The sequence below is a fragment of the Variovorax beijingensis genome (assembly GCF_007828835.1).
Taxonomy (GTDB): domain Bacteria; phylum Pseudomonadota; class Gammaproteobacteria; order Burkholderiales; family Burkholderiaceae_C; genus Variovorax; species Variovorax beijingensis_A.
In genome coordinates this window covers 168,858-281,903 of record NZ_VIVL01000004.1, presented here as the reverse complement: position 1 = coordinate 281,903, position 113,046 = coordinate 168,858, and the positions used below count along the sequence as shown (strand labels likewise).

Sequence of the window (113,046 nt, the reverse complement as noted above, 5' to 3'; positions counted from 1 at the left end):
GCATATGCGCACTGCGCCTACAGCGTGGCGGCCCGAATGCCGATGAGGCGCTGCCGCAGGCGCAGCAGCGAGGTCGGTCAGACCGACCACTTCTCCAGCAGCTTCTCGGCGCCGAGCGAGTCGTAGCCTTCGAAGGGCTGGTGGATCCACGGGTTGGTCGGCAGGTACTCGACCGAGTAGTCGGGCGTGAAGGTCGACAGTGCCTTGGTCCAGATCACCGCGCTGCGCAGTTCGGTGATCGGCCTGTAGTTGTTGCGCAGCATGTCCATCACCGCATGCAGCGTGTGGCCCGAATCGGCCAGGTCGTCCACCAGCAGCACCCTGCCCGCGATCTCGCCCTTGGGCGTGGTGATGAAGCGCGCGATGTCCAGGTGCCCCTGCACCGTGCCGGCATCGGCGCGGTACGAACTGGTCGACATGATCGCCAGCGGCTTGTCGAAGATGCGCGAAAGCACGTCGCCGGGCCGCATGCCGCCGCGCGCAAGGCACAGGATGGTGTCGAACTGCCAGCCCGACTGGTGGATCTTGATCGCGAGCTTCTCGATCAGGTTGTGGTACTCGTCGTAGCTGACGTAGAGATGCTTGCCGTCTTCGGTCAACATGGTGGGGGTTCGTTCCTGTTCAGTCCGCGAGATAGGGGTGGCGCATCATGATCGTGTGGTCGCGATCGGGGCTCGTGGAAACCATGTGGATCGGCACGCCCGTGATCTGCTCGATGCGCTGCAGGTAGAGCCGCGCATTCACGGGCAGCTTGTCGTACTGCGTGACGCCGACGGTGCTCTCGCTCCAGCCTTCGAGGGTCTCGTAGATGGGCGTGCAGCGCTCGATCTCGTCGGCCCCCATGGGCAGGATGTCGGTGGTCTCGCCGTCGAGCTCGTAGCCGGTGCACAGCTCGAGCTTTTCGAGCCCGTCGAGCACGTCGAGCTTGGTGATGCACAGGCCCGACAGGCCGTTGACCTGCGCCGAGCGCTTGAGCAGCGCGGCGTCGAACCAGCCGCAGCGGCGGCTGCGGCCCGTGGTGACGCCCTTTTCTGCGCCCACGGTGCTCATGTGGTAGCCCGGCGTGCCCGGCGTGGCCCAGTCGAGTTCCGTGGGGAACGGACCGCCGCCCACGCGCGTGCAGTAGGCCTTGGTGATGCCCAGGATGTAGTGCAGCATGCCCGGACCCACGCCCGAGCCCGCGGCGGCATTGCCGGCCACGCAGTTGCTCGAGGTGACGTAGGGGTAGGTGCCGTGGTCGACGTCGAGCAGCGTGCCCTGCGCGCCTTCGAACAGCAGGTTGGCACCGGCCTTGTGCGCGTCGTTCAGCTCGCGCGACACGTCGGCCATCATCGGCTTGAGCAGCACGGCGTGGCGCATGGCCTCGTCGAACACCAGGTCGAAGTCGATGGCGGGCGCACCGAGCACCTGCGTCAGCACATGGTTGTGCAGGTCGAGCAGCACGCGCAGCTTGGTTGCGAAACGCTCGGGGTGCTTCAGGTCCTGCACGCGCAGCGCGCGGCGCGCGATCTTGTCTTCGTAGGCCGGGCCGATGCCGCGGCCGGTGGTGCCGATCTTCTCGACGCCGCCCTTTTCGCGGTACGTTTCGCGTGCGATGTCGAGGGCCGCATGGAAAGGCAGGATCAGCGGGCAGGCCTCGCTGATGCGCAGGCGCGAACGCACTTCGACGCCGGCCTTTTCGAGCCCTTCGATTTCCTCGAACAGCTTGGCAGCCGACAGCACCACGCCGTTGCCGATGTAGCACTTGACGCCGGGCCGCATGATGCCGCTCGGGATCAGGTGCAGCGCGGTCTTCACGCCGTTGATGACCAGCGTGTGGCCCGCGTTGTGGCCGCCCTGGAAGCGGACCACGCCCTGGGCGCTTTCCGTCAGCCAGTCGACCAGCTTGCCCTTGCCTTCATCGCCCCACTGGGTGCCGACGACGACCACGTTTCTTCCGGTGGTTACGCTCATGCTCGTTCCATTACTTCAAAAATTCAGAGGGCTCGGACTTGCCACTGCCCGGCGTGCTCGACGAGCTCGCGGTCGCAATGGAATTCATCGATTTCGCTGCCGTGGCCCGGCAGCGCGCAGACCACGATCTCGCCGGCCCTGCGCAGCCCGGCAATGGCCTCGCGCAGGCCGGCCGCGTCGCTCCAGGGCGCGCGGATGGCTGCGCGCAGCGGACGCGCCGGCAGCACGCCGACCAGTTCGCGCACGTCCAGGCTGAAGCCGACCGCCGGCCGGTTGCGACCGAACACGGCGCCGACTTCGTCGTAGCGGCCGCCGCGCACCAGCGCATCGGCCGCGCCCGGCACGTAGATGCCGAAGCGCATGCCGCTGTAGTAGGCGTAGCCGCGCAGGTCGGCCAGATCGAAGCTGATCTGCCGCGCCGGCCCGGCGCCGAGGCTCGCGGCCAGCTGCTTCAATCCGGCCAGCGCCGCGCTCACCGCCGGCGTGCCCTTGAGGGCCTTGGCGGCCTCGTCGAGCACCGACGCATCGCCATACAGCTGGACCAGTGCGCGCAGGCCATCGCGCGACGCAGCCGGGAAATCGCGCGTGAGCGCATGCAGTTCGCTCGCATCCTTGGCAACCAGCGCCGCGTGCACGCGCGCCAGCACGGCGGCATCGACCGGCACGCCGGCGAACAGCGCCCGCACGATGCGCGCGTCGGCCAGGTCGACGATCACGCCGTCGCTCAGGCCCGACGCATGCAGGCAATCGAGCGCCAGCAGCAGCACTTCGGTGTCGGCCTCGAGCCCCGCATGGCCATAGATCTCAGCCCCGAACTGCAGCGGCTCGCGGGTGGCGTGCGGCCGGTCGGGGCGGGTGTGCAGCACCGGTCCGCAGTAGCACAGCCGTGCCACGCCTTCGCGGTTCAGCAGGTGGGCGTCGATGCGCGCCACCTGGGGCGTGGTGTCGGCCCTGAGGCCCATGCTGCGGCCGGAGAGCTGGTCGACCAGCTTGAAGGTTTGGAGGTCGAGCGCCTCGCCGGTGCCGGACAGCAGCGACTCGAGGTGCTCGAGCAGCGGCGGCATCACCAGCTCGTAGCCATAGCCACGGGCGGTATCGAGCAGCTGGCGTCGAAGTTCTTCGATGTGGCGCGCCTCGGAAGGCAGCACATCGGCAATGTGATCCGGGAGGACCCAGGCGGACATGGGGATCGGGGGCGTGGTTAAACCGGGATTCTACCGGGCCGCGCTACCCCAGCAGCCAAAGAAGGGCCAAACCCAGCAAGATGCTGCAAAGTCCGAAGAAGCGCAGTTGGCCGTCGCGCAGCTGCATGAGCTGCCCGAAGCCGCGCCGCCACCCGCCCGGCGAGACGAAAGGCAGGATGCCCTCGATCACCAGGACGAGCGCCAGCGCACTCCAGAAGGTCTCGGCGCTCACGGCTCCAGGACCGACTTAGCGGCGGGGAGCGTTGCCCGGCGTGCCCGAGCTTTGCATGGCCCGGAAGAAGTCCGAGGATGGGTCAAGCACCATCACGTCGCTCTTCTTGTTGAAGCTTTGCTTGTAGGCCTCGAGGCTGCGATAGAACTGTGCAAACTGCGGGTCGCGGCCAAAGGCCTCGCTGTACGCAGCGGCAGCCTGGGCATCGCCCTCGCCCTTGATCTTCTGGGCATCGCGGTAGGCGTTCGCCACGATCACTTCGCGCTGGCGGTCGGCGTCGGCGCGGATCTTTTCGCCTTCGGCCGTACCGGTCGAACGCAGTTCATTGGCCACGCGCTTGCGCTCGGCCTCCATCCGGCGGTAGACCGATTCGGTGATGGCTTCCACATAGTCCACGCGCGTGATGCGCACATCGACCACGTCCACGCCCCAGGGCTTGGAGCCCTTCACCACGGCCAGCACTTCGCGCTGCACGTCGGCCATGAGCGCTTCGCGGCGCACCGAGATCAGGTCGCGCACAGTGCGCTTGTTGATGTTTTCCTGGAAGGCATTGCGCACCACGCGGTTGAGCTGGGTGGCGCCCGCGTTTTCGTCGAGGCCGACGTTGCGGATGTAGGCCTGCGGATCGGTGATGCGCCAGCGCACGTACCAATCGATCACCACGCGCTGCTTCTCGGCCGTGAGCATCGGCTCGGTGTCGAGGCTGGAGAGCGTGAGCAGCCGCTTGTCGATGTACGACACGTTCTGGAACGGCGGCGGCAGCTTGAAGTTGAGGCCCGGCTCGGTAATGACGCTCTTGATCTGGCCCAGGGCATAGACCACGCCGAACTGGCGCTGGTCGACCACGAAGAGGGTCGAGCTCAGCAGCACGAGCAAGACGAGGATCGACGAGGCGATGAATCCGATTCTGTTCATGTTTTTCCTGGCCTTTTCAACGCACGTCGCGGTCACGCGAACGGCCATCGCGGGCGCGGCTCTCGCTCGATGGCGGCACCACCGGAATCACCGACGACTGGGCGGGCGCGGTCCCCGCCACGCTGGGACTGGCCGCATCGACCGGCGTTGCGGCCGGGTTGTTGCCGCTCAGCTGCATGAGCTTGTCCAGCGGCAGGTACAGCAGGTTGGAGCCTTGCTTGGTATCGACCAGCACCTTGGTGGTGCTGGCGTAGATCTGCTGCATGGCGTCGGTGTACATGCGGTCGCGCGTCACCTGCGGCGCCTTCTGGTACTCGGCCAGCACCGCACTGAAGCGGCCGGCATCGCCCTGTGCCTGTGCGACGATGCGCGCCTTGTAGGCTTCGGACTCTTCCTTGAGACGCGAGGATGTACCGGCGGCAAGCGGGATGACCTGGTTGGCATAGGCCTGGGCATCGTTCTTGGTGCGCTCGCGCTCCTGGCCGGCCTTGAGCACGTCGTCGAACGCTGCCTGCACCTGCTCGGGAGGACGCACCCCCCCCTGCTGCAGGTTGATGCCCACGACTTCGACACCGATCTTGTAGCGGTCGAGGATGGTTTGCATCAATTGCCGCACGCGCGGAGCGATCTGGTCGCGCTCCTCGGCCAGCGCCGCATCCATCTTCATCTTGCCGACCACTTCGCGCACGGAACTCTCGGCCACCTGCACGATGGTTTCGGCCGGCGACTTGCTCTCGTAGAGCCAGGCCTGCGCATTGCTCAGGCGGTACTGCACGGCGAACTTGATTTCGACGATGTTCTCGTCTTCGGTCAGCATGGCCGACTCGCGCAGGCCGGTCGAACGCACGATGGCGTCGCGGCCGACGTCGGTCGATCGGATCTGCGTGACCACCACCACTTCGTGGCGCTGGATGGGATACGGCAGGCGCCAGTTGAAGCCGGCATTCACCGTCGACTTGTAGCGGCCGAACTGCGTCACCACGGCCTGCTGGCCTTCGTTCACGATGAAGAAGCCGGTCCCGAGCCAGATGAGAACGGCAACCGCCGCCACCAGTCCGAGGCCGAAGCCGGCATTCTTCATGTCCGGCCGATAGCCGTTGCCGCCGCCGGTGGGACGATTGCCGCCGCCCTTGCCGCCGAAGAAGCCGCCCAGCTTGCGGTTGAGGTCGCGCCAGAGTTCATCGAGGTCGGGCGGCCCCTGGTTCGGGCCCTGGCCGCGGGGGCGGTTGCCGTTGTTGTTGCCCGAGGGTGGTGGCGTCGGCGCGCCCGGCGGGTCTGCGTCGGGAGGCCGGTTGCCGGTCGGGCGGTCGCCGTTGGACGACGGCTCGTCGCCACGGCCCCATCGGCCATCGTTCAGGTTGAACATGCCCAGAAACCCTCTCCACGCTGGCTTTGCATTCATTCGCTTCGTTCTCTTGTCAGTGGCGGGATTGTGCCCAATCAATTGGCGGTGTCGTGCAATTCAGTGTCGGCCTCTGGGGTCATCGCGTCGCCCAGGGAGCCCGACCGGCGGGCCAGCTCGGCGCGCAGCAAGGGCAGGCCCTCGCCGCTGCGGGCGCTGAGGAAGATGCGCGGAACCCGCACGCCGTCGATCTCCATGTCGTCCTGCAGATGCAGCGGGTGCTGCGCAGTTTCAAGGGCATCGAGCTTGTTGAACACCAGAAGCTGCGCAACAGAGTCGGCGCCGATGTCGCGAAGAACGGACTGCACCTCGGCCATCTGCTCCGGGTAGTGCGGATTGGAGGCGTCTACCACGTGCAGCAGCAAGTCGGCATCGACGGCCTCCTGCAGCGTGGCCTTGAAGGCATCGACCAGCCCGTGCGGCAGGTCGCGGATGAAGCCGACAGTGTCGGAAATCGAGACCTGCCTGCGGGCGTCGCCCAGGTAGAGGTTGCGCGTGGTGGTGTCGAGCGTGGCAAAGAGCTGGTCGGCGGCATACGCGCGGGCCTTGACCAGCGCATTGAACAGCGAGGACTTGCCGGCGTTGGTATAGCCCACGAGCGAGATGTTGAAGGTCTCGCGGCGCTCGCGCTGGCGGCGCTGCGTGCCGCGCTGCTTCTGCACCTTGGCCAGGCGCTCGCGCGTGCGCTTGATCGATTCGCTGATCATCCGGCGGTCGAGTTCGATCTGCTTTTCACCGGGACCGCCGCGCACGCCCGCGCCGCCCGTCTGGCGCTCCAGGTGGGACCAGCGGCGAACCAGGCGCGTGCTCAGGTACTGCAGCCGAGCCAGTTCGACCTGCAGCTTGCCCTCGTGGGAGCGGGCGCGCTGAGCGAAGATCTCGAGGATGAGGAAGGTGCGGTCGTACACCGCCACGTCGAGCTGGCGCTCGAGGTTGCGCTGCTGCGCCGGGCTCAGCGACTGGTCGAAGATGACCTCGCTGGCCTGGTGCATGGCGGCCAGTTCCTTGATTTCTTCGGCCTTGCCGCTGCCGACGAACAGGGCCGCGTCGGGCGCCTTGCGCTTGCAGACGAGGCGCGCGACAGGCGCGAGGCCCGCGGTCTGTGCGAGCAGGCCGAGTTCCTCGAGATCGCTGTCGAAATGGGGCAGCCCGAAATCGACGCCGACGAGAACGGCGGCGCCTTCCTGGCGGGAGTTCAATTCAGACAAGCGGGATCAATATGGAAAAAGCGCGGCGGGGTTAGCCGCCGCGCTCCGCGCGATCAGGCTGCGGCGTCGTCGTTCTCGGCAGCCGAGAAGTTGACGGCACGACCCGGCACGATGGTGGAGATGGCGTGCTTGTAGACCATTTGCGTCACCGTGTTGCGAAGCAGCACGACATACTGGTCGAAAGACTCGATCTGGCCCTGCAGCTTGATACCGTTCACCAAATAAATGGAGACCGGCACATGCTCGCGACGCAGGGTGTTCAGAAACGGGTCTTGTAGAAGTTGCCCTTTATTGCTCACGATATTCTCCGTGTTCAAGAGTAGTTGTTGGAGAGATGACCTTAACACAGGGTTTCTGCGCTGCAGCAATCAGGGTCAAAAGCCTTTGAAAAATAACGTCTCTCAAAAGGCGGAACTTTCGACCCGGCCATGGCTCATCGGCCGCCATCGGCAGCCAAGCGTGCTCAATCGTCCTTGTCCGCAAAGGGATTTTGCGAGCTTTTGAACTGGATGCGCAAGGGCGTCCCCACGAGGTCGAATTCCTTGCGGAAGCGCCCTTCGAGAAAGCGCTTGTAGGCCTCGGTGACGTGCTCCAGCGAATTGCCGTGGATGATGATCACCGGTGGATTCATGCCGCCCTGGTGCGCATAGCGCAGCTTGGGCCGGAACATGCCCGCGCGCTTGGGCGACTGGAACTGCACCGCCTCCAGCAGCAGCCGGGTCAGCACGGGCGTCGACATCTTCCGCGTGGCCGACTTGTGGGCCTGTGCTATGGCCTGCCACACCGGCCCGAGGCCCTGGCGCTTGATGGCCGAGATGAAATGCAGCGACGCGAACTTGAGGAACGGCAGCCGGGTCTCGATCTGGCGCTGGATCTGCTCGCGCTGGTAGCTGTCGACCGCATCCCACTTGTTGATGGCAATCACCACCGCGCGGCCGCTTTCGAGGATGTAGCCGGCAATGTGCGCATCCTGGTCGGTCACGCCCTGCGTGGCATCGAGCAGCAGCAGCACGACGTTGGCCGACTCGATGGCCTGCAGCGTCTTGACCACCGAGAACTTCTCGATCGCCTCGAACACCTTGCCCTTGCGGCGCAGGCCGGCGGTGTCGATCAGTTCGAAGCGCTGCCCGTTGCGCTCGAACGGCACCGAGATGGCGTCGCGCGTGGTACCCGGTAAGTCGAACGCCACCAGTCGCTCTTCGCCGAGCCAGGTGTTGATCAGCGTGGACTTGCCGACGTTCGGCCGTCCGGCCACCGCCAGCTTGATGGGCTTGTTGACGTCGTCCTCGTCCGCCTCGTCGTCGGGATCGGGCAGGTTCAGCGGCGCGAGCGCCAGCTCGACCAGGTCGCGCATGCCCTGCCCGTGCGCTGCGGACACGCCATGCACGTCGCCAAAGCCGAGTTCGTAGAAATCGACCAGCTTGGTGCCGTCGTGCATGCCTTCGGCCTTGTTGGCCGCCAGCACGCAGGGCTTGCCGAGCCGGCGCAGTTCGTTGGCAATGTCGTGGTCCTGCGCCGAAAGGCCTTCGCGGGCATCGACCACGAAGATCACGACATCGGCCTCGGCCACAGCCTGCCGCGTCTGCTTGGCCATTTCCTTGTAGATGCCGCTGCCCGCATCGGGCTCGAAGCCGCCGGTGTCGATCACGATGAACTCGTGCTTGCCCAGGCGGCCGTTGCCATAGTGGCGATCGCGCGTGAGTCCGGCAAAGTCGGCGACGATGGCGTCGCGCGTCTGCGTCAGGCGGTTGAAGAGGGTCGACTTGCCGACGTTGGGCCGCCCGACCAGGGCCACGACCGGCTTCATGGCCGGCCTTTCAGGGGCGCGGTTTTCATGGTCGGGCCTTGCAAAGAGTTATTCAGGGCGATATCCAAACACACCGCCATTGGCGGTCACCACGACCACCGTGTTGCCGGCCATCACCGGGGTGACGCCAATGGCGGAGCCATCGGGCGTGACGCGATTGAGAAGCGCACCGTCTTCGCGCGAGACGAAGTGCAGCGTTCCGTTGTCCTCGCCGATCACCAGCGAGCGGCCCACCGCGAGCGGCCCGGTCAGGACGCGGCTCTTGAAGCGGGTCGACTGCCAGGCCCGCTCGCCATCGGCGCGGCGCCAGGCCACGACGCTGCCGTCGGACTCGGTGCCGTAGACGAAGCCCTCGTCGCCGCTGACGCCCTCGGCGCCCACCGCAGGCTTGCTCCAGAGCAACTGGCCGCGCAAGGTGTCGACGCAGCCGACGTTGGCATAGTAGGCACGGGCGCACACGGTGTCGCCGACGCGGCTCACGCTGCCGGTCAGGTCGACCAGGCGCTCCACATCGTTGGTGCCGCGCGGCGCGGCAATGGGCGCTTCCCAGCGCGAGGTGCCGTTGGCCGGGTTGATGCCGACCAGCCGGCCGCCGATGCCCGAGATCAGCGTATCGCCCACGGCGATCAGCACGCCCGACTTCTTGAGCACGAGGTTTTCCGCCGTGCGCTGCTGCAGCCAGAGGCGGCGGCCGCTCTGGCCATCCCAGGCGCTGATGCTGCGGTCGGCGGTCTGCACGAAGACGCGGCGGCCGGCCACCAGCGGTGCGGTAAAGGCCTGGGCCGAGAGCCGCTGCTTCCACAGGACCTTGCCGCCTTCGATGGCCACGAGTTCATTGTCGGTGGTGACCACCGCGGCCAGCGAACCGTCGCTGCCGACGCCGGCTGCGAGCTTGGTGCCCGCGTTCGCGCGCCAGCTTTCGCGGCCGGCACGGGCGTCGATGGCCACCACGGTGCCATCGCTGCCGGCCACGGTGACGATGTCGCCGCTGACGTCGGTGGCCAGCGGGAAGCCCACGGCCGGGATGCGCACGCTCCAGGCCTGGCGCACGCCGAACAACGCGGGGTTGGCGGGCAGTTCGGCCGGCTTGGGCTTGCTGGTGCCCGAGCAGGCTGCCAGCATCGCGGCCAGGACAATGGCCGAACCTGCACGCAGGACGGACGACTCAGGCATGAAACGCTTGAAATTCATAGTGCGATCAGGAATTTTTGGGGGCTGCCGGCGTGACCGTGATCACAGGTGCCAGGCTCTTCGGATCGACGCCGGCGGCGTTGAGCTTGAATTCGACCAGGCGCCGGTAATCGGACGCCGGGCCAAGGCCGGTCCAGGCCTTGCGGTATTCGGCCTGCGCTTCGGCGCGCTTGCCCTGGGCCATGTAGATGTCGCCCTTGCGATCGGCCACGAGCGGCTCGAACTCCTTGGGCACGTCGCCCGAGAGCTGCTTGAGCGCTTCGTCGTACGACTTGCTGTCGAGCAGTTCGGCTGCCAGCCGAAGCTTGGCAACGGCCTTGTAGCCCGGATCGACCGCGCTTTGCGCAACCCAGCCGAGTGCCGCCTGCGAGGCCTCGAGCTTGCCCTTCTCGTACAGCGCCTTGGCGGCCAGCAGGCCGGCCTGCTGCGCATAGGCGGTGCCGGCGAAGCGTTCCTTCATGTCGCCCAGCACGCGCTGGATGCGTTCCACGTCGCCGGACTGCGTGCTGCGCTCCACCTCGTCGTAGAGCGCCGCGGCCTGCGCCGCCTTGTTGCGCTGGAAATACTGCCAGCCGTTCCAGGCCACGAAGGCACCGGCCACGAGCAACACCACCCAGGTGATCAGGGTGCCGTAGGTGTTCCAGAAATGCTTGAGCTGGTCGAGCTGTTCCTGTTCGTCGAGATCGAGATGGGTTGCCATGCGTGTCAGATGTTGGAAGCCGGCGATTGTAGGGTGGCGGCCCAGGTGGCCACCTCGGCGAGCGGCCGTGCCACCTGTTCAGCGCCGCCCTCGCGCAGTGATTTGATGGTGACTTCGCCACGCGACAGCTCGTCTTCGCCAAAGATCAGCGCATAGCGCGCTCCGCTCGCGTCGGCCTTCTTGAACTGCGCCTTCATGCTGCCGCCGCCAGCATGCTGCAGCACGCTGACCCCGGCGGCGCGCAACTGCTCGAGCACGGCCATGACCTGCGGCAGCGCGGCCGCCACCGGGACGACTGCGTAGGCCGCGGGCGCCGCGGCGGGCACCGGCAGGCGGAGTTCCTGGATCAGCAGCAGCAGCCGCTCGATGCCCAAGCCGAAGCCGACGGCCGGTGCAGGCTTGCCGCCCATCTGTCCGATGAGGCCGTCATAGCGCCCTCCTCCGCAGACGGTGCCCTGAGAGCCGAGCTGGTCGGTGACCCACTCGAAGACCGTCAGGTTGTAATAGTCCATCCCGCGCACCAGGCGCGGGTTGACGCGGTAGGCCAGCCCCGCGGCGTCGAGCACGGCACGCACCGCATCGAAGTGCGCGCGCGACTCCTCGCCGAGGAAGTCCATCAGCTGGGGGGCGGCCTCCACCACTGCCTGCATGGCGGGATTCTTGGTATCGAGGATACGCAGCGGATTGCTGTGCAGGCGCCGCTGCGCGTCGGCATCGAGCACGTCGGCATGCGCCTCGAAATGGCGGATCAGCGCTTCGCGGTGCGCCTGGCGTTCGGCCGGCTGGCCCAGGCTGTTGATCTCCAGGCGCACGTGCTCGCCCTCGACCAGCCCGAGCTCGCGCCACAGCGCCCGCACCATGAGGATCAGTTCGGCGTCCACGTCGGGGCCGGGAAAGCCCAGCGCCTCGACGTCGAGCTGGTGGAACTGGCGGTAGCGCCCCTTCTGGGGACGCTCGTGGCGGAACATCGGCCCCATCGTCCACAGGCGCAGCGGGCCGTTGTAGAGCGCGTTGTGCTCGACCATGGCGCGCACGATGCCGGCCGTGGCCTCGGGGCGCAGCGTGAGCTTGTCGCCGTTCATCGCATCGGTGAAGGAGTACATCTCCTTCTCGACGATGTCGGTCACCTCGCCCAGTCCGCGCACGAACAGCGCCGTGGGCTCGACCACCGGCGTCAGCATGTACTGGTAGCCGTAGCGGGCCAGGAGCCCGCGCACCGTCTGCTCGAACCACGACCAGAGGGCCGAATCGGGCAGGCGGTCGATGCGCGGCACGCTCGCCGGCAATATGTCGTTCATGCCTTTGACGGCATTGATCTTGTCAGCCATGGGAGGAAGTGGTCAGGCGACGTCGGCAGCCTGGTGCTGGCCGAAGCGCTTTTGAATGTAGGTTTCGACGAGCTGGTGAAACTCGTTGGCGATATTGTCGCCGCGCAGCGTGAGCGCCTTTTCGCCGTCGATGAAGACCGGGGCGGCGGGCGCCTCGCCGGTGCCGGGCAGGCTGATGCCGATGTCGGCGTGCTTGCTCTCGCCGGGGCCGTTGACGATGCAGCCCATCACGGCCACCTTCAGCGTCTCGACGCCCGGGTACTTCTTGCGCCAGACCGGCATCTGCAGGCGCAGGTAGTCGTCGATCTGCTTGGCCAGTTCCTGGAAGGTGGTGCTCGTGGTGCGGCCGCAGCCCGGGCAGGCAGTGACGCTCGGCACGAACACGCGCAGGCCCAGCGCCTGCAGGATCTCGTTGGCGATCAGCACCTCCTGCGTGCGCGACTCGCCCGGCTGCGGCGTGAGCGACACGCGAATGGTGTCGCCGATGCCCTCCTGCAGCAGGATGGAAAGCGCCGTGGCCGATGCCACCGTGCCCTTGGTGCCCATGCCGGCCTCGGTGAGCCCCAGGTGCAGCGGATAGTCGCAGCGCTTCGCAAGTTCGCGGTAGACCGAAATCAGGTCCTGCACGCCGCTCACCTTGCACGACAGGATGATCTGGTTGCCGGCCATGCCCATCGATTCGGCGAGCTTGGCGGATTCGATGGCCGAGGTGATGAGCGCCTCGTACATCACCTGCTTCGCATCCCACGGCTCGGCGCGCTGGCTGTTGGTGTCCATCAGGCTGGCCAGCAGTTCCTGGTCGAGGCTGCCCCAGTTGACGCCGATGCGCACCGGCTTGTTCCAGCGCATGGCCGCATCGATCATCTGGCCGAACTGGCGGTCGCGCTTGTCGCCCTTGCCCACGTTGCCGGGATTGATGCGGTACTTGCTCAGCGCCTCGGCGCAGGCCGGATAGTCGGTGAGCAGGCGGTGGCCGTTGTAGTGGAAGTCGCCGATCAGCGGCACGTCGATGCCCATGCGGTCGAGCTGCTCGCGGATGTACGGCACCTGGGCCGCCGCCTCCGGCGTGTTGACGGTGATGCGCACCATCTCCGAACCGGCAATGGCGAGCTCCTTCACCTGGATGGCCGTGCCGACGGCATCGACGGTGTCGGTGTTGGTCATGGACTGTACCCGCACGGGCGCATCGCCGCCCACCGTCACGGTGCGCGGTCCCCAGACCACCTGGGCCTGGCGCGAACGGCGCGCCTTGGGCGCCGCCGACTCGATGGGCTGTGGAGTGCAATCGGTCACGATTTCACCTCGAAACGCGCCACGCCGCCGCCGCGCGTGACAGGCTTCAGATCGTAGGGCTTTCCGTGCACCTGCACATCGACCGCCGATGCACGCCCCACCACCACCGACAGCGGCAGCGTTCCCGACAATGCCACCGTTTCGCCGGACTGCAGGCTGCGGCGCAGCAGCTGCTTGCCACCGGCTTCGGTGACGGTGATCCAGCATTCCTCGCGCGCGACGAAGACCAGCTGCTGGCTGCTGGCAGGTGCCGCGGCAACGGCAGCAGGCGAAGCCGCTGCCGCAGCGGTCGCACTGCCCGCCGGCAGGGCTGCCGCGGAGGGCGCGCCCGGCGCCGCGGGTGCAGCCGATGTCGGGGGGACCACCGGCGACACCGGCGCGTTCTCGACCACGACGGACGGTCCGCCCGAAGCCGGCGCAGCCGCCGGCGCCTCGGCCGCAGCACTGGTGTCGCCATCGCCGCGCGATGTCCAGCGCGACACCGAGGCCCCGACCTGGTCGAACACCGACTGGGGCAGCCAGAACAGCACGGCCGCGCCAACCAGCAGCAGCCCCACCACCGTCAGCAGCGCGCGCGACGGAAGCCCGCTGGAGCGCCCGCCATTCCAGCGCGGCGTTCCGGAAACGATATTGCCCTTGAGCGTGCGGTCGGCATCGGCCAGCGCCGCACGCTGCGCGCCCGGCAGCTTCGCGAGCACCGGACCGGGATCGATGCGCAGGGCGCGGCAGACACTGCTGGCCAGAGCCCGCGCAAAGACCGGGTCGGGCAGCGAAGCGATGTCGTCCGCCTCGAGTGCAATGAGCTTCTGCGGCGGCACCTTGAGCGCCGCGGCCACCATTTCGATGTGCAGGCCGTGCGCCTCGCGCGCTTCGCGGAGCATGTCGCCGGCTGTCTTGTGCGTGATGTCGCCTTCTCCGATCGGCAGTGCCGCGGAAGTGCCGAACTCCGAAACCCGTTCAGTCATTGAAATTCCCGCGCTCGTACGCTATTGCCTCCCGGGACTGCGGGAAGCGCCGCTGCAGTTGCCCTCCCAACTGCGCCACTGCTTCGCGGTTGTTGAGCCGTCGTTCGATCTTGATGCCGAGCCAGAGCGTCTCGGCGCTGGCCGAAGGGCTGTTGTTGACGCGGCGGATGTAGAACTGCGCACGCGACCACTCCTCGCGCTGCGCCAGCAGCGAGGCCAGGTTGAATCCGACCACCGGATTTCCGGCGTCGATCTCGTAGGCCTTCATGAGGCTGCGCTCCGCCTCGGCACGCTGGCCCGCCCTGAGCTGGCAGACGCCCTGGGTCATCAGCGTCTTGGAGCGGTCGGTGTAGCTCGGCATCGCCAGGGCCTCGGTGAACTGCTGGGCTGCGTCGCCATAGCGGTTCTGCTGGCACAGCAGCCAGCCATAGTTGTGGCGCGTGTTGGGATCGCGCGGATTGATGGCAATGGCACGGCGGAAGCTGTCTTCCGCCAGCCCGGGGTCTTCCAGGCGCATGTAGACCAGGCCGCGCAGGTTGTAGGCGTCTGCGTAGTTGGGATCGGCGACCAGCGCCTGCTTGATCTCGTCGAGCGCCACGGTGGTCTGGCCTTGCTCGAAGTAGCCGGCCGCGAGCTCCATGCGAAGGCGCGCGCGGCGCTGCCGGCTGCTCTCGTCGGACTCGGTCACGATCTCGGCACCCTTGCCCGAACTGGTGTCGGCCAGGCTGGTGGTGGTGGTTCGCGTGTTGACACAGCCCGCGAGCAGAAACGCCGCGGCGACGCCGGCAAAGCTTGCAGCCAGAAGCCGCTGCGCGCTCGCGGTCGTCATCGGAAAGGCCATCCTCATTAGGTCAATGCTCCTGGGGGGCGGTCTTGCGAACCGGATGCAGAACAACGGTGCGCTCGGAGACACGGCGCTGGGCCATGCGTTCGGCCGCGCGCGTACGGTCCTTGACGTCGCCGGCCAGTTGTCCGCAGGCCGCATCGATGTCGTCGCCGCGCGTCTTGCGCACGGTGGTCACGAGGCCAGCCTCGCTCAGCGCCCTGGCAAAGGCCAGGACCCGCGGCTGCGGCGAACGCAGCAGCCCCGAGGCCGGAAACGGATTGAACGGAATCAGGTTGAACTTGCACGACACGCCATGGGTGCGAACGAGTTCCACCAGCTGCCGCGCATGCTCGGGCTGGTCGTTGACGCCATCGAGCATGCAGTACTCGAAGGTGATGAAGTCGCGCGGCGCATGCGCCAGATAACGCTTGCAGGCCTCGAGCAGCTCGGCGATCGGATACTTGCGGTTGAGCGGCACGAGGTCGTCGCGCAGCGCATCGTTGGGTGCATGCAGCGATACGGCCATGGCCACCGGGCAATCGGCGCCCAGGCGATCGATCATCGGCACGACACCGGAGGTCGAGACGGTCACGCGGCGGCGCGACAGCCCGTAGGCGTTGTCGTCGAGCATGGTGCGCAGCGCCGGCACCAGCGCGGTGTAGTTCTGCAGCGGCTCGCCCATGCCCATCATCACCACGTTGGAGATGACGCGGTCGTCGCGCTTCAGATGCTTGCGCAGGAAATGTTCGGCAAACCAGAGCTGGGCGACGATTTCGCCCGTGCTCAGGTTGCGGCTGAAGCCCTGGTGCCCCGTGGAGCAGAAGCGGCAACCTACCGCGCAGCCGGCCTGGGACGACACGCACAGCGTGCCGCGGTCGTCCTCGGGAATGAATACGGCTTCGACGGCATTGCCGTCGCCGACGTCGAACAGCCACTTGATCGTGCCGTCCTTGGATTCGTGCTGCGTGATGACCGGCAAGGCCTCGACGCGAGCGGTGGTGGCGAGCTTTTCGCGCAGCGACTTGGCCAGATCGGTCATCTGGGCGAAGTCGCTGGCGCCACGCTGGTGGATCCAGCGGAACAGCTGCGTGGCGCGGAACCGTTTCTCGCCGAGCCTTTCGCAGAACGCAGCCAGCCCCTCGAGATCGAATTCGAGCAGGTTGGCCGTGGTCATGAAATCAGCTGGCGTGCGGCTTCAGCGCGCGTAGACGTTGAGGCCGGCGAAGAAGAACGCCACTTCGTTGGCGGCGGTTTCAGGAGCGTCCGAACCGTGCACGGCGTTGGCGTCGATGCTGTCGGCGAAGTCGGCGCGGATGGTGCCCGGGGCCGCCTTCTTGGGGTCCGTGGCGCCCATCAGGTCGCGGTTCTTGGCGATGGCGTTCTCGCCTTCGAGCACTTGCACGAACACTGGGCCGGAGATCATGAAATCGACCAGATCCTTGAAGAACGGGCGTTCCTTGTGGACCGAGTAGAACTGCTCGGCTTCGTTGCGCGACAGGTGCACGAGCTTGGCGGCGACGATCTTGAGGCCGGCAGCTTCGAAGCGGGAAACGATCTTGCCGATGACGTTCTTGGCGACGGCGTCGGGCTTGATGATGGAAAGGGTACGTTCGATAGCCATTGAAGTGCTTCCTGAGCTTTGATTTTGAAGTGATTTGTCACAATTGCAACAAACATGTTGCGTCGTAAGTCGACAAAGCCTCTGATTTTAACCGGCGCAGCCCCCGGGATTGGTGAAAACCCCGCGAAAGGCTGCGCTGGAGAACTGGCTTTCAGCGCCCGCGGCGCCGGTTTCCGCCGGGGCCGCCCTGGCCGCCGAAGCCACCGCCGCCGCCCGGGCCGCCGCCGCGGCGTCCTGGACCCTGCCGCTGCTCCTTGCGCTGGCGCGAGAAGCTGTCGGCGCCGATGTAGCCGAGCGAGGTCTTCATCGGATCGGGCTGGTTTGCGCCGCTCGGCGGACGCTCCTCGCCCTGGCGGTTGCCACGGTTGTTGCTGTTGCCACGGCGCCCCTGCGGCGGCATGCCGGCGTTGCCGCCGCCACCGCCGCGGTTGCCACGCCCGCCGCGCGGCGGGCGGCCGTCGCCCAACGGACTCGGAATGGGCGCCTCGCGGCCGTCATCGCGCATGTCGCGCGGCTGCTGCTGTCCGCCGCCGGCATTGCGGTTGCCGCGCCGCTTCTTGTTGCGTCCGTTGCGCCCGCCGCCGGCACCGTCCTGGCCTGGGCCGCGCTGCTGCTGCGGCGGACGCGGCGCGCCGCCGCCCGAGGCTTGGAACAGCGCGTTGATGTCGCGCTCGTCGAGCTCCATCCAGGCGCCGCGCTTCAGGCCACGCGGCAGCACCATGGCGCCGTAGCGGATGCGGATCAGCCGGCTGACCGCATGGCCCACCGATTCGAACAGGCGCCGCACTTCGCGGTTGCGGCCCTCGGAAATGGTGACGCGGTACCAGTGGTTGGAGCCCTCGCCGCCGCCCTCCTCGATGGTGCCGAACTGGGCCATGCCATCGTCCAGGCGAACGCCTTCGAGCAGCTTCTTCTTTTCCTCGGCATTGAGCGCACCCAGCACGCGCACGGCGTATTCGCGCTCCAGGCCGAAGCGCGGGTGCATCAGCTGGTTGGCGAGGTCGCCGGAGCTGCTGAACAGCAGCAGTCCCTCGGTGTTCAGGTCGAGCCGGCCGACCGATTGCCACTTGCCCTGCTGCAGCCGCGGCAGCTTGCGGAACACCGTCGGGCGGTTCTGCGGATCGTCGTGCGTCACGACTTCGCCCACCGGCTTGTGGTAGGCGATCACGCGCGGCGGCGGCGGCGCGATGCGGTAGCGGATCGGCTTGCCGTTGATCTTGACCTGGTCGCCGTACTGGATGCGCTGGCCGATGTGGGCCGGCTCGTTGTTCACCGAGATGCGGCCCTGGAGAATGAGCGCTTCCATTTCAAGCCGCGAGCCCAGGCCCGCCTGCGCCAGCACCTTGTGCAGCTTGGGCGAATCGGCCTCCGGCAGCAGCACGCGCTTGAGCGGCGGGACTTCGGGACTCTCTTCGTCGGCGTCGAACTGGCCCGAGATGACGTCTGCGAAGCGGATCGGCTCGGGCGGCGGCGCGTTGCGCTGCTCGCGCTCGGCGGCGCGGCGTGCGCGGTCGAGGTCATCCTCTTCCTCGTCGGGTTCTTCTTCCTCTTCTTCGTCGTCGTAGGAAGGCGCGCGGGCATCTTCTTCGGCGCGGTCTTGCGCGCGATGCACCAGGGGCTCGACGGGCACGGCCGGCGCGGCGGCCGGGACAGGTTCGTCGACAACCGGCGCGGCGGCAGGCGCCGCATCGGCCACCTGGACCGCGGATTCGGAAGTTTCGGTTGCCGCAGGCGCTGCCGCGGGCTCGCTCTCGCCGGCCGCCGGTTCCACGACCTTCTTGCGGCGCGGGGCGCGCGGCTTCTTTGGAACCTCGGCCGCGGGCACGCCCGCTTCGGCGTCCGCAGACGGGCCGGAGACAGCCGCTTTCGCCTTCTTTTTCTTGGATTCGGGCTGGGCCGGCACGATGGCCGCGTCGTCGATGTCGGAGGGGCTCATGAGGTTTTTCCGGGGGGAACAGCGTGGGGATCGGTCTCGTCGGGCGACGGGGCTTCGGTTTCGAGCTCGACGGATTGCTCGACTTCCGTGGGGACCGGGATGTCGGCGGGCTCCTCGGGAGCGGCCGCGTCCTCGGCGAATTGCGCAGCGGCGGCTTCGACGGCTTCTGGAGCCTCGGCGGCGGCCAGGCCGGCTGGCGCACCCGTTTCCGAGTCGGCCTCCGGCATGGCCGAGGCATCGGCGTCGGATTCGTTCGGCACGTCCATCGGCAGCCCGGGCTGGTTGCCCGAGGCCTGATCGAGCGCGTCGACCAGCGCCGCCTGCTGGGCCGGCGTTTCGATCAGCGGCAGCTGGTCGAGCGATGCGAGGCCGAGGTCGTCGAGAAACTGCCGCGTGGTGGCGTACAGCGCCGGCCGGCCGACGGTTTCGCGGTGGCCGATCACCTCGACCCAGCCGCGGTCCTCGAGCTGCTTGAGGATGAGGGAGTTGATGGTGACGCCGCGGATGTCTTCCATGTCGCCGCGCGTGACCGGCTGGCGGTAGGCAATGATGGCCAGCGTTTCGAGGGCGGCGCGGGTGTAGCGCGGCGGCTTCTCGGGATGCAGGCGATCGAGGTGGTCGCGCATCTCGGGCCGGCTCTGGAAGCGCCAGCCGCTGGCAACGTTCACCAGTTCCAGGCCGCGCTGCGCCCAGTCTTCCTGCAGTTCGAGCAACAGCACCTTGATGGTGTCCACGCCCAGCTCGTCGTCGAACAGCACGCGCATGTCGCGCACTGGCAGCGGCTGGCTCGAACAGATCAAGGCGGTTTCGAGAATGCGCTTGGCATCCGCCGTATTCATGGTTTGCGTTATCCGGGAAAAGGCGTCTCGGGGACGCTTGTTCAGAAGGATGAAAGGAGGCGCTGCCGGCACGCGGCGAGTGCAACGCAAGGCCGGCATCGGGGTGGCCGGCGCGGCCCTCGGGCCGTCAGGCGCGATTGTAATCCAGCCCCAGGGCCTGGAACGCCTGAACCAGATCGGCCGGCGGAAGTGAACGCAGTTCCAGCGCGGCTTGCGTGACGGGGTGCACAAACGCGAGCCTGAAGGCGTGCAGCGCCTGTCGCCCCAGCCCCGCGGCCGGAGCCCCGCCATAGAGTGCATCGCCGATCAGCGGATGCCCGATGGACGCCATGTGCACACGGATCTGGTGCGTGCGGCCCGTTTCGAGCGTGCACCGCACGGCGCAGGCCTCGGCGTTGCTGTCCAGGCGCTCGATGAGCGTTCGCGCCGTCTTGCCGGCATGGCGTTCGAGGTCGACCACGGCCATGCGCAAACGGTTGCGCGGATCGCGGCCGATCGGCGCGTCGACCTGCCGGGCTGCCGCGCCGGCCCAGGGCTTGTGGCCGAGCGCGAGGTACTGCCGCTTGACATCGCGTGCCGCGATCAGCGCCACCATGGCATCCATCGCGGCCCGGGTGCGCGCCACGACCATGAGCCCGCTGGTGTCGCGGTCGAGCCGGTGCACGATGCCCGCGCGCGGCAGCAACGCGGCCTTGGGGTCGAGCGCGAGCAAACCGTTCAGCAGCGTGCCGCTCCAATGGCCCGGCGCCGGATGCACCACCAGGCCGGCCGGCTTGTCGATGATGCGCAGATGCTCGTCCTCGTGCACCGTGACGATGTCCATCGCCTCGGGCCGGAAGGCCTGGCTCTGGGGCGTCGGGCGCAGCTCGATGCGCCCGGTCTGCCCGGCGCGCACCGTCGCGGAGGCCTTCAGCAGGGTGCGCCCCTGCAGTTCCACGGCGCCGGCTTCGATCAGCTGTTGCAGATAGTTGCGAGAAAATTCCGGCACCAGGGCGGCCAGCGCGCGGTCCAGCCGCTGGCCATGCTCGGCCTGGCCCACCGTGAAGGGCCGCAGTTCGCTGGATTCGACCGGGTCGGCGCCCTCGTCGGCCTCGGCTGGGTCGGGGACCGTGTCCAGGGGGTCGGTCGATATAATTGAGGGCAACTGTTTCACGAAAGCCGTATGTGATGTTTCGCGCCAAATTATCGGTCCCCTCCTGGATCGCGCTCAGCGCGGCAGCGCTGCTTGCAGCCGGCTGCTCCTCCACCTCCGTCGACAAGACCGCCAACTGGAGCCCCAACCGCATCTACGCCGAAGCCAAGGACGAAGCAGGTTCCGGCGCCTACGACAAGGCCGTGCCGCTTTACGAAAAGCTCGAAGGCCGCGCAGCCGGCACGCCGCTCGCACAGCAGGCCCAGCTTGAGAAGGCCTACGCACAATACAAGTCCGGCGAAAAGGCCAATGCCATCGCCACGATCGACCGCTTCCTGAAGCTGCATCCGGCCAGCCCGGCGATCGACTACGCGCTCTACCTCAAGGGCGTGATCAACTTCAACGACGACCTCGGCATGTTCGCGTTCCTGACGCGCCAGGACCTGTCCGAGCGCGACCAGAAGGCCGCCAAGGAATCGTTCGAGTCGTTCAAGGAACTGGTGACGCGCTTCCCCGAGTCGCGCTACGCGCCCGACGCGCGCCAGCGCATGAACTACATCGTGAACTCGCTCGCGCAGTACGAAGTGCACGTGGCGCGCTACTACTACTCGCGCGGCGCCTACCTCGCAGCGATCAACCGGGCGCAGCTTGCGCTGTCCGACTACCGCGAAGTGCCCGCGCTCGAAGAAGCGCTGTACATCATCGTGCGCTCCTACGATGCGCTCGGCATGAAGGATCTGCGCGACGACGCCCAGCGCGTGCTGACCACCAACTACCCGAACAGCGAATACCTCGCGCGCGGCTTCAAGGGCAAGGACGATCCCTGGTGGAAGGTCTGGTAATCCGCCGGAACGAGAAAAAGCCCTTCGGGGCTTTTTTTTTCGTCTGCGCCCTTCAGGCCGAGAGCGAATTCCTGAGTTCGCCGATCGCCGCCTCGAAGTCGGCTTCGCTTTCCAGCCTGCGCATCGGCGGCAGCGCGGCCAGCAGCCGCCGGCCATAGCCCATGGCAACCAGGCGGGTGTCGCAAATGGCAAGCACGCCGCAGTCCGTTTCGCGGCGGATCAACCGCCCTGCCCCCTGCTTCAGCGCCACGGCCGCCTCGGGCAGCGAGTAGTCGCTGAATGAACTGCGTCCCTGGGCTTCAAGACGCTGCGAGCGCGCCTCGACCAGCGGGTCGTTGGGCGGAGGGAACGGCAGCTTGTCGATCACCACCAGCTGCAATGCGTCCCCGGGCGCATCGAAGCCCTCCCAGAACGATGCGGATGCCACCAGCACGCAGCCGGCGCGCCCACCCTCCGCGCCTTCGCGGAAGCGGTCCATGAGCACGCGCTTGGGCAGTTCGCCCTGTACCAGCACCTCGGGCCGCACGTCCGCTTCGAGCCGCTCGAACTGCTGCTTCATTTCGTCGCCGATCGCGCGCAGCGCGCGCAGCGTGGTCGTCAGCACCAGGGTCCGGCCGCCGAGCTCGGCGGCGCCGCGCGCGGCCAGCTGCGCAACCCGCGTGCTGTGGGCGGCATCGTTGGGCTTGGGAAAGGCACGCGGCACATAGAGCCCGGCCTGCGCGGCATAGTCGAACGGGCTCTGCACCCGCAGCACCTGCGCATCGCCCAGGCCGCACGGCTCGGTGAACCAGCGCAGCGTGGGTTCGTCGCCCAGCGTGGCGGAGGTGAAGACCCAGGCGCGTCCGTTGTCTTCCGGCGCTGCACGGCCTTCGCGGCTCTCTTCCTCATCGCCGTCTTCATGGGCAGCACCGCTGCCAATCTTGAGCACGCGCGTGCGCATGGCCTCGGCAATGTCGAGCGGCGATTCGACCAGGCGCAGTTGCGTGCCCACGTCGACCCAGCGCACCGAATCGGTTTCGCAGGGCAGAGCGAAGCGTGCCGCGCGCTTGGCGAGCTGCTGCGCCCGTTCGTACAGGCGCACGAAATCGGGCGATATCTCGCTGACGGTGTCGAGTCCTTCGGCGGCCATTTCAAAGGCATGCTGCAGGGCTTCGAGTGCGCCCTGCCAGGCCTGCGCATCGATGCCTTCCGGCGACGGCCCCACCCAGCGCAGCTTGGTGCCGGGCCACTGCTTGCCGACCGCAAGGCGCAGCTCGCGCGCGGCGCGTTCGACGGCCGCCACCAGCTGCTGCCAGTCGACCAGTCCGCGCGCATGCTGCAAGCCCGCACCAAGCAGGTCGCGCGCGAAGTCCAGGGCCTGCCCGCTGCCGAGCTGCGCGCCCAGGAACTGCACGCCGGTTTCGTTGAGCTGGTGGGCCTCGTCGAACACGACCACGCTCACGGTCGGCAGCAATTCCGCCATGCCGGTCTCGCGCACCGCAAGATCGGCGAAGAACAGGTGATGGTTGATGACCACCACGTCGGCCGCCAGCGCCTCGCGCCTCGCCAGGTTGACGTGGCAGGGCTTGAACTGCGGGCACTGGGCGCCCAGGCAGTTCTCGCGCGTGGAGGTGATCAGGGGGATGAGCGGCGAGCGCTCGTCCAGCCCGGGCAGCTCGGCCAGGTCGCCGGTTCGCGTGGCCTTGGACCACTGCTCGATCTTGGCAAGCGTTCGCAGGCTGCCGCGCTCCGGCAGCGACGCATCGTGGCGCGCCAGGTCGAGCCGGTGCAGGCACAGATAGCTCGCGCGCCCCTTGAGCAGCGCCGTTCGCACCGGCAGTTCGAGCGCCTCGACCAGGCGCGGCAGGTCGCGGCCGAACAATTGGTCCTGCAGGGTCTTGGTGGCGGTCGACAGCAGCACGCGCTCGCCGCTCAGCAATGCCGGAACGAGGTAGGAAAAGGTCTTGCCCACGCCGGTGCCGGCCTCGACCACCAGCACGCCGCCGTCCTCGATGGTGCGGGCAACGGCCAGCGCCATTTCGGTCTGCCCCGAGCGCTCGCGGAACTGCTCGGCGGCACGCGACAGGACGCCGCCCTGCGCGAAGGCGTCGCGCACCTTGTCCTCGAGTGTTTTGCTCACGCGGGTTCTTTCGGATCGAGCACGTTCTCGAGCCGCGTGATCTGGTCGCGCAGCGCAAGCCGGCGCTTCTTCAGGCGCCGCAGCAGCAGCTCGTCCTGCGGCGAAGCTTCGGCCAGGCGGTCGATGGTGGCGTCGAGGTCGGCGTGTTCGATGCGCAGCTCGATCAATTGGCGGGAAAGGGAGTGAAGATTGGAGTCCAACGTTGGCGCTGCGAACGTATTCCGCCCACAGCTCGTGTTCACTCGATAATACGTCCTGCTACGAATCCACGAGAAGACAGAAGGCGCGCCATTGGCGCATTTGCGCTCATGACACAAGGCTTTCGGCTTGCCGCCGCCACCGGTCTCCACAAGGGAGATCGCCCTTATCAGCAGGACCAGGTCCTGATGATGAGCCATCCGCGCGTGCCCGGCTGCATGCTGGGCATCATTGCCGACGGCATGGGCGGGCGCAGCGGCGGGCGCAAGGCCTCCGACCAGGTGCTGATGACGGCGCGCCAGCTGTTCACGCGCTACCACCCCGACCGCGACAGCTCCGCGGCCGTGCTGCGGCAGCTGCTGGAGGATGCGCACACCGTCATCAAGCTCACGGCCCTGTCGAGCGAGCAGGAACCCCACAGCACGCTCGCCGCCTTTCTGATGAACCCCAGGGGCGACTGCGCCTGGATCCATGCCGGCGACTCGCGCATCTATCACTTCCAGAACGGCGAGCTCGTCAGGCGCACGCGCGACCATTCCTATGTCCAGGTGCTCATCGACCGCGGCGAAATCACCGAGGCCGAGGCCAATGTCCATCCCAAGGGCAACATCCTCCTCGGATGCCTGGGCATGACCACGACGCCCCCGCCCGTCGAGCCGCACTACATTCCCGCAATGCAGCCGGGCGACCTGCTGATGGCCTGCAGCGACGGGCTCTGGCACTACTTCAGCCCCGAAGAGCTGGCCAGCGTCCTGTATGCGGAACCGCCGCGCGAAGCGGTGGAAATCCTGGTGGGAGAAGCGCGCCGCCGGGCGCGCGGCACGGGCGACAACATCTCGATCGTGGTGCTGAAGCTCGAAGCGCTTCCGCAAGGCTGAGCACCGCCGCCGCAGGACGCTCGCCCGGCGAGGTGGGCGGCTCAGCGGCTGGGCGCCGAAGCAGGCGATGCCGGCGGCGGGGGCAAGGGTGCACCGCGCGGCTTGGTGCGTTCGGCGTTCTGCCGCTCGCGGCTGGCCCGGTGCTCGGCCGCCTTTTGCTGCTTGCTTTCGAAGCGCTCGACCGCCGCCGGTGCCTCGGCGCGCCGCTGGGCGGCCTTGGCCTGCTCGTCGGCGTGGGCCTTCTGCTTGGCCTCGAACTGGCGCCGGCGCTCGTCGGCCTCGGCCGCCGTCGTGGCGCGGCTCGCCGCATGGTCGGCCGCGCGCTGCTCGCGGTCCTGCTGGGCTTTTTTAGCCTCTTCCTGCTTCTCGGGCGTGTCCTGCGGGCGCCGCGTGGCGGCCTTCTGGTCGAGCTTCTCGAGCTCGGCCGCGCCACGGCGCTGGCGCTCGATGTCGTTGATGGCCGTTTCCTGGCGCTTGATGTGGTCGGTCTCGACGCGGCGGCGCTTGCGGCTGTCGCGCAGGCAGTCCTCGACCGCGAACTTCTGGTAGCAGGCGGCCCGCTCCTTTTCGAAGCGCGCGTCGATGGCCGCGCGCTCGGCGGCCAGCCGGCTGCGCTCCGCTTCGAAGTTCGCATTGCCCGCGGCCGCGTTGGACTGTGCCCAGAGCGGCAGGCTGCCCAAGGCCATCAGCATGGCAAGAACAATTTTTTTCATGTCAGTCGAGTGTCGACGATACGGCGTTCCAGCGAGAGGAACTCGCTCGATTGCATTTCGGTGAGCCTGGAAACCGTTCGCGGGAATTCATGCGCAAGCGGCCCTTCGGTGTACAACGCCTCCGGCGGTACCTCGGCCGACATGATGAGCTTGACGCGCCGGTCGTACAAGACGTCGACCAGCCAGGTGAAACGGCGCGCTTCGGAGGCCATGCGCACCGGCATGTGCGGCACGTCGGACAGCAGCACCGTGTGGAACTGGCTGGCGATCTCCAGATAGTCGTTCTGCGAACGCGGTCCGCCGCACAGCGTCTTGAAGTCGAACCAGACCACGCCGCCGGCCTTGCGCCTGGCGCGGATCTCGCGCTGCTCGATGTGCAGGACCGGGTTTTCATCGGCCGTTTCGGCCAACCGGTCGAAGGCCTTGCGCATCTCCTTTTCGGCCGAGGCATCGTTCGGCGTCAGGTACATGCGCAGCTGCTCGAGCGTACGGCGCCGGTAGTCGGTGCCGTTGTCCACGCTCAGCACCTCGAGCTTCTGGTTGAGCAGCGCGATCGCGGGCAGGATGCGGTCGCGGTGCAGCCCGCCGGGGTAAAGATCGTCGGGCTTGAAGTTGGAGGTGGTGACAAAGCCCACGCCGTTCTCGAACAGCGCCACCAGCAGGCGATGAAGAATCATCGCGTCGGTGATGTCCGCCACGTGGAATTCGTCGAAGCAGATCAGCTTGTAGCGCTTGGAGATGCGCAGCCCCAGCTCGTCGAGCGGGTTGACCGTGCCCTGCAGCTCGCGCAGTTCGCGGTGCACCTCGCGCATGAACTCGTGGAAGTGCAGCCGGGTCTTGCGTCTGAGCGGCACCGCGTTGAAGAACAGGTCCATCAGGAAGCTCTTGCCCCGCCCGACGCCACCGTACATGTAGACGCCGCGCGGCAGCTCGGGCCGGTTGATGAACTTCTTCAGCGCGTTGGAGCGCTGGGCCTTGTACTCGGCCCACTCCCGCGCGCAGCGATCCAGCGCTTCCACGGCGCGCAGTTGCGCGGGATCGCTCTGGAACCCGCGCACGGCGAGTTCCGCCTCATAGGCCTGTTTGACGCTGGTGGTCAATGGATCAGAAGTTCAGCGTGCGCTTGTCCACGGCCAGTGCCGCTTCCTTCGTGGCTTCCGACAGCGACGGGTGCGCATGGCAGATGCGCGCGATGTCCTCGGCGCTCGCCTTGAATTCCATCGCCACCACGGCCTCGGAGATCAGCTCGCTGGCCTGCGGGCCCACGATGTGCACGCCCAGGATCTCGTCCGTGCCCGCGTCGGCCAGGAACTTGACCATGCCGGTCGTGTCGCCCAGTGCGCGCGCGCGGCCGTTCGCGAGGAACGGGAAGGTGCCGGCCTTGTAGGCGCGGCCCGCGGCCTTGAGCTGCTGCTCGGTCTGGCCGACCCACGCGATCTCGGGGCTGGTGTAGATCACCCACGGCACGGTGTTGAAGTTGACGTGGCCGTGCTGGCCCGCAATGCGCTCCGCCACGGCAACGCCCTCTTCCTCGGCCTTGTGCGCGAGCATCGGGCCGCGCACCACGTCGCCGATGGCCCAGACGTTGGGCAGGCTGGTCTTGCAGTCGTCGTCCACGGCAATGGCGCCGCGCTCGTCGAGCTTCAGGCCCACGGCTTCGGCATTCAGGCCGATGGTGTTGGGCACGCGGCCGATCGAGACGATCAGCTTGTCGACTTCCAGCACCTGGGCCTCGCCCTTGGCGTTGGTCCAGGCCACGCTCACGCCCTTCTTCGACGACTTGATCTCGCCGACCTTCACGCCGAGTTCGATCTTGAGCTTCTGCTTGTCGAAGGCCTTCTTGGCTTCCTTGGCGATCTGCTCGTCGACCGCGCCGAGGAAGGTCGGCAGCGCTTCGAGCACCGTGACTTCGGCGCCGAGGCGGCGCCACACCGAACCCATTTCGAGGCCGATGACGCCCGAGCCGATCAGGCCCAGCTTCTTCGGCACCGCGCCGATGCGCAGCGCGCCGTCGTTCGAGAGGATGTTCTCCTCGTCGAACGGCGCACCCGGCAGCGCGCGGGCGTTGGAGCCCGTGGCCACGATGATGTGCTTGCCGTCGATCGACTCTTCGGCGGCGCCCGCGACCTTGATCTCGTAGCCGGCTTCGCCCGCCTTCACGAACGAGCCGCGGCCATGGAAGAAGCTGATCTTGTTCTTCTTGAACAGGTACAGGATGCCGTCGTTGTTCTGCTTCACGACCTGGTCCTTGCGGGCCAGCATCTTGTCGAGGTCCAGCCCCAGGCCTTCGACCTTGATGCCATGGTCGGCGAAGTGGTGGCCGGCCTGCTCGAAGTGCTCCGACGATTGCAGCAGCGCCTTGGACGGAATGCAGCCGACGTTAGTGCAGGTGCCGCCCGGTGCCGGGCCGCCCTTGCCGTTCTTCCACTCGTCGATGCAGGCCACGTTGAAGCCCAGTTGCGCCGCGCGGATCGCGGCGATGTAGCCGCCGGGGCCGCCGCCGATGACGATGACGTCGAATTGTTTGTTGGCCATCTGATTCTTTCCCCTCAGATGTCGAACAGCAGGCGCGACGGATCTTCGAGCGCTTCCTTCATGGCCACCAGGCCCAGCACGGCCTCGCGGCCGTCGATGATGCGGTGGTCGTAGCTCATGGCGAGGTAGTTCATCGGACGGATGACGATCTGGCCGTTCTCGACCACGGCGCGGTCCTTGGTGGCATGCACGCCGAGGATCGCCGACTGGGGCGGGTTGATGATCGGCGTCGAGAGCATCGAACCGAAGGTCCCGCCGTTCGAGATGGAGAAGGTGCCGCCGGTCATCTCTTCGATGCCCAGCTTGCCGTCCTGCGCCTTCTTGCCGTATTCGGCGATCTTCTTCTCGATGTCGGCAAAGCTCATCTGGTCGGCGTTGCGCAGGATGGGCACCACGAGGCCGCGCGGCGAACCGACGGCAATGCCGATGTCGAAGTAGCCGTGGTACAGGATGTCGTTGCCATCGACCGAGGCGTTGATCACCGGGTACTTCTTGAGCGCATGCACCGCGGCCTTCACGAAGAAGCTCATGAAGCCGAGCTTCACGCCGTGCTCCTTGGTGAAGCTGTCCTGGAAGCGCTTGCGCAGTTCCATGACGGGCGCCATGTTGACCTCGTTGAAGGTCGTGAGGATGGCGTTGGTCGACTGCGACTGGATCAGGCGCTCGGCGATGCGGGCGCGCAGGCGGCTCATCGGCACGCGCTGCTCGGGGCGCTCGCCCAGGTCGGGCGCGCTGGCGGGTGCGACAACCTGTGGCAGCGCGGGCTTGGCGGCCGGTGCGGCCACGGTGGCCGCAGGCTTGGCGCCCGAAGCGACTGCACCGAGCACGTCGCCCTTGGTGACGCGGCCGTCCTTGCCGGTACCGGCGACATCGCTGGTCTTGAGGTTGTTGTCGGCCAGCAGCTTGGCGGCGGCAGGCATGGCAACGTCCGACTTCGCACCGCCAGTGGCGGCGGCCGCCGCTGCGGGCGCAGGTGCCGCGGCAGCCGGGGCGGCAGCGGGTGCTGCTGCAGGCGCTGCGGCACTTGCCTTGCCTTCGGTGTCGATCTTCGCGATCAGCTGATCGGCCACCACGGTGGCGCCATCGGGCTGCACGATTTCGGCCAGCACGCCGGCCGAGGGCGCGGGCACTTCCAACACGACCTTGTCGGTCTCGATCTCGATCAGGATTTCATCGACGGCGACGGCTTCGCCGGCCTTCTTCTTCCAGGTGAGCATGGTGGCTTCGGCCACGGATTCGGAAAGCTGGGGGACTTTGACTTCTACGATAGACATTTGGAGTGGGCTCCGTTTTGTTCTTCAGGTGTTCGTGTGAAAAAGAGGCTTGTAATTACTTGGTCAGCACGAAGCCCTTGAGCTTGCCAAATGCGCCATCGACGAGCGCCTTCTGCTGTTCCTGGTGCAGGTGCGAGTAGCCGACCGCGGGCGATGCCGAAGCGGCACGGCCGGAGTAGCCGAGCTTCTGGCCTTCCTGCATGTTTTCGTGGATGTAGTGCTGCACGAAGAACCAGGCGCCCTGGTTCTGCGGCTCGTCCTGGCACCAGACCACGTCGGCGAGGTTCGGGTACTTCTTGATCTCGGCGGCGAAAGCCTTGTGCGGGAACGGATAGAGCTGCTCGACGCGGATGATCGCCACGTCGTCATCGCCCTTTTCTTCGCGCTTCTTGGCCAGGTCGTAGTAGACCTTGCCCGAGCAGGCGATCAGGCGCTTGACCTTCTCGGCCTTCAGGCCCTTGCTGTCCGGGATGACCGTCTGGAAGCCGCCCTTGGTGAACTCGGACAGCGGCGAGGTCGCGTCCTTGTTACGCAGCAGCGACTTCGGCGTCATGATGATCAGCGGCTTGCGCAGGTTGCGCACCATCTGGCGGCGCAGCACGTGGAAGATCTGGCTGGCCGTGGTCGGCTGCACCACCTGCATGTTGGTGTCGGCGCTCAGCTGCATGAAGCGCTCGAGGCGCGCCGAGCTGTGCTCGGGGCCCTGGCCTTCGTAGCCGTGCGGCAGCATCATGGTCAGGCCGTTGACGCGGCCCCACTTCACTTCGCCCGAGGCGATGAACTGGTCGATCACCACCTGCGCGCCGTTCACGAAGTCGCCGAACTGGGCTTCCCAGATCACGAGCGTGTTCGGGTCGTTCGAGGCGTAGCCGTATTCGAACGCGAGCACGGCTTCTTCCGACAGGATCGAGTCGATCACGACGAACGGCGCCTGGTTCTCGGCCACGTTCTGCAGCGGCGTGTAGGTGCCTTCGTCGAACTTCTCGCGGTTCTGGTCGTGCAGCACGGCGTGGCGGTGCGTGAACGTGCCGCGGCCGCTGTCCTCGCCCGACAGGCGCACCGGGTAGCCGCTGGCCACCAGCGAGGCAAAGGCCATGTGCTCGCCCATGCCCCAGTCGACATTCACGTCGCCGCGGCCCATGGCGGCGCGGTCGTCCAGCACCTTCTTCACGAGCGGGTGCACCGTGAAGCCGGCCGGCACCGTGGTGATCTTCTCGGCCAGGCGCTTCCACTCGCTGGACGGAATGGCGGTGTCGCCGGCGTCGGTCCACTTCTTGTTGAGGTACGGATTCCAGTCGACGGCGTACTTGCTCTTGAAGTTCGTGAGCACCGGGTCGACCGTGTTGCGGCCTTCGTCGAAGGCGGCGCGCTGGGCCTTGACCATGTCGTCGCCGAGCGTTTCGCCCAGGCCCTGCGTCGCCAGCTTGTCGGCGTACAGCTTGCGCGTGCCGGGGTGCTGGGCGATCTTCTTGTACATGAGCGGCTGCGTGAGCGAGGGGGTGTCCTGCTCGTTGTGGCCCAGCTTGCGGAAGCAGATGATGTCGACCACCACGTCCTTCTGGAACTCCATGCGGAATTCGAGCGCGAGCTGGGTGGCGAGCACCACGGCCTCGGGATCGTCGCCGTTCACGTGCAGCACCGGCGCCTCGATCATCTTGACGATGTCCGAGCAATACAGCGTCGAGCGGCTGTCGCGCGGGTCGCTGGTGGTGAAGCCGATCTGGTTGTTGATCACGATGTGCACCGTGCCGCCCGTGAAGTAGCCACGGGTCTCGGCCAGCGCCAGCGTTTCCATCACGACGCCCTGGCCCGCGAAGGCGGCGTCGCCGTGCACGAGCACGGGCAGCACCTGCTTGCCCTGCGGGTCGGCGCGGCGGTCCATGCGGGCGCGCACCGAGCCTTCGACCACGGGGTTCACGATCTCGAGGTGCGAGGGGTTGAAGGCCAGGCTCAGGTGTACCGGTCCGCCGGGCGTGGTCACGTCCGAGCTGAAGCCCTGGTGGTACTTGACGTCGCCGCTGGGCAGGTCTTCAGGAGCGGTGTGGTCGAACTCGGCGAACAGGTCGGCCGGCATCTTGCCGAGCGAGTTGACCAGCACGTTGAGGCGCCCGCGGTGGGCCATGCCGATCACGATCTCCTGCACGCCCTTGATGCCGGCCTGGTTGATCAGCTCGTCCATCGAGACGATGAAGCTCTCGCCGCCTTCGAGCGAGAAGCGCTTCTGGCCCACGTACTTGGTGTGCAGGAAGCGCTCGAGGCCTTCGGCCGCGGTCAGCCGGTTGAGCACGTGCTTCTTCTGCTCGGCGGTCAGCTGCGGATTGGTGCGGGCGCTTTCGAGCTTCTGCTGCCACCAGCGCTTGTGATTCTGGTCGGTGGTGTACATGTACTCGGCGCCGATGGTGCCGCAGTACGTTTCGCGCAAGGCATTGAGCAGGTCGCGCAGCGACATGGTCTCCTTGCCGAAGAAGGTGTTGCTGGTGTTGAACACCGTCTCGAGGTCGGCATCGGTGAAGCCGTAGAACGAGGGCTCGAGTTCCGGGATGGCCGGGCGCTCGGCGCGCTTGAGCGGGTCCAGGTCGGCCCAGCGGGCGCCGACGTTGCGGTAGGCGGCGATCAGCTGCTGGACGGCGGTGCGCTTGCGGCCGAGCTCGGAATCCGCGCCGCTGGCCTGCACGACCTTGGTGGTGCCCTGCTTCGCGCGTTCGGCGAAAGCGTTGATCACCGGCTGGTGCGGAACGTCCCTGGTGTTGGAGCCATCGACCGCGGGCACGTTCTGCAGGGCGTCGAAATACGAACGCCAGTTGTCAGGCACGCTGCCGGGATTGGAAAGGTAGTTTTCGTACATCTCCTCGACATAGGGCGCATTGCCGCCGAAGAGGTACGTGTTGCCCTGATACGCGGCATACGCCGTGGGCTTTGAGGAATCGCTCATGATCCGCTGACCTTCGCTTCCCTGAAGGAAGCACTAGCTGGTTAAGAAACCTTCCGCGACACGGCTGAACCGGTTGGCGGATGCGACTGTGGCTGGGGAAGGGCCTGAGTACCTTCGCATTGTGCCACGTCAAACATATGACGGCTCGACGCGGCTTCGCAAGGCCCGCTTTGCTCACTCAGGCGGAAGAAACCAGCTGCCTGATCTGCTGCAGGGTGGCAGGGTCGTCGATGGTGGTCAGGTCGCCCGGATCGCGCTGTTCGCACACGGCCTGGATGGCGCGCCGCAGCAGCTTGCCGCTGCGGGTCTTGGGCAGGCCCGAGACGAAGCGCACCCGCGCGGGCCGCGCCAGCGCACCGAGCTGGTCGGCCACCACCTTCATGAGCTCGCCTTCGAGCTTCAGCGCCGCATCGGTGTCGGTCACGGCGATGCCGTCCTTCGGCACCACGAAAGCCATTGCCACCTGGCCCTTGAGCGCATCGGCCACACCCACCACCGCCACTTCGGCCACGTTGGCGTGGCCCGAGATGCTCTCCTCGATCTCGCGGGTGCCCAGGCGGTGGCCGGCCACGTTGATCACGTCGTCGGTGCGCCCGAGGATGTAGAAGTAGCCGTCCTCGTCGCGAATGCCCCAGTCGAAGGTCGAATAGACCATCCTGCCCGGCACGCTCTTCCAGTAGGTGTCGACGAAGCGCGCATCGTCCTTCCACACCGTCTGCATGAAGCCGGGCGGGGTCGGGCCTTCGACCACGACCACGCCCTTTTCATTGGGGGCGGTCAATTCCTCGCCGGTCGATTCGTGCAGGATCTTGATGCGGTAGCCATACATCGGGACACCGGGGCTGCCGAACTTGCTGGGCTTGGCCTCGACGCCGTTGGCAATGGTGATCATCGGCCAGCCCGACTCGGTCTGCCAGTAGTTGTCGATGATGGGCACGCCCAGGCCTTCGCTGATCCAGCGCGCGGTGGGCTCGTCGAGCGGCTCGCCGGCAAGAAACAGAGCGCGCAGGCTCGACAGGTCGTATTTCTTCAGCAGCGCCGGATCCTGCTTCTTGAGCACGCGCACCGCGGTGGGTGCGCTGAACATCACCGTCACCTTGTATTTCTCGACCAGGCGCCACCAGATGCCGCCGTCGGGCTGCCGGTCGATGCCCTGCGTGGGCAGGCCCTCGTACATGAGGGTGGCCATGCCGGCGATCAGCGGACCGTAGACGATGTAGCTGTGGCCCACCACCCAGCCGATGTCGCTGGTCGAGAAGTAGGTTTCGCCAGGCCGGCCGTCGAAGATGTGCTTCATGCTCGCGGCCAGCGCCACGGCATAGCCGCCGACGTCGCGCTGCACGCCCTTGGGCTTGCCGGTGGTGCCGCTGGTGTAGATGGTGTAGCTGATGTCGGTGGCGGCCAGCCAGGTGCATGGCACCTCGGCGTCGAGGTGCTTTTGCCGGAGTTCGCCGGCCAGGTGGTCGCGGCCGGCCGTCAGGTCCATGGGGGCCAGGCCGCGGTCGGTGAGCAGCAGCGCGGCCGGCTTGTACTTCGACAGCCGGATCGCCTCGTCGAGCAGCGGCTTGTACGCAATGACCTTGCCGCCGCGCGAGCCGGCGTCCGCGCTCACCACCACCTTGGGCTCGGCGTCCTCGATGCGCGTGGCCAGCGAGCCGCTCGCGAATCCGCCGAACACCACGCAGTGGATGGCGCCGATGCGCGCGCAGGCCAGCATCGCGAAGGCGGCCTCGGGAATCATCGGCATGTAGATGAGCACGCGGTCGCCCTTCCCCACGCCCAGTTCGATCAGGCTGGCGGCGGTGCGCTGCACTTCGGCGTGCAGTTCCTTGAAGCTGTAACTCTTCTCCACCCCGGTTTCGGTGGAAACGAAGATCAGCGCAGGCTGGTCGCCGCGCGTGGCCAGGTGCCGGTCGACCGCGTTGTGGCACAGGTTGGTGGTGCCGCCCACGAACCAGCGCGCAAAGGGCGGCTGGCTCGCGTCGAGGATCTGCTCTGCGGGGGTCTGCCAGTCGATCAGCTTCGCCTGCTCGGCCCAGAAGGCCTCGGGCGCATCGACGGACTGGCGATAGAACTCTTCGTAGCGGCTCATCTGGATATGTCTCCTGTTATTCATCCGGCCCTGGCGGCATCGCCAAAACTGAATTCATAATTATGGAGACCGATCTTGCAGCAAGCTGACGGCCGGAACAATCCGGCCGAGCCCTTGTGGTGCGCCGCCGGCCGCGGCTATCGGATCAGGGCGAGCAGTTCGGAAAACGCGGGGTGCTCCGCCGTGCGCAGCCATTCGAAGCCGACCATCTCGGTCGTCACGAGTTCAGCCCCCGCACCGGCCAGCCGGTCGAAGGCGGCGTCGCGGTTGCGCTCGGTGCGCGAACTGCAGGCATCGGTGACGACCCAGACTTCGAATTCATCCTCCAGCAGGTCGAGCGCAGTCTGCAGCAGGCAGACATGGGCTTCGCAGCCGGCAATCACGATGGAATTGCGCTCTTCGGCGGCCGCAGCAGGCTTCTGCAGGTGCTTGGGCAGGCTGCGGGCATTGCCCTGCGGCGCCTTCGCCGGCACGCGCAGCCATTCGCCAAGGCCCTCCTCCACGCCGCTGAAATGCATCTTCGACAGGGTGCGCTGGCACAGCGCGCGGATGTCGGGCACGTTTTCGCCGAGCTTGGAGGGGTTGTGCTCGGTGCCCCACACCGGCACCTGGAACAGCTGGGCCATCCTGCCGAGCCGCACCGCGTTCTGCGCGACCGCTTCGCCCTCGAAGATCGACGGCATCAGCCGCGCCTGGAAGTCGACCAGGACGAGTTGGGAAAGCGAGGCGTCGAGCAGCATGAACCGGTTCTTTCATTCAGATGGAATTGATGGGGCCAGACCGTACCACCGAAAGGGCACGTATCTCTCTAGACTCCGGTCGGATGCGGATCTTCTTTTCGGCCCGGCGCCATTTGCCGATTCTGGCCCTTGGCGCGGCGCTCGTGGCGACCGGATGCGGCGGCCTGCGCACCGCCAAGGCGCCGCTGGAGCGCACGCTCGAGAAGAGCCGCTGCACGCCGAACGCCGACACGCTGATCGTGATGCTGCCCGGCGCGTACTCGCACCCGGACGAATTCGAGCGCGAAGGCTTCATCGAGGCCCTGAACGACAACAGGCTCGCGGTGGACGTGGTGCGGGTCGACGCGCACCTTGGCTACTACAACGGCAAGACCATCCTCGACCGCCTGCAGCGGGACGTGATCGCGCCGGCGCGCAGCCAGGGCTACAAGGCCATCTGGATCGTCGGCATTTCGGTCGGCGGCTTCGGCGGGCTGCTCTACGCGCAGACCCATCCCGGCGAACTCGCGGGCATCGTCGCCATTGCGCCCTATCTCGGAGAACGCACGCTGGGCACCGACATTGCCAATGCCGGCGGCCTTGCCCGCTGGACCGGGCCGCTGGGCGATCCGCCGGGCAGCGACCCGCGAACGCCGAACGAGACCCAGCTGTGGCAGTGGCTGCGCGGCTACGTCGGCGCCACCGCCACCTTCGGGCCGCGGCCGCCGCTCTACCTGGGCTATGGCACCGACGACCGCTTTGCCTTCAGCCATCGGCTGCTGGCGGCCGCGCTGCCCGCGGGCCGCGTCTTCACGACCGAAGGCGGCCACGACTGGCCCGAGTGGACGCGGCTCTGGCGCCGCATGCTGCCGACTTTGCCGCTGCCGGGCTGCCCCGGCTGAGGGCTGGAGGCGGGCCTCAGTTCGGCCGCAGGCGCAGCAGCTTGCCGTCGGATTCGTCAGTCAGCACGTAGAGCAGGCCGTCCGGCCCCTGCTTCACATCGCGAATGCGGGCCCGGTCGTCGGCCAGCAGTTTGTGCTCGGCCACCACCTTGCCGTCCTTCAGCTCGATGCGGTCGAGATAGCCGAACTTGAGCGAACCCACGAACAGGTTGCCCTTCCATGCCGCACCGTAGCGGTCGCTGGTAAGAAAAGCCATGCCCGAGGGCGCGATCGACGGCACCCAGTAGTGCAACGGCTGTTCCATGCCATCCCTCGCCGTGATGCCCTCGCCGATCTTTCCGCCGCCATAGTTCTCGCCGTAGGTGATCACCGGCCAGCCGTAGTTGCGGCCGGCCTGCGGGATGTTGATCTCGTCGCCGCCCTGCGGACCGTGCTCGGTCATCCAGAAGCGGCCATCGGGCGCGAGCGCTGCGCCCTGTCCGTTGCGGTGGCCATAGCTCCAGATCTCGGGCAGCGCGCCCGCCCGGCCGACGAAGGGGTTGTCCCCGGGCGCCGATCCGTCCTTGGCGATGCGCACCACCTTGCCAAGGTGGTTGTCGAGCTTCTGCGCATCTTCCTTGCGGCTGAACCGCTCGCCCAGCGTGAGAAACAGCGTGCCGTCGCGCGCCTCGACGATGCGGCAGCCGAAATGGTGGCGGCTGGCCACCTTGGGCTGCTGGCTGAAGATGATTTTCAGGTTCTCGAGCCGCGTGCCGTCGGCCGAAAGCTGGGTGCTGGCCAGCGCCGTGCCGTTGCCCGCACCGCCGCCGGCTGCAGGTTCCGAGAAGCAGAAATACAGCGTGCGGTTCTTGTCGAAGCCCGAATCGGCCACCACGTCGAGCAAGCCGCCCTGCCCGCCGGCCGCGATGGCCGGCAGGCCGGCAATGGGCGCGCCGATCTTGCCGTCCGCAGCGATCAGCCGCAACCGGCCGGCCCGCTCCGTGACCACGAAACGGCCGCCCGGCAAGAAGGCCACGCCCCACGGATTCTCGAGGCCGGTTGAAATGGTTTCCGGGCGTATCTGCGCCGTGGCGGCACCCCCGACGGCCAGAACCGCCGCCAGGGCCGCCCTTCCCAGGAGGCGCCCAACTTCCTGAATTCGCAGGTTCATGTCTTTTCCGGGTAGTTGGTGCGATCTTGACGTGAAATGGAGTGCGAATCCAGGCTGTTCGCCCCCTCCAATGCGAGTACAAAAGTTCGCCTTCAGCCAATCGCTTATGGTTCATAAAGATCGGCCGTTACATTTTTTCTTTGATCGGATCAAAAAAAATCAAACAAATCAAAGACTTGAAGATACATTCACCAATTCGGATGAGGTTGACATAACTGCGCGTCATCAATATCCTACGCGCCATGCGTTTTTTCGTCCTACCCGCGTCTCTCCTGTTTGCCGTCGCCGTCCAGGCCGCCCCCCAACAGGACCGAACCGACGACGAGCTGGCCCGGTTGCTGGCCGACAAGGGCATCATCGGACAACTCAGGCAGGTCCGCCAAACCGTCGCTGAACGAACCTCCGATCTGGTGGTTACCGCCATCGGCTTCCTCGGCGTGCCCTATCGCCGCGGCGGCAACTCGGCCGAATCCGGCTTTGATTGCAGCGGCTTCGTTCGCGCGATGTACAACCAGACGCTCGGCCATGTGCTGCCGCGCCGCGCCGAGGAGCAGGCAGCCGCCACCGAGAAGATCGATCCCAGCCAGCTCAAGCCGGGCGACCTGGTCTTCTTCAACACCATGCGCCGTGCCTTCAGCCATGTCGGCATCTATGTCGGCGAAGGCAAGTTCATCCACTCGCCGCGCACGGGCGCCCAGGTGCGTGTGGAAGACATGAACGGCAGCTACTGGAGCCGCCGCTTCGACGGCGCGCGCCGCGTGCTCGGCGGCGCCCAGAACGACGAGATCAAGGCCGCGGCAACTGCGGCAACCCACACCGGCAACTGAGCCTTTCCCCGGATCTTCGCGTCCTCCATCAGGACGAAAAAAATCCCGCCGCGGCGGGATTTTTTGTGGCCGGCCGAAACCCCGGTCAGGCCGCCTTCTTGGCCGGCGGCAGATCGGTACAGGTCCCGTGCGCCACCTCGGCCGCCATGCCGATGCTCTCGCCCAGCGTCGGATGCGGATGGATGGTCTTGCCGATGTCGATCTCGTCGGCGCCCATCTCGATGGCCAGCGCAATCTCCCCGATCATGTCGCCGGCATGCGTGCCGACGATGCCGCCGCCCAGGATGCGATGCGTCTGGGCGTCGAACAGCAGCTTGGTGAAGCCCTCGTCGCGGCCGTTGGCGATGGCGCGGCCCGAAGCGGTCCACGGGAAATGGCCCTTCTTGATCTTGATGCCTTCGGCCTTGGCCTGGTCCTCGGTGAGCCCGACCCACGCCACCTCGGGGTCGGTATAGGCCACGCTCGGGATCACGCGGGCGTTGAACGCGGCGCTCGACAGCTCCTTGTCGCCCTTCTGCTCGCCCGCTATCACCTCGGCCGCCACATGCGCCTCGTGCACCGCCTTGTGCGCCAGCATCGGCTGGCCGACGATGTCGCCGATGGCGAAGATGTGCGGCACGTTGGTGCGCATCTGGATGTCGACCGGAATGAAGCCGCGGTCGCTCACCGCGACGCCGGCCTTCTCCGCGCCGATCTTCTTGCCGTTCGGGCTGCGGCCCACCGCCTGCAGCACCAGGTCATAGACCTGCGGCTCCTTGGGTGCCTGCTCGCCCTCGAAGCTCACCTTGATGCCCTCCTTCGTGGCCTCGGCGCCCACCGTCTTGGTCTTGAGCATGATGTTGTCGAAGCGCGGCGCATTCATCTTCTGCCAGACCTTCACGAGGTCGCGGTCTGCGCCCTGCATCAGGCCGTCGAGCATCTCGACCACGTCCAGCCGCGCGCCCAGCGTGGAATACACCGTGCCCATTTCGAGGCCGATGATGCCGCCGCCCAGGATCAGCATACGCTTGGGGTCGGTGCCCATCTCGAGCGCGCCGGTGGAATCGACCACGCGCGGGTCCTTCGGCATGAAGGGCAGGCTCACGGCCTGCGAACCGGCCGCGATGATCGCGTTGCGGAACTTGACGGTCTGCTTCTTGCCGGTAGTGTCCCAACTGGTGCCCGAGGTTTCTTCCACCTCGAGGTGATACGGGTCGATGAAGTTGCCGACGCCGCGCAGCACCGTCACCTTGCGCATCTTGGCCATGGCCGTGAGGCCGCCGGTGAGCTTGCCCACCACCTTGTTCTTGTGGCCGAGCAGCTTGGCGCGATCGACCGTGGGCGCGGCAAAGCTCACGCCGAGGTCGGCGAAGTGCTTCACTTCGTCCATGACCGAGGCCACGTGCAGCAGCGCCTTCGAAGGAATGCAGCCGACGTTCAGGCACACGCCGCCGAGCGTGGCGTAGCGTTCGATCAGCACCACCTTGAGGCCCAGGTCGGCCGCGCGGAACGCAGCCGAGTAACCGCCGGGGCCGGCGCCGAGCACGATCACGTCGCATTCGACATCGACCTTGCCGCCATAGCTCGACACCGCCACGGCCGCCGAAGCGGGAGCCGGCGCGGGTGCCGCCTTGGGTGCAGGAGCCGCGGCTACGGGCGCCGGTACGGCCGCTGCGGGCGCGGACGCGGCAGCACCGTCGACTTCCAGCGTCAGCACGACCGAGCCTTCGCTGACCTTGTCGCCCACCTTGACGGCCAGCGCCTTCACCACGCCGGCCGCCGACGACGGAATTTCCATCGAGGCCTTGTCCGATTCGACCGTGATCAGCGACTGCTCGGCCTTGACCGTGTCGCCGACGTTGACCAGCACCTCGATCACCGCGACTTCGTCGAAGTCGCCGATGTCGGGCACCTTGATTTGTTGTTCGCTCATTTGGACACTTTCAGTTTGAGTGTGAGAACGTCGACCGGTGGGGCCGAATTGCGATCGAATTCGCAGGCGGCGGCGATGCCCGCCTCCGCCACGTCGCGCGATGTGCGCGACTTGATGTCATAGGCCGCGTGCATGGCGCCGAGCGCAAAGCTGCGTCCCGAGCCGATGCTCCAGAACTGCTTGAACTCGAACACCTCGCGGTAGCTGTAGATGCCGTAGATGCCGCTCTGGTTGGCCATCAGCATCGTGAACTGGCTCGACTCGTAGGGCTCGTGCTCGTCTTCCTTGGTCTGCATGAAGAACGAGTCCTTCAGCACCGGATGCAGCAGCGTGAAGGTGCGGAAGATCTCGTGCTTGCTGCCGAACAGCAGCGCCTCGCGCGGCTGCGCGGCCAGCGCATGCTGCAGCACCAGGAAGTGCGCAGCGGCGCCGGCCACGGCGAACAGGCTCTGCCCCGCCGCATCCTCGACGGTGAAGATCTTCTGGTTTGCCTCGGCGCGGTGCGAAAGCCGCGTGTCGCCGAAGGTCACCAGTGAATCCGCCGCCATCGTGACCTGGCCGCCCTTGCGGACGGCCACTACGGTGGTCATAGCAGGATTCGGCGATAGTCCGCGAGCACCTGGCCCAGGTAGGCGTTGAAGCGCGCAGCCAGGGCACCATCGATCACGCGGTGGTCGTACGACAGCGACAGCGGCAGCGTCAGGCGCGGCACGAACTGCTTGCCGTCCCACACCGGCTTCATCTGCCCCTTGGAGAGGCCGAGGATGGCCACTTCGGGGGCATTGATGATGGGCGTGAAGTGCGTGCCGCCGATGCCGCCGAGCGAGCTGATCGAGAAGCAGCCGCCCTGCATGTCGGCCGAGCCGAGCTTGCCGTCGCGCGCCTTCTTGGCGAGTTCGCCCATTTCCTGGCTGATCTGCAGGATGCCCTTCTTGTCGGCATCCTTGAGCACCGGCACCACCAGCCCGTTGGGCGTGTCGGCCGCAAAGCCGATGTGGAAGTACTGCTTGTAGACCAGCTGGTCGCCGTCGAGGCTGGCGTTGAAGTCGGGGAATTTCTTCAGCGCCGCCACCACGGCCTTGATCACGAAGGCCAGCATCGTGACCTTGATGCCCGACTTCTCGTTCTCCTTGTTGGTGGAGACGCGGAAGGCCTCGAGCTCCGTGATGTCGGCTTCGTCGTTGTTGGTGACGTGCGGGATCATCACCCAGTTGCGATGCAGGTTGGCGCCGCTGAGCTTCTTGATGCGCGAGAGGTCCTTGCGCTCGACCGCGCCGAACTTCGTGAAGTCGACCTTGGGCCAGGGAATGAGGCCCAGCGCGGCGCCATCCGCGCCGCCGCCACCGGCCGGCGCCTTGGCCGCCGAGGCCTTGGTGCTGGCCTGGCCGCTCATCACGGCCTTGGTGAAGCTCTGGACGTCTTCCTGCGTGATGCGGCCCTTGGGGCCGGAGCCCTTGACCTCCTCGAGCGGCACGCCGAGTTCGCGTGCGAACTTGCGCACCGAGGGGGAGGCATGCGGCAGGTTGCCGCTGGGCGCGACCGTCGGCTCATGCGGCGCGGCTGCGGCAGCCGGGCTTGCAGCGGGTGCCGGCGATGCAGCGGCCGGCGCGGGTGCGCTGGCGGTTGCTGCGGCAGGCGTGGCAGCGGCAGCCTGGGCAGGCGCGGGTGCCGCGGCACCTGCCGAGCCTTCCAATATCGCGATCAGGTCGCCGACGTTGACCGTGTCGCCCACCTTGACCTTGAGCTCCTTGAGCACGCCGGCCGACGACGACGGAATCTCCATCGAGGCCTTGTCCGATTCCACCGTGATCAGCGACTGGTCGGCCGCGATGGTGTCGCCGGGCTTCACCAGCAGCTCGATGACTGCGACGTCCTTGAAGTCGCCGATGTCGGGCACCTTGACTTCGACCGGACCCGATGCTGCCGGCGCGGCAGCCGGTGCAGGCGCCGCGGCTGCCGGAGCGGCCGCCGCCGGGGCAGCAGGCGCAGGCGCGGGAGCCGGCGCGGCGCCCGCTCCCTCGGCCTCGAGCACGAGCACCACCGAGCCCTCCTTCACCTTGCTGCCGACCTCGACCTTCAGCTCCTTGACCACACCGGCAGTCGACGACGGGATCTCCATCGACGCCTTGTCCGATTCCACGGTGATGAGCGATTGCTCGGCCTTGACCGTGTCGCCCACCTTCACGAGCACCTCGATCACCGCGACTTCATCGAAATCGCCGATGTCCGGCACCTTGACTTCCACTGCTGCCATATTGTTCGTCTCCCGCCGTGAGGCGCCGTTCGTTCGTTGGTTGTTGCTTGTTGATGTTCAGGCGTAAAGCGGGTTGACCTTGTCGACATTGATGCCGTACTTCTTGATCGCCTCGACCACCTTGGCCACTGGCACCGTGCCATCTTCGCTCAATGCCTTGAGCGCAGCCACCACGATGTAGTGGCGGTTGATTTCGAAGTGCTCGCGCAGCTTGTTGCGGAAATCGCTGCGGCCAAAGCCGTCGGTGCCCAGCACCTTGTAGTTGCGGCCCTTCGGGATGAAGGGGCGGATCTGTTCCGCGTAGGCCTTCATGTAGTCGGTCGATGCCACCACCGGGCCGGCCGTGGGCGCGAGCTGCTCGGCCACGAAGGGCACGCGCGGCGCCTGGTCCGGGTGCAGAAGATTCCAGCGGTCGGCGTCCTGGCCGTCGCGTGTCAGCTCGTTGAAGCTCGGGCAACTCCACACCGAGGCCGAAACGCCCCAGTCCTTTTCGAGCAGCTCCTGCGCGGCGAAGCTTTCGCGCAGGATCGTGCCGCTGCCCAGCAGCTGCACGGTGGGCGACTTGGCCTTGAGCGCCGGGCCCTGCCTGGACAGGTACATGCCCTTGATGATCTGCTCCTCGGTGCCTGGCTGCAGGCCGGGCATCGCGTAGTTCTCGTTGAGCAGCGTGAGGTAGTAGTAGACGTTGTCCTGCTTCTCGACCATGCGCTTGAGGCCATGGTGCAGGATCACGCCCACCTCGTGCGCGAAGGTCGGGTCGTAGCTCACGCAGTTCGGAATGGTGTTGGCCAGGATATGGCTGTGGCCGTCTTCATGCTGCAGGCCTTCGCCGTTGAGCGTGGTGCGCCCCGAGGTGCCGCCCAGCAGGAAGCCGCGCGCCTGCATGTCGCCGGCCGCCCATGCCAGGTCGCCGATGCGCTGGAAGCCGAACATCGAGTAGTACACGTAGAACGGCACCATGATGCGGTTGTTCGTGCTGTACGAGGTGGCCGCCGCGATCCAGCTCGACATGCCGCCGGCCTCGTTGATGCCTTCCTGCAGGATCTGGCCGGCCTTGTCTTCCTTGTAGTACATGACCTGGTCCTTGTCGACCGGGGTGTACTGCTGGCCAGCGGGGTTGTAGATGCCGATCTGGCGGAACAGGCCTTCCATGCCGAAGGTGCGCGCCTCGTCCACCAGGATGGGCACCACGCGCGGGCCCAGCGCCTTGTCGCGCAGGAGTTGGGTCAGGAAGCGCACGTAGGCCTGCGTGGTCGAGATCTCGCGGCCCTCGGCCGTGGGCTCCATCACCGACTTGAAGGTGTCCAGCGAGGGCACCGTGAAGCTCTCGTCGGCCTTGGTGCGGCGGTGCGGCAGGTAGCCGCCCAGCGCCTTGCGGCGCTCGTGCAGGTACTTCATTTCCGGCGTGTCGTCGGCCGGCTTGTAGAACGGCAGGTCGGCGATCTTGCTGTCCGGGATCGGGATGTTGAAGCGGTCGCGGAAGGCCATGATGTCCTCGTCGCTGAGCTTCTTGGTCTGGTGGACGTTGTTCTTGCCCTCGCCGATCTTGCCCATGCCGAAGCCCTTGACCGTCTTGATCAGGAGCACCGTGGGCTGGCCCTTGTGCTTCACGGCCGCGTCGAAGGCCGCGTAGACCTTCTGCGAGTCGTGGCCGCCGCGGCGCAGCTGCCAGATGTCGTCGTCGCTCATCTTGGACACCATCTCGAGCGTGCGCGGATCGCGGCCGAAGAAATGCTTGCGGACGTAGGCGCCATCGTTGGCCTTGAAGGCCTGGTAGTCGCCGTCGTTGGTCTCCATCATGATCTTGCGCAGCGCGCCTTCCTTGTCGCGCGCGATCAGCGGGTCCCAGTTGCTGCCCCAGATCAGCTTGATGACGTTCCAGCCCGAACCGCGGAACTCGCCTTCGAGCTCCTGGATGATCTTGCCGTTGCCGCGCACCGGACCGTCCAGGCGCTGCAGGTTGCAGTTGATGACGAAGATCAGGTTGTCGAGGCCTTCGCGCGCGGCCAGGCCGATGGCACCCAGCGATTCGACTTCGTCCATCTCGCCGTCGCCGCAGAACACCCAGACCTTGCGGTTCTCGGTGTTGGCGATGCCGCGGGCATGCAGGTACTTGAGGAAGCGCGCCTGGTAGATGGCCATCAGCGGGCCGAGGCCCATCGAGACGGTCGGGAACTGCCAGAACTCGGGCATCAGCTTCGGATGCGGGTAGCTGGAGAGGCCCTTGCCGTCGACTTCCTGGCGGAAGTTGAGCAGCTGCTCTTCGCTCAGGCGGCCTTCGAGGTAGGCGCGGGCATAGATGCCGGGCGAGACGTGGCCCTGGATGTAGAGGCAGTCGCCGCCGTGGTTTTCGCTCTCGGCGTGCCAGAAGTGGTTGAAGCCGGCACCGAACATGTTGGCCAGCGAGGCGAAGGAGCCGATGTGGCCGCCCAGGTCGCCGCCTTCGGCCGGATGGTGGCGGTTGGCCTTGACCACCATCGCCATGGCGTTCCAGCGCATGTAGGCGCGCAGGCGCTCCTCGATCTCGAGGTTGCCGGGGCAGCGCTCTTCCTGGTCGGGCTCGATGGTGTTGACGTAGGCCGTATTGGCGGAGAACGGCTTGTCGATGCTGTGCTGCCGTGCATGTTCGAGCAGTTGCTCGAGAAGGAAGTGGGCCCGTTCAGGTCCCTCGCTTTGAATCACGGAGGACAGTGCATCCATCCATTCACGGGTTTCCTGGGCGTCCGCGTCGTTCGCGGCCGAGCCGAACAGGTTCTCGGGATTTGCCGACATGCTTGTCTCTCCTTTAGGGCTGTGGCTGTAATTTAGTGCGCTCTTCGATCACCGCGCGGGAGTTTCTCATAGAAATACTTCTATTTCAAATCGTGCATGCGAATTTCTTATTGTGATATTTTGGAAACAAAGTCGCCCGCGCCGGAATCAATGGCACTGCGGCCCTCTCTCCTTGGCACAAGGGTCATCACCTAAACTCGCAGCATGCCTTTTTCCTCTCCGCTGGCGGTTGCCCGCAGCGCCGTGAATGCGTCTCCGCTCTCGTGGTGGCGCCGCTGGTGGCGCCAGCAAACGCCGGTGCTGCAAGACGCGGTCGCCATGCTGGCGCCGATCGCGGCGGTGCTGCTGTTCCTGGCGGCCATCGTTTCGGCGTTCTGGTATTTGCGCACCGAGGAAGTCGAGCGCGAGCAGGAATCCGTGCGGCGGGACGTCGAATACGCGCAGCAGCGCATGCGCCTGCGCCTGCTCGAGCGCCAGGAACAGCTGATGCGCATCGCGCGCGACGCCTCCAATCGCGAGATCGACCCGATCGAATTCGCGAGCCGCGCAGAATCGCTGGTGAGCCAGTTCCCCGAGCTGCAGACCGTCACCTGGATCGACGACCGGCGCCGCTTCAAGGCCGGCTATTCGGCGCCGAGCGTGCATCCCGCGCAACAGCACCTGATCGGCGACGTGCTGCGCCCGGGGGACGTGGAAAGCAACTACGCCCTGGCCCGCGAGCTGCGCCAGCCGGTTTTCTCCCAGCCGGTGGCGGGCGGCGATCCCGCGGCGATGCTGCAGTTGCATATTCCTCTCTTCGACCAGGGCCTGTTCGCGGGCGTGGTGCTCGGCGAATTTTCGGTCGATGGCCTGCTGCGCTACGGCATGCCGTCGGAAGTGCAGGCGCGCTACGCGGTCTCGCTGCTCGACGCCAAGGGCGACGTGCTTGCGGGCAATACGGTCAACCTGAGGGAAAGCGGCAGGCGGCTCCTCCCCTGGCCCGAAAGAACCAACGAGTACGAGGTGCCGGTTTCGCCCGTCGGCAATGCGCTGGTGCTGCGCGCCCAGGCCTACCGCACTTCACAGGGCGTGGTCGGCAACGGCCTGTTCTGGCTGGTCTGCGCACTCAGCGTGCTGACCAGCTGGATGCTGATCGGCACCTGGCGCCACACCCGGCGGCGCCAGCAGGCCCAGCAGCGGCTGGTCGCCGAAACCAACTTCCGCCGTGCGATGGAAAACTCCATGCTCACCGGCATGCGCGTGCTCGACCTGCAGGGCCGCATCACCTACGTGAATGCCGCCTTCTGCGCGATGACGGGCTGGAGCGAGGCCGAACTGGTGGGCCAGTCGCCGCCCTTCCCCTACTGGCTGGAGTCGGACCGCGAAGTGATGAACGAGCGGCTCGAGGAAGAGCTGCACGGTCGCGCCCTGCCCGGCGGCTTCCAGGTGCGCGTGAAGCGCAAGAACGGCAGCGTTTTCAACGCCCGGCTCTATGTATCGCCGCTGATCGACGCGCGCGGCCACCAGACCGGCTGGATGACCTCGATGACCGACATCACCGAGCCCACGCGCATCCGCGAGCAGCTGTCGGCCTCTTATGAGCGCTTCACCACGGTGCTGGAGGCGCTCGACGCTGCCGTGTCGGTTGCGCCCATCGGCAGCGAGGAGCTGCTGTTCGCCAACAAGCTGTACCGCCTCTGGTTCGGCTCCGACACCGTGGGCCACCTGGGCATGGTGGCGCAGGCCGGCGTGCCCGCCTCCAATGCGCATGACGAGGGCCTGGACGACGTCGACCCCTACGCCGGCCTGCCGATCGACACCCTGACCGCCGCCCAGACGGCCAACAACGAGATCTTCGTGCCGCACCTGGGCAAGTGGCTCGAGGTGCGTTCGCGCTACCTGACGTGGGTCGACGGCCGGCTGGCCCAGCTGGTGATCGCCACCGACATCACGCCGCGGCGCGACGCCGAAGAGCAGGCCGCGGCGCAGGCCGACCGCGCGCAGGCCGCGAGCCGCCTGATCACGATGGGCGAGATGGCGTCCAGCGTGGCGCACGAACTCAACCAGCCGCTCACGGCCATCACCAACTACTGCAACGGAATGATGTCGCGCCTCAAGGGGCAGGCCATCGACACCGAGGCGCTGCTCGCGGCGCTGGAGAAAACCTCCAAGCAGGCGCAGCGCGCGGGGCAGATCATCCAGCGCATCCGCTCGTTCGTGAAGCGCAGCGAGCCCAACCGCACGGCCGCCGACGTGTCCACCATGGTCAGCGAAGCGGTCGAGCTCGCGGGCATCGAGCTGCGGCGGCGCAACGTGCGGCTCAACCACTACGTGGCCGCGCGGCTGCCGGTGGTGCAGGTAGACCCGATCCTGATCGAGCAGGTGATGGTCAACCTGCTGAAGAACGCGGCCGAGTCCATCGACATTGCCGAGCGTCCGCTCGCGCGCCGCAGCGTCGAGCTGCGCGTGCTGCCCAAGGTGATCGAGGGCCACAACGCCATCGAGTTCTCGGTGCAGGACACCGGCAAGGGCCTGGCGCCCGAGGTGATGGACCGCCTGTACGAAGCCTTCTTCTCCACCAAGCCGGAAGGCATGGGCATCGGGCTGAATCTGTGCCGCACCATCGTCGAGTCCCATCGGGGCAGGATGCAGGCGGAGAACATCTACAATGGTCCGGATGTGATCGGATGCCGTTTTTCCTTCTGGATTCCGGTGTTGGACGCTCCCAGTTCCGTAGCAAGCGACGAGGCAAAGGTACCTGCATGAGTTTGATTCCGAAGAAGGGCACTGTCTATGTCGTCGACGACGACGAAGCCGTGCGAGATTCGCTGCAATGGCTGCTCGAAGGCAAGGACTACAGGGTTCGCTGCTTCGACTCGGCCGAGTCCTTCCTCTCCCGATACGACCCGCGCGAAGTCGCCTGTCTGATCGTCGACATCCGCATGGCCGGCATGACCGGCCTCGAACTGCAGGACCGGCTGATCGAACGGCGTTCCCCGCTGCCCATCGTGGTGATCACCGGCCACGGCGACGTGCCGATGGCAGTCGACAGCATGAAGAAGGGCGCCATGGATTTCATCCAGAAGCCCTTCAACGACGAAGAGCTCGTCACGCTGGTCGAGCGCATGCTCGAGCACGCGCGCGGCGCCTTCACCCAGCACCAGCAGTCGGCCAGCCGCGACGCGCTGCTGTCCAAGCTCACCGGCCGCGAGGCCCAGGTGCTCGAGCGCATCGTCGCCGGCCGCCTGAACAAGCAGATTGCCGACGACCTGGGCATCAGCATCAAGACGGTCGAGGCGCACCGCGCCAACATCATGGAAAAGCTCAACGCCAACACCGTGGCCGATCTGCTCAAGATCGCGCTCGGGCAGGCGGCGCCGGCCGCCAAAGCCTAGAAGCTATCCCCCCGATAGCAATGAATGACTCTCACGCCTGCGCAAGCGGGCGTTTTTACTTGGAAAATCGAAACCGATGACCGCCCAACTGATCGATGGCAACGCCCTCGCCAAAACCATTCGCGCCGAGGTTGCCGGCCGCACCGCCGCACTGAAGGCCAAGGGCGTGGACCCGGCCCTTTCCATCATCCTCGTGGGCAGCGACCCGGCCAGCCAGGTCTACACGAAGCACAAGGTCAACGACAGCACCGAAACCGGCCTCGCGGCCACCCTCGAAACCTATCCTGCCGACATGAGCGAGGCCGCGCTGCTGGACCGCATCCGCGCCCTCAACGACGACCCCAAGGTGCACGGCATCCTGGTTCAGCTGCCGCTGCCAAAGCACATGGACAGCCAGAAGGTCATCGAGGCGATCTCGCCCGCCAAGGACGTGGACGGCTTCCACGTGGCCAGCGCCGGCGCGCTCATGACCGGCGCGCCGGGCTTCTGGCCCTGCACGCCCTACGGCTGCATGAAGATGCTCGAATCCATCGGCTACGACCTGCGCGGCAAGCATGCGGTGGTCATCGGCCGCAGCAACATCGTCGGCAAGCCGATGGCCATGATGCTGCTGGCCAGGAACGCCACCGTGACCATCTGCCACAGCGCGACGCAAGACCTGGGCGCCCTCACGCGCCAGGCCGACGTGATCGTGGCCGCGGTGGGCAAGCGCAACATCCTGACGGCCGGCATGGTGAAGCCCGGCGCGGTCGTGATCGACGTGGGCATGAACCGCAAGGAAGACGGCAAGCTCGCCGGCGACGTCGACTTCGACGGCGTCAAGGAAGTGGCCGGCTGGATCACCCCCGTGCCGGGCGGCGTCGGCCCCATGACGCGCGCCATGCTGCTCGTCAACACCCTTGAAGCCGCGGAACGCGCCGCCAAGTGATTTCCATGGCCACAAAGAACAACCCCCTCCTCGACTTCACCGATCTTCCGCTGTTCGACCGCATCGAGCCCGAACACGTTGCGCCCGCGGTCGACATCCTGCTGGCCGAAGCCGAGGCAGCGCTGCAGACCGTGACGGCCGCCGACTTTCCCGCCGACTGGAATGCGATCTCCAAGGTGCTCGACGTGGCGTCCGAACGCTTCAGCCGCGCCTGGGGCGCCGTGGGGCATCTCAACGCCGTGGCCGACACGCCGGAACTGCGCGCCGCCTACAACGAGGCCATGCCGCGCGTGACCGCCTTCTGGACCCGCCTGGGTTCCGACGAGCGCCTCTATGCCAAGTACAAGGCCATCGACGTGGCCACCCTCAACCCCGAGCAGCGCCAGGCGCACAAGAATGCCGTGCGCAACTTCGTGCTGGGCGGCGCGGAACTGCAGGGCGAGGCGAAGAAGCGCTTTGCCGACATCCAGGAACGCCAGGCCGAACTGAGCCAGAAATTCAGCGAGAACGCGCTCGATGCCACCGACGCCTTCTCGTACTACGCGGCGCTGGGCGAGCTCGAGGGCGTGCCCGAAGACGTGGTGAGCGCGGCCCGCGCAGCAGCCGAAGCCGAGGGCAAGCAGGGCTACAAGCTCACGCTCAAGATGCCCTGCTACCTGCCCGTGATGCAGTTCGCCAGGAGCAGCGCGCTGCGCGAAACGCTCTACCGGGCCTACGTCACCCGCGCCAGCGAGCTTGGCGATCCGGCCTTCGACAACACGGCGCTGATCAACGAGATCCTCGCGCTGCGGGAGGAAGAAGCCAAACTGCTCGGCTACAGGAATTTTGGCGAACTCTCGGTCGTGCCCAAGATGGCCGAGTCGCCCGAGCAGGTGGTCAAGTTCCTGCGCGATCTCGCGGCCAAGGCCAAGCCGTACGGCGAACGCGACCTGGCCGACCTGCGCGCCTTCGCTGCGGACCAATTGGGCATCACCGATCCGCAGGCGTGGGACTGGAGCTACATCGGCGAAAAACTCAAGGAGGCGCGCTATGCCTTCAGCGAGCTGGAGGTCAAGCAGTACTTCCCGGCGCCCAAGGTGATGGCCGGCCTGTTCAAGATCGTCGAGACGCTGTTCGAGGTTTCGATTCGCCGCGACAGCGCGCCCACCTGGCACCCCAGCGTCGAGGTCTACCGCATCGAGCGCGCCGGGCAGAAGGTCGGCCAGTTCTACCTCGACCCTTCCGCCCGCGCCGCCAAGCGCGGCGGTGCGTGGATGGACGACGTGCGCGCGCGCTGGCTGCGCCCTGACGACGGCATGCTGCAAACGCCCGTCGCCCAGCTCGTGTGCAACTTCGCGAGCGGCGTCGACGGCAAGCCGCCGCTGCTCACGCACGACGACGTGACCACCCTGTTCCACGAATTCGGCCATGGCCTGCACCACATGCTCACGCAGGTGAACGAGCGCGACGTGTCGGGCATCAGCGGCGTCGAGTGGGACGCGGTCGAGCTGCCGAGCCAGTTCATGGAAAACTTCTGCTGGGAATGGGACGTGCTCAGGCACATGACGGCCCACGTCGACACCGGCGAGCCGTTGCCGCGCGCGCTGTTCGACAAGATGACCGCCGCCAAGAACTTCCAGAGCGGCCTGCAGACGCTGCGCCAGATCGAGTTCTCGCTGTTCGACATGCTGCTGCATACCGAATACCAGGCCGCCGCCGCGCAGCCGGGCGGCGTGCTCGCGCTGCTGGGCAAGGTGCGCACCGAGGTGGCCGTGATGCCCTCGCCTCCTTTCAGCCGCACGCCGAACACCTTCAGCCATATCTTCTCGGGCGGCTACGCGGCCGGCTACTACAGCTACAAGTGGGCCGAGGTGCTGAGCGCCGATGCCTATGCCGCCTTCGAGGAAACCGTGGGCACCGACGGCCAGCCGAACATCGAAACCGGCCGCAGGTACCGCCAGGCCATCCTCGAAGCCGGCGGCAGCCGCAGCGCCATGGATTCGTTCAAGGCCTTCCGCGGCCGCGAGCCACAGCTTGATGCGCTGCTGCGACACCAGGGCATGGCACAGACCCGGCCCGCTTGATGCGCGCCTGAAGCTTGCGATACTCGGGCGATGCATTCGATCCACCAGAAATCCTCCTTGCATCGCCTGTCCGGCTTCGCCCTGCTGCTGATCGCCGCAGGGGCAATGGCCCAGCCGATCTACCGCAACGTCGACAAGAACGGCAAGGTCACCTTCTCGGACCGCGCGCCCACCGCAAGCACGGAACCGGCCGCGGCCCCGCAGGCCGGCATCACGCCTCCCGCCAATGCCGGGCTGCCCTACGAATTGCGGCAAGTGGCGCAGCGCTATCCCGTGACGCTCTACAGCAGCGAGGAATGCGCGCCCTGTGGCACCGCCCGTTCGCTGCTCGTCACGCGCGGCATTCCGTTCGAGGAGCGCACCGTCAAGAGCAGCCAGGATGTGGAGGCATTGCAGCGCTTGAGCAACCAGGCCTCGCTGCCGCTGCTGACGATCGGCTCGCAGCAACTCAAGGGCTACTCGGACGCCGAATGGTCGCGTTACCTCGACGCCGCGGGCTATCCGAAGAGCAACAGCCTGCCCGCGGGCTACCGCAATCCGCCGGCGCGGCCGCTGGTCGCGCTGCAGCCGGCGCCCGGCGCATCCGAGCCCGCGCCCGTTGCGCAGCCAGCGCCACAACCGCCCACGCCCGCCCCGAGCGGTCCGAGCCCGAGCAATCCGGCAGGCATCAAGTTCTGAACCGGCCGGCCGCCGGCCAGAAGAGCACGCGGTCTTCCTTCTTCAGTCGAACTGCATCGTCTGCACGCCCGAGGGCGTACCCAGCAGGCACACGTCGGCCTTCTGATGCGCAAACACGCCGACCGTGACCACGCCGGGCCACTGGCTCACTTCGGATTCGAAGGCGAGCGGATCGCTGATCCGCAGTCCCGTCACGTCGACGATGTGCTGGCCGTTGTCGGTCACGAGCGGCAATCCGTCCTTCTCGCGCACCTGTGCGATGCCGCCCATGGCCTCGAACTGCCGCATCACCCGGCGCGCTGCCATCGGAATCACCTCCACCGGCAGCGGAAAGGCGCCGAGCGTGTCTACCAGCTTGGAAGCATCGGCAATGCAGACGAAGCGCCGCGACTGCGCCGCCACGATCTTTTCGCGCGTGAGCGCCGCACCGCCGCCCTTCACCATGAAGCCGTGGTGGTCGATCTCGTCGGCACCGTCGATGTAGACGCCGAGTTCGTCGACCTCGTTGCTGTCGAACACCGGAATGCCCAGGGCACGCAGGCGCTCGGTCGAGGCCACAGAGCTGGACACCGCCCCCTTGATCTGGTCCTTGATGGTGGCCAGCGCGTCGATGAACTTGTTCACGGTGGAACCCGTGCCCACGCCGACGATTTCACCCTTGGCCACGTAGGCCAGCGCGGCGCGGCCGACCTGGGCCTTGAGTTCGTCCTGGGAGATGGCGCCCGCGCCGTTCGCGGCGCCGGAGGCGGAAGAAGGGGAAACGGGTGCAGTCATCGCGGAGAATCCTTGGCTCATTGAAGTCGAGAATTATCCGATGCCCCTGCTCCCCTCTTCGCTCTACGGCCTGGCCCGGCCCTTTCTGTTCGGCTTCGACCCGGAGCATGCCCACGAACTCACGCTCGACGGGCTGGCCCGCACGCAGAACACGCCGCTGGCCTGCGCCTACGCCGCGCCGCGCGTCGATGATCCGGTCACGCTGGCGGGGCTGGAATTTCCCAACCGCGTGGGCCTGGCCGCCGGTCTCGACAAGAACGCCCGCTGCATCGACGCCTTTGCCGCCATGGGCTTCGGCTTCGTCGAAGTCGGCACGGTCACGCCCAAGGCGCAGCCGGGCAACCCCAAGCCGCGCATGTTCCGCCTGCCCCAGCGCGACGCGCTCATCAATCGGCTCGGGTTCAACAACGAAGGGCTCGACGCCTTTCTTGCCAACGTGCAGAAGGCGCGCTTCCGCAGGAGCGGCGGCGGCAAGAAGCCGATGCTGCTCGGGCTCAACATCGGCAAGAACGCCGCCACGCCCATCGAAAAGGCCGTGGACGACTACCTGGCCTGCCTGGACGGCGTGTACCCGCATGCCGACTACGTGACCATCAACATCTCGAGTCCCAACACCGCCAACCTGCGGACGCTGCAGAGCGACGAGGCGCTCGACGCCCTGCTGGGCGCCATCGCGGAACGCCGCCATGCCCTGGCCGAGCGCAGCCGTCGGCGCGTGCCGCTGTTCGTGAAGATCGCTCCCGATCTGGACGAGAGCCAGGTCGCCGTGATCGCCGCCACGCTGCAGCGCCACGGCATGGACGGCGTGATCGCCACCAACACCACGCTGGCGCGAGACGCGGTCGCCGGCCTGCCGCATGCCGACGAAGCGGGCGGGCTCTCGGGCGCTCCCGTGCGCGAGGCGAGCAACCGTGTGGTCTTGCAGCTGCGCGCGGCGCTGGGGCCGGGTTTTCCGATCATCGGGGTGGGGGGCATCCTGAGCGCGGCCGATGCCAGGGCCAAGATTGCCGCGGGCGCGGACGTGGTGCAGATCTACACAGGCCTCATCTACCGCGGCCCGGCGCTGGTCCGCGAGGCGGCGCAGGCCTTGCTGCAAAGCCGCAGCGCCGCCTGAGCCTTCGCTCTTTCTCTTTTCTTCTCAGCGCATGCGCCAGAGCACTGGCGCAATGAACGCGGCCCAGCGCAGCAGCCGCTTGGGCCGGATCACCGCCACGGCCACCGCGGCGGCAACGCCGGTGGCCACGGGGTGCTCCCGCGCAATGCGCAAGGCCGCAGCTGCCGCCGATTCGTCGACCGGCGGTGCCTCGGAAGAAGCACCCGTTGCAGCGGCGGGCCGTGCCGGTCCTGCCCCCTGCATCGTGGCAATGCGTTCGCGCTGGCGCTCCATGCGGGCGAGCAGTTCCTCGCGCGTGGCGGGCCGCCGGGGACGCGGCGCTTCTTCGTCCTGGTCGGGATCCTTGCCGAGGCCGAAGCTGTCCTGCACCCAGGCCCAGTCGCGTTCGAATTCGCGGCGCGCCGGAATGAAGCTGTTCGAGGCATTGCGAAGGGTCAGGAACAGCCCCAGCGCCGCGCCCAGCCAGAGCAGGACCCACACGCCGGCCACCGACCACGCAGCCGCGATGCGGTGCGGTGTTTCCCAGAAATGCACCACCACCGCCATCGAGAGCAACGCCACCGCCACCGTGGTGAGCCCGAGCACGGCCACCACCAGCACGAGCATCAGCTTGAGACGCTGCTTCTCGTCCTCCCACGCCATGCGCAGGAGCTGCACGCGGTCTTCGGCCGCCAGCGCGCCTTCGGCCGCAGCGATCCGCAGCCGCCGCAAACGGGCATCGAGCCCGAACAGGGACAGCAATCTCATGCGCCGACTCCGGCTCGGCGAGGGACGGCGCGGCAACGGCTTGCGTTCAGGTCAGCGGCGGCCAAGCAGCAGGCCCACCAGCACGCCGACGGCCAGCGCAGCGCCGGCGATCTGCCACGGTTCGTCGTGGGCGTAGGCGTTGGCAGAGTTGGCCGCTTCGCGGGCCTTCTTGGCAGCCAGCTTGCTCTTTTCCGCGGCAAGCTCGCGCGCAATGGCGAGCTTGGTGTCGATGCGCTGGCGCAGCGCCTTGATGTGGGGAACCGAATCCAGGTCCTTGCTGGCCAGCACGCCGCGCACGTCGCTTGCGATGTCTTCGGCTGCCGCTTCGATATTGTTGGATGCACTCATTGGAATCTTTCCTCCGTGATGGCACCGGCACCGCGCCGGCGGCTTCACGCCAGCAAATGGCGTGGTGTCATGTTACAGGCACAAAAGCCTCTCGGGCACAGCTGTTGTGCAGACTTCTGCACGCGATGGGCCCTGATGTGCCTTCGCCGTCAGCCCGCCGCGAGCAGTCGCTCCACGTAGCGCCCGATGGCCAGGCTGCTTGTGAGCCCGGGCGACTCGATGCCAAAGAGATTGACCAGGCCCCGCACGCCGTGCGATTCGGGTCCGTCGATCATGAAGTCGCGCGCCGGCTCGTCGGGGCCCGAGATCTTGGGCCGCATGCCCGCGTAGCCGGGAATCAGCGCCCCGTCGGGCAGGGCGGGCCAGTACTTGCGCACCTCGGCGTAGAAGCCATCGCCGCGCGCCGGGTCCACCACCAGATCGTCGGCCGATTGCACCCATTGCACGTCGGGGCCGAACTTGGCTTGCCCGCCCAGGTCGATCGTCAGGTGCACACCCAGTCCGCCGGGTTCGGGCACCGGATAGACGAGGCGGCTGAAAGGCGCGCGGCCCGACAGCGTGAAATAGCTGCCCTTGGCAAAGTAGGCGGTGGGCACGGCCGCGGACGGCAAGCCTTCGAAGCGGCGGGCCAGTTCGGGCGCAAGCAGCCCGGCCGCATTGACCACGGTGTTGCAGCGCAGCGCCGTTCCGTCTTCCGCTACCAGGACGATAGCGTCCTGACCGCATTCCGCGCGTGCGATGGGCGATTTCAGCGCCAGCATGCCGCCCGCGTTCTCCACATCGCCGAGCAGGCTCAGCATCAAGGCATGGCTGTCGACGATGCCGGTACTCGGCGAATGCAATGCCGCCACGCAATGGAGCTGCGGCTCCATTTCCATGGCCTGCTGCGCGGTCAGCAACACGAGGTCGCCGACGCCGTTGGCGGCCGCCTTGGCACGGATCACTTCGAGCTGCGCCACCTGCTCGGCCGAAGTCGCGACGATCAGCTTGCCGCAGCGCCGGTAGGGCACGCCGCGCTCTGCCGCATAGGCATACAGCGCCTCCTTGCCCTCGACGCAAAGCCTGGCTTTGAGCGAGCCCTGCGGGTAGTAGATGCCCGCATGAATCACCTCGCTGTTGCGCGAACTGGTGCCGGTGCCAATGGCACCTTCGGCTTCCAGCACCACCACCTCCCGGCCCGCGAGCGCCAAGGCGCGCGCCACCGCCAGTCCCACCACACCGCCGCCGATGACGGCGCAATCGAGTTCATCCATCGTGCGAGCTTATCGCGGCTCGCGGGCGGATTTCATCAGGACGTGGTGGGGGGCGGCTCGGGATCGGTCGGCTCGTCCGGCGGCGTGCTCGGCCCTTCATCGGGCTCCACGGGCAGATCCGGCGTGATCGGAGGCGGAAGATCGGGATGGGTGGCCATGGCGGATGCTCTCCTTTGTCCTGGTTCTATGCGGTTGCTTCAGGAATGCAGCCGGCGCGCGGCGGCAGTTGGCGTCAGCACGAGCCGACAGTGCGTCCGCGCAAACAAAAAAGCGACCTGGACAGCCAGGTCGCTTTTAATTTGGAATTGGTGGGCGGTGGAGGCTTCGAACCTCCGACCCCAGCAGTGTGAATGCTGTGCTCTACCCCTGAGCTAACCGCCCGTGGCACCGCGAGTGCAGTGCCGTGGAATTAATCGCGTTGCGCGAAGCCTTCGATTATGCCACAGGATTTCAGCTGTTTTGCCGAAACAGCGTGCGCCCGTTGCTGGATTTGTCGAGCTGCGACAACACGGCCTCGTGCGCTGCGAGCTCCTGCTCTGCGGCCATGATCACCGGCAGGTCGAACTGGCTCAGGTCGATGGCCACCACCGTGGTGCCCTGCGCCGGCTCGTTCGAGGCCACGTCGATCAGCAGGGCGTCCTGGCCGCGCGTGAGATTGATGTAGACGTCGGCCAGCAGCTGCGCGTCGAGCTTGGCGCCGTGGAAGGTACGGTTGGAGCGGTCGACGCCGAAGCGGTCGCACAGCGCGTCGAGCGAATTGCGCTTGCCCGGGTAGACCTGCTTGGCCATGGCCAGCGTGTCGGTCACCTCGCCCACGAAGCTGCGCAGCGGCGGCAGGCCGGCCAGCTCGAGCTCCTTGTTGAGGAAGCCGACGTCGAAGGCCGCGTTGTGGATGATCAGCTCGGCGCCGCGCAGGTACTCGACGATGTCGTTGGCCAGCGTGGCGAACTTCGGCTTGTCGCGCAGGAAGTCGGTTGTCAGGCCGTGCACCTTGAGCGCGTCCTCATGGCTCTCGCGCTCAGGGTTGAAATAGATGTGCAGGTCGTTGCCGGTGAGCTTGCGGGCAAACAGCTCCACGCAGCCAAGCTCGATGATGCGGTCGCCGTTCTCGGCGGACAGGCCGGTGGTTTCAGTGTCGAGGACGATCTGGCGCGACATGCGGTGGCTCTTTCAATGGTTCTCTTTGGCGTGGTTGATCGAGTACTTGGGAATCTCGATCGTCACGTCTTCCTGCGCCAGGATCGCCTGGCAGCTCAGGCGCGATTGTGGCTCCAGGCCCCAGGCGCGGTCGAGCAGGTCTTCCTCGCCCTCCTCGGCCTCGTTCAGCGAATTGAAGCCCTGGCGCACGACCACGTGGCAGGTGGTGCAGGCGCAGCTCATCTCGCAGGCATGCTCGATGTTGATGTGGTTGTCCAGCAGCGCCTCGCAGATCGAGGTGCCGGCCGGCGCCGTGATTTCTGCACCCTGCGGGCAGTACTCGGGATGCGGAAATATCTTGATGGTGGGCATGTGGTTCTCAGAGGGATTCGAGCTTGCGGCCCGACAGAGCGCGCGCAATGCCCGCGTTCATGCGCTGGGCGGCAAAGGCCTCGGTGTCATTGGCCAGCGCCTTGGTGGCACCTTCGATGGCCGCGGCGTCATTGCCCTTGGCAGCTTCGCGCAACTGCGCCATCGACGCATCGATGACTGCGCGCTCTTCTTCGCCCAGCAGATCGCCGTCGGCGTCGAGCGCGCTCTGCGTCGCAAGCAGCATGCGCTCGGCATCGACGCGCGCCTCCACCAGCGCGCGCGCCTGCATGTCCTGCTGCGCGGTGGAAAAGCTCTCCTGCAGCATGCGCGCGATCTGGTCGTCCGAGAGTCCGTACGATGGCTTGACCGCCACGCTGGCCTCCACGCCGCTGCCCTGCTCCCTGGCGCTGACGCTCAGCAGCCCATCGGCATCGACGGTGAAGGTCACGCGGATGCGCGCCGCGCCCGCCGCCATGGGCGGGATGCCGCGCAGCGTGAAGCGCGCGAGGCTGCGGCAGTCGGCGACAAGGTCGCGCTCGCCCTGCACCACGTGCAGCGCAAGCGCCGTCTGGCCGTCCTGGTAGGTGGTGAAGTCCTGCGCCATGGCCGTCGGAATGGTCTGGTTGCGCGGCACGATGCGCTCGACCAGGCCGCCCATGGTCTCGATGCCCAGCGACAGCGGGATCACGTCGAGAAGCAGCAGATCGCCCGCGCCGTTGTTGCCGGCCAGCTGGTTGGCCTGGATGGCCGCGCCAAGGGCCACGACTTCGTCGGGGTTCAGGTTGATGAGCGGCTCGCGGCCGAAGAATTCGGCGACGGCACGGCGGATCTGCGGCATGCGGGTGGAGCCGCCGACCAGCACGATGCCCTGCAGGTCGTCGGGCTTGAGCTTCGCATCGCGCAGCGCCTTGCGAACCGCTGCGATCGTGCGGTCGGTGAGCGCTTTGGTGGCGGCATCGAATTGCGCGCGCGCCAGGTCGAATCGGGCGGCGCCGCCGGCAAGCTCGGCGTGGAACGCCACGGAATCGGCACCGGTCAGCGCCTCCTTGGCCGCACGGGCGGCCACCAGCATGGCGGCCTTGTCGGCGTCGCTGCCCACTTGCAGGCCGGTTTGCGCGAGCACGAAATCGGCGAGCGCGTGGTCGTAGTCGTCGCCGCCCAGGGCGGAATCGCCGCCGGTGGCAATGACTTCGAACACGCCCTGCGTGAGCCGCAGGATCGAGATGTCGAAGGTGCCGCCGCCCAGGTCGTAGACCGCGTAGACGCCCTCGCTCGCATTGTCCAGGCCGTAGGCGATGGCTGCGGCCGTGGGCTCGCTGATCAGGCGCAGCACGTTGAGGCCGGCGAGCTGCGCGGCGTCCTTGGTGGCCTGCCGCTGGCCTTCGTCGAAGTAGGCCGGCACGGTGATGACGGCGCCGTAGAGCTCGCCGTCGAAGGTGTCTTCGGCGCGATAGCGCAAGGTGGCCAGAATCTCGGCGCTGATCTCCACCGGCGACTTGATGCCCGCGGCCGTCTCCACCTTGACCATGCCGCCTTCATCCACCAGGCGGTACGACATCGACTCGCGGTTGGCGATGTCGGCCAGTCCGCGGCCCATGAGCCGCTTGACCGAGGTGATGGTGTTTGCGGCATCCTGCGCACGCGCGGCGAGCGCATCGAAGCCGATCTGGCGCCGCTCGCGGTCGAGATAGCGCACGGCAGAAGGCAGGATCACGCGGCCCTGGTCGTCAGGCAGGCATTCGGCCACGCCATTGCGCACCGCGGCCACCAGCGAATGCGTGGTGCCCAGGTCGATGCCCACGGCGATGCGGCGCTGATGCGGGTCGGGCGCCTGGCCGGGTTCGGAAATTTGAAGAAGAGCCATCAGGCCTCCCGCCGGGCCGCCCCAAGGGAGGCCTGCGCCCCCTCGGGGGGCAGCGAATACACGAAGTGATGAGCGTGGGGGTTCATATCTGGCTATTGTCCCAACTGATCGAACTTGGCTTCGACGTCCTGTCCGAAGCGCTCAATGAACATGAGGGCTCTCACCTGCTGCGCAGCGGCGGGGTAGTCGCCCTTCTCGTCGATCAGCCAGTCGAGCGATGACAGCGCGCGGGCGCGCCCGGCCTCGACTTCGGCCTGCAGCTGCTCGACCGCGGCGATGTCGCCGGCATCGTCGAGCGCCTCGCGCCACTCCATCTGCTGCATCAGGAAATCAGGCGGCATGGCCGTGTTGTTCTCGGCGTTCAGCGGTGCACCGTGGAGTTCGCAGATGTAGCTGGCCCGGCGGATCGGGTCCTTGAGCCGCTGGTAGGCCTCGTTGATGCGCACCGACCATTGCATCGCCACGCGCTGCGCCGCGGCGCCCTGCGCGGCAAAGCGGTCCGGATGCGCCTCGCGCTGCAGCTCCTTCCACCGGGCGTCGAGCACGGCACGGTCCTGCGCGAAGGTCGCGGGGACGTCGAACAGTTGAAAGTCGGTGTCGTTGAGGTTCATCAGGCGGCCTGCGCCCTCGGAGGGCGGATCAAGAAAAAACCGCCAGCACATGACATGGTGGCGGCTGTGGTCGCTATCAGCGACGGCGCATCAGATGCGGAAACTCTCTCCGCAACCGCAGCGATCCCGCTCGTTCGGGTTGATGAACTTGAAGCCTTCGTTCAGGCCTTCGCGCACGAAGTCGAGCTGCGTGCCGTCGATGTAGGCCAGGCTCTTGGGGTCGACCAGCACCTTCACGCCATGGTCTTCGAACACCACGTCTTCAGGCGCGAGTTCGTCCACGTACTCGAGCTTGTAGGCCAGGCCCGAGCAGCCGGTGGTCTTCACGCCCAGCCGCACGCCCACGCCCTTGCCGCGTTTGCCGAGGTAGCGGGTGACGTGGCGCGCGGCGGCTTCGGTCAGCGTAACGGCCATGTCAGTGGACTGCCGATGGCTCGGCTTCTGCCGTCTTGGCGCCGTGCTTGGCCTTGTAGTCGCTCACGGCGGCCTTGATGGCGTCTTCGGCCAGGATCGAGCAGTGGATCTTGACGGGCGGCAGCGCCAGCTCCTCGGCGATCTGGGCATTCTTGAGCGCCGCGGCTTCGTCGAGCGTCTTGCCCTTGACCCATTCGGTGACGAGCGAGGACGACGCAATGGCCGAGCCGCAGCCGTAGGTCTTGAAGCGCGCGTCTTCGATCACGCCGGTTTCGGGGTTGACCTTGATCTGCAGCTTCATGACGTCGCCGCAGGCCGGCGCGCCGACCATGCCGGTGCCGACCGAGTCGTCGCCCTTTTCGAAGGAACCGACGTTGCGGGGATTTTCGTAGTGGTCGATGACCTTGGATGAATATGCCATGGTGTACCTCTCAAACTTTGTTCAATGCGTCAGTGGGCCGACCACTGGATCGTGCTGATGTCGACGCCGTCCTGGAACATCTCCCACAGGGGGCTCAGCTCGCGCAGCTTGGCGACGTTGTGCTTGATGGTCGAGATGGCGTAGTCGATTTCTTCCTCGGTCGTGAAACGGCCGATGGTCATGCGCAGGCTGCTGTGGGCCAGCTCGTCGCTGCGGCCCAGGGCGCGCAGCACATAGCTGGGCTCCAGGCTGGCCGAGGTGCAGGCCGAACCCGACGACACCGCCAGGCCCTTGATGCCCATGATCAGCGACTCGCCTTCGACGTAGTTGAAGCTCATGTTCAGGTTGTGCGGCACACGCTGCGCGAGGTCGCCGTTGATGAACACCTGCTCGACATCCTTCAGGCCGTCGAGCAGGCGCTTCTGCAGGCGCGCCGCCTTGGCGATGTCTTCCTTCATTTCGAGCTTGGCGATGCGGAAGGCCTCGCCCATGCCCACGATCTGGTGCGTGGGCAAGGTGCCCGAACGCATGCCGCGCTCGTGGCCGCCGCCGTGCATCTGTGCCTCGAGCCGCACACGCGGCTTGCGGCGCACGTACAGCGCGCCGATGCCCTTGGGGCCGTAGGTCTTGTGCGAAGCCAGGCTCATCAGGTCGATGGGCAGCCTGGCGATGTCGATCTCGACCTTGCCGGTGGCCTGGGCCGCGTCGACATGGAAGATCACGCCCTTTTCGCGGCAGGCGTTGCCGAGCGCGACCACGTCCTGGATGACGCCGATCTCGTTGTTGACGTACATCACGCTCGCAAGGATGGTGTCGGGGCGGATCGCCACCTTGAACTTGTCGAGGTCGAGCAGGCCGTTTTCCTCGACGTCCATGTAGGTGACTTCGAAGCCCTGGCGTTCGAGCTCGCGCATGGTGTCGAGCACGGCCTTGTGCTCGGTCTTCACCGTGATGAGGTGCTTGCCCTTGCCCTTGTAGAAATGGGCCGCGCCCTTGAGCGCGAGGTTGTTCGACTCGGTCGCGCCGGAGGTCCAGACGATCTCGCGCGGGTCGGCTCCGATCAGCTCGGCCACATGGCCGCGCGCCTTCTCGACCGCCTCTTCAGCCTCCCAGCCCCAGGCGTGGCTGCGCGACGCCGGGTTGCCGAAGTGCTCACGCAACCAGGGGATCATGGCGTCGACCACACGCGGGTCGACCGGCGTGGTGGCGCCGTAATCGAGATAGATCGGGAAATGAGGAGTGACGTCCATGGCTGGCTCGGGCTGGCGTGGGGTTGTTTCTTTGATCTGGGCTTCTGGTGGCAGCGCCCGGAGGCGCTCCACGGCTTCTCAGGACTTCGCGAAGGCGTTGCCGAGGGCAAACACCGAATTCGGCGCGTTCACGCGAATCGGCTTGACCACCGGCTGCGCGGAAATGGCGCGCTTGACGACCGGCTTGTTCTCGATCTGCACGCCCTTGGCGATCTGGTCGTCGACCAGCTTCTGCAGCGTGACGGAATCGAGGAACTCGACCATGCGCTGGTTCAGCGAGGCCCAGAGCTCATGCGTCATGCAGCGGCCGGCTTCGCCCAGGCAGTTTTCCTTGCCGCCGCACTGCGTGGCATCGATGGGCTCATCGACGGAAACAATGATGTCTGCGACGGTGATATCTGCAGCCTTGCGGCCGAGGCTGTAGCCGCCGCCGGGGCCGCGGGTCGACTCGACCAGCTCGTGGCGGCGCAGTTTGCCGAACAGCTGTTCGAGATACGACAACGAAATCTGCTGCCGCTGGCTGATCGCAGCCAGCGTGACCGGACCGGTGTTCTGACGCAGCGCCAGATCGATCATTGCTGTGACCGCAAAACGGCCTTTGGTAGTGAGACGCATCGCAAGCTCCTTCAAGTGCTTACCGTTGAAATGACACCTTGGCCCGAGACCGCGGTGACTTCGTCTCCGCCCTGCCCGACCCCTGGCGCTGGTGAACCAGCCGGTGGGATCGGTTCTTCATCGCGAAGTTCTTTTTTTGTTGTTGAGTATTTCGCTCAAGTATAGCAGAAGACCTTGGAGCCTGCTCGGGTAAACCCCAGCGGAAACCGCTTGAAGGAACCGGAACCCCGTCCTAGGACGGCAGCACGGCGATATTGTCCCCGCCGGAGGCGCCAAAAGCCTGCTCCCGCAGCAGCGCCAGCTGGTCGCGCACCCGGGCCGCCTTCTCGAATTCGAGGTTCCGGGCGTGCTCCATCATGAGCTTTTCGAGCCGCTTGATCTCTCGGGCGATGTCCTTTTCGCTCATGTCCTCGACCTTGGCGCGTTCCAGGTCGAGCTTGGCCATTTCCTTGCCCGTCTTTTCGCTGTAGACGCCGTCGATCAGGTCGCGCACCTGCTTGACGATGCTGCGCGGGGTGATGCCGTTGGCCTCGTTGTAGGCGATCTGCCGGGCGCGGCGGCGCTCGGTTTCGCCGATGGCCTTCTTCATCGAGTCGGTCATCCGGTCGGCATAGAGGATGGCCTTGCCGTTCAGGTTGCGCGCCGCGCGGCCGATGGTCTGGATCAGCGAGCGTTCGGCGCGCAGGAAGCCTTCCTTGTCGGCGTCGAGGATGGCCACCAGCGACACCTCGGGAATGTCCAGGCCCTCGCGCAGCAGGTTGATACCCACCAGCACGTCGAAGCTCCCCAGGCGCAGGTCGCGCAGGATCTCGACCCGTTCGACCGTGTCGACGTCGCTGTGCAGGTAGCGCACCTTCACGCCGTTGTCGCCCAGGTAGTCGGTCAGCTGCTCGGCCATGCGCTTGGTCAGCGTGGTGATCAGCACGCGCTCGTTCTTCTCGACGCGGATGCGGATCTCGCCCAGCACGTCGTCCACCTGGTGGGTTGCGGGACGCACCTCGACCTCGGGGTCGATCAGGCCGGTCGGGCGGACCAGCTGCTCGACCACGTTGCCGGCATGGTCCTTCTCGTACTGCGCCGGCGTGGCGGAGACGAAGATGCACTGGCGCATGCGCGTCTCGAACTCCTCCAGCTTGAGCGGCCGGTTGTCCAGCGCGCTCGGCAGCCGGAAGCCGTATTCGACCAGCGTGGTCTTGCGCGCCCGGTCGCCGTTGTACATGCCGCCGAGCTGGCCGACCATCTGGTGGCTCTCGTCGAGGAACATCAGCGCGTCCTTCGGCAGGTAGTCGGTCAGCGTGGCCGGCGGCTCGCCGGGCGCAGCGCCCGAGAGGTGGCGCGTGTAGTTCTCGATGCCCTTGCAGTGGCCGATCTCGGCCAGCATCTCGAGGTCGAAGCGGGTGCGCTGCTCCAGCCGCTGCGCCTCCACCAGCTTGCCCTGGCTCACGAACTCCTTGAGCCGCTCGGCCAACTCGATCTTGATGGTTTCGACCGCGCTCAGCACCTTGTCGCGCGGCGTCACGTAGTGGCTCGACGGGTACACGGTGAAGCGCGGGATCTTCTGGCGGATGCGGCCCGTGAGCGGGTCGAACAGCTGCAGGGTCTCGATCTCGTCGTCGAACAGCTCGATGCGGATGGCCAGCTCGCTGTGCTCGGCCGGAAACACGTCGATGGTGTCGCCGCGCACGCGGAAGGTGCCGCGCGAGAAATCCTGCTCATTGCGGGTGTACTGCATGCGGATCAGCCGCCCGATCACGTCGCGCTGGCCGATCTTGTCGCCCACCCGCATGATGAAGCGCATCTGCGTGTAGTCCTCCGGGGTGCCGATGCCGTAGATGGCACTCACCGTGGCCACGATGACCGTGTCGCGCCGCTCCAGCACGCTCTTGGTGGCCGACAGGCGCATCTGCTCGATGTGCTCGTTGATCGAGGAGTCCTTCTCGATGAACAGGTCGCGCTGCGGCACGTAGGCCTCGGGCTGGTAGTAGTCGTAGTAGCTCACGAAGTACTCGACGGCGTTCTTCGGGAAGAACTCGCGGAATTCGCTGTAGAGCTGCGCCGCCAGCGTCTTGTTGGGCGCGAACACGATGGCCGGCCGGCCCAGCCGCGCGATCACGTTGGCCATGGTGAAGGTCTTGCCCGAGCCCGTCACGCCCAGCAGCGTCTGGAACACCTCGCCGTCGAGCACGCCCTCGACCAGCCCGTCGATGGCCTTCGGCTGGTCTCCGGCCGGCGGATAGGGCTGGAAAAGTTCGAAAGGCGAACCGGGGTATTTGATGAACTCGCCCTGCTTTGCCGGACCGATCGGGTCCAGTTTCTTCAGGTCTGCTATGGCTTCGTTGTTCTCTGGCATGGCTGTTCCCGACAGGTGGCGCTCGCGCCGGTAAAATTCAAGGCAACCGGAAAGGATAAAGCCTCCTCCGGTTGCAGCGAAGCTTTCATCCCAAAGGACCTTTCCATGTCTATGTTCACCGCGGTCGAAATGGCACCGCGCGACCCGATCCTCGGCCTCAACGAGCAGTTTGCAGCCGATACCAACCCCAACAAGGTCAACCTCGGCGTCGGCGTCTACTACGACGACAACGGCAAGCTGCCGCTTTTGCAGTGCGTGCAGGCCGCCGAACAGAACATGATGAAAACGCCTTCGGCGCGCGGCTACCTGCCGATCGACGGCATCGTGGCGTATGACAACGCAGTCAAGGGCTTGGTCTTCGGCGCCGACAGCGAGCCGGTGCAATCGGGCCGCGTGGCCACCATCCAGGCCATCGGCGGCACCGGCGGCCTCAAGGTCGGCGCCGACTTCCTGAAGAAGCTCAACCCCAAGGCCAAGGTGCTGATCAGCGACCCGAGCTGGGAAAACCACCGCGCCCTGTTCACCAACGCCGGCTTCGAGGTCGAAAGCTATCCCTACTACGACGCCGCCAGGCGCGGCATCAACTTCGACGGCATGCTGGCCGCGCTCAACGCAGCGCCCGCCGGCACCGTCGTCGTGCTGCACGCCTGCTGCCACAACCCGACCGGCTATGACATCACCGCCGCCCAGTGGGACCAGGTCGTCGCCGCGGTCAAGGCCAAGGGCCTCGTGCCCTTCCTCGACATGGCCTACCAGGGCTTCGGCTACGGCCTGAAGGAAGACGGCGCCGCCGTGGCCAAGTTCGTCGATGCGGGCCTGACCTTCTTCGTCTCGACCTCGTTCTCGAAGAGCTTCAGCCTCTATGGCGAACGCGTGGGCGCCCTCTCGGTGCTGTGCGAGAACAAGGAAGAAGCCGGCCGCGTGCTGTCGCAACTCAAGATCGCGATCCGCACCAACTACAGCAACCCGCCGATCCACGGCGGCGCCGTGGTGGCCGCGGTGCTCGGCAACCCCGAACTGCGCGCCCTGTGGGAAAAGGAACTCGGCGAGATGCGCGTGCGCATCAAGGCCATGCGCCAGAAGCTGGTCGACGGCCTCAAGGCCGCCGGCGTGAAGGAAGACATGAGCTTCATCACCACGCAGATCGGCATGTTCAGCTACTCGGGCCTCAGCAAGGACCAGATGGTGCGCCTGCGCAACGAGTTCGGCGTGTACGGCACCGACACCGGCCGCATGTGCGTGGCCGCGCTCAACAGCAAGAACATCGACTACGTCTGCGCGTCGATCGCCAAGGTCATCTAGGCGTCAGCAAGATGTGAGGGAATCCGCGTTTACGATTCCTTCACATTGCCGGCTTAAAACGGCCCTTCTGGCAGGGCCGATGTAGGGGTTAGGCCCCCTGCAAGTCAGCGAATGCGCTGATATATTGCATTGCAACATTCCACTCCAAGACCAGCGATGCTCTATCAACTCTACGAAGCCCAGCGTTCCCTCATGGAGCCGTTCTCGGACTTCGCGCAAGCGGCTTCCAAGCTTTATGGCCAGGGCGCGGTGTGGGGCCAGCTGCCCATGGCCCAGCGCATGGCTGCGGGCTACGACCTGCTCTATCGCCTGGGCAAGGACTACGAGAAGCCCGAGTTCAACATCAAGTCCGTGAAGGTCGAGGGCGAAGACGTGGTCATCCAGGAGGCCGTCGAACTCGACAAGCCCTTCTGCGAGCTGCGCCGCTTCAAGCGCTTCACCGACGAGCCGCACATCCTCAAGACGCTCAAGAGCCAGCCCGTCGTGCTGGTCGTGGCGCCGCTGTCGGGCCACTACGCCACGCTGCTGCGCGACACGGTGCGCACCATGCTGCAGGACCACAAGGTCTACATCACCGACTGGAAGAATGCGCGCCTCGTGCCGCTGTCGGAAGGCGAGTTCCACCTGGACGACTACATCAACTACGTGCAGGAATTCATCCGCCGCCTGCAGGCCGAATACGGAAACTGCCACGTCGTGAGCGTGTGCCAGCCGACCGTGCCGGTGCTGGCCGCCGTGTCGCTGATGGCGAGCCGCGGCGAGCCGCTGCCCCTCACCATGACGATGATGGGCGGCCCGATCGATGCGCGCAAGTCGCCCACCGCGGTGAACAACCTTGCGATGAACAAGAGCTTCGAGTGGTTCGAGAACAACGTGATCTACCGCGTGCCGCAGGGCTTCCCGGGCGAAGGCCGCCGCGTGTACCCAGGCTTCCTGCAGCACACGGGCTTCGTGGCCATGAACCCCGACCGCCACGCCTCCAGCCACTACGACTACTTCAAGGACCTCATCAAGGGCGACGACGCCAGCGCCGAGGCCCACCGCAAGTTCTACGACGAGTACAACGCCGTGCTCGACATGGACGCCGACTACTACCTGGACACCATCCGCACCGTGTTCCAGGAGTTCGAGCTCGTGAACGGCACCTGGGACGTCAGGAACCCGAAGGGCCAGATCGAGCGCGTGCGTCCGCAGGACATCCATTCGACCGCCCTGCTCACGGTCGAGGGCGAGCTCGACGACATTTCGGGCTCGGGCCAGACCGAGGCCGCGCACAGCCTGTGCACCGGCATTGCCGATTCGCAGCGCGAGCACTATGAAGTCAAGGGCGCGGGCCACTACGGCATCTTCAGCGGCCGCCGCTGGCGCGAACTGGTCTACCCCAAGGTGCAGAAATTCATCGCGGCCCACGACCAGCCCCAGCGCCGCGCCGGCGTACGCGAAAGCCTGCCGGCCGAAGACCGGATCAAGCCGGGCCGGAACACGGCGGCCGTTGCAGCCACGAAGAGCACCTCGGCCAGGAAAGCGGTGGCGGCTGCCCCCGCCAAGAAGCCCGCGGCACGCAGGAAGTGAACGGACTGGCCGCACGCATCCACGATGCACTGCCGCAGACGCAGTGCACACGTTGCGGCTACCCCGACTGCGCCGGCTATGCGCAAGCCGTGGCCGACGGCAACGCGGGCATCAACCAGTGCCCGCCCGGCGGCGCCGAAGGCGTGGCCAGGCTGGCGCGGCTCACCGGCCGCGAGGCGCTTCCGCTCGACCCGCAGTTCGGCACCGAAGGCCCGCGCGCCATGGCGGTCATCGACGAAGCCTGGTGCATCGGCTGCACGCTCTGCCTCGATGCCTGCCCGACCGACGCCATCGTGGGCATCCACAAGCGCATGCACACCGTGATCGAAGCACACTGCACGGGCTGCGAGCTCTGCATTCCGGCCTGCCCTGTCGATTGCATCTCGCTCGAAGTCGAGACGCCGGGCCGCAGCGGCTGGCAGGCCTGGTCGCAGGCCCAGGCCGAGGCCGCGCTGCGGCGCTACAAGCTGCATGGCGAGCACCGCCGCGCGGACAAGTGCAAGGGCGAGCAAGAAGCGCCCGCCGTCGCGCAGCCGCAGGCCGCCGATACGCGCAAGCGCTCCATCGTCGAAGCCGCGCTGGCACGCGCCCGCGCCGCCTCTCAACAGCAACGTCCACCCGCCGCCAAGCCATGACCCTCGACACCCTGCTCATCTACGTCGTCGCCTCGCTCGCCCTGGCCGTGATCCCCGGCCCGACGATGCTGCTGGCGCTGTCCAACGGCATCGACGGCGGCATGCGCCGCGCGAGTTGGGGCATTGCCGGCGCGTCGCTCGGGAGTGTCACGCTGATCGCGGTGGTAGCGCTCGGACTCGGTTCGCTGCTCGCCGCATCGGAATTGCTCTTCAATGCGATCCGTGCGGCGGGTGTCGCCTACCTGATCTGGCTCGGCGTCAAGCTGTGGCGCAGCGAAGCGGCCGACCTCGGCGCGGCGCTGGCCAAGTCGGCCATCGAGGTCCGCCCGCACGGCCGCGTCGCGCTCATGCGCAGCCTGCTCGTGGCGCTGTCGAACCCCAAGACCGTGCTGTTCTTCGCGGCCTTCCTGCCGCAGTTCATCGACATCACCCGGCCGCAGGGCGCGCAGTACCTGCTGCTCGGCTCGATCTTCGTGGCGCTCGACACCTGCGTGATGCTGGCCTATGCGGCCGCCGGAACACAGGCCGTGCGCTGGCTTTCGCGCCGCGGCCTCAGGGCGCTGAACCGCAGCTGCGCGGCCGGCATGTGGCTGTTGGCGGCCACGCTGGCCTTCTGGCGCCGTCCGGGCACCTGAACGGCGCGGGGTTCAGTTTTCTTGCGCCTTCTGCGGGCGCTTGAAGAGCAGCAGCAAGACACCGGCCAGCACCACGGCCACCGCATACCACTCGAAACGCGTGACGGTCTCGTTGGCAATCCACACGCCCAGCAGCATCGCGATCACCGGATTGACGAAGGTGTAGCTCGCGGCCAAGGCGGCGGGTGCTTTCGCCAGCAGCACCATGTAGGCATTGAACGCGATCAGCGAGCCGAACACCACGAGGTACAGCCAGGCCGCAGCGGCCTCGGGCTGCGGCGGCCACACCAGCTGTTCGCCCGAGAGCGCCGAGAGCATCAGCAGCACCACGCCGCCGCAGATCATTTCGCTTGCGAAGCCCATCGCGCCGGGCGCGAGCGGCAGGCTGCGCTGGCTCAGCACGCTGCCCATCGACCAGCAGATGCAGGCAATGGAAATCGCCACCAGGCCCGCGGGCGACGACTGGAAGCCGCTGCCCTGCGTCAGCATCAGCACGCCGATGAGCCCGAGCGCGATGCCCGCCGCCTCCAGCCGCGTCGGCTTCACGCCCCAGATCAGGTTGAGCAGCGCGATCAGCAGCGGCACCACCGCGATGAAGGCCACCACCAGACCGGAACCGATCGACAGCTCGGCATGGGCCGTGCCGCCCATGCCGCCGCCCAGCATCAACGTGCCGACCACGAGCGCATTGCGCCACTGCAGGCGCGAGGGCCAGGCCGCGCCGCGCCAGCGCATCCAGGCGGCGAGCAGCACGCCCGCGAACAGGAAACGCGAGCCCATCTGGAGAAAGGGCGCAAAGCTGATCAGCGCGTACTTGATCGCCAGATAGGTCGAGCCCCAGACCAGCCAGGTGGCGGCCAGGCAGAGCCACAGCAGCGGCGGCAGCGCGGTGCGCGCGGAACCGGATGCAGCTTGGGCGGGGGACGCGAGAGTGGGCATGGGGATGTTGTCTTGTCGGTATGGAAACGCCGTCCATGGTATGAAAGCGATCCTTTCACAACCATGCATATCTCATGGTTCTTTTCGCTCCATACCGTCAATTTGAAGGAGTTGCATGGACTTCACCTTGAACCCCGCGCTGGATGCCCACGACACCCGCATCCTGGCCGAACTGCAGGCCGATGCGCGGCTCACCATGGCCGAACTCGGCCGCCGCGTGCACCTGAGCCAGCCGGCCGTGACCGAACGCGTGAAGAAGCTGGAGGCCGCGGGCGTGATCAGCGGCTACCGCGCCACCGTGAACCTCGGCAAGCTCGGCTATGGCATCCGCGCGATCATCCGCGTGGGCCGCGCCGACTACGCGCGCGTGGTGGAACTGGTGCAGCAGACGCCCGAATGCGTCAATGCCTACAACGTGACCGGCGACGACAGCTGGATCCTCGAGATCGCGGTGATCGACGTGAGCCACCTCGATGCGGTGGTCACCAAGTTCTGCATCCTCACCGAGACGGCGACCTCGATCATCCTGAACCCGGCGCGCGAGCATCAGCCGATGCTGCCGCCTCAGCGTTCGGACGTCAGGCCGCCGATCAAGAAAGTACTTAACGCGTAGCGGCCAGCGCGCTGAAGGCCGCCACCACCTCGGGCGGCGCCTGCACCATCTCGATCAGCACGCCCTCGCCCGCGATCGGAAACTCGTCGTTCGCCTTCGGGTGCAGGAAGCAGATGTCGAAACCCGCCGCGCCCTTGCGGATGCCGCCGGGCGCAAAGCGCACGCCCTGCGCAGTGAGCCACTCGACGGCCCTGGGCAGGTCGTCGATCCACAGGCCCACATGGTTGAGCGGCGTGGCGTGAACGGCCGGCTTCTTCTCGGCGTCCAGCGGCTGCATCAGGTCGACCTCGACCTTGAAGGGCCCGCTGCCCATCGAACAGATGTCCTCGTCGACGTTCTCGCGCTCGCTCTTGAAGGTGCCTGTGACTTCGAGCCCCAGCATGTCGACCCAGAGCTTCTGCAGGCGCAGCTTGTCGGGTCCGCCGATGGCGATCTGCTGGATGCCCAGGACCTTGAAGGGGCGTGCGGCGGCGGTGGTCATGCGGCGCAACCTTCGGGCTGTTCCTGCACCTGCCGCGCATTGAGCCCGAGCTTGCGTAGCAGCACCGTGTCGGCCTCGACGTCGGGGTTGCCGGTGACCAGCAGCTTGTCGCCGTAGAAGATCGAATTCGCGCCGGCCATGAAGCACAGCGCCTGCACCGCATCGCCCATCTGCTGGCGCCCGGCCGAGAGCCGCACGCGAGCCGTCGGCATCGTGATGCGCGCGACCGCGATCATGCGCACGAAGTCGAAGGGATCGACCGGCTCCGAGTCGGCCAGTGGTGTGCCCGGCACGCGTACCAGGCTGTTGATCGGCACCGACTCCGGGTACGGATCCAGGTTGGCCAGCTGCGCGATCAGCCCCGCGCGGTGCACCGGCGCCTCGCCCATGCCGACGATGCCGCCGCAGCACACGCTGATGCCGGCGCTGCGCACATGGGCCAGGGTGTCGAGCCGGTCCTGGTAGGTGCGCGTGTCGACCACGTCGGTGTAGTACTCGGGCGCGGTGTCGAGGTTGTGGTTGTAGTAGTCCAGGCCCGCGGCCTTGAGCTGGTGCGCGTGGTGCGGCTCCAGCATGCCGAGCGTGGCGCAGGTCTGCAGGCCCAGCCCCTTCACGGCCTCGACCAGCACCGCCACCTTCTCGACGTCGCGGTCCTTCGGCGCGCGCCATGCGGCGCCCATGCAGAAGCGCGTGGCGCCGGCGTCCTTGGCGGCCTGCGCGGCGCGCACCACCTCGTCGACTTCCATGAGCTTCTGCGCCTTCACGCCGGTGTCGAACTCGGCCGACTGCGGGCAGTAGCCGCAGTTCTCGGGACAGCCACCGGTCTTGACCGAGAGCAGCGTCGCCAGTTCGATGTCGCCTTCCGGGAAGTGCTGGCGGTGCACGGTCTGCGCCTCGAACAGCAGGTCCATCAGCGGCTTGTCGAGCAGCGCCTGTATCGCTTCGACCGTCCATGGCCCTTGCGGCGCCTCGGCCTTCGCAGGCCGGTGCAGCGTGATCGTTTGTTGCAGGTCGTTGGCACCCATCAGTTGAACTCCAGAATGATTTGATCGACGGCGAGCGATTCGCCCTTTTCCGCCGAAATCTTGCCCACCACGCCGTCCTGCGAAGCGAACAGCACGTTTTCCATCTTCATGGCCTCGATCACGGCCAGCTTCTCGCCGGCGCGCACCTGCTGCCCCGGCTGCACCGACACCTCGACCAGCAGGCCCGGCATCGGCGACATCAGGAACTTGCTCAGGTCCGGCGGCGCCTTGTAGGGCATCAGTTCGAGCAGGCGCGCCCCCAGGGGCGACAGCACCATCGCCTCGATCTGCGTGCCGTCGTGCGACACGCGCAGCGCCAGCGGGTTCTTGCCGGCCCCGCGCTCCACCTGCGCGGTGAAGGGCCGGTCGTTGACCATGCCCTGCACGCGGATGGCGCCGAGCGCAAAGCCGCTATCGATCTTGTAGCTCTTGCCGCCCACGGCCACGGCGCTGGCGCCTGTCTTGCCATGGAAATCGGTGACCGACACCGGATGGTGCACATGCTTGCCCTCCGGCCCCAGCTCCACCACCACGAACTGCTCGCCCACCTTCACGCCGTGGCCTTCGAGCTGCCCGCTGATGCCCGAAGCGCGCGCGCGGTAGCGGCGATGCACATAGGCCGCGAGCGCAATCAGGAACGAAGGATCGGCATGCGGCACGTCCTCGGCGTGGAAGCCCTTGCCGTAGTGCTCGGCGATGAAGCCTGTGTTGAAGTCGCCCGCCACGAATTTCGGATGCGCGAGCAGCGCGGCCTGGAACGGGATGTTGCTGCTGATGCCGCGAATCACGAAGCCGTTGAGCGCCTCGCGCATGCGGGCAATCGCATGCTGACGGTCCTTGCCGTGCACGATGAGCTTGGCGATCATCGAGTCGTAGTACATCGGGATCTCGCCGCCGTCGTACACGCCGGTGTCCACGCGCACGCCGTTCAGGTGCTCGGTGTCGCTTGCGAACATGGTCTCGGCCGGCGGCTGGAACTTCACCAGGCGGCCGGTCGAAGGCAGGAAGCTGCGGAACGGATCTTCGGCATTGATGCGGCACTCGATGGCCCAGCCGTTGCGCTTGACCTGCTCCTGCGTAAGCGGCAACTCTTCACCGGCCGCCACGCGGATCATCAGTTCGACCAGGTCGAGCCCCGTGATGCATTCGGTCACCGGGTGCTCCACCTGCAGCCGCGTGTTCATCTCCAGAAAGTAGAAGCTCTGGTCCTTGCCGACCACGAACTCCACCGTGCCCGCGCTCTGGTATTTCACGGCCTTGGCCAGCTGCACAGCCTGCTCGCCCATCGCCTTGCGGGTGGCATCGCTGATGAAGGGCGACGGCGCCTCCTCGATCACCTTCTGATGGCGGCGCTGGATCGAGCATTCGCGCTCGTTCAGGTAGATCACGTTGCCGTGCGAGTCGCCCAGCACCTGGATCTCGATGTGGCGCGGCTCCTCGACGAACTTCTCGATGAACACGCGATCGTCGCCGAAGCTGGCGAGCGCCTCGTTGCGGCACGAGGTGAAACCCTCGAAAGCTTCCTTGTCGTTATAGGCCACGCGCAGGCCCTTGCCGCCTCCGCCGGCCGAGGCCTTGATCATCACCGGATAGCCGATGTCCTTCGCGATCTCGACCGCGCGCTCGGCCGTCTCGATGGCATCGTTCCAGCCCGGGATGGTGTTGACCTTGGCCTCGTTCGCGAGCTTCTTGGAGGCGATCTTGTCGCCCATGGCGGCGATCGAATAGTGCTTCGGCCCGATGAAGGCGATGCCCTCCTCCTCGACCTTGCGCGCGAAAGCTTCGTTCTCCGAGAGGAAGCCGTAGCCCGGATGCACGGCCTCGGCGCCGGTCTTCTTGCAGGCCGCGATGATGCGGTCGGCCTGCAGGTAGCTCTCGCGGCTGGGCGCGGCGCCGATGTGCACGGCCTCGTCGGCCAGCTCGACGTGGCGGGCTTCCTTGTCGGCGTCGGAGTAGACGGCGACGGTGAGGATGCCCATCTTCTTCGCGGTCTGGATCACGCGGCAGGCGATTTCCCCGCGGTTGGCAATGAGTATTTTCTTGAACATCTAGGGTCTCCGCGGGGTCTCAGCGGTTGATAAACATCGAATACACCGGCGGCGCTTGCGCGCGGTCGACGAACACGTAGGCCGTACCGTCGGAGCAGAAGTTCGCCACTTCGGCGGTGCTGCCGTCGGCAAGATCGACCCAGTTGTCGATCTGCAGGAACAGGCGCCCGGCGGGCATCTGCTGCGCGCCGTTGGCCGTCCAGTACGGCACGCCGCCGCTCTTGGTACGCCACGCGCTCGCCCAGTCGTGGGGGTGCGCGACCTCCTCCGGCAGTTCGGAATGGGCCTGGTAGTCGTAGAAGGCCTCTTCGAGTTCCGAAGGCGCGCCATCGTCGTCGGCACGCCATCCCGTGATGGAGATTTCGCGCAGCAAGGCGGGCGGTCCTTCGGCAGGATCCGAAGGCGGCGCAGTGGGCCCGGTCCCCAGCTCGGCGCGCTGCACGACGAATGCGGCGTTCGCGCCTCCGTCGGGCTCCCAGAAACTGCAGATGCTGTCCCACTCGCACTTGAACAGGAACAGCACCTCGCCATCTGCGAGCGGCAGCGCGTCGCCATCCGCCGGCAGCTGCGCGAGGTGGCTCATGGCGCGATTGCATTCGCGGCAGACCGGCCACAAACGACGGGGCAGTCCCCAGGGCAGACCGCCCAGCTTGGGCACCAATCCAGGTTCCGCACCCTCGCGGAACTGGGGGTAGTGGCTGCGCATACGGCTCAGAGCGGAATGTTGCCGTGCTTGCGCCACGGGTTCTCGAGCTTCTTCTCGCGCAGCATCACGAGCGAGCGGCAGATGCGCTTGCGCGTTTCGTGCGGCAGGATCACGTCGTCGATGTAGCCGCGTGCGCCCGCCACATACGGGTTGGCGAAGCGCGCCTTGTACTCGGCCTCGCGCGCTGCGAGCTTCTCGGGGTCGTTCTTGTCCTCGCGGAAGATGATTTCCACCGCGCCCTTGGCGCCCATCACCGCGATCTCGGCGCGCGGCCAGGCCAGGTTGACGTCGCCGCGCAGATGCTTGGAGGCCATCACGTCGTAGGCGCCGCCGTAGGCCTTGCGTGTGATGACGGTGATCTTCGGCACCGTGCACTCCGCATACGCGTAGAGCAGCTTGGCGCCGTGCTTGATGATGCCGCCGTACTCCTGGCCCGTGCCGGGCATGAAGCCGGGCACGTCGACGAAGGTGACCACCGGGATGTTGAAGGCATCGCAAAAGCGCACGAAGCGCGCGGCCTTGATGCTGCTCTTGATGTCCAGGCAGCCCGCCAGCACCAGCGGCTGGTTGGCCACGATGCCGATGGTCTGGCCTTCCATGCGGGCGAAGCCGATCACGATGTTCTTCGCATAGTCGGGCTGCAGCTCGAAGAAATCGCCGTCGTCCACCACCTTCAGGATCAGCTCCTTGATGTCGTAGGGCTTGTTCGGGTTGTCGGGCACCAGCGTGTCGAGCGAATAGTCGGGCCGGTCGGCCGGATCGCCCTGGCCGTTGTTGCCCAGGCGCACCGGCGGCTTCTCGCGGTTGTTGAGCGGCAGGTAGTTGTACAGGCGGCGCAGCATCATCAGCGCCTCGACGTCGTTCTCGAACGCCATGTCGGCCACGCCGCTGCGCGTGGTGTGGGTGACGGCGCCGCCGAGCTCCTCGGCGGTGACGCTCTCGTGCGTCACGGTCTTCACCACCTCGGGGCCGGTGACGAACATGTAGCTCGAGTCCTTCACCATGAAGATGAAGTCGGTCATGGCCGGCGAATACACCGCGCCGCCCGCGCACGGGCCCATGATCAGGCTGATTTGCGGCACCACGCCGGAGGCCATCACGTTGCGCTGGAACACGTCGGCATAGCCGCCGAGCGAGGCCACGCCTTCCTGGATGCGCGCGCCGCCCGAGTCGTTGAGGCCGATGACGGGGGCGCCGACCTTCATGGCCTGGTCCATCACCTTGCAGATCTTTTCGGCGTGCGCTTCGCTGAGCGCGCCGCCGAACACGGTGAAGTCCTGGCTGAACACGAACACGAGGCGGCCGTTGATCATGCCGTAGCCGGTGACCACGCCGTCGCCGGGGATCTTCTGCTCGGCCATGCCGAAGTCGACCGAACGGTGCTCGACGAACATGTCCCATTCTTCAAAAGTGCCGTCGTCCAGCAGCAGCTCGATGCGCTCGCGCGCCGTGAGCTTGCCCTTGGCGTGCTGCGCATCGATGCGCTTCTGCCCGCCGCCGAGGCGCGCCTGGGCGCGGCGCTTTTCGAGTTGTTCGATCAGTTCTTGCATGGTGTGCTTCCGAAGCTGTGGTCCTGAATTTCGTTTGTGGTCTTGGTCATGGCCTGGCGGTGATGGCGGCCGCCGCAAGCAGCTGGCGCGCCGCCGTCGATGCAGGCAGCGCGCCCTCGGCCACCTGCTGCGTGAGCTCGGGTAGCAGCTCGCGCACCTGCGGGTGATGCCTGAAGGCGTGCTTGAGCCCGGCGTCGATGCGCTCCCACATCCACGCGGTGGCCTGCTTCTCGCGGCGCCTGGCGAGCTTGCCATTGGCCGTCTGCAGTCGCCTGAATTGGGTGACGGCGTCCCAGAACGCATCGACGCCCGTGCCTGCCAACGCGCTGAGCTGCAGCACCTTGGGCAGCCAGAAGCGCACCTCCGTGCCGCTGTGCGCGTCGTGCACCGCATGCGCGTGCTCCGGGTTGCCCTGGTGGCCGAAGAGGCGAAGCGCCGAAGTGATCTGGGCCTGCGCGCGCGTCGCGGCGTCCTTGTCGATGTCGGCCTTGTTGATGACGACGAGGTCGGCCAGCTCCATCACGCCCTTCTTGATGGCCTGCAGGTCGTCGCCCGCGTTGGGCAGCTGCATCAGCACGAACATGTCGGTCATGCCGGCCACGGCCGTTTCGCTCTGGCCCACGCCCACGGTCTCGACGATCACGATGTCGTAGCCCGCGGCCTCGCACACCAGCATCGCCTCGCGCGTCTTCTCGGCCACGCCACCGAGCGTGCCGCTCGACGGGCTGGGCCGGATGTAGGCGCGCTCGTGCACCGAGAGGTGCTCCATGCGCGTCTTGTCGCCGAGGATGGAGCCACCCGAGACGGTGGACGAGGGGTCGATGGTGAGCACCGCCACGCGATGCCCCTTGCCGATCAGCAGCAGGCCCAGCGTCTCGATAAAGGTCGACTTGCCGACGCCCGGCACGCCCGAGATGCCGAGGCGGAACGATTTGCCGGTGCGCGGCAGAAGCGCGGTGAGCAGTTCGTCGGCCTGCGCGCGGTGATCGGCACGGGTCGATTCGAGCAGCGTGATCGCCTTGGCGATGGCGCGGCGCTGCACCATGCCGTCCGATTCGGCAATTGCGCGCTCCAGTGCGGCGGCCGGCTTGTTCAGCACGCGCCCTCCGGGGACGACACACGCCAGCGGTAGTGCAGGTCGACGCCCTCCTCGCCTTCGAGCACGAAGCCATGGCGCAGGTAGAAGCGGTTGGCGTCGCTCTGTACGAGCGCGGTGAGCTTGATGTCCAGTTGCTGCTGGCGCGCCTGCGCCTTGGCCCACTCGAGCACCCATTCGCCGATGCCCAGGCCCTGGAAGCCCGTGCGCAGGTAAAGGTGGTCGAGCCGAAGGGCGTCGGTGCCCTCGGGCTTGAGCGTGACGAAGCCAACGCGCCGGTCGCCGTCGAGCACGATGTGATGCATGAAGGGCACGACGAAACCGGCCTGCAGCCGTTCGCGCGAGCGCGCGGGATCGAAGCGCCCCACGCGCTCCAGGCTGGGACGCATCGCATCGACGCGCAGGGCCAGCATGGCCTCGAAATCGCTGGATTCCACCGGCTGCAGCGACAGCCGAGACAAGAGATCGCCCACGCTCTGCTTCTCAGGCCGAGACCGCCGCGCGGATCTGTTCCAGCACGTCCTTGGCGCTGGCCGGAATGGGCGTGCCCGGACCGTAGATGCCCTTGACGCCGGCTTCGTAGAGAAAGTCGTAGTCCTGCCGCGGAATCACGCCGCCGACGAACACGATGATGTCGTCCGCGCCCTGCTTCTTCAGTTCGTTGATGATGGCAGGCACCAGCGTCTTGTGGCCGGCCGCGAGCGTGCTCACACCGACGGCATGCACGTCGTTCTCGATGGCTTGGCGCGCGCATTCCTCGGGGGTCTGGAACAGCGGCCCCATGTCGACGTCGAAGCCCAGGTCGGCAAACGCGGTGGCCACCACCTTGGCGCCGCGGTCGTGCCCGTCCTGCCCAAGCTTGGAGATCATCACGCGCGGGCGTCGGCCCTGTTCCTCGGCGAAGGCGTTGATTTCGGTCTTGAGGGCTTCCCAGCCTTCGGCCGAGTCGTAGGCAGCTGCGTACACACCGGTCACCTTTTGCGTGTCGGCCCGATGGCGGCCGAATGATTTTTCGAGCGCATCCGAAATCTCGCCCACCGTGGCGCGCAGGCGCACCGCATCGATGCTGAGTGCGAGCAGGTTGCCGGTGCCGTTCTCCGCGGCTTCGGTCAGCGCGTCGAGCGCGGCCTGCACCTTGGCGCTGTCGCGCGAGGCGCGGATCTTCTGCAGCCGCGCCACCTGCTGCTCGCGCACCATCACGTTGTCGATGGAGAGGCTGTCGATCGCATCCTCGGTCTTGAGCTTGTACTTGTTGACGCCCACGATCACGTCCTTGCCCGAGTCGATGCGCGCCTGCTTCTCGGCGGCGGCCGCCTCGATCTTGAGCTTGGCCCAGCCGCTGTCCACCGCCTTGGTCATGCCGCCCATCGCCTCGACCTCTTCGATGATGGCCCAGGCCGCATCGGCCATGTCCTGCGTGAGCTTCTCCATCATGTAGCTGCCGGCCCAGGGGTCGACCACGTTCGTGATGTGCGTCTCTTCCTGGATGATGAGCTGCGTGTTGCGCGCGATGCGGGCGCTGAACTCGGTGGGCAGCGCGATCGCTTCGTCGAGCGCATTGGTGTGCAGGCTCTGCGTGCCGCCGAACACCGCGGCCATGGCCTCGATGGTGGTGCGCACGATGTTGTTGTACGGGTCCTGCTCGGTGAGCGACCAGCCCGAGGTCTGGCAATGCGTGCGCAGCATCAGGCTCTTGGGGTTCTTCGGGTTGAACTTCTTCATGATGCGGCACCACAGCAGGCGCGCCGCGCGCATCTTGGCGACTTCAAGATAGAAGTTCATGCCGATGGCCCAGAAGAAGCTCAGGCGCCCCGCAAAGCCGTCGACGTCCAGGCCCTTGGCCAGCGCGGTCTTCACGTACTCCTTGCCGTCGGCCAGCGTGAAGGCCAGTTCCAGCGCCTGGTTGGCGCCGGCTTCCTGCATGTGGTAGCCGCTGATCGAGATCGAGTTGAACTTGGGCATCTTCTGCGCCGTGTACTCGATGATGTCGCCGATGATCCGCATGCTCGGCGCGGGCGGGAAGATGTAGGTGTTGCGGACCATGAACTCCTTGAGGATGTCGTTCTGGATGGTTCCGCTCAGTTGGTCCTGGCTCACGCCCTGCTCTTCGGCTGCCACCACGTAGCCCGCGAGCACCGGCAGCACGGCGCCGTTCATGGTCATGGACACGCTCACCTTGTCGAGCGGGATCTGGTCGAACAGGATCTTCATGTCCTCGACCGAATCGATGGCCACGCCGGCCTTGCCGACGTCGCCTGTCACGCGCGGGTGGTCGCTGTCGTAGCCGCGGTGGGTGGCCAGGTCGAAGGCCACGCTCACGCCCTGCCCGCCGGCGGCCAGCGCCTTGCGATAGAAGGCGTTGGATTCCTCGGCGGTCGAGAAGCCCGCATACTGGCGGATGGTCCAGGGGCGCACCGCGTACATGGTGGCCTGCGGCCCGCGCAGGTAGGGCTCGAAGCCGGGCAGCGTGTCGGTGTACTTCAGGCCCTGCAGGTCGGCCGCGGTGTAGAGCGGCTTCACGGTGATGCCGTCCGGCGTGAGCCAGTTGAGCGCGCCCAGGTCGCCGCCCGGCGCCGACTTGGCGGCGGCCTTGGCCCAGTCATCGAGGTTGGCCGGCTTGAAGGTGGGTTCGGGTGTGCTGCTCATGAGGGGCTTTTCGCAGTGTCTTGCAGGGTAGTCGCAAATTCGCCTGCAAGGGATTTGCAAGCCGGCCGCGAGTCTAACCGATCCATAATTATTAATTCAAACCCGTTTTTGCGGTACAGTCCGCCCCATGTCCGCCCTCACCCTCACCCCGCGCGCCCTCTATGAAGAAGTGGCCGAACTGCTGCGCCAGCGGATCTTCCGCCGCGAGCTCGAGCCGGGCAGCTGGATCGACGAACTCAAGCTGGCCGAGGAATACGGCATCAGCCGCACGCCGCTGCGCGAAGCCCTGAAGGTGCTGGCGGCCGAAGGCCTGGTCACGATGAAGGTGCGGCGCGGCGCCTACGTCACCGAGGTGTCCGAGCAGGACCTGGCGGACGTCTACCACCTGCTTTCGCTGCTGGAAAGCGATGCGGCCGGCGTGGTGGCCGAGCGCGCGAGCGAGGCCCAGCGCGCGGAACTCAAGGCGCTGCATGCCGAACTCGAAGCGGCAGGCGCCCCCGGCAAGGAAGACCGCGAGCATTTCTTTGCGGTCAACGAGCGCTTCCACATGCGCCTCCTGGCCATTGCGAACAACAAATGGCGCGACCAGATGGTGGCCGACCTGCGCAAGGTGATGAAGCTCAACCGGCACAACTCGCTGCTGAAGGCGGGGCGCATCGCGGAATCGCTCGCGGAACACCGGTCGGTGATGGCGGCCATCGAGGCGCGGGATGCCGCGGCAGCGATGGCGCGGATGCGCGAGCACTTCAAGAACGGCCTTGAAGCCGCTAATTAGGCTCTCCCCCAGTCTTCGCGCACTTCGTGTCGCGCGCGCCTTCCCACCCTTCCGGAGGCAACACCAGGGGACCGGCGGAGCCGGATCCCCGGTGTTTCACGAACAAATCCGGGGATTCGGGGCGCTGCGGCGTCAGTCGGTGCTGACGGTTCCGGTTTCCCGGGAGATTCGCTGGGCGATTTCCAGCAGCCTGGGAGCCACGCGGCCGAGCATGACGTCCTTGGGCAGCAGGTAGGCGGGGCCGCCGCAACTCACGCCGTAGCGCTCGCCGCGCGGGCCCTTGAGCGCGAAGCCCAGGGCGTGGATGTGCGGATGCCACTCGCCGAACGAGCTGCAATAGCCCAGGCGCGCGTATTCGTCGAGCCCGGCCGTCAGGCGCGGTTCGATCGAGGGCCAGTTCTCCCCGCTCTCCAGGCGGATCTGGTCGAGCACCTCGGCCTGCTCGGCAGCGGGTAGCGCGCCGAGGTAGGCGCGGCCTGCGGCCGAGGTGGCGATGGTCATGCGCGAGCCCACTTCGATGCGCGAACTGATCAGCGCGGAGCGGGGGCGCAGCGAATCGATGACGAGCATGTCGAGTTCGTCGCGAACGCCCATGTGGACGCTGGCCCCGGCAAATTCGGACAGTTCCGCAAGATGTGGCCGGGCCACCGTCCGCAAATCGAAATGGCGAAGGTAGCGGCTGCTCATGTCGAGCAGCGCCGGCCCGAGGCTGAAGCGGTCGCTGTCCTGCGACTGCTTCAGGTAGCCCGCGCCGACGAGCGTGGCCGTGAGGCGGGACACGGTGGCCTTGGGGATGCCGGTGGTCTCGGCGAGGTCGCGATTGCTGATGGGTGCGGCTGCCATTCCGATGACCTTGAGCAAGGCCAGCCCCCTGGCAAGCGCGCTGACCTCTTCTTTGCCGCCAATCGCGTCATTCATGTATCCAAACCCTTATTTTTTTGATGTTCGTTCATTCTTCAGCAAAAAACGGTTGACGTGCCGGTGCTCGGGAATCATTATTTCGGAACAATGTTTCATTTATACAGAAGAACAAGGCACGAAGCATCCAGGATGAAGCCCCCTCTCCCATCGCAGGACCGCCGCCTGCTGCTGCTGGCGGGAAGCGGCCTGGCGCTGTCGGGGTTTTCGGCCGCCGCCCCATCTGCAAGCGCGGGTGGCGCGGGCGACTATCCCAAGGCCCCCGTCAAGCTCATCGTCCCCTTTGCGCCCGGCGGGCCCACCGACACGGTCGCGCGCCTGATCTCGCTCAAGCTGCAGGAGATGTGGGGCCAGCCGGTGCTCGTCGACTACAAGCCGGGGGCCGGCACGGCCATCGGCGTCGACTTCGTCGCCAAGGCCCCGGCCGACGGGCTGACCTTCGGCATGGTGAACTCGTCCTTCGCGGTCAATCCCTCGCTGCGCAAGAGCTTGCCCTACGACACGGTGAAAGACCTGGCGGGCATCACGCAGATCGCCAACCTGCAGCTCGCGATCGTCGCGCGGCCCGACGCGCCCTTCAGCACGCTGGCCGAACTCGTCGCCTACGCAAAGAAGAACCCGGGCAAGCTCAGCTACGGCACGCCCGGCGCCGGCAGCACCACGCACCTGGGTGCTGAACTGCTCAAGCGCGAAGCGGGTTTCGACATGCTGCACGCGCCCTTCAAGGGCAGCGCGCCGGCGCACACCGAACTGCTGGGCGGGCGCCTCGACCTCGTGTTCGACCCCTTTCTCTCGGTGCTGCCGTACGTCAAGGCGGGCCGGATGAAGATGATCGCCACGCTCGGCGAGAAGCGGCTTCCGGGCTACGGCTATCCGACCGTGGCCGAAACCCTGCCGGGATTCCATGTGAGCGCGCTGCTCGGCTTCGTCGCGCCGCGCGCCACGCCGCCGGCGGTGGTCGCGAAGATCCAGGCCGACACCGCAAAAGTGCTGCGCGACCCCGAGATGCGCCACCGTGTCGAGGAACAGGGCATGGAAGTGGTGGCTTCCACGCCCGCGCAGTTCGACGCGTTCGTCCAGAGCGAGATGAAGCGCTGGTCGCGCGTGATCGCCGAAGCCGGCATCCAGGCCGAATAGGCCTCGCCATTTCCCATCGTCATTGGCAAGACCGCTCATGTCCCTTGAACTCACCCCCTTGCACCCGCTCTTCGCCGCCGAGGCGCGCGGCATCGACATCACGCAGCCGCTGTCGCCCTCCGAGGTAAAGCAGATCAACGCGGCCATGAACCGATATGCCGTGCTGGTGTGGCGCGGACAGCCGCTCACAGGCCGGCAGCAGATCGATTTCGCCAAGTCGTTCGGCCCGCTCGACCTGGGCCTGAAGAAGGTCTTCAAACGCCCCGAGCGGCTGGAGGACGAACGGCTGATCGACATCTCGAACGTCGATGCAGAAGGCAAGGTGGCTCGCCGCGATTCGCCCAAGAACCTGTCGAACTTCGCCAACCAGCTCTGGCACAGCGACAGCTCCTTCCAGAACCCGCGCGCCGCCTATTCGATGCTGCATGCGCTGGTGCTGCCGAGCTGGGGCGGCAACACCGAGTTCGCGGATCTTCGCGCCGCCTACGACGCGCTGTCCGAGCGCACCCGGTCGGAGATCGAAGGCCTGTGCGCCGAGCACTATGCGCTGCATACCCGCATCCTGCTGGGCGACGAGGCCTACACCGACGACCAGAAGAAAGCCATTCCACCCGCCGTGTGGCCACTCGCGCAGACACATCCGGGCTCGGGGCGCAAGCTGCTGTTCGTGGGCGTGCATGCGCGCGAGATCATCGGCTGGCCGGTGGCCGAGGGGCGCATGTTCCTTTCGGACCTGCTCGAGCATGCGACCCGCCGCGAGTTCGTCTACACGCACGAATGGCAGGTGGGCGACCTCGTGATGTGGGACAACCGCAGCACCCTGCATCGCGGCCGGCGCTACGACATCGGCGAGCGCCGCGAGCTGCGCCGCACCACCATCGAGGACGTGCCGGATGCCACGCTGATGGCGGCTTGACGCCGCCCGGCTTCAGGCCTCCTGCGCCGCGGGTTCGTGCGCGAGCGCCATCACCTCGTGCGGCGAGCGCGTCTTGAGCCGATGGTCGCTCCAGACCTGGCGCCAGCGGCGCGCGCCGGGCAGGCCGTTGCGCAGGCCCAGCATGTGCCGCGCGATCGACGACCACTGCGTGCCGTGTTCGGCCGCCTCGCGGACCATGTAGTCGCACATGAGCGATTCCACGTCCTCGCGCGTGAGCGGCTGCGGTGCGGCGCCGTAGAACTCCGCGTCCCATTCGGCCAGCCACCAGGGGTTGTGGTAGGCCTCGCGGCCTACCATCACGCCGTCGAGCAGCCGCAGGTGCTCATGCACCTGCGCGTTGGCCGAGATGCCGCCATTGATCGAGAAGTCCAGCTCCGGAAACTCGTGCTTCAGGCGGTGCACGAGCTCGTAGCGCAGCGGCGGAATCTCGCGGTTCTGCTTCGGGCTCAGGCCCTGCAGCCAGGCATTGCGCGCATGCACGATGAAGCTCTTGCAGCCGGCCTCGCTCACCGCGCCGACAAAGTCGCGCACGAATTCGTAGCTCTCGATCTTGTCGATGCCGATGCGGTGCTTGACCGTGACGGGCAGGCGGGTGGCGTCGACCATGGCCTTCACGCAGTCGGCCACCAGCACCGGCTCGGCCATCAGGCAGGCACCGAAGGCGCCGCGCTGCACGCGCTCGCTGGGACAGCCGCAGTTGAGGTTGATCTCGTCGTAGCCCCACTCCTCGCCGAGCCTGGCGCAATGCGCGAGGTCGGCCGGCTCGCTGCCGCCCAGCTGCAAGGCCACGGGGTGCTCTTCCTCGTTGAAGCGCAGGTGCCGGGGAACGTCGCCATGCACCAGCGCGCCGGTGGTCACCATCTCGGTGTAGAGCAGCGCGTGGCGCGACATCAGGCGATGGAAGTAACGGCAATGGCGATCCGTCCAGTCCATCATCGGTGCAACCGAAACGACTTTTTCTTTCAAGTTCAACAGCTTGGCGCTTTCGTTCATACAGAGGGCCTTCCGCTGTAGTTTCTCATGCAGCGGCCGCCCGGGCGCGGCTCACCGACCCATCAGGCGCCGCGCGACGTAGCTCGCGGCATCCACCAGGGCGACCAGCACGATCATCGCCAGCAGCACCGCGCTGGTCTGGCGCATCTGGAACAGCCCCAGGTGGAAGGCCAGCATCTGGCCCAGCCCGCCGGCGCCGACCACGCCCAGCACGGCCGCGGCGCGGATGTTGTTCTCCCACCGGTAGAGCGCATAGCTCATCAGCTGCGGCAGCACCTGCGGCAGCGTCGCATAAAGGAACACCCGCCCTTCCGGCACGCCGCGCACGCGCAGCGCAAAGGCGGGGCCCTGCGCCGCGTTCTCGATGCTCTCGGGGAACAGGCGGCCCAGCACGCCGGAGGTGTGCACCGCCAGCGCCAGCGTGCCCGCGAAGGGCCCGAGGCCGGCGGCAATCAGCAGCAGCGCGGCCCACATCAGTTCCGGCACGCTGCGCAAGGCATTGAGCAGCAGCCGCGTCGGGCCGCGCCAGCGCGCCGGATCGCCGGCGTGCAGCTTGCTCGCGGGCAGTGCGAGCAGCAGGCCGGCCGCCACGGCCAGCAAGGTGCCGACGACCGACATCGCCAGCGTCTCGAGCGCGGCCGGCAGCAGCTTCTGCAGGAAGGCCGCGCCAAGGGCCGGCTTCGCGAGTTCGCCGGCGAAGCGGCCCATGCGGGCCAGCGAATCGATCGAGAAGAAACGCGCCCACTGCAGGTCGAGCGACCAGAAGCTCGCGACAACCAGTGCCACCATGGCAACGACCATCCAGCAGGCGCGGCAGCGCGCGTCGAACAGCGGCGGCGGCAGCCGGTAGACCTCGTTGGCGGCGCGTGGTTTCGATTCGATCTCCGGCATGGCGAGGCTCTCAGGCCAGGGCGCGCCGCAGCCAGGCGCTCAATCGGTCGGTGGCGGCGACCAGCAGCACGAACACCAGCAGCATGGTGCTGACCTCGGCGCCATTGAACATCTTCATCGACGCATCCATCTGCTGGCCGAGCCCGCCCGCGCCCACGAAGCCGAGGACGGCGGACGAGCGGATGGCGCACTCCCAGCGGTAGACGGTGTAGCTGATGAGCTCAGCCGCGTTCTGCGGCAGCAGTCCGTAGAAAAAGGCCTGGATGCGGCCGGCGCCGTTGCGCAGCAGCGTCTCGGTCGGATGGGCATCGCCACTCTCCAGGATCTCTCCGTAGACCTTGCCCAGCATGCCGGCATAGGTCAGCGCGATGGCCAGCACGCCGGCCGTGACGCCCAGGCCGACCACGCGCACGAACACCAGCGCCCAGATGAGTTCCGGCACGCTGCGCAGCACGATCAGCAGGCCGCGCACCGAAAAGCGCAGCACCGCCGGCAACGCCGCCATGCGGCCGGCCAGCCCGGAGATCGAGAGCGAGCGCACGGACAGCAGCGTGAGCGGAACGGCCAGCACCATCGCCAGCGTGAGCCCGGCCGTCGCGATGGCCACGGTGCGCCAGGTTTCCCGCGCCACCAGCGCCAGGAACTCCGCGTCCATGCGCGGCGGCACGAAGCCGGCCAGAAACTGCAGCGCCGGCTCCAGGCTGCCGGGCGCCAGCAGCAGCCAGGGCTTGAATTCGGTCAGCACGAGCATCGGCCACAGCACCACGGCCGCGGCCAGCAGCCAGAACACGCGGTGCGCCCAGGCGGGGTCGCGCTGCGCCGGTGTCGTGCGTGATGGAACGGCGGCCATGCTCAGCGGCAGTGCATCACGACAGGCGCCGCTTCGGCCGGGCCCTCGTCAAGGACACCGGCCTGCGCCGGCTCCTGCGCATAAAGCTCGCGCAGCAAGGCTGGTGTCACCTGCGCGGTGGGCAGATCGAAGGCCAGCAACCCGTCGCGCAGGCCGATGATGCGCGGAAAGTGCTGCAGCGCGAGCGGCACGTCGTGCAGGGTGGCCACGAGCGTCGCTCCGCTGTCGCGCGCCCACTGCGTGAGGGTGTCCAGCGCCTGTCCGGCGCGGGCCGGGTCCAGCGCCGACAAGGGCTCGTCGACGAGCACCAATTGCGCCTCGGACAGCAGGCCGCGCGCCAGTCCCACGCGCTGCCGCTCGCCGCCGGAGAGGCGGTCCACGCGCGCGAAGAGCTTGTCCGCCATGTCGAAGCGCGCAAGCGCGGCGTCGGCCTGCGCGATGCCGGTCGGATAGAACAGGCTGCGCAGCGCCTGCCACAGCCCGATGCGTGGCAGCCGGCCGGCCAGCACCGCGGTCACCACGCGCTGGCGCGGCGGCAGCGGCGGCACCTGGGGCGCCAGGAACAGCCGGCCGCGCAGGCGCTGCAGTTCGCGCCGGGGCAGCCGCCACGGATCGCGGCCGTCGAGTTCGATGCTGCCGGCCGCGGGCGCGAGCGCGCAGGCCATCAGGTGCAGCAGCGTAGTCTTGCCGGCGCCCGAAGGGCCGATCACCGCGGCCTGCTCGCCCGCCGCCACGCGCAGGTCCAGCGCCCGCAGCGCGGGCGGCGCCGCGGCGGGGGCCGCCGGGTGCCGGCCGGACGCCGACCGCAGCTCGATGTTCACCGGCTTCGCTCCTGCATCGCGCCGGTCAGTTCAGCAGCCCGGCATTGCGCGCCGCGGCTTCGATGCCCTTGTAGTTCTCGGCGCGCGTCGGCACGAAGCGCGTGGCGCGCTGCAGCGCGAGGATGTCCTTGCCCTCAGGGGTGGCCGGGCTCAGCTCGACGAATGCGCGCACCAGCTGCTCGCGCCTGGCGGCCGGCATGTCGGCATGCACGGTCCAGTTGTAGTCGTAGTAGGCAGGCGTGGTGTAGAACACCCGCACCTTCGCGGGATCGACCTTCTTGTCGGCCACGAGCTTCTCCCACACCGAGATGTTGAGGGCCCCGGCGTCCACCTTGCCCGATGCGACGGCGGCCACCGTGGCGTCATGCGCGCCTGAATAGGCCACGCGCTTGAGGTCGCGGTCGGGATCGATGCCGGCCGCCAGCAGGAAGCTGCGCGGCATCAAATGGCCCGAGGTGCTGGACTGCGAGCCGAAGCTCAGATTGCGGCCCTTGAGATCGGCGAGCGAACGGACGTCCGGATTCGTCGTGATGAAGACCGAGCGGAATTTCTCGTCTTCCTCGCGCTGCACCAGCGGCACCACCTTGCCGCCCGAACGATGGCTGGCCTGCACGAAGGTGAAGCCGCCGAGCCAGGCCAGGTCGACCTGCTTGTTGGCCAGCGCCTCGACGGCGGCCGCATAGTCGGTGACCGGCGTGAACTCGACCTTGACGCCCAGCTTGCGCTCCAGGTAGGCGGCCAGCGGCGCCGACTTGCGCGCCAGCTCGGTCGGCGACTCGTCGGGGATCGCGGTGATGCGGAAGGTTTGTTGGGCCTGCGCGGCCACGGCACAAGCCAGCATGGCCAGCGCCAGCACGAAGCGCGGCAAGACAGCGAATTTCATGAGACTCCCGAAAAGCGAAGAACAAGGCGGGGATTAGACCGCAAGAGCCCTCTCACCCGCCGGCGGCCCGGCAGCTGCGGAAGCCGGCGAAGATGTCGCGGCGGTGCGGCTCGAAGAAGTTGCGGTAGCGCGCATGCGCGAGCGCCGCCGACGTGGCGTGGCATGCGCCGCGCAGCACCCGCCGGGTGCCGAACCACGGCGCCGAATAGTCGCGGTAGGGATGGGGCGTGAAGCCTGGGTAGGGCTCGAACGGGCTCGAGGTCCATTCCCAGACCCGGCTCCAGGCGAAGCCCGGCAGGGTGAGCGCCGCACACTCCCATTCGGCTTCGGTCGGCAGCCGCCGCCCGGCCCAGCGGCACCAGGCTTCGGCTTCATGCGCGTTCAGGTGAACCGCTGCATCGAGCGGGTCCAGCGGCAGCCAGCGGCCGCCGCGCCGCTGCTGCCAGCCGGTGCCCGCCGCACGCAGATGGGCGGGGTGGCGCAGCGGCTGGTGCGCGAGCCAGTCGCGGCCCGCGTCGGACCACCACGCCGGATTCTCGTAGCCGCCGCCTTCCACGAACGGCAGGAAGCGCGCCCAGCTCACGGCCTGCGCGTCGATGCGCAGCGGCTCGATGGCGACGTCGTGGGGCTGCAGCTCGTTGTCGAACGCAAAGCCGGCGCCGGCTTCGGAACCGATGCGGAAGCGCTGCGCCGGCAGGTCCAGTTCGGCGTCCGCCGCAAGCTGCGGCGCGGCCCCGCTCTCGCGCAGCGCGATGCCCAGGCCCTCGGCCATGTAGGCTGCCGCTTCGGCGTGCATGGCCTCGTGCAGGGCGACCAGGCGGAAGAAGTAGAGCGCATCGTCGTGCGCATCGGGCGGAAGCTCGTCCAGCAGAGCCAGCGTTTGCGCGAGCGTGCGTTCGAGGTAGCCGCGCGTGGCCTCGGCATCGGGCAGCGGGAGCGTCCAGCGGGTGCGGTGCGCCACGCGGCTGGAGTCGTACCAGGCGTCGGCCTGCGGCAGCAGCGACGGCTCGCGCGCAGGGTCCGGCTCGCAGGCCGCGCCCCGCGCGCGCTGCGGGTTGCGGCCGATCCACCATTCCTGGAACCAGGCCACGTGGCCCAGCTCCCAGAGCGGCGGATTGAACTCGGGCGCGTAGCCGATGCCGGGATAGGCGTCTCCCAGCGCGGCCCGAAAATCGTCCGCAAGATCGAGCGTGCGCCGCCGTGCGGCCAGCAGCGCCGCGCGCACCGATGCCGGCGGTCCCGCGCGCAACGCCAGCGCCTCGGGCGCGGCGGCCACGCTATAAACAGGCAATGTCGAATCCATCGGTTGTGATCGTAAGCCCGGCGTTGCCTGGCGCCAACAATGGCAACTGGCGCACCGCCCATCGATGGAAAACACTGCTGTCGCCTGTCTGCAGCGCACGCGTGGTGCAGCAATGGCCCGATGCAGGCGCTTCGGCCGACACCGTGATGCTGGCGCTGCACGCGCGGCGCTCGGCGGAATCGATCGCGCACTGGGCCAACGCCCATCCCGGCCGCGGCCTGGCCGTGGTGCTGACCGGCACCGACCTGTACCAGGACATCGGCAGCGACCCGCAGGCGCAGCGCTCGCTGCAGCTGGCGCAGCGCCTGGTCGTGCTGCAGGCGCTGGGCGCCGAGGCCCTGCCGCTGGAATTCCGGGACAAGGCGCGCGTGGTGTACCAGTCGACATCCGCGCGCGCCGAGCTTCCCAAGTCCGCACGCCAGCTGCGCGCGGTGATGGTCGGCCACCTGCGGCAGGTCAAGTCGCCGCAGACACTGTTCGACGCGGCGCGCCTGCTGTGCGGGCGCGAGGACATCCGCATCGACCACATCGGGGACGCGGGCGACGCCGGGCTGGGCGAACTCGCGCGCGCACTCGCCAGCGAATGCCCGGGCTACCGCTGGCTCGGCGCCCTGCCCCATGCGCAGACCCGCCAGCGCATCCAGCGCGCCCACGTCCTGGTGCACACCAGCGCGCTGGAAGGCGGAGCCCACGTGATCATGGAGGCGGTGCGCAGCGGCACGCCGGTGCTGGCCTCGCGCGTGCCCGGCAATGTCGGCATGCTCGGCGACGACTACGCGGGCTACTTTCCGCACGGGGATGCCGCCGCACTGGCGGCGCTGCTCGAGGCCTGCCGCGCCGGCCAGGGCTCCAAAGACCGCGCGGCCGGTCTGCTGGACGGTCTGCGCACACAATGCGCGTTGCGCGCGCCGCTGTTCGACCCGAGGGCCGAGCAGGCCGCACTGTTGCAACTCCTGAACGAACTCCAGCCACCACCATGAACGCTGCCCTCCCGCAAGCCCCCGCCGCCGAGCCCCGCCTCACCTCGCTGTCGCACGGCGGCGGCTGCGGCTGCAAGATCGCGCCCGGCGTGCTGTCCGAAATCCTCAAGGGCACGGCGCGCATGCCGATGCCACCCGAGCTCCTGGTCGGCATCGAGACGGCCGACGACGCGGCCGTCTACCAGCTCAACGATGAACAGGCGCTGATCGCCACCACCGACTTCTTCATGCCGATCGTCGACGATCCGTTCGACTTCGGCCGCATCGCGGCCACCAACGCGATCTCCGACGTGTATGCGATGGGCGGCAAGCCGATCCTGGCGCTCGCGCTGGTCGGGATGCCGATCAATGTGCTCAGCACGGCGACCATCGGGCGCATCCTCGAAGGCGGCGAATCGGTGTGCCGGGCGGCGGGCATTCCGATCGCGGGCGGCCACACCATCGATTCGGTCGAGGCCATCTACGGGCTGGTCGCGCTCGGGCTGGTCCATCCGAAGCGCGTCAAGCGCAATGCCGGCGCCAAGGCCGGCGACCTGCTCGTGCTGGGCAAGCCGCTGGGCGTGGGCATCCTGTCGGCGGCGCTCAAGAAGGAAGCACTCGACGCGGCCGGCTACGAACGCATGATCGCCACCACGACGCGGCTGAACACGCCCGGCCCCGAGCTCGCGGCGCTCGACGGCGTGCATGCGCTGACCGACGTGACGGGCTTCGGCCTGGCCGGCCATGCGCTGGAACTGGCACGCGGCGCAGGCCTGTCGCTGGAGATCGACTGGCAGCAGGTGCCCGTGCTGGAAGGCGTGCGCGACCTGGTTCGGTCGGGGCATGTCACCGGCGCATCCGGCCGCAACTGGGACGGCTACGGGTCCGACGTGGCGCTGCCGCAGAACTTCGCCGACCACGAGCGCGCCCTGCTCACCGATCCGCAGACCAGCGGCGGACTGCTGGTTTCGTGCGCACCCGCAGCGCTCGATGAAGTGCTGGCCATCTTCCGCCGGCATGGCTTCGACGATGCCGCGGTGATCGGTGCTGCCAGCCCGCAAGGCAGCGGGCCGCGCCTGGCGGTCCGCTGATGCGCTGGCGCGTGGGCCGGGCTGCCGAGACCGCGGCTCGGGCTACATCGCGCTCAGCCGCTTTTGGATTGCGTTCATCTCATCGATCTCCTTGCGCTGCGAGCTCGAGATCTGCCCGCACAGCCTGACCAGCTCGGGATCCTTGAGCCCGGCCTCGCGGCACATGAGAATGGCGCCCGAGTGGTGCGGCACCATCGAGGCAATGAACTGCCTGTCGCCGATCAGGCCCTGCTGCCGTGTTCCGGCAAGGGCAGCGACAAACAGGATCGCGAGCCCCGCATGGAGCGCCGCGTTGAGCGTCTTGCTGCGGTACATGCCTCGCATGGTTGCGAGCATGATGATCCCCATGGGGGCGACCATGGTGAGTGCCATGTAGAACATGTTGAGGTTGTTCCGGAAATCGCCCCAGCCGTCGATCATGGAAAACATGACAAGGTACATGACCACAAGGCTGAGCAGCATGTTCACGGCAAACATCGCGTAGGGGTGCCCGCCTTCATGCTGCGGGGCGTGGTTTTGATCTTCCATCGTGTTTTTTCCTTTGGATGCCGGTGGATGGCGATCGGGCGTGCCCGGGGCCGATGCTCGTGCGGCAAGGGCTCGCTCGCGTAGGAAAAAGACGCATCGCCTCGTGGGAAGGGAAAGTGCCCGGCCGCGCGCTGCGCTCCTCCTTTGGGCGCGTTGCCGCATGCGGATTGCCATTTCAGCCCGGCTGTCGCCTATCCTCGGACCCGCGTTCCAGCATTCCAGAGAGACCTGTCCCTTGCCTTCGTCCAAAGCAGCCTCCCCCCCGCCTCGCCCGGCGACGATGGCCGACGTCGCCGCGCGCGTCGGCGTCTCGAAGATGACGGTGTCGCGCGCGCTGAACCGCCGCACCGGCAGCGACCGCGCGACCTCGGAGGCGCTGCGCCAGCGCATCCTCCAGGCCTGCGAGGAGATGGGCTACGTGATTGACCAGACCGCGCGCACCTTCTCCAGCAAGCGCTCGGGCTTCGTCGCGGTGCTGATCCCGTCGCTGAACAACTCCAACTTTTCCGAAACCGCGCAAGGCATCGCCGCCGCCCTGGAAGCGCGCGGACTGCAACTGCTGCTGGGCTACACCGACTACCGCGTGGAGACGGAGGAGCGCCTGCTGCGTGCCATGCTCGCGCGCCGGCCCGAGGGCGTGATCCTCACCGGCGGCGCCCACACGCCCGCCGCGCGCGCCATGCTCCAGGCAGCCGGCGTGCCGGTGGTCGAGACCTGGGACCTGCCCGCCACGCCCATCGAGCACACGGTCGGCTTCTCCAACGCGGAAGCCGCCGCCGCGATGGTGCGGCACCTGCACGGCCAGGGCTACCGGCGCATCGCCTTCATCGGCGGCACCTCGAACCGCGACACGCGCGGGGCCGACCGGCAGCGCGGCTATGCCGAGGCGATCCGCGAACTGGGCCTGCCCGACGGGCGCGTCATCGGCTTCGGCCAGCCGCCGATCTCCATGGCGCAAGGCGCAGAGGCCGTGGTGCAGCTGATCCGGCAATGGCCCGATGTGGATGCGGTGATGTGCGTGTCCGACCTCTCGGCCTTCGGCGCGCTGATGGAGTGCCAGCGCCGCGGCTGGGAGGTGCCAGGGCGCATCGCGATCGCGGGCTTCGGCGACTTCGAGGTGGCCCGCGCCTCGCACCCGCGCATCACGACCGTGGCGCTGGACTGCGTGGGCATGGGCAGGGCCGCGGGCGAATTGCTGCTGCGCGTGATCGACGGCTCCCGCGACGGCCGCCGCCCGCCCGCGGAAACGGTGCTGATCCCGTTCCGCGTCGAGCAGCGGGAAAGCTCCTGAGGGCGTTCAGGCCGCGGCGGTTTCGGCGCCGGTGTCGGCAAAGTCGATCAGCACCTTCATCGCCTGCTTCCGGTCGCTCGCCAGCTCGAAAGCCTCGCGCGCCTGCTGCATCGGGAAGGTGTGCGACACGACCGGCGACAGGTCGACCCGCCCTTCGTTGATGAGCCGCACCGCCAGTGCGAATTCCGCATGGAAGCGGAACGAGCCGCAGATGCTGAGCTCCTTGGCCACCACCATGTTCTGCGGGATGCTCACGTCGCCGCCCAGGCCCAGCTGCACCACCACGCCGCGCGGGCGCATCACCTCGAGCCCGTCGCGCAGGGCACGTTCGTTGCCCGAGCATTCGAGCATCACGTCGAAGGTGCCCTTGTCGGCCGAATAGCGCGACACCCAGCCCTTGTCCTGCGCAACGTTGATGGCATGGTCGGCCCCCATGGCGCGCGCGATGGCGAGCGGCTCGTCGACCACGTCGGTGGCGGTGATCTCGGCCGCACCGTGCGCACGCGCGGCCGCGATGGCCAGCACGCCGATGGGCCCGCAGCCCGACACCAGCACGCGCTTGCCCAGCAGGGGGCCTGCGCGCGACACGCCATGCAGCCCCACCGAGAACGGCTCGGCCAGCGCCGCCAGACGCAGCGGCACATGGTCGGCCACCTTCACGCACTGGGTGGCCTCGCACAGCAGCATGTTGCGGAACGCGCCCTGCACGTGGGGCGTGCGCATGGCGCTGCCGTAGAAGCGCATGTCCAGGCACTGGTTGGGCAGGCCTTCGAGACAGAACTTGCAGGCGCCGCAGGGGCGGCTCGGATTGACCGCCACCTTGTCGCCGATGCGCACGCTGTCGACGCCGGGCGCCGTGGCCACCACGGTGCCGGCCACCTCGTGGCCCAGCACCATCGGCTCCTTGATGCGCACGGTGCCGAAGCCGCCGTGGTGGAAGTAATGCAGGTCGGAGCCGCAGATGCCGCCCATGCCGACCTTCACCAGCACCTGGCCCGGGCCGATGTCTCCGGCGTCCTGTTCCTCCAGGCGCAGGTCGTCGGGGGCATGGATCACGAGGCACATACAGCGCATACGCATGGGATTTCTCCTTCAGGCCGTCAGGCGACCGGGGTGACGAGGGGCTGGCCGCCGAAGTGGGCCTGCAGGTTGCGGCGGACCAGCTCGCCCATGGCGCGGCGCGTCTGCTCGGTGCCGCTGCCATGGTGCGGGTGCAGCACCACATTGTCGAGCGCCGCAAAGCGCGGGTCGATGCGCGGCTCGTTCTGGAACACGTCGAGTGCCGCGCCCGCGATGGCGCGCTGCTCGAGCGCCTGCAGCAGTGCGCCCTCGTCCACCGTGGTGCCGCGCGACACGTTCACGAGCCAGCCCTTGGGGCCGAGCGCCTGCAGCACCTTCGCATCGACGATGCCGCGCGTGGCCTCGCCGCCGGGCAGGATGACGATCAGCACGTCGCACCATTCGGCCATGGCCGCGAGGCTGGCGAAGTGGCGATGCGGGCTGTCCTCGCGCGCCGTGCGGCTGAAGTAGCCCAGCTCCATCTCGAAGCCCGAGAGCCGCCGCGCGATGGTGCTGCCGATGCGTCCGAAGCCGGCAATGCCCACGCGCTGGCCGAAGAAGCGGGTGGCCAGCGGCATCGGGCCCTTGGCCCATTCGCCGCTGCGCACGAAGCGGTCGCCGGCTGGAATGGACCGCTGCAGCGCGAGCGCGAGGCCCACGGCCAGGTCGGCCACGTCGCCGTTGAGCACGTCGGGCGTGTTGGTCACGCGGATGCCGCGCGCACGGCAGGCCGCAAGGTCGATGCCGTCGGTGCCCACGCCATAGCAGGCGATCAGCTCCAGCGCCGGCAGCGATGCGATCAGCTCGGCGCTGGCACCGAGCTCGCCGCGCGTGGCCACGGCGCGGATGTCCGCGGCGTGCTCGGCGATGAAGGCCTGCCGGTCCGGCGCCTCCCACCAGCGAAGCAGCGTGTAGCTCGCCTGCATCGGCTCCATATCCCATTCCGGATAGGGGCCGGGCATCAGCACATGCGGGGGTCGGGGGACAGCGGTCAAGCGGATTCTCCTGCGGGGATGGCGCGGCTGCGCAAAATAGATACCGGTAACTTTAACTGCGTTGCCACCCTGCCTGATGGAAGCCCCACGAAGGTTTCCACCATTGACGGCACAATAAGATACCGGTAACGTATTTGCATTGCCACCGCCACGCATTCCGCCATCCCTCCTGGAGCCCCGCTTGAAACTCTTCGACCTGACCGGGCGCACCGCCCTCATCACCGGCTCCAGCAAGGGCATCGGCTTCGCGCTGGCCGCGGCACTGGGCTCGGCCGGCGCGCGCATCGTGCTCAATGCGCGCGATGCCGCCGCACTCGAAGCCGCGCGCGACGCGCTGCGCGCCCGGGGCGTTGCAGCCGAGGCCATGGCCTTCGACGTGACCGACGCCGCCGCCGTGGAGGCCGGCGTGGCCCGCATCGAAGCCGAAGTCGGCGCCATCGACATCCTGGTCAACAACGCGGGCATGCAGCATCGCGGCGCGTTCGCGGAGTTCCCGATCGATGCCTGGCACAAGATCACCACCACCAACATCGACAGCGTGTTCTTCGTCGGCCGCTTCGTGGCGCAGCGCATGATCGAGCGCAAGCGCGGCAAGATCATCAACGTCTGCTCGGTGCAAAGCGAACTCGGCCGCCCGGGCATCGCACCCTATGCCGCCACCAAGGGCGCGGTGAAGATGCTCACCAAGGGCATGGCGATCGACCTCGGCAAGCACGGCATCCAGGTCAACGGCCTGGGGCCGGGCTATTTCAAGACCGAGCTGACGCAGTCGCTGGTGGCCGATGAAGCCTTCACGGCCTGGCTCTCCGGCCGCACGCCCGCCGGGCGCTGGGGCGAGGTGGAAGAACTCGGCGGCGCGGCGATCTTCCTGGCGTCGGACGCATCGAGCTTCGTCAACGGCCACATCCTGTACGTGGACGGCGGCATCACCGCCAGCCTCTGATTCATGGCCGCGCAGCCTGGCCAGCGCGTGGCCGTGATCGGCGTGGGCATCATGGGCTCGGCCATTGCGCGCCGCCTGCTCGAATGCGGCCACGCGGTGTGCGTGTTCGACCTCGACGCCGCCAAGGTCGCCGCGCTGCAGCAGCAGGGCGCGCGCGCCGCCGGCACCGCGGCTGCAGCCGCGTCGGCGAGCGGCTTCGTCATCACCAGCCTCAACTCGGCGGCGGTGCTGGAGCGCGCGCTCTTCGGCGAAGCCGGCGTGGCCGCTGCCGCGCCCGCCGATCCGCAACGGCTGCTGATCGACATGTCTTCCATCGACCCGGCCTCCACGCGCCGGCTCGCGCAGTCGCTGCGCGAGCGCACGGGCATGGGTTTCGTCGATGCGCCGCTGTCGGGCGGTGCCCCCAAGGCCCTGCTCGGGCAGCTGACGGTCATGGCAGGCGGCAGCAAGGACGACGTGGCACGCGCACGCGCCGTGATGGACAGCCTGTGCGCCAACTACACCCGCATGGGCGAAAGCGGCGCGGGCCAGACCACCAAGCTGGTCAACCAGCTGCTTTGCGCCATCGGCTTCCAGGCCGTGGCCGAGGCGGTGCGGCTGGCGGAGGCTGGCGGCGTCGATGCGTCGAAGCTGCACGCCGCGCTGGCCGGTGGCCGGGCCGACAGCCAGATCCTGCGCGAGTTCGGCCCCAAGATGGCCGCGCGCGATTTCACGCCCACCGGCCGCATCGACAACATGCTCAAGGACCTCGAGGCGGTGCAGGCCTTTGCACAGGGCGAACGCCTGCCGCTGCCGCTCGCGGGCGCGGTCTCCGAGCTGCACCGCGCCTTCGTCGCGGCCGGGCTCGGGGCGGAAGACACGGCCGCCATGATGCGGCAGTTCAACGGCTACGCGCGCGGCTGAAGCGCATATTGGCCATCCACAGAAAGAAGATCACCATGTTCATCCGTTGCGCGTTTTTCCGGGGCCGGGTCAAGGCCGGCATGGAAGAGGCTTTCGACCGGCACGTGCACGAAAAGCTGGTGCCGCTGTGGACGCGCTTTCCGGGCGTGCTCGAAGTGCGCGTGCTGCGCCAGATCGAGAGCGACGTGAGCGATCCCGAACTCGCCATGGTGCTGTCGACCCGCTATGCGAGCCGCGAAGACATCGCGCATGCGCTCGATTCGCCGGTGCGCTACGAAAGCCGCGAGGTCTCGAAGCACCTGTTCGAGATGTTCGACGGCACGGTCTTCCACACGGTCTTCAGCGCCGAGGAATTTCCGCTCGCCAGCCTTTGATGCTCAATCGCCCAGCACGCCCATTGCCCGGCGCTCGACCAGGTCGCTTGCCCGGCTCAGGTGCGAATGCATGTGTGCCGCGGCGCCCTCGAGGTCGTTGTCTTCCACCGCCTCGAGGATCTGCAGGTGTTCGCGGCATGAGGTGTGCAGCAGGTCGATGTTCACCAACGGATAGTCCGACAGGTCCGACATGCGCCGCAGCCGGTTCTGCTGCCGCACCGCGTCCAGGATGAAGCGATTTCCCGAGGCGGCGGCAAGCAGTTCATGGAACTGCGCATTGGCCTCGAAGAAGTCCATCCACGAATGCCGCGAGGCCTGCGCCAGCAGCGCGCGCTGGCGTTCGCGGCAGGCGAGCAGCCTTTCGTGGTCGACGCGAAAGCCGGGCTCGCGCAATGCCGCGCATTCGACCGTGAGGCGAAACCGGTAGCTCTCGCGTTCGCTTTCGACGGAGTCCAGCGTTTCGGTGAATTCCCAGCGCTGATAGTGCCGCCCGCGCAGCACGCCGTCCTGCAGCAGCGTGGTGAGCACGGTGCGCAGCAGCGCCCGCGCCACGCCGTAGCCTTGCGCGAGTTCGAGTTCGTTCACGCGCGTGGGCAGCTTGCCCGACAGGCGATCGCGCAGCAGCCGGTAGTAAAGCGTCTTCTCTTCGTCTTCGGGCAGTTCGCGCCGCACCAGCGCCAGCGCCTCGCGGCCGGCAACCAGCGTGTAGCCGCGGTTGGGCGCGTGCGCCAGCACATCGCGCTCATGAAGAAAGCGCAGCGCAGCGCGCACCGGCGTGCGCGAAATGCCCAGCCGGCCGGCCAGGTCGGCCTCGGTCATGTGGCGGCCGTTCTCGTAGCCGCCCGCCAACGCCTGGTCGAGGATGTAGCGGCTCACGCGCTGCGTCAGGGGCGGGATGGATGCGATCGGCTTGTTCATCGTTCGAAGGGGCCATGATCATGGCATCTTTGTATTTTTCGCCTCGAAAAACCATGTACATCTTGCGTCAAAAATACAATCTTCATTCCTAAGATCGGCCCCACGGCGACCCGGGCACCGGGTCGTTTCCCAACGGAGAAACCTACTCGTGGCCCTTGCCGACACCCTGCCCCCCTCCTCTGCCGCTGCCGCGCCGACCACCGGCATTGCGCCTTCGCTCGAGGCGTTCTGGATGCCCTTCACACCCAACCGCAAGTTCAAGCAGTCGCCGCGGCTGATCGTCGGCGGCGAGGGCCTGCACTACGACCTGGCCGACGGCCGCCGTGTGCTCGACGCCATCGCCGGCCTCTGGTGCGTGAACGCCGGCCATCGCAACCCGCGGGTCAGCGCAGCCATGAAGGCGCAGATCGACGTGCTCGACTACGCCTCGAATTTCCAGATCGGCCATCCCGCGGCCTTCGAACTCGCGCAGCGCCTCGCCCGGTTCGCGCCCGAGGGCATGAACCACGTCTTCTTCACCAATTCCGGCTCGGAGTCGGTCGACACCGCGCTCAAGATCGCGCTGGCCTATCACCGGGCGCGCGGCGACGCAGGCCGCTACCGCCTGATCGGCCGCGAGCGCGCCTATCACGGCGTGGGGTTCGGCGGCATCTCGGTGGGTGGCATCGGCCGCCAGCGCAGCACCTTCGGGCCGCTGCTCAATGGCGTGGACCACCTGCCCCACACGCACGACCTCGTGCGCAATGCGTTCTCGCGCGGACAGCCCGAGCACGGCATCGACAAGGCCGATGCGCTCGAAGCCCTGTTTGCGCTGCACGACGCCTCGACCGTGGCCGCGGTGATCGTCGAGCCCGTGGCCGGATCGACCGGCGTGCTGCCGCCGCCGCGCGGCTACCTGAAGCGCCTGCGCGAAATCTGCGACCGGCACGGCGTGCTGCTGATCTTCGACGAAGTCATCACCGGCTTCGGCCGCCTCGGTGCCAACTTCGCGGCCGATCTGTTCGGCGTGACGCCAGACCTCATCACCGCCGCCAAGGGCCTCACGAACGGCGCCGTGCCGATGGGCGCCGTGCTGATGCGCGACGGAATCCACGACGCCTTCATGCAGGGAAGCGTCGGCGCCATCGAGCTCTCGCACGGCTACACCTATTCGGGCCATCCGCTGGCCTGCGCGGCCGCGATGGCCACGCTGGACGCCTACACCGAAGACGGGCTCATCGCGCAGGCGGCAGCGCTCTCGCCTTTCTTCGAGGACGCGATCCATGGCCTGCGCGGCCTGCCGGGGGTGATCGACATCCGCAACACGGGTCTGCTCGGCGGCATCGAGCTGCAGGCCTGGGCCGACGGTCCGGGCACGCACGCGCAAGCGGTGGCGCAGCAATGCGTCGAGCTGGGCGTGCTGGTGCGCTCGGTGGGAGACACCATCGCGCTCTCGCCGCCGCTCACGATCGGGCGCGAACACATCGGGCAGATCGTGGATGCCCTGCGCACAGCCATCGCGCAGACTGCGCGCCCGACGGACAAGGAAGCATGAACATGGACAACATCGAATCATTCCCCCTCTACGACATCGAAGGCGACGCGCGCCAGTGCGGCCAGCAGTACGGCCGCGCGGCCGGCGACCGCATCGACCTGAGCCTGCGGACCTATCGGCTGGCCTTCGAACGCGTGGGCCTCGGCTGGGACCGCACCCGCGCGCTCGCACGCCGCTTCATGCCGGTGATCGAGGCCTTCGACGCCGGCATGCTGCGCGAGATCGAGGGCGTGGCCGAAGGCGCGGGCGTCCCGGCCGAGGACATCATCGCGCTCAATGCGCGCAGCGAGATGCTCTATGCCTTTGCGCAGCTCGAAGCCACCGAGCCGCCCGACGGCTGCACAGGCGTGGTGGTGATGCCCTCCGCCGCGCGCGACGGCAGGCTCATCCACGCGCAGAACTGGGACTGGCGCGTCGAGAGCCTGGAGCTCGGCGTGGTGCTGCGCATCCAGCCCGCCAAGGGCCCGGCCATGCTGACCTTCGCCGAAGCGGGCACGCTGGCACGCGCCGGGCTCAACAGCGCCGGCATCGCGGTGACGGGCAACTTCATCAAGGCCGATGGCGACGGCAGGCAGCAAGGCGTGCCGCTGGCGCTGATCCGCCGCGGCATCCTGCAGTCGGAGCTCTATGCCAATGCGCTGGGCGTGGTGTGCCGCACGGCGCGCTCGATATCCAACAACATGATCCTCACGCACGCGGAGGGTGAGGCGGTGAGCCTGGAAACTTGCCCGGAGCAGGTCTTCTGGCAACAGCCGGAGAACGGCATCCTGGTGCACGCCAACCACTTCAAGACGGCGGCCGCGCTGGCACGCGTGGTGGACCGCAGCCTGGAAACCACGCCCGACTCGCTCTACCGCGACCGGCGGGTGACCGAGGCGCTGCACAAGCGCGCGGGCGACCTCACCGAGCAGGACGTGCTCGACGCACTGCAGGACCGCTTCGGCGCACCGCGCGCCGTGTGCCGAAGCCCGAGCGCGGGCCCCGGGGGTGCGTCGTCGGCCACAGTGGCCACCATCGTCATGGACCCGGCGGCACGCAGGATGCGTATCGCACCGGCTCCCTTCAAGGCCCACCGGTTCACCGAGTATTCCCTCTGACATGCCACGCCCAGCCCTCGCCAGGAGTGTTTCCATGAAACTGCCCCGACCCCGCCCGGCCGCCAAGGCGGCGCCTCTTGCACGCCCGCGCCTGCGCTGGCCGATGCGCATCGCCGCCGCGGGCCTGTGCCTCTGGACGACGGCTTCGGCCCTGGCCCAGAACGGCGCCGGCCAGACGCTGCGCATACAGATCAACTCCGACATCCGTTCCACCGACCCCGGCGGCAACCGCGACGACAACACCGACAACGTGCTGCTGCATGTGGTCGAGGGCCTGGTCGCGCTGCGCGAAGACACTTCCGTCGGCCCCATGCTGGCAAGCCGCATAGACACCTCGGCCGACGGGCTCACCTACACCTTCACGCTGCGCGACGGCGTCAAGTTCCACAACGGCGCCACGCTCGCCGCGGACGACGTGGTATGGAGCTGGCAGCGCTACCTGAAGCCCACCAGCGGCTGGCGCTGCCTGTCCGAGTTCGACGGCAAGGGAATGACCAAGGTGCTGTCGATCGAGGCGCCCAATCCGAAGACGGTGGTCTTCAAGCTCGAGCGCGCGAGCAGCCTCTTCCTGCCGATGATGGCGCGCCCCGACTGCGGCAGCGCCGCGGTGCTGCACCGCAGCTCGGCAGGCGCCGACGGCCAGTGGAAGGAACCCGTGGGCACGGGTCCGTACCGGATCAAGGAATGGAAGCGCGGCCAGTACGTGGAGCTGACGCGCTTCGAAGGCTACGTCTCGCGCGCCGAACCGCGCGACGGATACACCGGCGGCAAGAAGGCCGAGATCGAGAACCTGCGCTTCGCCGTCATTCCCGATTCGGCGGCCGCGAAGGCCGCGCTCTACAGCGGCGGCATCGATGCCTTCCTGAGCCCCAGCCCGTCGGACGTGGTCGAAATGCGCGCGCGCAGCGACGTGATCGTCGACACCACGCCCGTGATGAGCATGGTGGCGCTGCTGCTGCAGACCACCGACCCGGTGCTGAAGGACGTGCGCGTGCGCCGCGCGCTCGCCCTTGCACTCGACACGCCTGAAATCGCGCGCACCGTGACCGAGGGCCTCTCGCCCGTCAACAACTCGGTGGTGCCCTCGTCCAGCCCCTACTACAGCCCGGCGCAGGCCAGCGGCTACAAGCGCGACCTGGGCGCGGCGAAGAAGCTGCTGGCCGAAGCGGGCTACCGGGGGCAGCCGATCCGCCTGCTTGCCAACAAGCGCTACGAGGCGCTCTACTCCGCCGCCGTGCTGATGCAGGCGATGGCGGCCGAGGCCGGCATCAACGTCGAACTCGAGGTGCTCGACTGGGCCACCCAGCTCGACCGCTACACCAAGGGCCAGTACCAGGCCATGGCCTTCATCTATTCGGCGCGCATCGATCCCTCGCTCAACTACGAAATGGTGTCGGGGCCCAAGGCAACCCAGCCGCGCAAGGTGTGGGACAGCGCCTTTGCGCAAACCCGGCTCGCCGAATCGATGACCGCGAGCGACAAGGCACGGCGCCAGAGCCTCTTCGACGAGATGCATCGCCAGATGCTGCAGGACGTGCCGATGGTGGTGCTCTTCAACGCCAGCGATGCCACCGCCATGCGCAAGAGCGTGACCGGCTTCAAGGGCTGGGCCCCCGCCAAGCCGCGGTTCTGGAACGTGCGGCTCGACGCCCGCTCCTGAGGCCAGGCCACCATGCTCGCTTATCTGTTGCGCCGGGTCGCGATGACGATTCCGACGCTGCTGCTGGTCGCCGTCGCGGTCTTCACGCTGATGCGGCTGATTCCCGGCGATCCGGTCCAGCTCATGCTGGGCGAAGGTGCCGACCCGGCGCAGCTCGATCTCATGCGCCGCCAGATGGGGCTCGACCAGCCGCTGCCGGCGCAGTTTCTGGTCTGGCTGCGCCATGCGCTGGCCGGCGACCTTGGCGTGTCGACCACCAACAGCCTGCCGGTGCTGCCGCTGATCCTGGAACGCTTCCAGGTCAGCGCGGTGATCGTGCTGGCGGCAGTGGCCATTGCCACGCTCATCGCCGTGCCCGCCGGCCTGGTCGCCGCCTGGCGCAAGGACCGTGCGGCCGACCTGGCCATCGTCGGCGCCTCCACGCTGATGCTCTCGGTGCCGAGCTTCTGGCTCGGCCTGCTGCTGCTCATGTTCTTCGGCCAGTACCTGGGCTGGCTGCCCGTGGTCGGCTACGTGCCGATGGCGGAGAACTTCACGCAGGGGCTGCTCTATGTGATTCTTCCGGTGGCCACGCTCGCGCTGGTCGAAACCGGCGTGCTCACGCGGATGTCGCGAGCCAGCACCATCGAGATCCTGCGGCTGGAATACGTGACGCATGCCCGCGCCAAGGGCGTGCCGGAGAGCCAGGTGCTGCGCCGCCACGTGCTGCCCAACGCCTTCAATCCCACGCTCACCATGATCGGGCTGATCCTGGGCCACCTGCTCAGCGGCATCGCCGTGCTCGAGACGGTGTTCACCCTGCCCGGCCTCGGCCGCCTGATGATCGATTCGATCTTCGCGCGCGACTATCCGGTGCTGCAGGGCTGCCTGCTGTTCACGGCCTGCATCTACGTGGCCATCAACCTGATCGTGGACATGTGCTACCCCTTGTTCGATCCGCGAGTGTCCGTGCAGTGATGAAATTCAAGACGCATACCCTCATCGGCGGCGCGCTCGTGGCCGGGCTCCTGGCCATGGCGCTGGTGGCCGCGGTGTGGACCCCCTACAACCCGCTGGGCATCGACCTGCGCAGCAAGCTGCAGCCGCCTTCGACCGTGCACTGGCTGGGCACCGACGAGTTCGGCCGCGACGTGGCCAGCCGCGCCATGCGCGCCGCTTCCACCAGCTGCCTGGTCGCGCTGCTCACGGTGGTGCTGGCCACCTCCATCGGCCTGCTCGCGGGCGTGGTCGCGGGGTTCCTGCGCGGCTGGACCGACCGCGTGCTCATGGCACTCAACGATGCGCTGCTGGCCTTTCCGGGCCTGCTGCTGGCGCTGGGCGTGATGGTGATCGTCGGCGCCAACCAGTGGGGTATCGTGCTGGCGCTGAGCCTGGCCTATGCCCCTTCGGTGGTGCGCGTGGTGCGGGGCACGGTGCTGTCGCTGCGCGAGCGCGAATATGTCGAGGCCTCGCGCATGATCGGCAACTCCGAGGCCTACACCATGTGGCGCCACGTGCTGCCCAACTGCATTGCGCCCGTCGCGGTGCTCGCCACCAGCATGTTCGGCTGGGTGCTGCTGTCGGAAAGCGCGCTGAGCTTCCTCGGCCTGGGCGTGCCGCCGCCGGCACCCACCTGGGGCAACATGCTCTCGAGCGCGCGGCCCTACATGGCCTCCGCCGTATGGCTGTGCATCGTGCCGGGCCTGTGCATCGCGCTCACGCTGCTGGGCATCAACCTGCTGGGCGAATCGCTGCGCGACCGGCTCGATCCACGGACGGAGAAATCATGAGTGCCGCATTGCCAACCGCACAGCCGGTGCTCTCGGTCCAGCAACTGAAGATCGAACTGCGCGGAGGCGCGCAGGCGCTGGTGCACGACCTCTCGTTCGACGTGCATGCGGGCGAGTTCCTCGCGGTGGTGGGCGAATCGGGCAGCGGCAAGACCATGGCCGCGCGCGCCATCCTGCAGTTGCTGCCGCCGGGCATCGCGCAGACCGGCGGCCGCATCGTGTTCGACGGCGAAGACCTGGCCACGCGCGACGTGAAGGCGATGCGCCCGATCCGCGGGCCCGGCATCGGCATGGTGTTCCAGGAGCCGATGGTGTCGCTCAACCCGGTTCACCGCATCGGCGAGCAAATGGCCGAGGGCCTGCGCATGCACACCGCGCTTTCGGCCGCCGAGATCCGCGCGCGCTGCCTCGACATGCTGCGCCGCGTGCAGATTGCCGAGCCCGAGCGCTGCATGAACGCCTACCCGCACGAGTTCTCGGGCGGCATGCGCCAGCGCATCATGCTGGCCAGCGTGATGCTGCTGAAGCCGCGCCTGCTGATCGCCGACGAGCCAACCACCGCGCTCGACACGCTGAGCCAGCGCGAGGTGCTCGACCTGATGGTCGGCCTTGCGAGGGACCAGGGCACGGCCGTGCTGCTGATCACCCACAACCTGGGCCTGGTGGGCCGCTATGCGCAGCGCGCCATCGTGCTGGAGAAAGGCCGGCTGGTCGAGACCGGCCACGTGCCCGGCATCCTCGTCGCGCCGCAGCAGCCCTACACCCGCAAGCTGGTCGATGCGCTGCCGCGCCGGCAGGATGCGAAGGCAAAGGCTGCCGCCGCGCAGCAACCGCCGCTGCTGCAGGTGCGCGGCCTGAGCGTGAGCTACCCCGGCGCACGCGCGGGCCTGTTCAGGCGCCACCCGCCGCAGCGCGTGATCGATTCGCTCGACCTCGACATCCATCCGGGCGAGATGGTCGCGCTGGTGGGCGGCAGCGGCTCGGGCAAGACCACGCTCGGCCGCGCGATCCTGCGGCTGGCGGCGTCGCAAGGCGGCCAGATCCTGTTTCGCGGCGAAGACGTGCGCAGCGCCGGCCGCGCGGCGCTGCACCGCTTCCGCCTGGCGTGCCAACTCGTGTTCCAGGACCCGTTCTCCTCGCTCGACCCGCGCATGCGCGTGCACGAGATCGTGGCCGAACCGCTGCGCCATCTGCCCGAACTCGATGCCCCGGCGCGCGCGCGCCGTGTGCATGAAACGCTCGACGAAGTGGGTCTCGGCCCACTCGGCGCACGCTACCCCCACGAACTCTCCGGCGGCCAGCGCCAGCGGGTGGCGATTGCGCGCGCCCTGGTCAGGCGCCCGGCTTTCGTGGTGGCGGACGAACCCGTCTCGGCCCTCGACATGACCATCCAGGCCCAGGTGCTGCGCCTGTTCCAGAGCCTGCAGGCGCACCACGGCTTCGCCTGCCTGTTCATCAGCCACGACCTGGCTGCGGTGGAGCAGATTGCCGACCGCGTCATCGTGATGGAACGCGGCCGCATCGTGGAACAGGGCACGCGCGACGCGGTGTTCGATGCACCGCGCCACGGCTACACGCGGGCATTGCTCGAGGCCACGCCGCGGCCGCTGGCCTCGCTCGCATCGCCCGAAGCGGAACCCTGCGCCGAGAAAGTCTTCGCTTGAGCGGCGCGGCACAATCGCCGGCGTGCCGCTCCTCGACCACTGCCTGCCCGCCGGCCTTGCGCTGGCACTCGCTCTCGCCGCGCCCGCCGCGCGCGCGGCCGACCCCGTGCTTCTCGTCACCTCGCCGGCGGCCCTGCAGGCCGCCGAGAAATCCGGCGCCGGCTTCGCCCACTGGATCGGCGACGCACCCGCTTCAGCCGACGGCATCGCGAACAACCAGGTGCTGATGCGCACGCCGGCGTGGCAATCCATCGCCACGCCGCTCGGCGACAGCATCGCGCGCATCCAGCGCAGCGACCGGCAGGCCGGCGTCGGCATCTCGCGCTATCCGCACCGGCTGTTCGATGCGCGCTGGCTGGCGAGCCCCGACGCATTCTTCGAGCTGGTGGGCGTCGCCAACCGCATGGACCGCCGGCCGTTCCAGCGCGGCGCCTGCGGCGAGACGCGGCTGGTGTACCGGCTCGCCTACCGCACCGCCGCAATGCAGTCGCGCCTGCCGATGACCGTCAACGTGGAACTGCGCGGCGATGCGCCCGATGCCGACGGCAGCTGCGCGAGCACCGCGCGGCGCTGGCAGCCGCCGCAGCCCTCGATGCAGGACGAGGCGCTCGGCCGCTGGCTGGTGTCGGCCGACGGTCCGCTGGCGCCGCAGCGCCTCGCGCCCGCGCGCATCGCGCAGATCACCACCAACCTGCAGAGCGTGCGCTGGCCCTCGGCGGTGCGGCCCGATCTCGGCGGCCATGCGGAGTACATGCTGCGTGCCTTCCGCTGGAATGCCGGCACGCGGCGCTTCGACGTGGCCCCGCTCGAGAACACCCCCGATGTCGCGCGGCTCAAGGCCAATGCCCCGCTGCGCAAGGAGCTGCGGCAGTGGCTGCAGCAGCCCGACAACCTGCGCACGCTTGACGAGGCCACCCTGCAAATCCCTGAGAAGTTCCTGGCGACCGAGGCCATCTCGGTGGCGCCGCGCGGCCTTGCGCGGCTGGCGAACCGGCCGTTCGCACAGCTCTTCCCGCCCGGCGAATGGCAGCCCGTGCCCGGCAGCCGCACGCTGCCATCGCCGCAGGCGCTGCTGCGCCGCCTCGACGACCTCAGCTGTATGGGCTGCCACCAGAGCCGCGCGGTCGCGGGCTTTCACCTGCTCGGCGTCGACCGGCGCGGCGCATCGCGCACCTTCACGGCGGGCAATGCGCTGGCGCTGCCGCATTCGCCGCACCTGCAGGACGAACTGGCGCGGCGCGGCCGCTATGTGCACGCCGCGCTGTCCGCGCCGCAGCCCGATCCGTTCCGGCCGCTCGCCGAACCGGAGGGCACGGACGCCGCACCGGAGAAAGCCACGGTCGGCGCAAGCTGCGAGCCCACCCGCATCACACAGTCGGCCAACCCGTGGCTGGACCGCGCCGAGAAACTGCCGCGCGTCGCCTGCGAAGGCGCGCACTCCGTGTGCGAGAAAACCTCGGTCGGCTTTCCCGGCGGCATGTGCTCGGGCCCGTGCGATCCGCTGGACAGGAACGGCACCTGCGGCGGCATTGCCATCCTCAGCGACTTCAACCAGTGCCTGGCTGCGAACCGGCCTTTCGGCGAATGCCTGGGCAGGCACACGCGGCCCGGCAAGCTGCGCAGCTGCTCGGCGCAGCAGCCTTGCCGAGACGACTTCATCTGCGCCCAGGCCGAGGGCCAGCCCGAAGGGCGCGGGGCCTGCATTCCGCCCTACTTCCTCTTTCAGATGCGGGTGGACGGGCACTCCTGACAATCACTCGTTCGCCGTGGGCCGCATCAGGTACGCGGACACCGCGGCAATCAGGCCCAGCACGGCGACATAGACGCCCACCGGCACGATGCTCGAATACCTGGCCACCAGCGTCGCCGCGATGATCGGCGCCAGGCCGCCGCCCAGCGCAGCCGCGAACTGTATGCCGATCGAGATGCCCGAATATCGCAACTCGGGCGGAAACTGCGCGGCATAGAGATTGGACTGCGGCGCGAACATCAACGCATAGTTGATCGACAGTGCCACCACCATCGCCACGGTGTAGGCCGTGAGCGATCCGCTGCCGATGGCCTGGAACAACGGCACCGCCATGATCGCCAGCAACAGCCCGCCAAACACATAGAGCCGCCGCGCGCCCACCTTGTCCGCGAGCCAGCCGCTCGCCGGAATGGTGAAGACCATTGCCGCCGACCCGGCGATCAGCGCCTGCAGCGCGTCGGCGCGAGAGAACCCGAGGCGGCTGGTCGCATACGAGATCGAGAACACCAGGACCGTGTAGATCAGCGTCACCTCGGCCAGCTTGCCGCCGATGGTCAGCAGCAAGGGCTTCAGATGCGCCACGACGACTTCGCGCGCGGGCAGCACCGCCGTCTTCTGGTGCACCTTGACCTGCATGAACTCGGGCGACTCCTCCACCTTCATGCGGATGAACACGCCCAGCACGATCAGCCCCGCGCTCGCCAGGAATGGCAGCCGCCAGCCCCAACTCAGGAAGCTGGCTTCGGGCAGTTGCGTCACCAGCGCGAAGGCGCCCGACGACAGCAGCACGCCGACGGGCGCGCCCATCTGCGGCATGCTGCCGACCAGCGAGCGCCACTTGGGCGGCGCATGCTCCACGGCCATCAGCATCGCGCCGCCGAGTTCGCCACCGAACGACAGCCCCTGCCCGATGCGCAGCAGAACCAGCAGCACCGCAGCCCACAGGCCGATCGACTCGTAGGTGGGAAGGAGGCCGATCAGCACGGTGCAGATGCCCATCATCAGAAGGCTCAGCGTGAGCATCGACTTGCGGCCCAGCCGGTCGCCGAAGTGCCCGAAGACGATGCCGCCCAACGGCCTTGCCAGCATGCCGCTCGCAAAAGTGCCGAAGGCGGCCAGCGTGCCGACCGCCGGGTCGAAGTTGGGGAAGAAAAGCTTGTTGAACACCAGCGCCGCGGCGGTGCCGTAGGCAAGGAAGTCGAAGGCCTCGATGGCCGTGCCGACCATGGTGGCGGCGCCGATCTTCCACACGCTCTGGCGCTCTTTTCCCACGGTACCCTGCAATGGCGAGGCGATGCTGCTCATGCGCCCTCCTGGGGAAGCTGCCGCGCGAACATCGCAAAGCTCGCATTGACGATGCTCCGCTGCAGCAGGAAGTCGTGCGACTCCTTCGCCAGCGCCGGATCCACCAGCTTGAGCCGCCCGTAGGCCGACTGCGCAACCAGCTGGTTGCGGGCCGCGCGCTCGATGAGCACCGACAGGTAGAGCGACTCCTCGATCGTCGGCGTCGCGGCCAGGAAGCCGTGGTTGGCCAGCAGCACGCAGCGCTTCTGGCCCAGCGCGGCCGAGATGATCTCGCCCTCGACGTCGGCGATCGGCAGGCCGGGCCACTCCGGCAGGAAGGCGCAATCGTCGAAGAAAGGCGTGGCGTCCATGTGCGCGATCTGCAGCGGCTCGCCCGTCATCGACAGTGCCGACACATATGGCGGGTGCGTGTGGATCACGCAGTTCACATCGGGCCTGCGCCTGTAGACCCACAGGTGAAAGCGCACCGCGGGGTTGGGCACGCCACGGCCTTCGAGCACGCGCAGCGAATCGTCGATGCGGATGACCGATTGCGCACGGATCTCGCCAAAGGCATGGGCGAGCGGCGTGGTCAGGAAGCTGCCGTCCGCCTGCCGCACCGTGACCTGTCCGGCCAGGGTTTCGGAGTGCCCTTCCCTGGCCAGGATGCGGCAGCTGAGCGCGAGCTTCTCGGCCTCGCTCCAGCTGCCGCCGGTGAGTCCGTCGAGAGACGGGCCGGGGATGTCGTGGTTCCTTGGGTTCGTATCGCTCACGTTGTGGCTCCTGTGCATTGGCGGTCGCGCTCAATGTAAGAAGCGCCGCGCGTTTTTCTCTTGAGCGTGCGCGCCGCCGTATTGATCCAGTGTGCCAACCGGATGGATCACCGGGTACACAGGTCCTGGCTAGTGGAAAGTCTCGATCGTTGCGAGGCGCGCCGCCGCCTAGACTGCAGCCGCTTGGCACGAAGCGTGCGGGCCAACGGCAGGAGTCCCACCATGCACCACGACACCGCATCCGACCTGAGCTTCGCACCCTGCTTTCGCCCGTTCTATCCGGGAGACGTGCGGGGCTACTCGACCGCGCTCGACTCGCTGGTCTACCCCGGCGAGCTCAGCGTGCAGGACAGCAACCCGCGCATGAGCCTCGAGGCCTGCCGCCTCGTGGGCGGCGGCCTGGCCATCAGCTTCACCTCGACACCGCTCGCGGTGCGCCACGACACGGCGCTCGCATCTCCCGGCGGCACGGGCGACGTGCTGGCGATGATCGCGATCCAAGGCGAAGGCAGCATCGAGCAGGGCGGCAGGCAAATGCCCTTCCGCCAGGGCGACATCACCTTCCGCACCACCCGGCTCCCCTCCACCTGCACGCTGGCGACGCCCGGCAAGCTGGTGATGCTGCGCGTGCCGGCCAACCGGTTCTTCGGCATCCATGCAGACCTCCACGAGCGCTTCGTGCCCTCGATCGCACGGCCGGATTCGCGGCTGGCCGAGACTGCGCGCACGCACATGAACCATGTGTTCCCGGGCCCGGCACAGGCCACGCCGGCGCTGGCCTATTTTTCCGAGCAGTCCTTCGTCTCGCTGCTGGCCGCGACCTACTGCGAATCGGTGGACGAGGACGCCGCCGACGGCAAGCGCCGCGAGCGCGACCGCTGGCAACGGCTCGTGGCCTTCATCGAGGTGCACCTCGGCGACCCGGAGCTGTCGGTCGATGCGATCTCAAAGGACCTGGGCATCTCCAGGCGGCTCACGCACCGGCTGTTCGAGATGCAGCGCACGCAATACGGTGCCTACCTGAAGGCACGCCGCCTGGAACGCGCGAGGGACGAGCTGACGAACCGTAGGCTCGATCACCTGAGCGTTGCGCAGATCGCATACCGCTGCGGCTTCGGCGATGCCAGCCACTTCAGCCGCTGCTTCAGGAGCCAGTTCGGCGCCCCGCCCGGGGCTTTCCGCAAGGCGCCTCTCTGAAAGCCGACCGGCGCCCGCGTTAAATATCGCTTGCCATTAGATCGCATGCGATCTAATATCCGGCCCATGCCTTCCAAGCGTCTTGCCGCCAAGCCCCTCAACGCCCCGCAGGGCGATTCGCTGGCGCTCGACGAGCAGCTCTGCTTCGCGCTCTATTCGACGATGCTGAGCCTCAACAAGGTCTACCGCGGCCTCCTGCACGACCTGGACCTGACCTATCTGCAGTACCTTGTCATGCTCGTGCTGTGGGAGAAAGACGGCATCAACGTCTCCGAGATCTGCACGCGGCTGGCGCTCGAGACCACCACACTCACGCCCCTGCTGAAACGGCTCGAGGCACGAGGCCTGATCCAGCGCGTGCGGTCGGCATCGGACGAGCGCCAGGTCATCGTGTCCCTCACCGCCGAAGGCCGGACGCTTCGCGGCAAGGCCAAAGCCCTTCCGTCATGCGTCGCGCAGGCGATGGAACTGGCACCCAAGGAAATCGGCGTCCTGCGCGCCCAGTTGCTGGCGCTGCGGTCGAATCTCGACAGGAACGCATGAGGGTTTGCCATTTATATCGCATGCGATATTAATACGAGCGATAGTTTATTCGACCTCAACCATGTCAACAAAGGAACGCACCATGTCTGCAAACAGCAAGAATCTCACCGTCACCCCGACCCGCCGCGGCCTGCTGGCCGGCGGCGCTTCCATTGCAGCCGGAGCCCTCGTGGCGACCGGCTTCTCCAGGGCGGCATCCGCCGCTTCCACCGCCGCGCCGAAAGCCGGCGCGGTTCACGCCTCTTCGAAAGGAAAGCAGACCATGAGCAACACCATCGTCACCAAGGACGGCACCCAGCTTTACTTCAAGGACTGGGGTTCCGGCCAGCCTGTCGTGTTCAGCCACGGCTGGCCGCTCAACTCCGACAGCTGGGAATCGCAGATGCTGTTCCTGGCATCGCAGGGCTACCGCGCCGTGGCGCATGACCGCCGCGGCCACGGCCGTTCGAGCCAGCCCTGGAACGGCAACGACATGGACACCTATGCCGACGACCTGGCCACCGTCATCGAAACACTGGACCTGAAGAACGCCATCCTGGTCGGCTTCTCGACGGGCGGCGGCGAGGTGGCGCGCTACATCGGCCGCCACGGCACCAAGCGCGTGGCCAAGGCTGCGCTGATCTCGGCCGTGCCGCCGCAGATGCTGAAGACGGCCGCCAACCCCGGCGGGCTGCCGATGGAAGTGTTCGACGGCCTGCGCGCAGCGCAGCTCGCCAACCGCTCGCAGTTCTATAAAAATGTGCCCTCGGGCCCCTTCTTCGGCTTCAACCGGCCGGGCGCCAAGGTCTCGCAGGGACTGATCGACTCGTGGTGGGCGCAGGGCATGCTCGGCGGCCACAAGAACACCTATGACTCGATCAAGGCGTTCTCGGAAACCGACTTCACCGAAGACCTGAAGAAGTTCGACGTGCCCACGCTCATCATCCACGGCGACGACGACCAGATCGTGCCGATCGGCGCCTCGGGCCTGGCCTCAGCCAAGCTGGTGAAGAAC

The 113,046-nt window shown here is 67.4% G+C and carries 104 protein-coding genes and 1 tRNA gene (1 of these 105 cut by a window edge); 34 read left to right on the top strand and 71 right to left on the bottom strand.

Annotated features, from left to right (window positions below):
* Positions 1-77: 77 nt before the first annotated feature.
* The 20 genes from FB547_RS14845 to FB547_RS14750 all read right to left on the bottom strand — a co-directional run bounded on the left by FB547_RS14845 (position 78) and on the right by FB547_RS14750 (position 20,553).
* Complete coding sequence (locus FB547_RS14845; RefSeq protein ID WP_145743445.1) at positions 78-602, bottom strand: phosphoribosyltransferase; 525 nt, start codon at positions 600-602, stop codon at positions 78-80.
* 19 nt (positions 603-621) lie between these two features.
* Positions 622-1,953, bottom strand: coding sequence for an adenylosuccinate synthase (locus FB547_RS14840; RefSeq protein ID WP_021006985.1), 1,332 nt, complete (start codon positions 1,951-1,953; stop codon positions 622-624).
* Between the two features lie 23 nt (positions 1,954-1,976).
* Entirely contained in the window at positions 1,977-3,137 is a 1,161-nt protein-coding gene (locus FB547_RS14835) for an ATP phosphoribosyltransferase regulatory subunit (protein WP_145743443.1), read from the bottom strand.
* Positions 3,138-3,180: 43 nt separating this feature from the next.
* The gene (locus tag FB547_RS14830) at positions 3,181-3,369 is read right to left on the bottom strand and encodes a DUF2065 domain-containing protein (RefSeq protein WP_145743441.1); all 189 of its coding nucleotides are present in this window, start codon (positions 3,367-3,369) and stop codon (positions 3,181-3,183) included.
* Between the two features lie 15 nt (positions 3,370-3,384).
* Positions 3,385-4,284 carry a protease modulator HflC gene (gene hflC / locus FB547_RS14825; RefSeq protein WP_145743439.1) on the bottom strand — a complete coding sequence of 300 codons (900 nt, stop codon included), beginning with the start codon at positions 4,282-4,284 and terminating at the stop codon, positions 3,385-3,387.
* A 16-nt stretch (positions 4,285-4,300) separates the two neighbouring features.
* Positions 4,301-5,650, bottom strand: a complete 1,350-nt coding sequence (gene hflK / locus FB547_RS14820; RefSeq protein WP_145743437.1) for an FtsH protease activity modulator HflK — start codon at positions 5,648-5,650, stop codon at positions 4,301-4,303.
* 74 nt (positions 5,651-5,724) lie between these two features.
* Positions 5,725-6,894, bottom strand: a complete 1,170-nt coding sequence (gene hflX, locus FB547_RS14815) for a GTPase HflX (protein ID WP_145743435.1) — start codon at positions 6,892-6,894, stop codon at positions 5,725-5,727.
* A 53-nt stretch (positions 6,895-6,947) separates the two neighbouring features.
* Complete coding sequence (gene hfq / locus FB547_RS14810; RefSeq protein WP_012747311.1) at positions 6,948-7,193, bottom strand: RNA chaperone Hfq; 246 nt, start codon at positions 7,191-7,193, stop codon at positions 6,948-6,950.
* 164 nt (positions 7,194-7,357) lie between these two features.
* Positions 7,358-8,701, bottom strand: coding sequence for a ribosome biogenesis GTPase Der (gene der / locus FB547_RS14805; protein ID WP_018902785.1), 1,344 nt, complete (start codon positions 8,699-8,701; stop codon positions 7,358-7,360).
* A gap of 48 nt (positions 8,702-8,749) precedes the next feature.
* Positions 8,750-9,892, bottom strand: a complete 1,143-nt coding sequence (gene bamB, locus FB547_RS14800; RefSeq protein WP_145743433.1) for an outer membrane protein assembly factor BamB — start codon at positions 9,890-9,892, stop codon at positions 8,750-8,752.
* 7 nt (positions 9,893-9,899) lie between these two features.
* A complete protein-coding gene (locus FB547_RS14795) occupies positions 9,900-10,592 on the bottom strand; it encodes a YfgM family protein (RefSeq protein WP_145743431.1) in 693 nt (230 codons plus the stop codon).
* A gap of 5 nt (positions 10,593-10,597) precedes the next feature.
* Complete coding sequence (gene hisS / locus FB547_RS14790; protein WP_145743429.1) at positions 10,598-11,920, bottom strand: histidine--tRNA ligase; 1,323 nt, start codon at positions 11,918-11,920, stop codon at positions 10,598-10,600.
* Positions 11,921-11,932: 12 nt separating this feature from the next.
* On the bottom strand, positions 11,933-13,213 hold the full coding sequence (gene ispG / locus FB547_RS14785; RefSeq protein ID WP_145743426.1) for a flavodoxin-dependent (E)-4-hydroxy-3-methylbut-2-enyl-diphosphate synthase: 1,281 nt from the start codon (positions 13,211-13,213) through the stop codon (positions 11,933-11,935).
* Complete coding sequence (locus tag FB547_RS14780) at positions 13,210-14,178, bottom strand: helix-turn-helix domain-containing protein (protein ID WP_145743424.1); 969 nt, start codon at positions 14,176-14,178, stop codon at positions 13,210-13,212. Before FB547_RS14780 ends, ispG begins: the two co-directional genes overlap by 4 nt.
* A complete protein-coding gene (pilW, locus tag FB547_RS14775) occupies positions 14,171-15,025 on the bottom strand; it encodes a type IV pilus biogenesis/stability protein PilW (RefSeq protein ID WP_145743422.1) in 855 nt (284 codons plus the stop codon). The genes FB547_RS14780 and pilW overlap by 8 nt, the downstream gene beginning before the upstream one ends.
* Before the next feature lie 4 nt (positions 15,026-15,029).
* Positions 15,030-16,178 (bottom strand): 23S rRNA (adenine(2503)-C(2))-methyltransferase RlmN, encoded by a 1,149-nt coding sequence (gene rlmN / locus FB547_RS14770; RefSeq protein ID WP_145743420.1) that lies wholly within the window; start codon positions 16,176-16,178, stop codon positions 15,030-15,032.
* A 21-nt stretch (positions 16,179-16,199) separates the two neighbouring features.
* Complete coding sequence (gene ndk / locus FB547_RS14765) at positions 16,200-16,625, bottom strand: nucleoside-diphosphate kinase (protein ID WP_012747302.1); 426 nt, start codon at positions 16,623-16,625, stop codon at positions 16,200-16,202.
* Positions 16,626-16,776: 151 nt separating this feature from the next.
* Positions 16,777-18,561: a pseudouridine synthase gene (locus tag FB547_RS14760; protein WP_145743418.1), complete on the bottom strand. Its 1,785-nt coding sequence runs from the start codon at positions 18,559-18,561 to the stop codon at positions 16,777-16,779.
* Positions 18,558-19,400 carry an SMC-Scp complex subunit ScpB gene (gene scpB / locus FB547_RS14755; protein ID WP_145743416.1) on the bottom strand — a complete coding sequence of 281 codons (843 nt, stop codon included), beginning with the start codon at positions 19,398-19,400 and terminating at the stop codon, positions 18,558-18,560. The genes FB547_RS14760 and scpB overlap by 4 nt, the downstream gene beginning before the upstream one ends.
* 127 nt (positions 19,401-19,527) lie before the next feature.
* Positions 19,528-20,553 carry an RluA family pseudouridine synthase gene (locus tag FB547_RS14750; RefSeq protein WP_370878942.1) on the bottom strand — a complete coding sequence of 342 codons (1,026 nt, stop codon included), beginning with the start codon at positions 20,551-20,553 and terminating at the stop codon, positions 19,528-19,530.
* A 14-nt stretch (positions 20,554-20,567) separates the two neighbouring features.
* Here FB547_RS14750 and FB547_RS14745 point away from each other — a divergent pair, with 14 nt between their 5' ends.
* Positions 20,568-21,374, top strand: a complete 807-nt coding sequence (locus FB547_RS14745) for an outer membrane protein assembly factor BamD (protein WP_145743864.1) — start codon at positions 20,568-20,570, stop codon at positions 21,372-21,374.
* Between the two features lie 52 nt (positions 21,375-21,426).
* Here FB547_RS14745 and FB547_RS14740 read toward each other — a convergent pair whose 3' ends face one another.
* Positions 21,427-23,493, bottom strand: coding sequence for an ATP-dependent DNA helicase (locus FB547_RS14740; RefSeq protein WP_145743414.1), 2,067 nt, complete (start codon positions 23,491-23,493; stop codon positions 21,427-21,429).
* Entirely contained in the window at positions 23,490-23,693 is a 204-nt protein-coding gene (locus tag FB547_RS14735; protein ID WP_012747296.1) for a YdcH family protein, read from the bottom strand. The genes FB547_RS14740 and FB547_RS14735 overlap by 4 nt, the downstream gene beginning before the upstream one ends.
* A 108-nt stretch (positions 23,694-23,801) precedes the next feature.
* Here FB547_RS14735 and FB547_RS14730 point away from each other — a divergent pair, with 108 nt between their 5' ends.
* The gene (locus FB547_RS14730; protein WP_145743412.1) at positions 23,802-24,569 is read left to right on the top strand and encodes a PP2C family protein-serine/threonine phosphatase; all 768 of its coding nucleotides are present in this window, start codon (positions 23,802-23,804) and stop codon (positions 24,567-24,569) included.
* A gap of 41 nt (positions 24,570-24,610) precedes the next feature.
* On the opposite strand, the gene FB547_RS14725 is transcribed toward FB547_RS14730, so the two are convergent.
* The 7 genes from FB547_RS14725 to FB547_RS14695 form a co-directional block, all read right to left on the bottom strand.
* The gene (locus tag FB547_RS14725) at positions 24,611-25,282 is read right to left on the bottom strand and encodes a hypothetical protein (RefSeq protein ID WP_145743410.1); all 672 of its coding nucleotides are present in this window, start codon (positions 25,280-25,282) and stop codon (positions 24,611-24,613) included.
* Entirely contained in the window at positions 25,279-26,382 is a 1,104-nt protein-coding gene (gene zapE, locus FB547_RS14720) for a cell division protein ZapE (protein WP_145743408.1), read from the bottom strand. The genes FB547_RS14725 and zapE overlap by 4 nt, the downstream gene beginning before the upstream one ends.
* Before the next feature lie 4 nt (positions 26,383-26,386).
* Positions 26,387-27,817 carry a dihydrolipoyl dehydrogenase gene (gene lpdA, locus FB547_RS14715; RefSeq protein ID WP_145743407.1) on the bottom strand — a complete coding sequence of 477 codons (1,431 nt, stop codon included), beginning with the start codon at positions 27,815-27,817 and terminating at the stop codon, positions 26,387-26,389.
* A 14-nt stretch (positions 27,818-27,831) separates the two neighbouring features.
* Positions 27,832-29,091: a 2-oxoglutarate dehydrogenase complex dihydrolipoyllysine-residue succinyltransferase gene (gene odhB / locus FB547_RS14710; RefSeq protein WP_145743405.1), complete on the bottom strand. Its 1,260-nt coding sequence runs from the start codon at positions 29,089-29,091 to the stop codon at positions 27,832-27,834.
* Between the two features lie 55 nt (positions 29,092-29,146).
* Entirely contained in the window at positions 29,147-32,023 is a 2,877-nt protein-coding gene (locus tag FB547_RS14705; protein ID WP_145743403.1) for a 2-oxoglutarate dehydrogenase E1 component, read from the bottom strand.
* A gap of 178 nt (positions 32,024-32,201) precedes the next feature.
* On the bottom strand, positions 32,202-34,139 hold the full coding sequence (locus FB547_RS14700) for a propionate--CoA ligase (protein ID WP_145743401.1): 1,938 nt from the start codon (positions 34,137-34,139) through the stop codon (positions 32,202-32,204).
* 113 nt (positions 34,140-34,252) lie between these two features.
* Entirely contained in the window at positions 34,253-34,855 is a 603-nt protein-coding gene (locus FB547_RS14695) for an isochorismatase family protein (protein WP_145743399.1), read from the bottom strand.
* An 83-nt stretch (positions 34,856-34,938) separates the two neighbouring features.
* On the opposite strand from FB547_RS14695, the gene FB547_RS14690 reads away from it, so the two are divergent.
* Entirely contained in the window at positions 34,939-35,736 is a 798-nt protein-coding gene (locus FB547_RS14690) for an alpha/beta hydrolase (RefSeq protein ID WP_145743397.1), read from the top strand.
* A 16-nt stretch (positions 35,737-35,752) separates the two neighbouring features.
* On the opposite strand, the gene FB547_RS14685 is transcribed toward FB547_RS14690, so the two are convergent.
* Entirely contained in the window at positions 35,753-36,886 is a 1,134-nt protein-coding gene (locus FB547_RS14685) for a PQQ-dependent sugar dehydrogenase (RefSeq protein ID WP_145743395.1), read from the bottom strand.
* A 242-nt stretch (positions 36,887-37,128) separates the two neighbouring features.
* Between FB547_RS14685 and FB547_RS14680 the strand changes: the two genes are divergently transcribed.
* Positions 37,129-37,713 (top strand): C40 family peptidase, encoded by a 585-nt coding sequence (locus FB547_RS14680; RefSeq protein ID WP_012747285.1) that lies wholly within the window; start codon positions 37,129-37,131, stop codon positions 37,711-37,713.
* Between the two features lie 85 nt (positions 37,714-37,798).
* Here the strand turns inward: FB547_RS14680 and lpdA (FB547_RS14675) are convergent, their stop codons facing one another.
* The 4 genes from lpdA (FB547_RS14675) to aceE are packed head-to-tail and all read right to left on the bottom strand — an operon-like array spanning position 37,799 to position 44,651.
* Positions 37,799-39,625: a dihydrolipoyl dehydrogenase gene (lpdA, locus tag FB547_RS14675; RefSeq protein WP_145743393.1), complete on the bottom strand. Its 1,827-nt coding sequence runs from the start codon at positions 39,623-39,625 to the stop codon at positions 37,799-37,801.
* Positions 39,622-40,215, bottom strand: coding sequence for an MFS transporter (locus FB547_RS14670; RefSeq protein WP_124957650.1), 594 nt, complete (start codon positions 40,213-40,215; stop codon positions 39,622-39,624). The genes lpdA (FB547_RS14675) and FB547_RS14670 overlap by 4 nt, the downstream gene beginning before the upstream one ends.
* Positions 40,212-41,879, bottom strand: a complete 1,668-nt coding sequence (gene aceF, locus FB547_RS14665; protein WP_145743391.1) for a dihydrolipoyllysine-residue acetyltransferase — start codon at positions 41,877-41,879, stop codon at positions 40,212-40,214. The genes FB547_RS14670 and aceF overlap by 4 nt, the downstream gene beginning before the upstream one ends.
* 57 nt (positions 41,880-41,936) lie before the next feature.
* The gene (gene aceE, locus FB547_RS14660; protein ID WP_145743389.1) at positions 41,937-44,651 is read right to left on the bottom strand and encodes a pyruvate dehydrogenase (acetyl-transferring), homodimeric type; all 2,715 of its coding nucleotides are present in this window, start codon (positions 44,649-44,651) and stop codon (positions 41,937-41,939) included.
* 204 nt (positions 44,652-44,855) lie between these two features.
* Here aceE and FB547_RS14655 point away from each other — a divergent pair, with 204 nt between their 5' ends.
* The 5 genes from FB547_RS14655 (at position 44,856) to FB547_RS14635 (ending at position 51,694) form a co-directional block, all read left to right on the top strand.
* Positions 44,856-47,396 (top strand): PAS domain S-box protein, encoded by a 2,541-nt coding sequence (locus FB547_RS14655; protein ID WP_145743387.1) that lies wholly within the window; start codon positions 44,856-44,858, stop codon positions 47,394-47,396.
* The gene (locus FB547_RS14650; protein WP_012747279.1) at positions 47,393-48,025 is read left to right on the top strand and encodes a response regulator transcription factor; all 633 of its coding nucleotides are present in this window, start codon (positions 47,393-47,395) and stop codon (positions 48,023-48,025) included. Before FB547_RS14655 ends, FB547_RS14650 begins: the two co-directional genes overlap by 4 nt.
* 76 nt (positions 48,026-48,101) lie before the next feature.
* Positions 48,102-48,953, top strand: a complete 852-nt coding sequence (folD, locus tag FB547_RS14645) for a bifunctional methylenetetrahydrofolate dehydrogenase/methenyltetrahydrofolate cyclohydrolase FolD (protein WP_145743384.1) — start codon at positions 48,102-48,104, stop codon at positions 48,951-48,953.
* A 5-nt stretch (positions 48,954-48,958) separates the two neighbouring features.
* Positions 48,959-51,016 carry a M3 family metallopeptidase gene (locus FB547_RS14640; protein WP_145743382.1) on the top strand — a complete coding sequence of 686 codons (2,058 nt, stop codon included), beginning with the start codon at positions 48,959-48,961 and terminating at the stop codon, positions 51,014-51,016.
* A 30-nt stretch (positions 51,017-51,046) separates the two neighbouring features.
* Entirely contained in the window at positions 51,047-51,694 is a 648-nt protein-coding gene (locus FB547_RS14635; protein WP_145743381.1) for a glutaredoxin family protein, read from the top strand.
* A gap of 42 nt (positions 51,695-51,736) precedes the next feature.
* Here the strand turns inward: FB547_RS14635 and rpiA are convergent, their stop codons facing one another.
* Positions 51,737-52,468, bottom strand: a complete 732-nt coding sequence (gene rpiA / locus FB547_RS14630) for a ribose-5-phosphate isomerase RpiA (RefSeq protein ID WP_145743379.1) — start codon at positions 52,466-52,468, stop codon at positions 51,737-51,739.
* Between the two features lie 40 nt (positions 52,469-52,508).
* Between rpiA and FB547_RS14625 the strand changes: the two genes are divergently transcribed.
* A complete protein-coding gene (locus FB547_RS14625) occupies positions 52,509-53,582 on the top strand; it encodes a quinone-dependent dihydroorotate dehydrogenase (RefSeq protein WP_145743377.1) in 1,074 nt (357 codons plus the stop codon).
* A gap of 24 nt (positions 53,583-53,606) precedes the next feature.
* Here FB547_RS14625 and FB547_RS14620 read toward each other — a convergent pair whose 3' ends face one another.
* The 14 genes from FB547_RS14620 to uvrB all read right to left on the bottom strand — a co-directional run bounded on the left by FB547_RS14620 (position 53,607) and on the right by uvrB (position 64,964).
* Complete coding sequence (locus tag FB547_RS14620) at positions 53,607-54,329, bottom strand: phage holin family protein (RefSeq protein WP_145743374.1); 723 nt, start codon at positions 54,327-54,329, stop codon at positions 53,607-53,609.
* 51 nt (positions 54,330-54,380) lie between these two features.
* On the bottom strand, positions 54,381-54,677 hold the full coding sequence (locus tag FB547_RS14615) for a glycine zipper domain-containing protein (RefSeq protein ID WP_012747272.1): 297 nt from the start codon (positions 54,675-54,677) through the stop codon (positions 54,381-54,383).
* Positions 54,678-54,826: 149 nt separating this feature from the next.
* Positions 54,827-55,930, bottom strand: a complete 1,104-nt coding sequence (locus tag FB547_RS14610) for an NAD(P)/FAD-dependent oxidoreductase (RefSeq protein WP_145743372.1) — start codon at positions 55,928-55,930, stop codon at positions 54,827-54,829.
* 35 nt (positions 55,931-55,965) lie between these two features.
* Positions 55,966-56,088 carry a hypothetical protein gene (locus FB547_RS14605; RefSeq protein ID WP_012747270.1) on the bottom strand — a complete coding sequence of 41 codons (123 nt, stop codon included), beginning with the start codon at positions 56,086-56,088 and terminating at the stop codon, positions 55,966-55,968.
* A 148-nt stretch (positions 56,089-56,236) separates the two neighbouring features.
* Positions 56,237-56,311 (bottom strand) — tRNA-Val (locus FB547_RS14600).
* A gap of 69 nt (positions 56,312-56,380) precedes the next feature.
* Entirely contained in the window at positions 56,381-57,088 is a 708-nt protein-coding gene (gene dnaQ, locus FB547_RS14595) for a DNA polymerase III subunit epsilon (RefSeq protein ID WP_012747267.1), read from the bottom strand.
* 12 nt (positions 57,089-57,100) lie between these two features.
* On the bottom strand, positions 57,101-57,439 hold the full coding sequence (gene fdx, locus FB547_RS14590; protein ID WP_124957638.1) for an ISC system 2Fe-2S type ferredoxin: 339 nt from the start codon (positions 57,437-57,439) through the stop codon (positions 57,101-57,103).
* A gap of 7 nt (positions 57,440-57,446) precedes the next feature.
* The gene (gene hscA, locus FB547_RS14585) at positions 57,447-59,303 is read right to left on the bottom strand and encodes a Fe-S protein assembly chaperone HscA (RefSeq protein ID WP_145743371.1); all 1,857 of its coding nucleotides are present in this window, start codon (positions 59,301-59,303) and stop codon (positions 57,447-57,449) included.
* 92 nt (positions 59,304-59,395) lie between these two features.
* On the bottom strand, positions 59,396-59,914 hold the full coding sequence (gene hscB, locus FB547_RS14580; RefSeq protein WP_145743369.1) for a Fe-S protein assembly co-chaperone HscB: 519 nt from the start codon (positions 59,912-59,914) through the stop codon (positions 59,396-59,398).
* A 90-nt stretch (positions 59,915-60,004) separates the two neighbouring features.
* Entirely contained in the window at positions 60,005-60,328 is a 324-nt protein-coding gene (gene iscA / locus FB547_RS14575) for an iron-sulfur cluster assembly protein IscA (RefSeq protein ID WP_081268993.1), read from the bottom strand.
* 1 nt (position 60,329) lies between these two features.
* Positions 60,330-60,749, bottom strand: a complete 420-nt coding sequence (iscU, locus tag FB547_RS14570; RefSeq protein ID WP_012747262.1) for a Fe-S cluster assembly scaffold IscU — start codon at positions 60,747-60,749, stop codon at positions 60,330-60,332.
* A 29-nt stretch (positions 60,750-60,778) separates the two neighbouring features.
* Positions 60,779-61,999: an IscS subfamily cysteine desulfurase gene (locus FB547_RS14565; protein WP_145743368.1), complete on the bottom strand. Its 1,221-nt coding sequence runs from the start codon at positions 61,997-61,999 to the stop codon at positions 60,779-60,781.
* A gap of 78 nt (positions 62,000-62,077) precedes the next feature.
* The gene (gene iscR, locus FB547_RS14560; RefSeq protein WP_007828186.1) at positions 62,078-62,614 is read right to left on the bottom strand and encodes a Fe-S cluster assembly transcriptional regulator IscR; all 537 of its coding nucleotides are present in this window, start codon (positions 62,612-62,614) and stop codon (positions 62,078-62,080) included.
* 232 nt (positions 62,615-62,846) lie between these two features.
* Entirely contained in the window at positions 62,847-64,964 is a 2,118-nt protein-coding gene (gene uvrB, locus FB547_RS14555) for an excinuclease ABC subunit UvrB (protein WP_225613265.1), read from the bottom strand.
* Positions 64,965-65,069: 105 nt separating this feature from the next.
* Here uvrB and FB547_RS14550 point away from each other — a divergent pair, with 105 nt between their 5' ends.
* The 4 genes from FB547_RS14550 (at position 65,070) to FB547_RS14535 (ending at position 69,108) form a co-directional block, all read left to right on the top strand.
* Complete coding sequence (locus tag FB547_RS14550) at positions 65,070-66,266, top strand: amino acid aminotransferase (protein ID WP_145743366.1); 1,197 nt, start codon at positions 65,070-65,072, stop codon at positions 66,264-66,266.
* A 156-nt stretch (positions 66,267-66,422) separates the two neighbouring features.
* Entirely contained in the window at positions 66,423-67,838 is a 1,416-nt protein-coding gene (locus tag FB547_RS14545) for a polyhydroxyalkanoate depolymerase (protein ID WP_145743364.1), read from the top strand.
* A complete protein-coding gene (locus FB547_RS14540; protein WP_145743363.1) occupies positions 67,835-68,473 on the top strand; it encodes an RnfABCDGE type electron transport complex subunit B in 639 nt (212 codons plus the stop codon). The genes FB547_RS14545 and FB547_RS14540 overlap by 4 nt, the downstream gene beginning before the upstream one ends.
* Positions 68,470-69,108: a LysE family translocator gene (locus FB547_RS14535; RefSeq protein ID WP_145743361.1), complete on the top strand. Its 639-nt coding sequence runs from the start codon at positions 68,470-68,472 to the stop codon at positions 69,106-69,108. The genes FB547_RS14540 and FB547_RS14535 overlap by 4 nt, the downstream gene beginning before the upstream one ends.
* Before the next feature lie 12 nt (positions 69,109-69,120).
* Here the strand turns inward: FB547_RS14535 and yedA are convergent, their stop codons facing one another.
* Entirely contained in the window at positions 69,121-70,047 is a 927-nt protein-coding gene (gene yedA, locus FB547_RS14530) for a drug/metabolite exporter YedA (RefSeq protein ID WP_145743359.1), read from the bottom strand.
* Between the two features lie 115 nt (positions 70,048-70,162).
* Between yedA and FB547_RS14525 the strand changes: the two genes are divergently transcribed.
* Entirely contained in the window at positions 70,163-70,660 is a 498-nt protein-coding gene (locus FB547_RS14525) for an Lrp/AsnC family transcriptional regulator (RefSeq protein WP_145743357.1), read from the top strand.
* Here the strand turns inward: FB547_RS14525 and FB547_RS14520 are convergent.
* The 8 genes from FB547_RS14520 to scpA all read right to left on the bottom strand — a co-directional run bounded on the left by FB547_RS14520 (position 70,650) and on the right by scpA (position 80,212).
* On the bottom strand, positions 70,650-71,141 hold the full coding sequence (locus FB547_RS14520) for a VOC family protein (RefSeq protein WP_145743356.1): 492 nt from the start codon (positions 71,139-71,141) through the stop codon (positions 70,650-70,652). The two genes, FB547_RS14525 and FB547_RS14520, sit on opposite strands and share 11 nt — an antisense overlap.
* Positions 71,138-72,166 carry a biotin synthase BioB gene (gene bioB / locus FB547_RS14515; protein ID WP_145743354.1) on the bottom strand — a complete coding sequence of 343 codons (1,029 nt, stop codon included), beginning with the start codon at positions 72,164-72,166 and terminating at the stop codon, positions 71,138-71,140. Before bioB ends, FB547_RS14520 begins: the two co-directional genes overlap by 4 nt.
* Positions 72,166-74,214: an acetyl-CoA carboxylase biotin carboxylase subunit gene (gene accC, locus FB547_RS14510; protein WP_145743352.1), complete on the bottom strand. Its 2,049-nt coding sequence runs from the start codon at positions 74,212-74,214 to the stop codon at positions 72,166-72,168. The genes bioB and accC overlap by 1 nt, the downstream gene beginning before the upstream one ends.
* A gap of 19 nt (positions 74,215-74,233) precedes the next feature.
* A complete protein-coding gene (locus tag FB547_RS14505; RefSeq protein ID WP_225613266.1) occupies positions 74,234-74,797 on the bottom strand; it encodes a hypothetical protein in 564 nt (187 codons plus the stop codon).
* Positions 74,798-74,925: 128 nt separating this feature from the next.
* Positions 74,926-76,470 carry an acyl-CoA carboxylase subunit beta gene (locus tag FB547_RS14500; protein ID WP_145743348.1) on the bottom strand — a complete coding sequence of 515 codons (1,545 nt, stop codon included), beginning with the start codon at positions 76,468-76,470 and terminating at the stop codon, positions 74,926-74,928.
* A 46-nt stretch (positions 76,471-76,516) separates the two neighbouring features.
* Positions 76,517-77,569, bottom strand: coding sequence for a methylmalonyl Co-A mutase-associated GTPase MeaB (gene meaB / locus FB547_RS14495; RefSeq protein ID WP_145743346.1), 1,053 nt, complete (start codon positions 77,567-77,569; stop codon positions 76,517-76,519).
* Positions 77,563-78,039, bottom strand: a complete 477-nt coding sequence (locus FB547_RS14490; protein ID WP_145743344.1) for a GNAT family N-acetyltransferase — start codon at positions 78,037-78,039, stop codon at positions 77,563-77,565. The genes meaB and FB547_RS14490 overlap by 7 nt, the downstream gene beginning before the upstream one ends.
* Positions 78,040-78,049: 10 nt before the next feature.
* Positions 78,050-80,212: a methylmalonyl-CoA mutase gene (gene scpA, locus FB547_RS14485; protein WP_145743342.1), complete on the bottom strand. Its 2,163-nt coding sequence runs from the start codon at positions 80,210-80,212 to the stop codon at positions 78,050-78,052.
* 127 nt (positions 80,213-80,339) lie between these two features.
* On the opposite strand from scpA, the gene FB547_RS14480 reads away from it, so the two are divergent.
* Positions 80,340-80,987, top strand: coding sequence for a GntR family transcriptional regulator (locus FB547_RS14480; RefSeq protein ID WP_145743340.1), 648 nt, complete (start codon positions 80,340-80,342; stop codon positions 80,985-80,987).
* A 132-nt stretch (positions 80,988-81,119) separates the two neighbouring features.
* On the opposite strand, the gene FB547_RS14475 is transcribed toward FB547_RS14480, so the two are convergent.
* Positions 81,120-81,905: an IclR family transcriptional regulator gene (locus tag FB547_RS14475; RefSeq protein ID WP_145743338.1), complete on the bottom strand. Its 786-nt coding sequence runs from the start codon at positions 81,903-81,905 to the stop codon at positions 81,120-81,122.
* A 132-nt stretch (positions 81,906-82,037) separates the two neighbouring features.
* Here FB547_RS14475 and FB547_RS14470 point away from each other — a divergent pair, with 132 nt between their 5' ends.
* On the top strand, positions 82,038-83,042 hold the full coding sequence (locus FB547_RS14470) for a tripartite tricarboxylate transporter substrate binding protein (RefSeq protein ID WP_186454169.1): 1,005 nt from the start codon (positions 82,038-82,040) through the stop codon (positions 83,040-83,042).
* Positions 83,043-83,079: 37 nt separating this feature from the next.
* Positions 83,080-83,958 (top strand): TauD/TfdA dioxygenase family protein, encoded by an 879-nt coding sequence (locus FB547_RS14465; protein ID WP_145743336.1) that lies wholly within the window; start codon positions 83,080-83,082, stop codon positions 83,956-83,958.
* A 12-nt stretch (positions 83,959-83,970) separates the two neighbouring features.
* Here the strand turns inward: FB547_RS14465 and dusA are convergent, their stop codons facing one another.
* From dusA to senA, 6 genes are read right to left on the bottom strand one after another with little or no spacing between them, the layout of a single operon-like run.
* The gene (gene dusA / locus FB547_RS14460; protein ID WP_145743334.1) at positions 83,971-84,972 is read right to left on the bottom strand and encodes a tRNA dihydrouridine(20/20a) synthase DusA; all 1,002 of its coding nucleotides are present in this window, start codon (positions 84,970-84,972) and stop codon (positions 83,971-83,973) included.
* Positions 84,973-85,023: 51 nt separating this feature from the next.
* Positions 85,024-85,863 carry a phosphonate ABC transporter, permease protein PhnE gene (phnE, locus tag FB547_RS14455; RefSeq protein ID WP_145743332.1) on the bottom strand — a complete coding sequence of 280 codons (840 nt, stop codon included), beginning with the start codon at positions 85,861-85,863 and terminating at the stop codon, positions 85,024-85,026.
* Between the two features lie 10 nt (positions 85,864-85,873).
* On the bottom strand, positions 85,874-86,713 hold the full coding sequence (locus FB547_RS14450) for a PhnE/PtxC family ABC transporter permease (protein ID WP_145743330.1): 840 nt from the start codon (positions 86,711-86,713) through the stop codon (positions 85,874-85,876).
* Positions 86,714-86,715: 2 nt separating this feature from the next.
* Positions 86,716-87,534 (bottom strand): phosphonate ABC transporter ATP-binding protein, encoded by an 819-nt coding sequence (locus FB547_RS14445; protein WP_145743328.1) that lies wholly within the window; start codon positions 87,532-87,534, stop codon positions 86,716-86,718.
* 25 nt (positions 87,535-87,559) lie between these two features.
* Positions 87,560-88,417, bottom strand: coding sequence for a putative selenate ABC transporter substrate-binding protein (locus tag FB547_RS14440; RefSeq protein WP_145743326.1), 858 nt, complete (start codon positions 88,415-88,417; stop codon positions 87,560-87,562).
* A gap of 52 nt (positions 88,418-88,469) precedes the next feature.
* A complete protein-coding gene (gene senA, locus FB547_RS14435; protein ID WP_145743324.1) occupies positions 88,470-89,720 on the bottom strand; it encodes a selenoneine synthase SenA in 1,251 nt (416 codons plus the stop codon).
* Here senA and senB point away from each other — a divergent pair.
* A complete protein-coding gene (gene senB, locus FB547_RS14430) occupies positions 89,708-90,700 on the top strand; it encodes a selenosugar synthase SenB (protein WP_145743322.1) in 993 nt (330 codons plus the stop codon). The two genes, senA and senB, sit on opposite strands and share 13 nt — an antisense overlap.
* A complete protein-coding gene (senC, locus tag FB547_RS14425; protein ID WP_145743320.1) occupies positions 90,697-91,770 on the top strand; it encodes a selenophosphate synthetase SenC in 1,074 nt (357 codons plus the stop codon). The genes senB and senC overlap by 4 nt, the downstream gene beginning before the upstream one ends.
* A 42-nt stretch (positions 91,771-91,812) precedes the next feature.
* On the opposite strand, the gene FB547_RS14420 is transcribed toward senC, so the two are convergent.
* Complete coding sequence (locus FB547_RS14420; protein WP_145743858.1) at positions 91,813-92,298, bottom strand: DUF305 domain-containing protein; 486 nt, start codon at positions 92,296-92,298, stop codon at positions 91,813-91,815.
* 280 nt (positions 92,299-92,578) lie between these two features.
* On the opposite strand from FB547_RS14420, the gene FB547_RS14415 reads away from it, so the two are divergent.
* A complete protein-coding gene (locus tag FB547_RS14415; protein ID WP_145743318.1) occupies positions 92,579-93,589 on the top strand; it encodes a LacI family DNA-binding transcriptional regulator in 1,011 nt (336 codons plus the stop codon).
* A 6-nt stretch (positions 93,590-93,595) separates the two neighbouring features.
* On the opposite strand, the gene FB547_RS14410 is transcribed toward FB547_RS14415, so the two are convergent.
* Both FB547_RS14410 and FB547_RS14405 read right to left on the bottom strand, forming a co-directional pair.
* A complete protein-coding gene (locus FB547_RS14410) occupies positions 93,596-94,669 on the bottom strand; it encodes an L-idonate 5-dehydrogenase (protein WP_145743316.1) in 1,074 nt (357 codons plus the stop codon).
* Positions 94,670-94,689: 20 nt separating this feature from the next.
* Positions 94,690-95,610 (bottom strand): 2-hydroxyacid dehydrogenase, encoded by a 921-nt coding sequence (locus FB547_RS14405; protein WP_145743856.1) that lies wholly within the window; start codon positions 95,608-95,610, stop codon positions 94,690-94,692.
* Between the two features lie 214 nt (positions 95,611-95,824).
* Between FB547_RS14405 and FB547_RS14400 the strand changes: the two genes are divergently transcribed.
* From FB547_RS14400 to FB547_RS14390, 3 genes are read left to right on the top strand one after another with little or no spacing between them, the layout of a single operon-like run.
* Entirely contained in the window at positions 95,825-96,586 is a 762-nt protein-coding gene (locus FB547_RS14400) for an SDR family oxidoreductase (RefSeq protein WP_145743314.1), read from the top strand.
* Positions 96,587-96,589: 3 nt separating this feature from the next.
* Positions 96,590-97,489: an NAD(P)-dependent oxidoreductase gene (locus tag FB547_RS14395; RefSeq protein WP_145743312.1), complete on the top strand. Its 900-nt coding sequence runs from the start codon at positions 96,590-96,592 to the stop codon at positions 97,487-97,489.
* Between the two features lie 35 nt (positions 97,490-97,524).
* Positions 97,525-97,863: an antibiotic biosynthesis monooxygenase gene (locus FB547_RS14390; RefSeq protein ID WP_145743310.1), complete on the top strand. Its 339-nt coding sequence runs from the start codon at positions 97,525-97,527 to the stop codon at positions 97,861-97,863.
* 3 nt (positions 97,864-97,866) lie between these two features.
* Here the strand turns inward: FB547_RS14390 and FB547_RS14385 are convergent, their stop codons facing one another.
* Entirely contained in the window at positions 97,867-98,781 is a 915-nt protein-coding gene (locus tag FB547_RS14385; RefSeq protein ID WP_145743308.1) for a GntR family transcriptional regulator, read from the bottom strand.
* Between the two features lie 232 nt (positions 98,782-99,013).
* On the opposite strand from FB547_RS14385, the gene FB547_RS14380 reads away from it, so the two are divergent.
* The 7 genes from FB547_RS14380 to FB547_RS14350 are packed head-to-tail and all read left to right on the top strand — an operon-like array spanning position 99,014 to position 108,255.
* Positions 99,014-100,315, top strand: a complete 1,302-nt coding sequence (locus FB547_RS14380; RefSeq protein WP_145743854.1) for an aspartate aminotransferase family protein — start codon at positions 99,014-99,016, stop codon at positions 100,313-100,315.
* Positions 100,316-100,317: 2 nt separating this feature from the next.
* Positions 100,318-101,412, top strand: coding sequence for a C45 family autoproteolytic acyltransferase/hydolase (locus tag FB547_RS14375; RefSeq protein ID WP_186454168.1), 1,095 nt, complete (start codon positions 100,318-100,320; stop codon positions 101,410-101,412).
* A 34-nt stretch (positions 101,413-101,446) separates the two neighbouring features.
* A complete protein-coding gene (locus FB547_RS14370) occupies positions 101,447-103,072 on the top strand; it encodes an ABC transporter substrate-binding protein (protein WP_261380284.1) in 1,626 nt (541 codons plus the stop codon).
* A 12-nt stretch (positions 103,073-103,084) separates the two neighbouring features.
* A complete protein-coding gene (locus tag FB547_RS14365) occupies positions 103,085-104,029 on the top strand; it encodes an ABC transporter permease (protein WP_145743304.1) in 945 nt (314 codons plus the stop codon).
* Positions 104,029-104,841, top strand: coding sequence for an ABC transporter permease (locus FB547_RS14360; RefSeq protein WP_145743302.1), 813 nt, complete (start codon positions 104,029-104,031; stop codon positions 104,839-104,841). The genes FB547_RS14365 and FB547_RS14360 overlap by 1 nt, the downstream gene beginning before the upstream one ends.
* Entirely contained in the window at positions 104,838-106,505 is a 1,668-nt protein-coding gene (locus FB547_RS14355; RefSeq protein ID WP_145743300.1) for a dipeptide ABC transporter ATP-binding protein, read from the top strand. The genes FB547_RS14360 and FB547_RS14355 overlap by 4 nt, the downstream gene beginning before the upstream one ends.
* 22 nt (positions 106,506-106,527) lie before the next feature.
* Positions 106,528-108,255 (top strand): hypothetical protein, encoded by a 1,728-nt coding sequence (locus FB547_RS14350; RefSeq protein ID WP_145743298.1) that lies wholly within the window; start codon positions 106,528-106,530, stop codon positions 108,253-108,255.
* Positions 108,256-108,258: 3 nt separating this feature from the next.
* On the opposite strand, the gene FB547_RS14345 is transcribed toward FB547_RS14350, so the two are convergent.
* Both FB547_RS14345 and FB547_RS14340 read right to left on the bottom strand, forming a co-directional pair.
* Positions 108,259-109,560: an MFS transporter gene (locus FB547_RS14345; protein ID WP_145743296.1), complete on the bottom strand. Its 1,302-nt coding sequence runs from the start codon at positions 109,558-109,560 to the stop codon at positions 108,259-108,261.
* Positions 109,557-110,330 (bottom strand): aldolase, encoded by a 774-nt coding sequence (locus FB547_RS14340; RefSeq protein WP_145743294.1) that lies wholly within the window; start codon positions 110,328-110,330, stop codon positions 109,557-109,559. Before FB547_RS14340 ends, FB547_RS14345 begins: the two co-directional genes overlap by 4 nt.
* A gap of 204 nt (positions 110,331-110,534) precedes the next feature.
* Between FB547_RS14340 and FB547_RS14335 the strand changes: the two genes are divergently transcribed.
* The 3 genes from FB547_RS14335 to FB547_RS14325 form a co-directional block, all read left to right on the top strand.
* Positions 110,535-111,509: an AraC family transcriptional regulator gene (locus FB547_RS14335; protein WP_186454167.1), complete on the top strand. Its 975-nt coding sequence runs from the start codon at positions 110,535-110,537 to the stop codon at positions 111,507-111,509.
* 66 nt (positions 111,510-111,575) lie between these two features.
* A complete protein-coding gene (locus FB547_RS14330) occupies positions 111,576-112,052 on the top strand; it encodes a MarR family winged helix-turn-helix transcriptional regulator (RefSeq protein ID WP_145743290.1) in 477 nt (158 codons plus the stop codon).
* 82 nt (positions 112,053-112,134) lie between these two features.
* Positions 112,135-113,046, top strand: the 5' portion of a protein-coding gene (locus tag FB547_RS14325; RefSeq protein WP_186454166.1) for an alpha/beta fold hydrolase. 96 nt of this gene lie beyond the right edge of the window; only the first 912 of its 1,008 coding nucleotides appear in the window; the start codon lies at positions 112,135-112,137; its stop codon lies off the right edge, out of view.

Coding starts and splice junctions, on each gene's coding strand:
- aceF (WP_145743391.1), bottom strand. CDS start 41,879: ATGGCAGCAGTGGAAGTCAAGGTGCCGGACATCGGCGATTTCGATGAA.
- FB547_RS14550 (WP_145743366.1), top strand. CDS start 65,070: ATGTCTATGTTCACCGCGGTCGAAATGGCACCGCGCGACCCGATCCTC.
- hflK (WP_145743437.1), bottom strand. CDS start 5,650: ATGTTCAACCTGAACGATGGCCGATGGGGCCGTGGCGACGAGCCGTCG.
- FB547_RS14615 (WP_012747272.1), bottom strand. CDS start 54,677: ATGAGTGCATCCAACAATATCGAAGCGGCAGCCGAAGACATCGCAAGC.
- iscR (WP_007828186.1), bottom strand. CDS start 62,614: ATGCGTCTCACTACCAAAGGCCGTTTTGCGGTCACAGCAATGATCGAT.
- FB547_RS14370 (WP_261380284.1), top strand. CDS start 101,447: ATGAAACTGCCCCGACCCCGCCCGGCCGCCAAGGCGGCGCCTCTTGCA.
- senB (WP_145743322.1), top strand. CDS start 89,708: ATGTCGAATCCATCGGTTGTGATCGTAAGCCCGGCGTTGCCTGGCGCC.
- FB547_RS14700 (WP_145743401.1), bottom strand. CDS start 34,139: ATGAATAACAGGAGACATATCCAGATGAGCCGCTACGAAGAGTTCTAT.
- hscA (WP_145743371.1), bottom strand. CDS start 59,303: ATGGCTCTTCTTCAAATTTCCGAACCCGGCCAGGCGCCCGACCCGCAT.
- scpB (WP_145743416.1), bottom strand. CDS start 19,400: ATGAATACGGCGGATGCCAAGCGCATTCTCGAAACCGCCTTGATCTGT.
- FB547_RS14505 (WP_225613266.1), bottom strand. CDS start 74,797: ATGAGCCACCTCGCGCAGCTGCCGGCGGATGGCGACGCGCTGCCGCTC.
- accC (WP_145743352.1), bottom strand. CDS start 74,214: ATGTTCAAGAAAATACTCATTGCCAACCGCGGGGAAATCGCCTGCCGC.
- FB547_RS14525 (WP_145743357.1), top strand. CDS start 70,163: ATGGACTTCACCTTGAACCCCGCGCTGGATGCCCACGACACCCGCATC.
- FB547_RS14680 (WP_012747285.1), top strand. CDS start 37,129: ATGCGTTTTTTCGTCCTACCCGCGTCTCTCCTGTTTGCCGTCGCCGTC.
- FB547_RS14520 (WP_145743356.1), bottom strand. CDS start 71,141: ATGACCACCGCCGCCGCACGCCCCTTCAAGGTCCTGGGCATCCAGCAG.
- FB547_RS14405 (WP_145743856.1), bottom strand. CDS start 95,610: ATGCCCGGCCCCTATCCGGAATGGGATATGGAGCCGATGCAGGCGAGC.
- FB547_RS14375 (WP_186454168.1), top strand. CDS start 100,318: ATGGACAACATCGAATCATTCCCCCTCTACGACATCGAAGGCGACGCG.
- folD (WP_145743384.1), top strand. CDS start 48,102: ATGACCGCCCAACTGATCGATGGCAACGCCCTCGCCAAAACCATTCGC.
- bioB (WP_145743354.1), bottom strand. CDS start 72,166: ATGGGTGCCAACGACCTGCAACAAACGATCACGCTGCACCGGCCTGCG.
- FB547_RS14845 (WP_145743445.1), bottom strand. CDS start 602: ATGTTGACCGAAGACGGCAAGCATCTCTACGTCAGCTACGACGAGTAC.
- FB547_RS14690 (WP_145743397.1), top strand. CDS start 34,939: ATGCGGATCTTCTTTTCGGCCCGGCGCCATTTGCCGATTCTGGCCCTT.
- rpiA (WP_145743379.1), bottom strand. CDS start 52,468: ATGACTGCACCCGTTTCCCCTTCTTCCGCCTCCGGCGCCGCGAACGGC.
- iscU (WP_012747262.1), bottom strand. CDS start 60,749: ATGGCATATTCATCCAAGGTCATCGACCACTACGAAAATCCCCGCAAC.
- FB547_RS14330 (WP_145743290.1), top strand. CDS start 111,576: ATGCCTTCCAAGCGTCTTGCCGCCAAGCCCCTCAACGCCCCGCAGGGC.
- uvrB (WP_225613265.1), bottom strand. CDS start 64,964: ATGCCAGAGAACAACGAAGCCATAGCAGACCTGAAGAAACTGGACCCG.
- lpdA (WP_145743407.1), bottom strand. CDS start 27,817: ATGGCCAACAAACAATTCGACGTCATCGTCATCGGCGGCGGCCCCGGC.
- FB547_RS14670 (WP_124957650.1), bottom strand. CDS start 40,215: ATGACCACCGTAGTGGCCGTCCGCAAGGGCGGCCAGGTCACGATGGCG.
- FB547_RS14450 (WP_145743330.1), bottom strand. CDS start 86,713: ATGGCCGCCGTTCCATCACGCACGACACCGGCGCAGCGCGACCCCGCC.
- FB547_RS14470 (WP_186454169.1), top strand. CDS start 82,038: ATGAAGCCCCCTCTCCCATCGCAGGACCGCCGCCTGCTGCTGCTGGCG.
- FB547_RS14745 (WP_145743864.1), top strand. CDS start 20,568: ATGTTTCGCGCCAAATTATCGGTCCCCTCCTGGATCGCGCTCAGCGCG.
- odhB (WP_145743405.1), bottom strand. CDS start 29,091: ATGTCTATCGTAGAAGTCAAAGTCCCCCAGCTTTCCGAATCCGTGGCC.
- FB547_RS14565 (WP_145743368.1), bottom strand. CDS start 61,999: ATGGACGTCACTCCTCATTTCCCGATCTATCTCGATTACGGCGCCACC.
- FB547_RS14420 (WP_145743858.1), bottom strand. CDS start 92,298: ATGGAAGATCAAAACCACGCCCCGCAGCATGAAGGCGGGCACCCCTAC.
- FB547_RS14345 (WP_145743296.1), bottom strand. CDS start 109,560: ATGAGCAGCATCGCCTCGCCATTGCAGGGTACCGTGGGAAAAGAGCGC.
- FB547_RS14640 (WP_145743382.1), top strand. CDS start 48,959: ATGGCCACAAAGAACAACCCCCTCCTCGACTTCACCGATCTTCCGCTG.
- FB547_RS14635 (WP_145743381.1), top strand. CDS start 51,047: ATGCATTCGATCCACCAGAAATCCTCCTTGCATCGCCTGTCCGGCTTC.
- dnaQ (WP_012747267.1), bottom strand. CDS start 57,088: ATGTCGCGCCAGATCGTCCTCGACACTGAAACCACCGGCCTGTCCGCC.
- pilW (WP_145743422.1), bottom strand. CDS start 15,025: ATGAGGATGGCCTTTCCGATGACGACCGCGAGCGCGCAGCGGCTTCTG.
- FB547_RS14840 (WP_021006985.1), bottom strand. CDS start 1,953: ATGAGCGTAACCACCGGAAGAAACGTGGTCGTCGTCGGCACCCAGTGG.
- FB547_RS14480 (WP_145743340.1), top strand. CDS start 80,340: ATGTCCGCCCTCACCCTCACCCCGCGCGCCCTCTATGAAGAAGTGGCC.
- FB547_RS14725 (WP_145743410.1), bottom strand. CDS start 25,282: ATGAAAAAAATTGTTCTTGCCATGCTGATGGCCTTGGGCAGCCTGCCG.
- FB547_RS14395 (WP_145743312.1), top strand. CDS start 96,590: ATGGCCGCGCAGCCTGGCCAGCGCGTGGCCGTGATCGGCGTGGGCATC.
- der (WP_018902785.1), bottom strand. CDS start 8,701: ATGAAGCCGGTCGTGGCCCTGGTCGGGCGGCCCAACGTCGGCAAGTCG.
- FB547_RS14415 (WP_145743318.1), top strand. CDS start 92,579: ATGGCCGACGTCGCCGCGCGCGTCGGCGTCTCGAAGATGACGGTGTCG.
- FB547_RS14835 (WP_145743443.1), bottom strand. CDS start 3,137: ATGTCCGCCTGGGTCCTCCCGGATCACATTGCCGATGTGCTGCCTTCC.
- FB547_RS14380 (WP_145743854.1), top strand. CDS start 99,014: ATGCCCTTCACACCCAACCGCAAGTTCAAGCAGTCGCCGCGGCTGATC.
- FB547_RS14730 (WP_145743412.1), top strand. CDS start 23,802: ATGACACAAGGCTTTCGGCTTGCCGCCGCCACCGGTCTCCACAAGGGA.
- FB547_RS14545 (WP_145743364.1), top strand. CDS start 66,423: ATGCTCTATCAACTCTACGAAGCCCAGCGTTCCCTCATGGAGCCGTTC.
- FB547_RS14360 (WP_145743302.1), top strand. CDS start 104,029: ATGAAATTCAAGACGCATACCCTCATCGGCGGCGCGCTCGTGGCCGGG.
- yedA (WP_145743359.1), bottom strand. CDS start 70,047: ATGCCCACTCTCGCGTCCCCCGCCCAAGCTGCATCCGGTTCCGCGCGC.
- FB547_RS14705 (WP_145743403.1), bottom strand. CDS start 32,023: ATGAGCGATTCCTCAAAGCCCACGGCGTATGCCGCGTATCAGGGCAAC.
- FB547_RS14475 (WP_145743338.1), bottom strand. CDS start 81,905: ATGAATGACGCGATTGGCGGCAAAGAAGAGGTCAGCGCGCTTGCCAGG.
- aceE (WP_145743389.1), bottom strand. CDS start 44,651: ATGTCGGCAAATCCCGAGAACCTGTTCGGCTCGGCCGCGAACGACGCG.
- senA (WP_145743324.1), bottom strand. CDS start 89,720: ATGGATTCGACATTGCCTGTTTATAGCGTGGCCGCCGCGCCCGAGGCG.
- FB547_RS14410 (WP_145743316.1), bottom strand. CDS start 94,669: ATGCGTATGCGCTGTATGTGCCTCGTGATCCATGCCCCCGACGACCTG.
- rlmN (WP_145743420.1), bottom strand. CDS start 16,178: ATGACCACGGCCAACCTGCTCGAATTCGATCTCGAGGGGCTGGCTGCG.
- FB547_RS14655 (WP_145743387.1), top strand. CDS start 44,856: ATGCCTTTTTCCTCTCCGCTGGCGGTTGCCCGCAGCGCCGTGAATGCG.
- lpdA (WP_145743393.1), bottom strand. CDS start 39,625: ATGAGCGAACAACAAATCAAGGTGCCCGACATCGGCGACTTCGACGAA.
- FB547_RS14620 (WP_145743374.1), bottom strand. CDS start 54,329: ATGAGATTGCTGTCCCTGTTCGGGCTCGATGCCCGTTTGCGGCGGCTG.
- FB547_RS14340 (WP_145743294.1), bottom strand. CDS start 110,330: ATGCACAGGAGCCACAACGTGAGCGATACGAACCCAAGGAACCACGAC.
- dusA (WP_145743334.1), bottom strand. CDS start 84,972: ATGAACGAAAGCGCCAAGCTGTTGAACTTGAAAGAAAAAGTCGTTTCG.
- iscA (WP_081268993.1), bottom strand. CDS start 60,328: ATGGCCGTTACGCTGACCGAAGCCGCCGCGCGCCACGTCACCCGCTAC.
- hflC (WP_145743439.1), bottom strand. CDS start 4,284: ATGAACAGAATCGGATTCATCGCCTCGTCGATCCTCGTCTTGCTCGTG.
- FB547_RS14335 (WP_186454167.1), top strand. CDS start 110,535: ATGCACCACGACACCGCATCCGACCTGAGCTTCGCACCCTGCTTTCGC.
- FB547_RS14500 (WP_145743348.1), bottom strand. CDS start 76,470: ATGCAAGAACTGATCGAACAACTCGAAAAGCGCCGCGCCCAGGCGCGC.
- FB547_RS14440 (WP_145743326.1), bottom strand. CDS start 88,417: ATGAAATTCGCTGTCTTGCCGCGCTTCGTGCTGGCGCTGGCCATGCTG.
- bamB (WP_145743433.1), bottom strand. CDS start 9,892: ATGAATTTCAAGCGTTTCATGCCTGAGTCGTCCGTCCTGCGTGCAGGT.
- FB547_RS14650 (WP_012747279.1), top strand. CDS start 47,393: ATGAGTTTGATTCCGAAGAAGGGCACTGTCTATGTCGTCGACGACGAC.
- FB547_RS14535 (WP_145743361.1), top strand. CDS start 68,470: ATGACCCTCGACACCCTGCTCATCTACGTCGTCGCCTCGCTCGCCCTG.
- ndk (WP_012747302.1), bottom strand. CDS start 16,625: ATGGCTATCGAACGTACCCTTTCCATCATCAAGCCCGACGCCGTCGCC.
- hisS (WP_145743429.1), bottom strand. CDS start 11,920: ATGGCTGACAAGATCAATGCCGTCAAAGGCATGAACGACATATTGCCG.
- FB547_RS14355 (WP_145743300.1), top strand. CDS start 104,838: ATGAGTGCCGCATTGCCAACCGCACAGCCGGTGCTCTCGGTCCAGCAA.
- FB547_RS14780 (WP_145743424.1), bottom strand. CDS start 14,178: ATGACTGAACGGGTTTCGGAGTTCGGCACTTCCGCGGCACTGCCGATC.
- FB547_RS14390 (WP_145743310.1), top strand. CDS start 97,525: ATGTTCATCCGTTGCGCGTTTTTCCGGGGCCGGGTCAAGGCCGGCATG.
- senC (WP_145743320.1), top strand. CDS start 90,697: ATGAACGCTGCCCTCCCGCAAGCCCCCGCCGCCGAGCCCCGCCTCACC.
- FB547_RS14795 (WP_145743431.1), bottom strand. CDS start 10,592: ATGGCAACCCATCTCGATCTCGACGAACAGGAACAGCTCGACCAGCTC.
- hscB (WP_145743369.1), bottom strand. CDS start 59,914: ATGAACCTCAACGACACCGACTTTCAACTGTTCGACGTCCCCGCGACC.
- phnE (WP_145743332.1), bottom strand. CDS start 85,863: ATGCCGGAGATCGAATCGAAACCACGCGCCGCCAACGAGGTCTACCGG.
- FB547_RS14685 (WP_145743395.1), bottom strand. CDS start 36,886: ATGAACCTGCGAATTCAGGAAGTTGGGCGCCTCCTGGGAAGGGCGGCC.
- FB547_RS14465 (WP_145743336.1), top strand. CDS start 83,080: ATGTCCCTTGAACTCACCCCCTTGCACCCGCTCTTCGCCGCCGAGGCG.
- FB547_RS14625 (WP_145743377.1), top strand. CDS start 52,509: ATGCCCCTGCTCCCCTCTTCGCTCTACGGCCTGGCCCGGCCCTTTCTG.
- FB547_RS14605 (WP_012747270.1), bottom strand. CDS start 56,088: ATGGCCACCCATCCCGATCTTCCGCCTCCGATCACGCCGGATCTGCCC.
- fdx (WP_124957638.1), bottom strand. CDS start 57,439: ATGCCCACCATCAAGATATTTCCGCATCCCGAGTACTGCCCGCAGGGT.
- FB547_RS14385 (WP_145743308.1), bottom strand. CDS start 98,781: ATGAACAAGCCGATCGCATCCATCCCGCCCCTGACGCAGCGCGTGAGC.
- FB547_RS14760 (WP_145743418.1), bottom strand. CDS start 18,561: ATGAGCCCCTCCGACATCGACGACGCGGCCATCGTGCCGGCCCAGCCC.
- FB547_RS14695 (WP_145743399.1), bottom strand. CDS start 34,855: ATGCTGCTCGACGCCTCGCTTTCCCAACTCGTCCTGGTCGACTTCCAG.
- scpA (WP_145743342.1), bottom strand. CDS start 80,212: ATGAGCAGCACACCCGAACCCACCTTCAAGCCGGCCAACCTCGATGAC.
- FB547_RS14610 (WP_145743372.1), bottom strand. CDS start 55,930: ATGGATGAACTCGATTGCGCCGTCATCGGCGGCGGTGTGGTGGGACTG.
- FB547_RS14365 (WP_145743304.1), top strand. CDS start 103,085: ATGCTCGCTTATCTGTTGCGCCGGGTCGCGATGACGATTCCGACGCTG.